We start from the raw sequence: 115343 nt of genomic DNA on the forward strand, positions 1-115343 counted from the left end.
GTAAGCTAAAAGATTTTGGTCAAGGTGTAGGATTCGGAACCACTGCAAAAAAATCACAAGCAGAAGATTATGCGAAAGGAGTTATCGAAAACGCTTTGAAAAAAGCATTCGCACCAGAATTTCTAAATCGTGTAGATGATGTTATTGTATTTAACGCGCTAGAAAGAGAACATATTCACAAAATTATTGACATCGAATTAGATAAATTGTATGCCAGAATTAAAAACCTTGGCTATGAATTATCATTGAGCGAAAAAGCTAAAGATTATATTACAGAAAAAGGCTTTGACAAGCAATACGGAGCTAGACCTCTAAAAAGGGCTATTCAGAAATATATTGAAGATGCTTTGGCAGAAGAAATTATTAATGCTCAACTTCAAGAAGGAGATAGTATTTTTATGGACATGGACGCTGATTCTGACGAATTAGTTATTACTATAAAAAAGGCAGAAGAATCTACAGAATCATAAATTAATCTAATAATACAGAATAAATAACCAAGGGCTCCTATTTTTGACAAAGTAGGAGCCCTTACTAATTAAAAATTATTTCTATTAATATGATAATCAGGAATAAATATTTTTGAATAAGTTATTCCAAAATCATTCCTTTTTCAAACCGTAAAAATTATTCTTAATTATTTTAAAATCTATTTTTCTTCTGAAAATGCCTTTCACTAATGCAAATAGGTGTTACTACAATATAAGAAACAGGAGAATAAAAAAAGAGCTTAAACATTAAACAAGAAATGCATAACATCTCCATCATTAACAATATAAGATTTTCCTTCTACCCCTAACTTACCAGCTTCTCGCACCTTTGATTCACTACCAAATTCTACAAAGTCATTATACTTGATAACTTCTGCACGAATAAACCCTTTTTCAAAATCAGTATGAATAACTCCGGCTGCCTGTGGTGCTGTTGAACCAATATTAATTGTCCATGCTCGAACTTCTTTTTCTCCAGCGGTAAAATACGTTTGTTGATTTAATAACTTATAAGCTGCACGAATCAACACCGAGGCTCCTGGTTCTTCTAGCCCCATATCTTGCAAAAACATCTGACGCTCCTCATAATCATCTAATTCATTAATATCTGCTTCAGTTCCTACCGCTAATACAATCACTTCTGCGTTTTCGGGAGCTACTGCTTCTTTTACTTTTACTACATAATCGTTACCATTTACTGCAGCATCTTCATCTACATTACAAACATAAAGAACAGGTTTATCTGTTATAAGTTGTAACGGAGTCACTAATGCTTCTCGATCATCATCAGAAATAGTAATAGCTCTTACCGAAACCCCTGCATCCAAGCCTTCTTTTAATTTCAGAAGAATCGCTTCTTCTTTTTGAGCTTCCTTATTACCTGTCTTTGCAGCTCGTTTTACTTTATCAAGTTTTTTTTCAACGGTTTCTAAATCCTTAAGCTGTAATTCTATATCGATGGTTTCCTTATCTCGTATTGGATCTACAGAACCATCTACGTGAACAATGTTATCATTATCAAAACAACGTAAAACATGAATAATCGCATCTGTTTCTCTTATGTTGCCAAGAAATTGATTTCCCAAACCTTCTCCTTTACTTGCCCCCTTTACTAATCCAGCAATATCAACAATTTCGACAGTTGCAGGTATAACACGCTCGGGATTCACCAACTCTTCTAATTTTTCTAATCTCGAATCTGGCACGTTCACCACACCTATATTAGGTTCTATTGTACAAAATGGAAAATTAGCACTTTGTGCTTTTGCATTAGACAAACAATTAAACAATGTTGATTTTCCAACATTTGGTAATCCTACGATTCCTGCTTTCATGGTACAAATAATTATAATAGCTAGGCTATGAATAAGGTGCCTAAATTTTAAAAATGCAAAGATAATGGTATTCCATGGTAGTAAACAAGTGTAGTAGTATAAGATTAGTTGTAAACATAAATTAAACCTACATTATATATTAGAAAACCTATTACAACTTAAAAGTACTTTGCTTACCATTTATTTGTTTTTTTAAAAAAAAAGTCAAAATTTACAGTATACCAAAACTAAGAAAATACCTGCCCGTATGACACTTCAGCTCTTCATAAAGATACCAGCCCATATAACAGATAAAGATACTTCCCTCCTATTTTCTATTAAAAAGTCAAAGATTTTATAAAGATTATGCAAATAGTGAATTTTAATATTCATTACAATTTTTGTAGTTTTATACAACAAATCAATTACACAAATGAAAACTTTAAAAACACTATTCATTCTATTACTTATTTTTTCACCAACTATAAGTATTGCTCAATCTGAAGAAACCTCTCCTAAAACCGAAGAGATTGTTCCTAAAGAAAACTCATCGAAAGAAACGGTAGTCAAAACGATTCGAATTAAAGGAGCTAATGGTGAAGAAAAGATTATAAAAAAAGAGGAAGTAATCACCAAAAAAAGCAAAATAGAACTTAATCCTGATGATCTCGATAAAACAAACCAATCTGCAGCGTACAAAGATGAAGAAGTAATTATAGAAAAATCTCATTCATCTTCTGATATGGATAGCTACACAAAAGTAGCTGATGAAAAAGGGTTTCAGATAACATTAATTAGCAAATCCGAAACTACCTTGTCTAAAGCCAGACTTATTGGTGATGGATACTATTTGGTAAATTTTGGAGCAAAAGATAACTGCATAGGTCATTTTGATAAAGATCAGAATTTTATTCTGGAAACTTACAACCCTAAAACGGACCAAATAATCACAACAGTTTATAAAAAGAATTAAATTAATGATATTAAAAGAATTGTATTTTCTTTTTTATTTAACTTTTATAGTGTAGAAATTAGGGTTTCCTGACTTAATCATAAATTTATCTAAAAGTTAAGAAATATACTATTCATAATAGATACATTTAAGATAACAAACTTCTTAAATTAAACTCTTTTATGAAAAAACTTACACTTATCATTATTAGCCTATTTACAAGTTTCTGTTTTAGTCAGAATACAATTACCGGAACAGTAAAAGATATTTCTGGAAACCCGCTTCCTTTTGTTAATATTTTAGAAAAAGGATCAGAAAACGGAACAGCCTCAGATGATCAAGGGAATTATGAAATTACTGTACAAAATGACGCCATTCTTATATTTAGCTTTGTTGGTTTTGAATCTCAGGAAATTACCATAGGAAATCAGCAAAAAATTGACATTGTTCTTTTAGAAGGAGAAGCCCTTAGTACAATTGTTGTTGTGGGATCAAGAAGTCCAAAAAGAACAGCAACCGATACTCCTGTAGCAATTGATGTCATTGATATGCAAGATATAATAACCAAGTCGGGTAAAATCGAAGTCAATGAGTTATTACAGTATACTGCTCCCTCATTTAATGCAAATAAACAATCCGGATCTGATGGTGCTGATCATATTGACCCAGCTTCTTTGCGTGGTTTGGGCCCAGATCAGACACTAGTATTAATTAATGGAAAGAGGAGACATTCTTCTTCTCTTATTAACATTTTTGGGACAAGAGGAAGAGGAAACTCGGGTACAGATCTCAATGCAATCCCTGCCTCTTCTATAAAAAGAATTGAAGTATTAAGAGATGGTGCTGCCGCACAATACGGTTCTGATGCTATTGCCGGCGTCATTAACATTGTCTTAAAAGATAATGTAAACACCCTAACCGGTAGCATAAGTTATGGCGCATATAACACAAATGCGAAGGGTGATTTTCCAGCAGGTACTCCGAATACAGATGGAAATCGTTTAGATACTGAAAATGATGGAAACAGCATCGCTGATGATCAAAACTTTGATGGAGGATCTGTTAAAATTACAGCAAATTATGGGGTAGAAATTGGAGAAACTGGATTTGCCAACTTTACTACAGAATATCTTAGTAAAAATAAAACGTTACGACCAGGATATGATTTTAGAAGAGGGTTTGGTGAAGCTGCAATTGATGGTTTCAACTTTTTTGCAAACACTGCCATTCCTCTATCCGAAAAAGCTGAATTCTATGCCTTTGGCGGAAGAAGCTATAGAGATACAGATGCATTTGCTTTTACTCGTAATGGCGGTGAACGTGTTGTTACAGAAATTTACCCTAACGGATTTACACCTAGAATTACATCAAACATAATTGATAATTCTGTTTCTGCCGGAATAAGAACAGAAACAAATGGTGGTTGGAAAATCGACATTAATAATACTTGGGGTAAGAACAACTTTCATTACTTTATACAAGGGACATTAAACGCATCCTTAGAAGCATCATCACCTACAGATTTTGATGCCGGAGGACATAACTTAAGTCAAAATACTACGAGTCTTGACTTTTCTAAGTATTATTCTGATATTCTGGAAGGATTCAATATTGCTTTTGGTACAGAATATAGAACAGAGAATTTTGAGATATTTGCAGGTGAAGAAGGTTCTTATGCGACCTATGATATCAATGGTTTAGCAATAACAGATCCAGCAACTCAAATACAACCAACGGACCCTGATTCTGGTGAATTAAGACCAGGAGGATCTCAGGGATTTCCTGGGTATAGTCCGGCAAATGAGGTAGATCGTTCCCGATCGAATATTTCTGTATATGCAGATGCTGAGCTCGATATCACAGATAGCTTTTTATTAGGTGTAGCCACAAGATTTGAGGACTATAGTGATTTCGGAAGTACGCTGAACGGCAAACTAGCTTTTAGAGTTAAAGCCACAGATCAAATCAACATTCGAGGATCTGTAAGTTCTGGATTTAGAGCGCCATCACTTGCTCAGATATATTACAACCTTAGATTTACCGATTTTCAAGGAGGTGTTGCAACAGAAACATTATTATCTGCCAATAATAGCCCTGTAACATCTTCTTTCGGCATTAATCAATTAGAAGAAGAAACGGCTATAAATGCAGCATTTGGTGCTACAGGTACATTTGGTAATTTTACAGCGACAATAGATGGTTATTTTATTGATGTAAAAGATAGAATTGTATTGACCGGAACATTTGCTGCTCCACAAATACCTAATGTGGCAGAAGCACAATTTTTCGTAAACGGAGTAGACACAAAGACACTCGGACTTGATTTGATCCTATCCTGGAAAGGAAATTATGATTTCGGTAATATCTCTACAACCTTAGCAGGAAATATAAATAATATGACCATTGAAGACGTTAAAAATGGAAATCTTGACGAAAGTACATTCTTCGGAGAAAGAGAGAAAGCATTTCTTCTTGCCTCAGCACCAGAAAGTAAGTTTTCTTTTAATGCTAACTACAGTAAGAATAAATTTAACGCAGGAATTGGATTAACTCATTTTAGTGAAATCGTACTTATAGATTTTGTAGATACTGAAGATGTATATGGTGCAAAAATCACTGCGGATATAAACTTCGGGTATAAACTCACTAATGAACTAAAACTGACTCTGGGTGGCAACAATATTTTTAATGAATATCCTGATCAACAAAATGATGGAGAGACCGAAGCAGGTGGATATTGGGATGCCGTACAAATGGGATTTGGTGGTGCATACTATTTTGCCAGATTAGATTTCAATTTCTAACCCTAATCTAACTATATATTATTAATACAACAGGCAATTCAAAAAATCACACTTTTTTTAGAACAATAGCTTTCTGAGTCTATTTTTACTTTTCTAAATTCGATAGATTTTCTGATCCATCTGATTACTTAGTAAAGTGTTCTAAAATTATTTTGAATTGCCTGTTATGTTACAACTTAATCACCCAACAAAAAATCTTTCATTTTAATTGCTCTATCCTTAACTATAATTCTAATTTTGTAGCAAACCGAATTATAATACCCATGAAAGACCTAACGCGCTATTTTTATAAACTTTTTGTATCCAAAGGCACCTCAGAAAACATATCAGAATATCTCAATGTACTTATAGGAATTACTGTACTAGCCATTATTCTGTTTATTCTAGACTTTTTTATGAGAAAAGTTTTTATTTCTATATTTAAAAACTTTGCGTCAAAATCAAAAAACACCTTTGACGATTACCTGGTAAAAAATAAAACCTTCAATTATCTAGCACATATTATTCCTCTTTCATTCACAATTTGGATTGTTCCTATGCTGTTTTCTGGCTTTCCGACTGCCGAAAAGTATTTAGAGATACTGTTTGACATTATGATTATCGTATTACTCATTTTGTTAGTAAGAAGTGTTCTCAGAACATTTAGAGATTATCTCAAATCCTTAAACTCTTTCAAAGATAAACCCATAGATAGTTATGTACAGGTATTTATGATTTTTGTTTGGATAATAGGAATCATTTTTATCTTTTCATCAATGACCGGAAAATCAATATGGACGTTTCTTACCGCTCTTGGAGCAATGTCTGCGGTTATACTACTAATCTTTAAAGACACAATTCTTGGTTTTGTTTCTAGTATTCAAGTAGCTGTTAATGATACTGTAAGAATAGGTGATTGGATTACTATGGATAAATATCAGGCAGATGGAGATGTTATAGAGATTAATTTATCCTCAGTAAAAGTCCAAAATTTTGATAAAACTATCACTACTATACCAACCTACTACTTGACATCTGAGTCTTTTAGAAACTGGCGCGGAATGATGGATTCTGGTGGGAGAAGAATAAAAAGAGCATTACTCATTAAGACTGCAAGCATATCTTTTTTATCCCTTGAGGATGTGCAAAATCTTGAAAAAGTTGCCCTTCTCAAGGAGTATTTACAAAATATTCAATTACAAATAGATACCTACAATAAAAGTAATAAGATTGACAAGAGTATTTCTATAAATGGAAGAAACCTCACCAATATGGGAGTTTTCAGAACCTATGTAGAACATTACTTAGAAAACCACCCATATATCAACAAAGAAATGACCATTATGAGTAGACAACTAGCACCAACAGCTCAGGGCATTCCACTCGAAATTTATGCATTTAGTAATGATAAGGTTTGGAAAAATTATGAAAAGATAATGGCTGACATTTTTGATCACTTATTATCTGCAATACCATACTTCAATCTAGAAGTTTTTGAATTAAATTACGAAGTCTCAAAATAATCCGTTTTATATATTAAATAATTGTAGTTTATGATCACATCATTCAGACTTATTAGTTACTTAGAAGGAATTTCTTACTTACTCATACTATTTGTTACTATGCCACTAAAATATATATTCGAATCTCCAGAACCTAATAAGGTAATTGGTATGGCTCATGGATTTTTATTTCTTGCATATATTGTATTTGCTTTTTTAGTAAAACCTGAAAAAAAATGGGGGATAAAAACATTACTTATTGTTCTGGCTTGTTCTATTATTCCTTTTGGTACTTTTTGGATGGATAAAAAATACTTGGCAAAAAATTAACTAAGAATAAAAACTATTGACATAAGCAGCTGTTATTCTGGATACTCGATTCTTAAGTGGTAGATATTTGTCAATTTGCGCTTGAATACTTTTTTCACCTGTTGTATTTCTTTGAAAGTAATATTTGCATTTAGAAATTGACCTTCTTCAATTTGCTTATTTACAATTTTTTCTACAAAAGAGTCAATCAAGCTACTTGTAGGGTTCGTGAGACTTTTTGATGCTGCTTCTACACTATCACTCATCATGAGAATGGCTGTTTCTTTAGAAAAAGGTTTCGGCCCTAAATATTGAAAATCTTCGATATTAACGTGTTCATTGTCTTCTTTTTCCTTTGCATAAAAGTAATATACCGTACTAGTACCGTGATGTGTTCGTATAAAATCAATAACCCGATCTGGTAAGTTATTCTTTTTTGCAATCTCAATTCCATGTATTACATGATCAATAATTATTTTTGCACTTTCCTTAGGAGATAATATGTCATGTGCATTTCCTGATGCCGATTGATTTTCTGTAAAGTAGATAGGGTTAGCCATCTTACCAATATCATGATACAATGCTCCTACCCTAACAAGCATTGCGTTTGCTCCAATTTCACTTGCTGCTGCCTCGGCTATATTTGCAACATTAAGAGAATGATGAAAAGTCCCTGGGGCTTTATTTGATAACTCCTTTAACAATGCAGAATTTGTATCACTAAGTTCTAATAAGGAAACATCAGAAACCAATCCAAAAATCTTTTCGTATACATAAATCAAAGGATGTACGATCAACGTTGCAAAACCACTGATAACAAATAACACAACTGTTATCCAATCAATATTACCGATGGTACCTTCATGAATAATATGAAAAGAAATATATGCCATTACATAGACTATCGTAATCTGACCAACAGAGATAAACAAATTGGCACGTCTAAAAGATTCTGAAATAGTAAGTATCGTAACTATTCCTGCCAAAATTTGAAGAAACATATATTCATAACTATTGGGAACCACAAACCCCAAAATCATTACCGTAATTACATGAGTAAACAATCCCAATCTTGCATCAAAAAAAGCTTTAAGAATTAATGGAAGAATACATAATGGCACCACATAAATATATGCTGATTGATATTGAACCACAACTATGGTGATCAACACCATCAAAAGAACATTAAAAAATATGAAAGTAACTTGTGTATTGTTGTCATAAATGTCCCTTCTGTATTTTCTAATAAAAAGAAGAAGCATCATGAGTGCAAGAGAAACCAGAAGTCCATATCCTACAACAATCCAATAAAAATTCTTATCACTCCAAACTTGAGACTCATACTCCGCCTTTAACGAATTGAGTATTTGCAATTTATCTCCTTCAACAACTTCTCCTTTGGCTATTACTCGACTTCCTTTAGAAACACCTCCTCTTGTTGTGAGTACTTTATCAAGTTCTGTTTGTAAAGTACTTTGCGTTAATTTTTCGTTTAACCTTACATTTGACTTAACTAAATCATAAAACAAAGCCACAAAATCACTTTTGTACTCGGCGTATTCACTTTTTTCAATTCGAGAATTAATAGTTTGTGTTAATGTATTTGCCGATAAAATCTGACCATAAGTTATTGCCTCTGCCGTATTCCCTTTATTTAAGAAAATCTGTCTTTTATCGTTATATGAATATGTTTCCTGCAAAACACCATATCTGTATATGTCATTTAACAATATCCTTCCAAAAAGTTTAGACTTATCACGTTTACGTCTTTTTCCTTCATTAAGCACCTTTAAATAACTTGCAAAAGCATCATCATAAGCTTCTTTTGCTGCATTAGAAATGACCGTATCATACTCAAAATAAGGAATAATATTTTCTTCGATTTGTTTTTTCTCTGAAGCTATTTCTAAGGTTGTTTTTGCAATTGCAAAATCAAATGGCGCATATAAGTTTTCATATTGCCAAGGTTTTCCTTTAATAAACTCATACTTGAAAACTCCTCCTTTTGGAAACAAATAGACAATAAGTACAGTGGTACATATAAAAAGAAAAACTCTATACATTAGAGATTGTTTTTTATAAATACTATTCAAAAAAATTTTCATTTACCTAAAACGATTTTAATCAATATTCTACAAACTAATCAACAAATTTTAATATAAAATGCTGTACAAATATGTACTACGCACTTATTTTCAAACAAAAAATAGCATCATAGAATTTCATATATGATTTGATAGCTTATATTCCCTAAAGTTACCCAAATGTACTAAAAAATATATCAGTCCTATTTTGTTTCTCTTGTTAGTAACTTCATCATGTATATCCTATAAAAATCATTAAATTCGCAAAATAGGAAGGTATCACATCATTAAAAATAAGAATAATGAGCAAAGAAGTCGTAATTGTATCTGCAGCCCGCACCCCAATCGGAAGTTTTATGGGAAGTTTATCTACTGTACCAGCCACTCAATTGGGAGCCATTGCAATTCAAGGAGCATTAACAAAAATAAATCTAGACCCATCATTGGTACAAGAAGTATTTATGGGAAATGTTGTTCAAGCCGGTAATGGTCAAGCACCTGCAAGACAAGCTGCACTAGCTGCTGGTATTCCTGATACCGTTCCTTGTACTACAATAAACAAAGTTTGTGCTAGTGGTATGAAATCTATAATGCATGCCGCACAAACAATTGCTCTAGGAGATGCCGATATTGTTGTTGCAGGAGGAATGGAAAACATGAGCTTAATCCCACATTATGTAAGACTTCGTTCAGGTCATAAATTTGGATCTCAAACACTAGAAGATGGTATGCAACGTGATGGACTTGTTGATGTTTATGATCAAAACGCAATGGGTGTATGTGCAGATCTTTGTGCAACAGAACATAACTTTAGTAGAGAGGATCAAGATAGCTTTGCTATTCAATCCTATAATCGCTCTGCGGCTGCCTGGAAAGAAGGGAAATTTGATAATGAAGTAGTTCCTGTAACTGTTCCTCAACGACGAGGAGAGCCTGTTATGGTTTCTGAAGACGAAGAATTCAAAAATGTTAAGATTGAAAAAATCCCTGCCCTTCGCCCTGCTTTTTCTAAAGATGGCACAGTAACTGCTGCCAATGCATCTACTATCAATGATGGCGCAGGCGCAGTTATAGTAATGAGTATGGAGAAAGCAAAGGAACTGGGATTAAAGCCACTTGTAAAAATAAAAAGTTACGCCGATGCAGCTCATGAGCCAAAGTGGTTTACTACAGCTCCAGCAAAGGCTTTGCCTAAAGCATTAGACAAAGCTGGTATCAAAAAAGAAGATGTTGACTTCTTTGAATTTAATGAAGCATTTTCTGTAGTTGGATTGGCAAATATGAAAATTTTGGGTTTAACAGACCATAATACCAATGTAAATGGAGGCGCGGTATCATTAGGACATCCTTTAGGATGTTCGGGTGTACGAATTGTGATTACATTAATGAATGTACTCGAACAAAATAATGCAAAAATTGGAGCCGCCGCAATATGCAATGGTGGTGGTGGTGCTTCTGCAATGATTATAGAGCGTGCTTAATAGTATCTCATAAATATATTTATACTTTCTTTTAAACTTATGCAATACGGTATTTGCAATCTCAGCATTGTCCCTTTACGTTTTGAACCAAAAGATACCAGTGAATTGGTTTCTCAGGTACTATATGGAGAACATTTTAAGGTGATCGAAAAAAGAAAAAAATGGAGTCGCATAAGGTTAGCTTTTGACTCTTATGAAGGGTGGATTGATAATAAGCAATATCGGGATATCTCTAAAGAAGAATATGTAATTTTTGATAACAAAACACCCAATCTAACGGCTGATTTAGTTGATTTTGTAAGCTGCGAAAAAGATCAGCTAATTCCGATACCTTTAGGTTCTTCACTTATAGCCTTGGACTTCTTTAAGCATACATTCGAGGGACAAAACATTACCAAAGAATTACCTAAAAAAAATCTGATCGAAACAGCCTTACTCTTTCTAAATGCTCCATATTTATGGGGAGGTCGAACAAATTTTGGCATTGATTGTAGCGGATTCACCCAAATGGTCTATAAACTAAATGGGTATCGACTTCTAAGAGACGCTTCACTACAAGCTACACAAGGGGAACCATTAAGTTTTATTGAAGAAGGTGAACCAGGAGATCTTGCTTTCTTTGATAATGATGAAGGAATAATTACCCACGTAGGTATTATAATGAAAGAAAACTATATAATCCATGCTCATGGTAAAGTGCGCATCGATAGGCTAGATCATACCGGTATATTTAATACAGATACAAAGAGATATAGCCATCAACTTAGAGTAATAAAAAAAATTATTTAAAACAAAACTTAGCACCTTGCTATTTATAAGAAGAAAAATACATTTTTTCACTTTTAGGAGCACATTATTTATTTCATTAGACTACAAAAAGGTTTTTTTGGTAAAATCTCTATATACAACTACTACAATTATTATTTCCCCAAAAAAAAACAGTAAATTTTATCTTTTTAGTAAAAAAAATAATAAAATTAAACAGTGTTACCTTCTCTTTCTCAAGGTGTTCAATAAAAAATTTGTAAGTGAAAAAAACTTACAAAACACAAAAAATGTGCTCTTCATTTACAAAAATGAACCGTTTAACGTTTTTATTCATTTTTTTAATAACATTTAACATTTAATATATAATTTAGCACAAGGAAAAAAACAACAAAACAGGTATATATGGTATAACAATACTTCTTCACAAATTACTAAAGAATAAAGGCTTAAACATTAAAAATTAAAACATCTTACTAATTCTCTAAATAAATAATGAGATATAGTAGTGTTTACTTTAATGTTATTTTTTTATTCTTTTTTACAAAAAAAAACAACCTTCTGCGAGCAGACAGGATGTAAAAGGAAAATTTTAAGGAATAGAACTTAATTTATGCACATGCATAAAATCATACCCCCCAATATTTAACTACCAAATTAATTTGATTTTAAACTCAAAAAACACGATTATGTCAGAAATTATTTTAAAGTTTTTGTCTTTAAACAAAAATAAAAGTGGAGCTAGAATTTCTTCTTCGCTTTTAGGCCTATCAATGGCTATTATTGTTTTAATTAGCTCCAGTTTTAGTGGAGACATTTCTTCAAATAACGTTGAAACTCTTTCAGAAAACGAAAATTGCGAAAACCCATTAACTGAAGCATTAGGTTATAATGCATTTGTACGATATGGTGTAAGTGTTGCAAGTGGTGATACAGAAGGACCATTAGCAATGGGTGGAGACCTTACTCTTAATGGAACCTTTACAATTGCAGCTCAAACAGGTGGATCTTTTTATCACAATGGAGAAAGCCAAGCCGCATCTTTAGTCGTTAACGGAAAGGTAATTTATAAAAACGGACAAGGCACGCACCTTAACCAAGGATATGCAAAAATAGGTGATCTTACTGGATCTACTGTTTTTGACATCGATAATAACGGTGCTCGAAGTAATACTCGAATTACACCAGGAGATTTTAACCAATCACCAAGAATTCAATTACAAAGAAATCAAGCAGCCACTAGTGTTGCTCATGGTGACATAATAGACTTTGATTCAGCGTTTGCTAAATTAACATCTATCTCTCTTGCTTACAGTACGCGTACTGCAAATGTGGTCATAGAAAATGGGAGCAAAATTACATTGGCAAACAATACAACTAATGTATTGAACCTTACTGGAAACGAATTAAACAGCCTACAAAATTTTACATTTAACAATCAACCAACCTCTACTTCTCCTCTTATTATAAATGTAGATCATTCGGGTGATTTTGTATGGGATGTAAAAAACCAAGCTGGAATCGGAGATCAACATGGTGCTTTTATAATTTTCAACTTTTATAACAGTTCTACAATTACTATTAATGGTGGCGGAACAATTATTGGAAGTGTATTGGCTCCTCAAACTGATATTGTAAAAAATAGTTCAGGTAACATTAATGGTCAAGTTATAGCGAATACGTATGATCATGTAAACGGAGAATTACACCAACACACCTATAATCATTGTGAGGTACCAACTTGTGAATTGGTAGCAGATGCAGGTGGTAATGCAGAATTCTGCGAAAACAATCAAACCACTTTAACAGCAAGTGCTTCAGGAAGTTCATGTTCTGCAGAAGAAATTAGCTATAGCTGGTCAGGACCTGGTATTGTCGGAAGTGCTAACACGAAAACAATTGTTGTTAATCAACCAGGTACATACACGGTTGTTGTAACCGATTGTAGTGATTGTACAGCAGAAGATACAGTTACAGTAAAAGAAAACAAAAACCCAGAAGTTGAAATAGAATCAGAAGATATTTCTTGTACCAACAATGATGGTGGGTATATAGATTTTTATTTTGAAAATACTGCTGGAAGATCAAGAATAGAACTATCTATTAACGGAGGTCAGAGTTATGTAAATGTAAAAGATAATACTGGTTCATATAGCTTCGAAAATCTAGATGCAGGAACATATGATATAGCTATCAGATGGGGTAATGATGAATGTCCTGTTACTCTTGATCCAGTAATTATAGAAGAAATTCAAACTATAACCGTAGATGCTGGTTCTGATAAGGAGATTTGTGAAGGTGAAGAAGTTACACTTTCTGCTAGCACATCGGCTGTAATAGAAGGAACATGCCCTAATGGTTTTCAATACTTATGGTCAACAGGAGAAACTACCGCAAGTATTGTAGTATCACCAACTGAGGATACAGAATATACTGTCGAAATAACTGGTTGTGGTACATGTATTGCTGAAGATACAGTAACTGTAACCGTGCTTAATGCACCAGAAGTAGAGGTATACTCTGAAGATGTTACCTGTGCATATCCAAACGATGGATTTATTGAATTTGCATATGATGACAATAGTGACAGATCAACTATTGATTTATCAATTGATGGAGGCGTAACTTTTGTCTCTGTGAATGATAACACAGGGTTCTACGCATTCGAAAACCTTACGGCAGGAACATATGAAATTGCTGTTCGTTGGGGTAACGGAGATTGCCCTATAGCTCTTGATGCTGTGATAATCGAAGAAAATCAAACTATAACTGTTAATGCAGGAACTGATCAAGAAGTTTGTATAGGTGGAGAAGTTACACTTTCTGCTAGTACATCGGCCGTTATAGAAGGAACATGTCCTAATGGTTTTCAGTACCTATGGTCTACAGGAGAAACTACTGCAAGCATTGTAGTATCACCAACTGAAGATACAGAATATACTGTCGAAATAACTGGTTGTGGTAATTGTACAGCTCAAGATACAGTAACAGTAACTGTAATTGATGCTCCAGAGGTAGAAGTTTATACAGAAGATGTTACCTGTGCATATCCAAACGATGGGTTTATTGAATTTGCGTATGATGACAATAGCGACAGATCAACTATCGATTTATCAATTGATGGAGGCGTAACTTTTGTTACTGTAAATGATAATACAGGATTTTATGCTTTTGAAAATCTAACTGCAGGTACATACGAAACAGCTGTTCGTTGGAGTAACGGAGATTGTACTATTTACCTTGATGATGTAGTGATCGAAGAAACTCAAACTATTACTGTTAATGCAGGCGCTGATAAAGAGATTTGTGAGGGTAACGAAGTTACACTTTCTGCTAGCACATCAGCTATTATAGAAGGTACATGTCCTAATGGCTTTCAATACATATGGTCTACAGGAGAAACCACTGCAAGTATTGTGGTATCACCAACAGAAGACACAGAATATACTGTATCCATAACTGGTTGCGGAAATTGTATTGCTGAAGATACGGTAACTGTAACCGTTCTTGATACTCCAGAAGCTCAGGTTACTGCAACAGACACAACATGCGAGCAAGATAACGGAACCATTACATTTACTTTTGAAAATGATGAAAATAGAACAACAATCGATCTATCTATAGACGGTGGTATTAACTATACAACTGTTGATGACACTATAGGTTCTTACACTTTTGATGGTCTGGATGCCGGTACATATGACATCGCTATTCGATGGGAAAATGAAGAATGTGTCGTTGCTTTAGAAGATATCACTATAATAGAAGGTGAAGACATAAGTGTTGATGCAGGAGCTGATGAAGTAATCTGTCTAGGAGAAGAAGTTACGCTTTCTGCAACTGTAGAAGGAGAAGGTGCTTGCGAGGAGTGTGTAGAATATGCATTATTAGATACCGATTACTGTAGAGGTGATCACAATTTTGTAGTATATGTAAATGACCTTGGAGTACGCATGTGGTTCAGTAATGTAGATCTTGTTTGGAAAGAAAATGAAGATGGAACTGCAACTCTTAAAGGAACTGTATTCGAATATCACACAACCAATACATACTTTACTGTAGACGCAACCTATTCTGGAAGAACTACTACTCCACCAGTAGATAGCCCTAAAGAAAGTTTCTGTCAGTCAGAAAATCCTTCTGGTTGGGTATACTACACAGCACTTACTGGATCTGTAACTCAAATTAACGGAAGCTTAAATTATGTTATCTCTAGAAGAGGACCTGCTTTCCAGATAGGAAATGGAGCCAATGTTTATGAAAGTGGAGATGCCGTTAATGGAGGTTCTGGATGGTTTAATCTTGAAGGTGCTCCTACTTCTTTTGGAGATTTCAATATCAACTTAGGAGAATGTATCACTACTGAAACAAATGGTTTTGAATACCTTTGGTCAACAGGAGAAACTACAGAAAGTATTACGGTTGCACCAACCGAAGATACCACCTACTCTGTTACTGTTACTAACTGTGCAGATTGTGTAACTGAAGATACAGTAACTGTTACTGTAACCGAAATCGAAGTTGATGCTGGAGATGATATTACTATAATAGAAGGTGAATCAGGTATTTTGACAGCCTCTCCTTATATTGAAAACATGAGTTACTTATGGTCAACAGGAGAAACTACTGCATCTATACAGGTTACTCCTACAGAAACTACAACGTACACTGTAATAGGAACTAACATTAATGGATGTTCTTCTGAAGACTCTGTAACTGTAACTGTGGAAGAAAAAGATCCATGCTTAAGTGAGCAATATAATTTAGTAGCATACCCAATTCCTGTGGATGCGAAAGGTATACTTAATATTGATTTAGCTGTAGATAAAGATCAAGAAATCACGTATGTAACATACAAAATGGACGGAAACAGAATCGGAGGTATCATTACCACGAATATTCCTAAAGGATGTAATACAATCGACTTAAACCTATTAACACACTGTAGTTTTGCTGCCAATACTCAATATATATTGGTAGTTACTGGTGAAGGATGGGAAGAGTCTATTAACTTTATTACATTACCATAATTAAACAATCTACTAAATAATTCAACCATATTTATGTAGTAAGCACCTGTAGATTTTTTTCTACAGGTGTTTTTTTTATAGTATTTACCCCAGTAATTGCATAAAATTACTGAAACATCAAATTACCTATTTTGTTTTTTTCATGTAGTCAAAAAACAACAGCATATACAATCCTAAAAATGATTTAGACATCTTTACATAAATTATAAAGAGAATGATAAAAACCACCATTCTTTTTATAAATTTATAATATCATAATATCCTTAAAAGATGTCAGAAGGTACTCCAAGACTTACAAGATTAACCAACATACTTACACAACTACAATCAAAACGAATTGTTACCGCAAAGGAGATTGCAGCAAAGCATCACGTAAGTATACGAACTGTATACAGAGATATCAGCACATTATCACAATCCGGAATTCCAATAATAACAGAAGAAGGTAAAGGGTATACGATTATGGAAGGATATAAACTTCCGCCAATTATGTTTTCACAAGAAGAAGCAAATGCCCTAATAACGGCAGAAAAATTAATCAAAAAAAACAAAGACCAATCTCTTACAGAGCAGTACACCAATGCTATCACTAAAATTAAGGCTGTTTTAAAACATTCGCAAAAAGAAAAAACAGAATTACTGTCAGAAAGAATTCAGGTTCGTAATAATTTAGAAAACCATAAAACCAGTAATTATCTTATTCAGTTACAATCAACTATTTCTAATTATCAATTAACAAAAATAAACTACTTATCTCTTGATAATAAACATAGTACAAGAGAAATAGAACCATTTGCACTATATACAACCCAAGATAATTGGATTTTAATTGCTTTCTGTCTGTTAAAAAATGAATTTAGGGCATTTCGTATTGACCGTATTCAAAAGCTACAAGTACTAGATACTTCATTTAAACCTCATCAAATGACATTACAACAATATCTCGAAAAATGTCGCAAAAAATTAAAACACCCCTGACATACCTTTGACATAAGCACCTTATACTTTTGTTTTAAACTAAAAAACATACAAGATGCAAAACGTACAAATTAAACCTTTCAAGATCATCGGAATTTCAATACGAACAACAAATGAGAATGGAGAAGCAAGCCTAAAAATTCCTGAACTATGGAATAGATTTATGCAAGAAAATTTAATTCATCTAATCCCTAACAAAATTGACAACACAATCTATTCCTTATATACAGAATATGAAGCTGATCATACAAAACCATACACAACCATTATTGGATGTAAAGTAAATAGCCTAGAAATAGTACCCAAAGGAATGGTTGGTAAATCTTTTGAAGGAGGAAACTATTATAAAACAACAGCAAAAGGTGATTTAACTAATGGACTAATTATCAACCATTGGTCAAAAATATGGGCAATGGATATAGAAAGAAAGTTTACGGCCGATTTTGAAGTATATGGTAAAAACGCACAAAACCCAAAAAATGCCGAAGTTGATATTTTGGTGGCAATAAAATAATAATGAATCATATGTCTATTGAAGTTGATACATATTATAACAATATGCAGGAGCCAAATAGAAGCTGTCTACTGGCATTACGCCAAATTATACTAGATCAGGACAAAGAGGTTTCTGAAACTCGTAAATGGGGCATGCCATGTTTTTGCTATAAAAAAAAGATGTTTTGTTATTTATGGACAGACAAAAAAACACATGAACCCTATATACTAATGGTCGAAGGAAAACATATTAAACACCCAAAACTCGAAAAAGGAAACCGATCAAGGATGAAAATTTTTAGAGTTGACCCCAATATAGATATACCTTTGGATTCGATACAATTATTATTATCAAAAGCATTGGATTTATATAAAAACGGAACAATTCCCACAAAATAAAAAATCTAGCAACTTCAAAACACAACTTCAAAAAACAGGGATAGATTATCAATTACGCTATTAACTAATCACGTTCGAATTTCTAATCTATCCTTGCTTAAATTTTCCTAACAAAATACTTACCGAATACCATCTCACATAAAAATAAATATACTAAAAACATTATTTGAAACCATTGGTACAAATAAGTTTTGCTACCACAACATCCATAATGAAGGAAATAAAAAAATAATATAATTAAAAAAACTTCTAATTTTATAGCATAAAATAAATATTGCAAAATATTGAAATTCATTTAATTAAATACTTTTAATTAAACTTATACTTTGCATTATTTAGAAATTTTATGATTTCAATAACATGTGTCCGTTATTTAATTTTTTATTTTTGAAACGATTATTTCAATATTATGCCAAAAACAGAAACATTTGACAGAAACCTTGTGCTAGAACAAGCCACAGAAGTATTTCATTCAAAAGGATACAATGGCACTTCTATGCAAGATCTGGTAGATGCAACATCTCTTAATAGGTCTAGTATTTATAATTCTTTTGGCAGTAAATTAGGTATATTTCTAGAAGTATTGTCTTTCTATCAATTACATAATACGAAAAAAATTAGTTCTGGATTAGCGCAAACTTATAGCGCGACTGATGCCATAAAAGTAATTTTTGATATTATGCTTAATAACATACTAAATGACACCAATAAAAAAGGTTGTTTACTAGTAAACTGTAAATCAGAAATGACAAATCAAGATCCAACTGTCAAGGCATTTATAGAACAAAATGAAGAACGCATGCTAGCAATGCTTGAAGATATTGTTTCTAAGGGTCAGATGGAAAAGGTATTTAACAATAATCAATCTGCAAGTCAATATGCTCTCTATCTTTACGCATCTATTCAGGGGTTGCGAATGACAGGAATCCTAAACAAAAACGAGCATGAATTAAAAGGAATCATTAAAACAATACTAAATACGCTTAACTAATTTTTTTTACATTAATCTGAAACGATTGTTTCAAAATAAATAACAATAAAATATTACAAAATGAAAAAACTAGAAAACAAAGTTGCAGTAATAACAGGAGCCAATAGTGGCATTGGATTAGCAACTGCCAAACTATACCTAAAAGAAGGTGCTAAAGTTGTTCTTTCTGGCAGAAGACAAGAAGCACTTGATGAAGTAGCATCTCAATTAGAGGGAGATTTTATTACCATAAAAGCAGACGTATCTATAGCAGATGATAATACGCGCCTTATCAAAGAAGCTACTCAAAAATACGGAAAGATTGATATTCTCTTTCTAAATGCAGGAATTGCCCCTCCTACTCCTACTCACGAAATAAGCGAAGAACATTATGACACCCTTTTTAACACAAATGTAAAGGGACCAATTCTAGCAACAAAAGAAGCCTTACCTCATATTAATGATGGTGGTACAGTCCTATTCACCAATTCTATTGTTCATCAAAAGGGTTTTGATGGCTTAGGCGTGTATTCTGCTACAAAAGGAGCACTAAGAGCATACCAAAGAGTACTTACATCTGAAGTAAAGTCAAGAGGTATTAGAGTTAATTCTATAGCCCCAGGCCCTATTGATACGCCCATCTATGGTAAAATGGGGTTACCTAGTGAAGTAGTAGAAGAAATGGGTAAGGGATTCGCACAACAGGTTCCATTAGGAAGATTTGGTACCTCTGAAGAAGTTGCAAAATCCGCTTTGTTCCTTGCCTCAGAAGATGCTTCTTATATTAATGGTATAGAGCTAGAAGTAGACGGAGGTTTAAGTCAAATTTAGTCCCTTATTATTTTCATATTTATACTTTTGATTAAAAACTACTACAAGTACCATTGCTTTGTAGCAGTTTTAATGTAGGCATATTGATATTCTTGCCAAAAAAACAGGCTATTTCTTAAGAAATAGCCTGTTTTTAATGTACCACCAATAATTTCTAAATATTACTGTTTCACAAACTTACCAGCTGGTATATCCACATTATCTGTTGCGATAAAATACATCCCACTCTTTAATTCGGTAATATCTATTTTATTAATTCCGGACTCAATCTTAACTTTTCTTAGCAGATCGCCAATTATAGAAAATAGATAAATTTCGTTTACATTTTCATACCCTTCTAACACTACCTTAATAAAACTATTCGCAGGACTAGGAAAGGACCTAATTAAGCTAGCACTTTTTTGTATGTTATGTACCACTGCCTCTCCTGAACATAAAACTTCAAAATTTAATATGGACACCCATTGACCGCTATACCCAGAAGCTCCAGTTACTTTAAGCTTTATATACCTAACAGATTGAGAGGAGAAACTTCTATGAATTACATTGCCTCCTGCGGTATTTCCAGTCGCATCAGTTAAAACAGAAAAACCAGATATCGACGAACTAGCAGATCCTTCGACTATAAATTGATAAGCCCTATCCTCATATGGATAAACATTAATTTCATTAACACTATATATATCACCCAAATCTATAATTACATATTGAGAGTAGTTTTCTGCTGACCAACGACTATCAAAATCAATATCAACCAAATTATTCGCAGAATTTTCAGAGTTTTGTTCTGAACTAAAGTCTAAAATAGTAGCCCCAAGAGCAACATTAGTACCTTCTTTGCATTCTTCCTCTTCCTCTTCTTCTTCCTCTTCTTCTTCCTGACTACCTTCTTGAGAAATAGTAAGTGTCCTTATTATTTCACCTCCGGTTACAGTTATCATTCCCGTTCGTATGGCCACATCCTTATTTTCGGTCACTGTAATGTCTATTTCTTCATTATCACTGCCTGTTTCTGGGGTAATAGTTATCCAATCATTCTCTGTACTTGCTATCCATTCTACATTAGAAGTAACAACAATAGTTTGTGTTTCTCCAGCCGCATCAAAATCAACTAGAGATGATAAGGTCAGCGTATCTTCCTCATCAGAGGTTCCTGAGCAAATAATTTCAAAATCAAGAATCGAAGTCCAGGCTCCAGTATACCCTGAAGCTCCTGTTATTGTTAATTTTACATACCTAACCATTTGTGAAGAAAAAGATCTATTAATTACTACACCTCCTACTTCATTAGAGGTAGCATTCGTTAATGTAAAAAATCCAGATGCAGAAGAAGTCAGTGAACCTTCTACAAGAAATTGATATGCCCGATCTTCATAAGGATATAAATTAACCTCATCTACACTATATTCGTCTCCCAAATCTATGACTGCATGTTGAGGAAAAGTTTCTGCTGACCATCTATTTTCAGGATTACCGTCAATAAGGTTATAGACCGTATTTGTAGTATTTTCTTCAGAACTAAAACTTACGATGGCAGCATTGAGTGATAAATTTGCACCTTCTTCGCAATCTCCAGGTTGCGTATCGACAGCACCAAATTGGGTAAAACTTATTTCTCTGTCAAAATCCCCTCCACTTACGGTTATACTACCTATGCGCTCTACCGCACTTGTATTTTCAGAAACGTTCATCGTAATTGTTGCATTATTGTTTCCTGCAGACATCGAGATTTCTACCCAATCCTGATTATTTGTTACGGTCCAAGCTATATTTGACAAAATCGCTATGTCTATTGTAGCCTGATTTGCACTTACATTCCCTATTTCTCCTACTGTTAGAAAATCTGGTATAACAGGTACACCTTCTTGTATCACTTCTATGGTTCTTTCTAAATCTCCTGAAGAAACTAACACAGAACTTGTGCGCTCTTCTTCTTCATTATTTTCTAAAACAGTTATAGTAATTGTACCATTATTACTTCCACTATCTGGTGTTACTGTTACCCAATCACTAGTATAGGTAACATCCCAATCAACATTAGAAGAAATGTTTACTACTTTTTCTCCCTCTTCGGCATTAAATGTATCAATAACACCCACTGTCAGATAATCAGCAGGAATTATTACTCCATCTTCGGTTGCATAAGGCCCCACATCTTCTGCAGTTAACGGTGCATATCTCACAGTAGCATCTAATACATAATGATCTGCACCTGCATTACTTGTTTCTGGTCGATCCTGCCCTTCTATATCCTCTTCTATACCTAATGAAGAAACGGCAGAAAGTATAGTCGGAGAAGTATCAGTAGCTCTCCATACTGTTCCATCAAAAGTTAAATTAGGATTTGACAGTACAACTTGATCAGAAGAAAACGTAGATCCGTCACTAGTTAAAGTAGCCTCATCTGTTGGAAACATGATATTATTAAGAAAATGTATTTCTCCTTCTTGATCATTACCATTAATATAGCTAACCATACTATTTTCTGATCCTGTTACCAAGTTATTGGCAATGGTAATATCTTTTAGTTTTGTATTGTAAGCATTATTTCCTGGTTTATCATACCCTATTTCTATACCATGTGTGTTGTTAACTAAAGTATTATATGCTATAGTAACCCGTTCTGCTCTAAAATGCTTTGTTAAATCCGAGCTGCTACCATCAATTGCGTCTCCTTGAGTCAGTGCTATTGGTGCATCCCAAATGGTTCCTGTAAGCCCTTCCATATAATTATTGACAATAATATGGTCTGTTCCATATATTCTAATCCCACCAGTGTACAATGTTGATCCTGCATCAGAGACTCCTATTGCCTTACCATCACCAAAAAAATAGTTCCCCTCTACTCTATTTCTATTACCATGTCGTAATGACAATGTCCCATAACTACGCTTAAATGTATTATGACGTATTACATTATCTGATGACTTTACAGACACAATTTCTGGGTCTCCATCACAATCTTCAAATAGATTATACTCTACAGTTGTATATCCACTAGACATTGACATTTCACTCCAACCAATACGAATCGACTCTTGCTCATTGACAGCTCTGGGGGAATTATTTTTAAAATGGTTGTGATCAATCAAATCATACTGAGATTGCATAACCTCACCAGTACCATCGATAGTAATGTAGTGTCCAGGAGTTGCTTTATTTTGAAAAATATTATGGTCTATTCTATTATGATGGCTTAAATATTCAAAATCCTCATCATCCCATACGCCTCCTATATATACCCATTTTATAGATTCTGTGGTTTCGAGTTCAAAAACATTTCTTGTGATACGGATATTGTTTGAGCCCTCAAGTTTTATTAAAGTACTTTCACCTGTAGCATCAAATACAAACCCCTCTAAAATAATATGAGCAGCTTTTTTGAAAGTAAAATGAGATTCGCCTGTAAGAACTACACCTCCTACACTTTCTGCTTTAACAGTAATAGGATTATCTGCTGTTGCAATGGCAGTAAAACTTGCTTCAAAATCAGAATATGTTCCATTTTGAACTATAAAAACAGCTCCTGCAGAAGACTCATTTACAAGATCTTGCAAATCTTCTCCATCAGAAACGAATGTTTGTGAATATACCGATGTGGTAAAGGTCATTAGTAAGAATATCATTAAAACGATATTCTTATCTGTAATACGTAAAAACGAAAACCTTTTTCGTTTTTGTATTGAGTATAAATTTTCCATTAAGAAATAGGATTTAGTGTGAAGTGTTATTATTATTATTTCAACAGAGAACCAATGATATACATAAATTGGTCAACCAATTGTAATAATCAAATATAAGTGAGATTTGTCAATTATCTTAATTTTAGGTTAAAAAAACATACTTGTAATTAACAATAATCTTAAAAAATTATCATATTCTAATATTCAAACATAAAAGAATATAATCGTAACCCTTATTTCTACTATCTATTAATCCTTCTTAAGCCCTATTAGTTAGAACTAATAATTACATATGATCATACAAAAAAGCCAATTTACTTAATAGTAAACTGGCTTTCAACATAGGTTTATAATAAAAAATTATTATTTATATATTTCTTTAAATCAAATAATTACAATAAATAACAACAATCCTTTTCTACTTTTTCAGTATTCTTTTTGTAACCAGTATATTTCCTAGCTGGTCATGCACAGAAAGAAGATAAACTCCAGGGTTCCGAATTTCGGGTGCAATTATAATATTTCCAGAAATGTTCTTAGACTGTTGTCTATAGATGATTCTGCCAGAAAGACTATGTATATTAATTATATACTTTTCATTTGTCTTTAATTCAGAAGTTCTAATTGTAAGCACATTGGTAAAAGGGGTTGGTTCTATCATAAAAATTTCATCAGATGCTGTGTCTGTATATTGTTTAGAAAAGCTAGCTTCAGTATCTGTTGTATATTCCACAATTAATCTTGCCGCTTTACTAGAACCACCTTCATAAGACTCTGCAACCCTTTTTGCAGAAGTACTTGTTAAACTTGTCCCTTTTCCTCTAATAATAAAGCTTGCACTATTACCTGATGACCATTCATTCTTATTTACTAATTCTTGAACCATTTCTTTTAGATCAGGGGTTTGTTGCGTTGTACCACTACTATTACGAGACCAAGATGCGGGATCCCATGTGATTTTATTCGAAAACACTTCTCTTGATGAAACATTGTTAGAAGATGAGAATGCAGGTGAATTACCACTATTATGCAATGATATTTCTAGCTGAGCTCCGTCACTATGGCTTTCGTCTGCAGTAAACTGTATATATGCATTTGTAATAATTGAGTTCTGAGGTAAGGGTATTGACTGAAAACGTAATCCAACAATCTGATAACTACTATTATTATATGAATCATATACCAATTCTAGGTCACTACTGTTTTCATAAACGCCTCCATATTTATCCTCTTCGACATCATCATTACCATTAGCAATAGAAACTTCTATACTTCCTTCAGGATCTGGGTCAGAATCAGTACGCTTTGTAATTGTAACTACACTACCATTAGATGGAACCCAGATATCTAGGTTTGATGGTATTTGAAAAACATCTGTATTGGGTACCTCACCGACCTGAGCTGCATTATCAACTTTTATTGTTCGTGCTTCTATTTTATCTTCATCTACAAAAATCCATTTAAATTGATTGAACGACTCAGAATCTCTAGTCCAGCTTTTATCATCACTATTACTTCGCAAAGGAGCCCCCCAGCATCCTTCGCCAACATAAACAGTTCCACTTTCGTCATCTCTTACAAATCCTTCGTCATTACCTGATGATGTTGATGGTCTTAACGGCCAAGTAGTTTTTACGGTATGTGCATCACACTCAACAACGAGATTTACTCCATTATTATAAAAAAGTTGTGCCCAATTACTGTATTGCGTATTTCCTTCTGATTTATACCATACATGAGGGCGCATAGGTTTATGATATTGAGCCATTTTCCAGGTTACACTAGTTGCATTAGTACTTAAATCATTTTGTAACCAAGTTGTTTGATCTCCAGAAATAGAAATTTCAGTATTTAGCGTATATGTCCTAATAAGGTTATCTCCAAAAGTAATGGCATAATAAACACTAGAAGAAGGAGTGTCAAACAAATTATATATTGTATTATTACTATCTTCATGATTTCCTCGGGTAGCTATTACAGGAAACATTCTATTATCAGAAGCAATAGTTAATTGCCAGTCATTAAACCATATTTGCCATTGACTATCTGTATCATCGTCTGTCATATCACCACCAAACATCACTGCATGCGGTTTTAATTTTGCTACTAAACTATTGGCATTTTGTCTAGGAGTTCTATTATTTCTAGAATCCCCTCCTGCAATAAAAGACAATCTACTTTTATCCGCAGGAGCAGTTTTGAACCAATATCTTTGACTAACACCTTCACTATCTCCAATCACAAAATAATAGGCTGTATTTGGCTGTAATCCTGTTAGACGTGCAAATGTATTGGTCATTCCTTTATAAGAAACGGTTCTATCTGGAGTTTTTGAGTTTGTATAACTGAGATAATCTGTACCATTATCCGTAGTTCCAAAATAAACAATGGGGTTATTACCTGAGATTTGATTCCATCCTATAACAATAGATGTTGCAGGGTTACCACGTAATGTAAGTCTATATTTATCATTAGAAGCTTGCATTTGCAATCCGACGATGATCACAAAAAGTGTAAATAATTTTTTCATGTTATATACTAAATTGGTTGAGTTAATGAATATTCCTAAATTAATTTAAAACAACTAACTAAACAGCTTAAGAAAATTTCTTAATTAAAAAATAAATCACATAACAACTTCTTATCATAAGGATAACCAAGAGTTCACTACTTAGTAACATGGTTAGCTTTTACTTTGTAGGTATGACAGCAAAAACTCAACAGATTCTAAAAATTTGTGTATTCTTAATTTTTATAGGGAGAGCTTGGCAACATCTTTTTTGGGATGCACCATATAGATCTTTTTTTTGGAATGAATCATTCTTAAAACCAATCATAGAAGGTTTTTTTAATACACCATGGCAACACTACGCTACTAGTAAAAGAACTGATTACTATATACAAAATGCTATAAAGATTAAAGGTATTATATATGGCATGGCAGCCTTAAGTGCTTTATTACTAACATCAAAAACAATAAAATGGTTGCGGTTTCCTATATTAATAGGGGGAGTAAGTTTGGTTCTTCTGAGCTTATTACTTACAAAAGAAAAGTTTTATCATACTGCCCAGTTTTTTGAGCATAGTATTCAATTTGGGCTACCTTTTGTTCTATTACTTAGTTATAATAAAAAACTATCGAAAGAAAGGCTTATCATAATTCTTAAAATAATGATCGCATTGACTTTTTTTTCACATGGGCTCTATGCCTTTGGTTTTTACCCAGTACCCGGTAAGTTTATAGATATGGTCATACATATATTTAATTGTACAGAATCTAAAGCTATTCTATTTTTATACAGTGCAGGAATTATTGATTTTGTTATTGCGGCTCTCATTTTTATTCCCAAAATAGAAAAATATGCCTTGTGGTACGCAGTGATATGGGGTATATTAACCGCACTTGCCAGAACAATAGCAAATTTTTATTGGGAGTTTCCTCTGCAGTCTATCCATCAGAATTTTTATCAAACCATTTTTAGGTTACCGCATGGATTAATTCCTCTTTTGGTTATTTATATTCAAAAATTGCAAACCATTAATAGTAAAAATAAAAGTAGGCCTAATGAGCTAAAAACAATGACCACCTCCTAATAAAGAACCAAAAGAACAAAAACACTACTACGTCATTATTCTATTAATCCTGAATCAGTGAAACCCCATTAAGATCGGTTGTTAATACATCACTCATATAGTCAAAAAACGGACGTAATAAGCTGTAATGGTATATGAGTTTCTCTAAGAAATCAGGAGCTAATACCTGGGTATCGGTAAATTTATGTTCTACAAAAAAGGATTTATTTCTAATCAAATCAATAGCCTCATGGTCTTTACTAAAACCTTTAGGAGCTGTTTTGACTTGATATGCCGTGTTAAACCCGCTAAACGCCTTTTTAAAGTCAGGTTGATCCAAAATATCTCGTATTTCTGTCGCATCCATCTCAAACTCCTTTCGAATTCTCAATAAATCTGCAGGTTCAGGTCCAAAAAAACCTCCTGCCATAAGTGAATTACCCGGTTCTAATCTAAGATAATATCCACCTCTGCGGTGTGCCCCAGCTCTACTAAAACTAACACTTCTATGTACATTATATGGTGTTTTATCTTTACTGAAACGGATATCCCTATTGATACGAAAAACCTTGGTTTTTTCTATTTCATCTTCTTGATTTAATCGTTCAGTAACAGAAGTATAAAATGCCTTCAATTCTTTTTCATTGGATTGATACCTTTTTTTATGCTCTTGCATCCAATCCCTATGATTATTTTGTTTTAGATCTTCTAAAAATTCAAAAATTGATTTTGATAATGTGCTCATTTATACCAATGATTTTTTTCTTAAAACAATATAGAATGTATCAAGTCTTTAGTGCTTTCTTTATTCTATACCTATAAAAGTAATAAAATCTAGAATAGTTTATATCTTTAGTATGATATTTTTACTCTTTTGCTCGTTTCTTTAAAAACTTGTTACAACTTTAATAAAATGCTGCTATTTATTTAGAATCTGGATTTAATCTAGTAATATTATATTTATATTTACTTCGTTTTTAAATGAACAGCGATGAATAAAGAAAGAGCTAAGATTGTTGCACAAATCGAGGAGCAGAAGAAAAATCCAAACCTTAAGTTAAAACTAAAGGAAAGAACAGAATACTTCACTAATCTACTTTTTTACACCTTATTTGATACGGATACAGAAGTAGCTAAAAACATAGATATTCTCGAAAAAACTTTTGAAGAATTGGTGGATTTAGCGTGTTGGGAAACTTCAAAACCATGCAGTAAATTATGGCAATCTTATCTTGAGCAGTTACCGAATATTTTAGAAAAACTAACGTTAGATGCTAAAGCATTTATCAAGAGTGATCCTGCAGCCAATTCTATAGAAGAAGTATACATGGCATATCCTGGATTTTATGCCATTGCTATATATAGATTAAGTCATGAATTATTAAAATTTGGATTGCCATTGGTCCCTAGATTAATGACAGAATACTCTCATCGACTTACGGGAACCGATATTAATCCTGCTGCAGAAATAGGAAAATCGTTTTTTATAGATCATGCTACGGGAATTGTGATTGGAGAAACCGTAATTATAAAAGATAATGTAAAAATTTATCAAGGAGTAACTCTTGGTGGACTTTATGTAGATAGAAAACTACGTAATGTAAAACGCCACCCAACAGTAGAAAATAATGTAACCATATATGCCAATGCCACGATTCTTGGCGGCGCAACAACAATAGGTGCTAATAGTACTATTGGAGGAAATACCTGGATCACATCCTCAGTACCAGAAAATTCTATTATTTCTAATACCGCTGAGATTAAAATAAAAAAAGTAGTTTAATGCCGAATACTATATTAGACCTTATCGGAAATACGCCTTTAGTAAAAGCGTCTTCCCTAGTAAAAAACCCAAATATTACATTATTTCTAAAACTCGAAGGCCATAATCCAGGAGGTAGCGTAAAAGATCGTGCAGCCTATAACATGATAAAATCCGCTTTGGATCGAGGAGACATAGATCAAAATAGCAAACTAATAGAAGCTACAAGTGGTAATACGGGTATTGCCTTAGCAATGATAGCTGGTATTTTTAAACTACATATAGAATTAGTAATGCCCGAAAATGCTACTAAAGAACGTGTACAAACCATGCGTGCTTATGGTGCAAAAGTTACCTTGACATCAGCTGATGTAGGAATCGAAGGAGCAAGAGACTATGCTGAATCTAAAGTAACGAATGACGGGTTTATAATGTTGAATCAGTTTGCAAATGATGATAACTGGAAAGCACATTATAAAACAACAGGACCAGAAATATGGAAAGATACCAATGGTGCAATTACCCACTTTGTATCATCTATGGGGACAACAGGCACCATTATGGGGACATCAACCTACCTTAAAGAGCAATCACCAGAAGTTCAGATTGTGGGAGTACAACCAACAGATGAATCAAGTATCCCTGGGATCAGAAAATGGCCAGCGGAATATTTACCCAAAATTTTTAACCCTGATAAAGTCGATCAGGTTATAGAAGTAAGTCAAGAAGAAGCTACAGAAATGGCAAAACGCCTTGCAAAAGAAGAAGGAATATTTTCTGGAATGAGTAGTGGTGGATCAGTCGCGGCCGCATTAAAACTTGCAGAAAGTATTAAAAAAGGTGTTTTGGTTGCTATTGTTTGTGATAGAGGGGATCGTTATTTAAGTTCAGATTTATTCGAATAATTCATAATTTTCACAGAAAATTATATATATTTAGTAATAACAATGATACGCTTAAATTCAAACCAACTTTACACATAAGAAAACTGCAGTTGTTATGGGGATTTTAAAAAATACATGTAAGCTATTAACGATATTTATTATTTCTCTCTCAAACTATAATGGGTTTACACAAGATATAAACAAATTCCTTACTGATACCATTAGCGTAAGTGCAGATAATGTACCAATCCATAAGCAACAACACTATTTCCCTAAAGAAATGTTTCCTCAAAGAATGATGGAGTTTTTTGATATGGATGATGGTGGATCCAGCATTAATACCACAGAGGTTGAGCAGAAATATGACAATCAGATTATCGAATGGTATTCTGTCTATTTATTTGCAATGAAAGAACCGTTGTTATTCAATAAAAAGACCGATAAACATTCATATCGTTTTACGTGGCTACGCATGTATGACAAACCAATGGCGATTCGAATAGAAAAAAATGGTGGAGAATATCATGTATACTGGAAAATGCTAGATGGTGCAGGAGGATATAAACCTGAAGCCCTTATTGTTGAAGATTCAAAATCAATAACCGAGCAGGATTGGTTAGATTTTACAGCATTTGTAGAAAAAGCAGATTTCTTAAACATGGAGTTAGGTAGGGATGCTATGGCAAATGATAAGTCAGAATGGGTTTTAGAAGGAAATGACACAACCAATTACAGAGTAGTGCGAATGGGTGCTCCTACAGAAGGAGATTTTTATAATGCGTGCAACTTTTTGATTTCTTTGACTGCTGTTCCTATAGAAGAAGAAAAAAAGTATTAAAAAAACAACTAAATCTAATCTAGATATAGTTTTCTTCACTACTTCACAAAAATTCTGTTTATTTTAAAAAGCTATTTTCGTTTCTTTGTAAATATGCCTGTAAAACAACAAATTTTTGATACCCTCAAAGAATATTTTGGGTATGATAGCTTTAGACCGCTACAAGAAGAAATCATTGATGCCATTTTTGACCAAAAAGACAATCTGGTAATTATGCCTACAGGAGGCGGAAAATCCATCTGCTACCAACTTCCGGCATTATTATTACCCGGAATTACCTTGGTAATTTCTCCTTTGATTGCATTAATGAAAGATCAGGTAGACGGATTAAAAGCAAACGGTATCAAAGCTGCTTTTGTAAATAGTAGTCAAAATGAAAATGAACAACAAGAAATTTACAAAGATCTATTAGAAAAAAACATTAAGTTATTATACCTAGCGCCAGAGAGCTTAAGTTTTCTAGATGCTATATTTTCTCAAATAGAAATTAGTTTAATTGCCATTGATGAGGCCCATTGTATTTCGGCTTGGGGCCACGACTTCAGACCTGCCTATACGCAATTGGGATACTTAAAAAACAAGTTTCCGAATACACCAGTTATTGCCCTAACGGCTACCGCAGATAAAGCTACGCGTCAAGACATCTGTAATCAACTTAATATTCCTCATGCGTTACAACATCTGGCCTCATTTGACAGAAAAAACCTGGGTTTAGAAGTAAGACCAGGAAACAAAAGAATAGAACAAATACTTGATTTTCTAGAAGATAAAAAAAATGAATGTGGGATTATCTATTGTTTAAGTAGAAAAACTACTGAAATGCTTGCAGAAAAATTACAAAATAATGGGTTTAAGGCAGAAGCATATCATGCAGGAATCGATCATGCAAAAAGATCAAAAACCCAAGAGCATTTTATAAATGACACCATAGAAATCGTATGTGCAACAATTGCCTTTGGTATGGGCATTGACAAATCAAACGTAAGATGGGTAATTCACTATAATTTACCAAAAAACATTGAAGGATATTATCAAGAAATAGGGCGAGCTGGTAGAGATGGCTTACCATCAGAAACCCTTCTATTTCATAGTTATGCAGATGTAGTACAATTACAAAAATTTGCTAATATGTCTGGTAATCAAGAAGTGCAACTAGCCAAGTTGGATCGCATGAAGCAGTATGCAGATTCTTTGAGTTGCAGACGAAAGATTTTGTTAAGCTATTTTGGTGAATTAATAGAAGAAGATTGCGGTAATTGTGATGTATGTAAGAACCCTCCTGTTTTTATCGATGGTACTGTTATCGCACAAAAAGCACTATCCTGCGTTTTTAGAGTAAAAGAAAAAGAACCAATAGGAACGATCATTGATATCATGCGTGGTTCTCAAAATGCTACTATAGTTGATAATGGATACCAAAATTTAAAAACATATGGTATCTCAAAAGATATTGCATGGAGAGATTGGCAACAATATATCATACAATTAATAAATCAAGGGTATCTAGAAATTGCATTTCATAAAAACAATGTATTAAGACTTACAGCATTATCAAAAAAAGTGTTGTTTGATGGTGAAAAAGTAAGCCTTGCTAACCTTAAAGAATTTGAAAAAAGAAAAGAGGTAGTTATAACCCAAAAAGAAGATAAAGGCGCTGCTCCCAATTTATTCGAAAAACTAAGACTACTTCGTCTCGAATTATCAAGAGAAGCAGGAATTCCTGCTTATCAAATCTTTAATGATGCAACTCTTAAAGAAATGGAAAAATTTAGGCCGATGACAGACACTGAGTTTATGCAGATTAGTGGTGTAGGACGACAGAAAATGCAAAATTATGGTAGTGATTTTATAAAAGCAATCATTGACTTTTCTTCTGAAAAAACTAAAAAGAAAAAAAAAGGAGGCCCCAAAAAAGGAAACACACACAAAGAAACATTAGAACTCTATAAAGAAGGACTATCAATTGAAGAAATAGCTATTAAACGTCAATTAGCCCAATCTACTGTTTTTTCTCATATTCTCAAATTGCATGAGAGTGGTGAAGATGTTGACCTTAATCAATTTATAAGTACTGCAGATATAGAATCTGTTAGAAAAGCAAAAATTGAACTCGATGATCCTGGTACTCTCAAGCCTTATTTTGATCATTTTGAACAAGCCATGGATTACAATACTTTAAAAATTGCACTTACTATTCTAAAAAATAATGAAACCACTAAGAAAGTGTAAATCTAACAGATTATTGATTATACCTAAAATACAAATGTAAAAACACTATATTCAGGTAATATAAAATTTGACTACATCTAATTTACTAGACTGGTAATATTAGCTACGGTTATATTTTATTTTGAAGCATCAACGAAAAAGAGCAAGTTTTATCGGGGCATTTTAAGATAGAAATGGTATTAGACCAATGAAGGAGAAATGATCATCTCATATGTATTATGTCCATTACTTTTATCAAATCCCTTGACTAATTCAATTTCTGGGACACTGGCTGGATAAAAAGTAATTGGTTCTATACAAATCATATTTTTTACTTCTGTCCAGAGCATAAAATGCGAAAAACCCTTCGTTTCTAATATCAATGAAACCTCACCATTATTTTCTACTCGTACATGATTCCTATTCTTAACCTGTAATGCAGAAGACCCCCTTAACAAAACGTCATCTAAGGAATATTTCTCACTTTCTGTAGAACCAATAGATATGTTCGTGTCATATATCTTAAAAGCTGGATGAAAACCTAACATTAGGGGCATATCAATCTCTGAGTGTATATCAAATGTAATGCGTAACGCCCCCTCTACCCATTGATAAGTTTTTGTAAATTCAAAATCGTAGGGCCAATCCAAAAATTCTTGAGTTGATTTTTGGGGAAATTTAGGATTTCTTACTGAAGTATTTGCTTTATATACTTTAGAAAAACTAAGAATATTTGATGTTTCTTTTACAAGAACATACTCCATAGCTCTTAGTATGCCATGTTGGTCTAGTTTTGCTATTCCTTTGGGAGTAGCAATAGTAAAATTATTTTCCTTCGTTGGACCAATTATAGGAAACATTTCTATTTCTGTACTCCCCCACCCTGGATCTCCTTTTTGGTGCATGATCTCTGTACCCTCAAAAATAAAACTTATTAACTCTCCATTGTCTATCACTATTTGTGATTTATTAAAAGTGTTTTCTAGTGTGTATTTCGATTTCATTTGTTAATTTTTTCAATAAGGGTGAGCTTTTATTTTTATAAGTAATAAAATATTACAGTTTTTTTCTAAAATATTTTTTATCACTTTCAGAAATCAAAGGATCCGAAAGAGCTTTTTTTGCAAGATTCTCATGTAGGTTACGATCATAGTGAAACATCAAGGTATTTAATTCGGCTACAGAAACTCCCTCCTCAGGAACCTTATCAATTATAAACTCATCAGTAACACCTACAAACCCTGGTTCTAAAACTCTTACATATACTCCCGAAAGCAATGAATTTATGAATTGTTTTATTATTGATTGGGTACCAAAACGAACTCCTAATTTATAACATGGTTGTCGGGGTCTAGAAATCTGAACAATCGCTGTTCCTATTTTATATATTGCACCTATTTTAACTTTGCTTTCACTAAACCCTTCTACCGTAAGGTTTTCTCCGAACATCCCGTATTTCCAATCCAAATTGGGATATTTCTTCTGCCAAAAAGAGTAATTATCCATAGAATATAAGTAACACGCTTTATCCACTCCGCCATGATATCGTCTATCAATTACGTTATCATCTTTTACATCTTCTACATCCAAATACAAGGGATTTTCGACTGGAGATTTATAAATTCCGGTTTTAACATCTTTTCCTCTCCAAGAAATAGTTCGAGGAACTGCAATATTGGTTGATATAATTTTCATAAAGGTATTATTTAAATTCTACAGAATTTAGGATTAATCCAGAACCCGGAACAATATGTTCTAATGTAATTTTTTCTGCATTAGGATCTAGTGTTTTTTTTATAAAATCAATATCTACTTTTCCTTTTCCCAAATCAAACAATACTCCCATCATTAAACGGATTTGATTTCTTTTAAATCCTTCTCCTTTTACTTGCAATAAATAACTTTTTTCGGGAAAAAAATTAGCCGTAAAAACATCATTTTCTTTGATTTCACAATGCATAATTTCACCATGTAGAATTGTATTTTCTGTAGGACGATGACAATAAGATCTAAAATTATGTTTTCCTTCAAAAAGTTTTGCAGCTTTCTGCATTGAAGAAATATCAAGCTCCTCGCCTACATTATACATAAAAGGAGCACAAAAGGGATGAAACTTCCCTTCACAAGAAAAAAGGTATAAATATTCCTTGCATTTGGGCGACTGTATTATATTGAAAGAAGCGTCAGTCTCTTCAATTCCCAAAGCTCTTATATCCTGCGGTAGATTTTGATTAAACAATGGATAAAACATATCTATATCTAGAGGAGTCTCCTCAACAAAAAGCTCTACATAGGCTTGATTGGCAGAAACTTTTGCATCTGTTCTTCCTGCTGCTAGAACTTTAAATTTTTTATGTTCTAGTACATATGCAATAGTACGTTCTACCATGCGCTGCAATGTATTTACAGTCGGTTGCTTTTGCCATCCATGATATCTGAACCCCAGATATTGCAGCTGTATGATATAATAAAAACGTTTACGAAACATTAAATATACGGTTAGGTGGTGAATATAGACAAAATCTGTATTTCGACGATTATTCTAGAATTTTTAATAACCAAAATATGTTAACAAATATCATATATTTATTATATTTGAGTAGAATCAATTACTAATTTAAAAATCAACTTTAGTTATGGTAAAATCAAAATACCAAAGTGTTCTGGATTTAGGACAAGCGCTTAACATTCAGAATGGTGACGTATCTGAAGAAAATGGTACTTTAAAAATAAAAGGTACTGCAAAAACACAGTATGAAAAGAACCAACTTTGGGATAAAATAAAAGAGATTGGCGGTGAGTCTCCATCAGATATCATGGCCGATATTGATGTTGCCGACACTTCGGTATATCATAGACATATTGTAAAAAGTGGTGAGTCATTAAGTAAGATTGCAAAGCATTATTATGATGACCCAATGAAATATAAAGCAATTTTTGAAGCGAATACAAATATTCTCAAAAATCCAGATGTTATACATCCTGATCAGGAACTTATTATTCCTAATTTATAGAATAAAATTCGTTTTATTAAAAAATTAAGGACTGCAATTTTTGTGGTCCTTTTTTTATGATTTTCTTAAGAAAATTACAGTTTTATAGCCAAAACAATAGGGTTATTCCTTCATTTCTACTAAAAAACAGGGAATTAAATAGTTAATGAAATCATATTTTTTGTACTTTTGTTGTTTACGTAAAATCACAAAACCCTAAAATCACCACAATCATGAAAGGAAAACTACTTCTTTTGTTGCTATTCTTTTGCTTTAATAGTTTCGCGCAATCAGACTCCGACATAAAAATTATTTATGAGTATAAAGATCAGATTATACTGAATAATGGAAAAACGTATAAAGTTTTATCTGATAAACCATTTTATGCTGTGTATGACAATTCAATACAGGTTTATCAAGAAATAGATGAGCATATATTGCGATTGAATCGTGTATTAATTCTCGATAGTGATAACACCAAGGTTAAGTTAATCGAATGGGTTAAGAAAGAAATGAGAATGTATAAATTAAGTGAAGTACAAGATACCGACCTAAAAGACACGAACATATCTTCTGGATACTAGTTACGTTATAATTCTTACTGTTTTTTAAACAACATTTTCACTTATAGCAGTTTTTGCAATCTGTAATATATGATCAAATTGCTCTTGTAGGGTAAGGTTAGAGTTATCTATTTTTATAGCATCCTCAGCTTTTCTAAGGGGTGAGTCTTTTCGTGTGCTATCGATATGATCACGATTGACTACATTTTTTAATACAGCTTCGTAGGTTACGTCTTCTCCCCTTTCTTTTAGCTCTATAAATCTGCGTTCTGCTCTATCTTTGGCGGTAGCTGTCATGAATAATTTAAGTTCTGCATCAGGAAAAACCACCGTACCAATATCTCTTCCATCCATTACAATTCCTTTATTCACACCCATTTTTTGCTGTTGCTCGACTAATTTTTTACGAACTTTTGATATAGCTGCAATTTTGCTAACATGTTTCGAAACAGCCAAGGTTCTTATAATATGCTCTACATTTTCTCCGTTTAGCAAAACTTCTGCCAGTCCTTTTTCAGGGTTCATCTCAAATGTAATATTGATAGCAGGAAGATCTTGTTCTAAAGCTTCTTTATCAAATGTAAATTCATTAATAAAATTTTTTCTCATGGCATATAAAGAAACCGCTCTGTACATAGCCCCTGTGTCTACATAAATATACCCCAATGCTTTTGCCAATTGTTTTGCTACTGTACTCTTTCCTGTAGAAGAATGTCCGTCAATAGCAATTATAATATTTTTATCTTTCAATATAGTTGAGTTTAGTGTGATCCGCCAAAAGTACTTTTGTCAAAAATAACCTAAAATAAAATATCCAAAAAACATCTATTGGTTTAAAAAAAAATCTCCTTACCTAAGAATTTAAATTTCTCCTTGTAATATTAGACAATACCATTAAATAGTCTGAAAACAACTATTCAATGATTTTCAATATAAACTACTTTTTTAATAATTAATAATGTTAAAAACTCTTAATTAAGCAATAATTATAAAGAATCATTGGTTATTACTTTAATAATACGCACACTTCAACGATTAAACACCACTATTAAAACTACGGTTTTAGCCAACAAAATAGACTAACCAAAATACCTATAAAGCCATGGGTTTCTTTGATTTTTTTAACCAAAAAATTGCATTAGATCTAGGTACATCTAATACACTAATTGTATATAAAGGAAAAATCACCATTGATAACCCTTCAATAATAACTATTCATAAACTTACTGGAAAAATTATTGCCGTGGGTAAAGATGCATTAACAACAAAAGATAAAATCAATAAGAATATAAGAACTATTTACCCTTTTAGAAATGGAGTTATCTCTAATTTTGATGCCTCTGAGAAAATGCTAAAAACGTTCATCAAAAAAACATCTTCACTCTCTACCAAATTATTTTCTACCTCATATAGTATGATTATTTCTATTCCTTGTAGAAGTACCAATGTCGAAATTAGAGCAGTACGGCAATCTGCAAAAAGATTAAATGCCAAAAATATATTTCTAGTACATAAACCTATCGCAGCAGCTATTGGTAGTGGTCTTAACATCCTCGCTCCCAAAGGAAATATGATTATTGATATTGGTGGTGGGACAACAGAAATAGCTATAATATCCCTAGGGAAAATTCTAAGTGGACAATCTGTAAAGATTGCAGGAAATGTTTTTGATCAGGATATCGTAAACTATATCAGAGAATATCATGATCTACATATCGGAAAATCTTTGGCCGAAAAAATAAAAATAGAAATAGGATCGGCATTTCCCATTTTAGACAATCCTCCAGAAACAATACAAATAGAAGGAAGAGACGTATCGACAGGTGTAAAAAGACAAATACACTTATCCCATACTGAAATCGAAAAAAGCCTAGATACATCAATAACACGAATAGAGAATGCCATTAGAGAAACCTTATCCGAAATTCCACCAGAAATTTCTGCTGACATCTATAATTCGGGCATATACTTAACAGGTGGTGGGTCAAAACTTAGAGGATTAGACAAAAGATTATCAAGAAATACTGAGTTACCCATACATCTTGGTGAAAAGCCATTAAAAGCTGTTATTAACGGTAGTAATAAAATTCTAACAAATCTAAACCGCTATAATTGTGTTCTTATATAACACAGTTTATATAGGCATAGCTCTTCTCTACCCGATTAAATTCTAACAAATAAATACGCCGTGTTTTTCTATAAAACACGGCGTATTTATTTGTTTGCACTATGTATACTTAAAGTTTTTTGGCATTTTTAACCTTAGTACGAGTAACAGCAAGTTTGAGAACATCTTCCATATCCTTAACATAATGAAACTTAAGTCCTTTAAGATATTCTGATTTTATTTCCTCAATATCTCTTTTATTATCTGCACAAAGTAAAATTTCTTTTATATGCGCTCGTTTGGCTGCCAATATTTTTTCTTTTATTCCACCGACAGGTAATACTTTTCCTCGTAATGTTATTTCGCCAGTCATGGCTAAACTTTTCTTTACTTTACGTTGTGTAAACAATGACACCAAAGATGTTAACATCGTAATTCCTGCACTTGGACCATCCTTTGGCGTTGCTCCTTCAGGAACATGAATATGCACATTATAATTACTAAAAATCTCTGGATTAATACCTAAATCATCTGCATTTGCTTTGATATATTCCATAGCAATTGTTGCTGATTCCTTCATTACCTTCCCTAGGTTACCGGTTATAGTAAGTACTCCTTTTCCTTTAGAAAGAATTGATTCTATAAATAAGATATCACCACCCACACTTGTCCATGCAAGCCCTGTAACAACACCTGCAACTTCATTATTTTCATATTTGTCGCGCTCTAACCTAGGCACTCCCAAAACTTCTATAACATCTTCATTACTTATTTTGACATTATACTCCTCTTCCATAGCAATGTTCTTGGCTGCATATCGGACCATTTTCGCAATTTGCTTTTCTAATCCTCGAACACCAGATTCACGCGTATATCCTTCTACAATTTTCTCTAATTGTACTTTACCTATTTTGATGTGAGATTTATTTAGTCCGTGTTCTTTTAACTGCTTAGGTAATAAGTGTTGTTTTGCAATTTCAACTTTTTCTTCAATTGTATACCCTGTAACATTAATAATCTCCATTCTGTCACGAAGTGCAGGTTGTATTGTCCCTAAACTATTTGAAGTTGCAACAAACATAACTTTAGAAAGGTCAAATCCCATTTCTAAGAAATTATCATGAAATTTTGAGTTCTGTTCAGGATCCAAAACTTCTAATAAGGCAGAGGATGGATCGCCTTGACTACTTACAGATAGTTTGTCTATTTCATCTAATACAAATACCGGATTACTTGTTCCTGCCTTTTTAAGACTTTGTATTATTCTACCTGGCATAGCGCCAATATAGGTTTTTCTATGTCCGCGTATTTCTGCTTCATCACGCAATCCTCCTAATGAAATTCTCACATATTCTCTTCCTAATGCTTCTGCTATAGATTTACCTAAGGATGTTTTACCTACCCCAGGAGGTCCGTATAAACATAAAATAGGAGACTTCATATCATTACGAAGCTTTAGAACAGCCAAGTATTCGATAATACGTTTTTTTACTTCATCTAAACCATAATGATCTCTATCCAGAATTTCTTTAGCTTGTTTTAAGTCAAATTTATCTGTACTATATTCATTCCATGGTAAGTCGAGAAATAAGTCAAGGTAATTGCGTTGTATTGAATATTCTGCTACTTGCGGATTCATGCGTTGCATTTTAGCAAGTTCTTTGTCAAAATGTTTCTTTACGTCTTCTCCCCATTTTTTATCTTTACTCTTTTGTCGCATTTCTTCGATTTCATCCTCATGCGATACACCACCAAGTTCTTCCTGAATGGTTTTCATCTGTTGATGCAAGAAATACTCACGTTGCTGCTGACTCATATCATGCTGCACCTTATTCTGAATATCATTCTTTAATTCTAACTTCTGAAATTCGACATTCATGAATTTTAAGGTAGCCAAGGCTCGCTCTTGTAAATCATTAATCTCTAAAAGTTTCTGTTTTTCTTCTACAGGAAGGTTTAGATTAGAAGAAACAAAATTGATCAAAAAAGAATTACTTTCTATATTCTTAATGGCAAAAGATGCTTCTGTAGGAATATTAGGACTCTCTTTAATAATTTCTAAAGCCAGATCTTTGATCGAATCAATAATTGCATTAAATTCTTTGTCTAATTTTTCTGGTCTTGCTTCAGGGACTTCTCTTACTTTGGCTTTAATATAGGGTTGTTCTTCAACAATCTCATCTATATTAAATCGTTTTTTTCCTTGAAGAATAACCGTAGTATTTCCGTCAGGCATTTTAAGCACCCTTAAAATACGAGCCACAACACCAACTTTATTAATATCCTTAAGAGAAGGGTCTTCTACACCTTCTTCTTTTTGAGAAACTACACCAATGGTCTTGTTATCGTTATTTGCATCATTAAGAAGCGTTATAGATTTATCCCTTCCTGCAGTAATAGGAATAACTACTCCAGGAAATAAAACTGTGTTTCTAAGAGGAAGAATCGATAACACTTCAGGTAAATCTTCTTTATTTATTTCTTCTTCATCCTCAGGAGTCATTAAAGGTATTAACTCTGCATCTTCTTCTATGCCCTGAAATGACAAACTGTCAAGTGTTGTAAATTTGGTTTTAGCCATATGTATATATCAAGGTCATTTTGTCACAACGACAAAAGACTCTTTTTTTATTTAACGTTTTGAAAATCATTGAAAACCTAACAAAATCCGATAAACAAAGGGGATTACAGTTAAATTCATTTATTTATAATTCAATTGTTATGCCATAAGCTTTAAAAAAAATTAAAAACTGTAACAAAACATATCAAAGCATATCTTTATACAAAAGTAAATTATTTTTTTTGTTACTAACCAAACTAAATACAGATCAATTAATAGCAAAATGTCGTGAGCGAGATCAAAATGCGCAGCTCGAAACATATACACGCTATTATAAAGCTATGTACAATGCTTCTTTAAGAATTGTAAAAGATTCGGCAGAAGCCGAAGATATTATGCAAGAGGCATTTCTCACAGCATTTACAAAGCTCCCAATGCTAGAGGATAATAAAATGTTCGGAGCATGGCTTAAGAAAATAGTTATTAATGCAAGTTTGACAGCTTCGCGTAAAAGAAATAGTTATAATGAAGTAGATATCGACACTATTGAGTACTCACTTACTGATACAAATGGGATTTCTGAAGAAAGTTTATCTTCAGTTAAAGTCCAAACAATAGTATCGACACTATCAAAACTAAAAGACAGTTATAGCTCTATACTATCACTACACTTCATAGAAGGATATGATTACGAAGAAATTTGCCAGATTATGGATATATCATATGCAAATTGTCGAACGTTAATTTCGAGAGCAAAAGAAAGTTTAAGAAAAAAATTAGAACAAACATGAAAACGGATAAAATAGAAGAACTGTTTGAAGGCATGAAAGATCAATTAGACATTCATGAACCCTCAGATAATCATAAGATCAGGTTTCTCAAAAAATTGCAAGAAGAAGAGTCAGAAAAAGTAGTTTCTATACAGCCCAAAACAACATATTGGCTCAAGGCTATTTCTATTGCAGCATCAATTAGTATTATTTTTGGTGTTTCTTTTTTAGCCATTACATTTGACCCTAATAAGGAAGTAGAGTTGGCAACTGTTTCTATACAGATGGAAGAAACTCAAAGTTTTTTTACTTCGGCAATCGAAGTTCAATTAGAAGAAATTAATAAAGTCTCTTCACCCGAAACTACAAAAATAGTCACCGACGCAATGACACAGTTAGAAAAATTAGAATCTGACTATGAAACTCTTAAAAAAGATTTATTTAAAAGCGGTAATGACAAACGTGTTATTAGTGCTATGATTAGAAATTTTCAAAAACGTGCAAATCTTCTTGAGAATGTGCTTCAAAAAATAAATGATATTAACAACTTTAAAACCTCCCGAAATGAAAACACTATCATATAATATAATTATCCTGTTTTTCTTTCCGTTAATACTTATGAGCAATACTCATGAAAAACTGAGAGGAAAATACACCAAAGAAAAAACGCTCAAAAAAGAATTTACTGTAGATAAAAATGCAGTATTAAAAATAAGTAACGACTATGGTAATCTCGATATAACATCTTGGAATGAAAATAAAATTGTCATTGATGTAAGTATTAAGGTAAGTGGTGATAGCGAAAACAGTGTTATCAAAAAACTAGAATCTATAAATGTTGACTTTTCGGCTTCACCTCAATCAGTCTATGCAAAAACTACCTTTAGCAAAGGTGATATGTCATGGTGGGAAAAATGGACTCGCAGCTGGAACGGAAAATTAAATATGGAAATAAATTATACAGTAAAAGTGCCTATTACTAATCACGTAGAACTTGACAATGATTACGGAAGCATTACATTGGATAAAACTCAAGGGAATACAAAGATAAATTGTGATTACGGTCAAATCATATTAGGAGAATTACTTAGCGATGAAAACTATATTAATATTGACTATACCAATAATAGCTCTATTGCATATTTAAAATCAGGGAAAATCAATGCAGACTACTCAGATTTCGAAATTGAAAACAGTGATCAAATTGATCTTAATGCCGACTATACAGAATCAAAATTCAAGAATATAAAATACCTGAATTACAATTGTGACTATGGTGGCCTCAAAATAGAAAATGGAGGCAAAATAATCGGTGATTCAGATTATGTCGACACAAAAATAGGCAACATTTCAAAAGAACTTTCTGTAAATTCTGATTATGGTTCTATTACTATAAATCAGTTACAACCTGCTTTTGAGAGTATTAATATTAAAACAGATTATACCAGTGTTATTATTGGATATGAAACTGAATGTTCTTTTAATTTTTCAATAAAAGCATCCTATGGTGGTATTAAACTAGATGAAAGTATACTTGTCAATAAAAAATATGTAAAAGACAATAAGAAAGACTATCAAGGATATTACGGACAATCAGAAAGCCCAAGTAATATTAATATTAGTGCCAGCTATGGAGGAATTAAACTAAGAAAAAACTAATACTTTATAAATAATCAAAATAAGAATTCGATGAAAAAATTGGGAATTATATTAGTTATCATATGTTGTAATACAATATCGCTACATGCACAATGGTGGGGCAATGGAAAAAAAATTAATGGAGATGGTAATGTGGTTACTAAAAATAGAACCATACCAGAATATGACCAGATAAAAGTGAAAGGAAGTCTTGATGTTGTTTTAGTATCCGGGACAGAAGGAAAAATAACTATTGAAGGGGAAAGTAATCTAATTGATTATATAAAAACAGAAGTCCAAAATGACGTCTTAAAAATTTATGTTCAAAAAGGGTATTATATAAAACCTTCTTACAACAAAAAACTTCTTATTACAGCTCCTTTTAAAGATATTACACAAGTTACATTATCAGGTTCTGGAGATATTAATGGGTCTGATGTCATTAAAGCATCTAATTTCAAAACTTCTGTATCGGGATCTGGAGACATCAAACTAACCGTTGAAGCTGATAAAGTTTGGGGACAAGTTTCTGGTTCTGGAGATTTAATACTTATCGGAAGTGCAGAAAATTTAAGTACCAACGTCGCAGGATCTGGCGACATAAGTGCATACGATCTAAAAGCGCAAAATGTTACTGCAAATATATCGGGTTCGGGAGATATCGAAGTCTCTACCTCTTCATCTCTAAAAGCTCGTATAGCCGGTTCGGGTAATATATTTTATAAAGGGGAACCCGAAATAGAAGATAAAAAAGTGTCTGGTTCAGGAGACATTAGAAAACTATAATCACTGGTTAAAACCCTAAAAAAACAAGAAATATTTCATTATTTCTATTTTTACTACATTTTACAATAAAAAACTGTTTAATTAGTTACTATTAAACAGTTTTTTTTATGCATAATAATCAGTATTTTTGATACAATGCTTTTTTTTAACAGGAAAAACGTAAGGAGAGCAAAAACAGGAAAAATTCACCCCCAAACAGAAGTACATTGTCATTTTTATCAAAAAAAGATATTCCTCTAGAAGAATTTATTCCAGATGGATATATAGACATTCACTCGCATCTTTTACCAGGTATAGATGATGGCGTAAAAACTATGTATCAGTCTGCATATATTCTAGAGAGGTTTGAAAGAATGGGTGTAAAAAAAGTAATTACTACACCTCATGTTATACAAGATGTATGGCCAAATACATCGCATACAATACAAGAAAATTTACAGGAAATTAAAGACATCATTGTTGCCCTAAATATCCGAAAATTAGAATTACAGGCAAGCGCAGAATATATGCTAGATGATTTATTTTATTCTCGAATCAAATCAAAAGATATTCTGCCATTACATAAAAATTATATTCTGGTAGAGATGTCTACTTTTGGACCACCTATGAATATAAGCGAATTTTTATTCGAAATTAAGTTGGCGGGATACATCCCTATTCTTGCACATCCCGAAAGGTATTCTTTTTATCATGACGATCTCAAGAAATTTGATGAATTAAAGAAATCTGGATTCCTATTTCAAATCAATTTACTGTCTTTATCTGGATATTATGGGGAACGAGTACAAAATATGGCAAAAAGACTTATGAGTCTAGATTACATAGACTTTACTGGCACGGATATACACAATTATCACCAACTAGGAGTATTAGAACAAGGGTTTCAACCCAAAATAGCAGAAAAAGTAAGCGAATTAATGCAAAATAACGCTATTTTTTCTTAGACTTTTTATCTCCATATCCATACCCATAGTTATACCCTACTTTGGTTCCTGCAGCATTAAGTAATACTGCCATGTTTGGTAAACGTTTCTCTTTATAAAAATTCTCTGGAATCTGTAGAATTCTTTTATCAGAATAATTCTCTCTTACGATATAAATACATAAATCAGCAAATTTGGCTATCAATAACGTATCAGTTACCATACTTACTGGTGCCGTATCTACTACAACATAATCAAATTCTTTTTTAAGATAATCAAACATTTCAATCACTCGATCCTGCATCAAAAGTTCTGCAGGGTTCGGAGGAACTGCTCCAGAGGGAATAATATAAAAAGAATTCTCCTCTTTATCTTTATATGAGATATCCTGAGGCTTTAACTCCTTATTCATAATAAAATTCGTAAGACCTTTTGTTTCTTTACCGCTGGGCAAATCAAAAAACCTATGAAACTTCGGATCACGTAAATCTGTACCCAAGTAAGCAACTCTTTTTCCTGAAATAGCCAACGTTTTTGCCAAGTTCGTTGAAACTAATGTCTTCCCTTCTCCTGAAATAGTGGATGTTACAAAAACAATTTTTCCTTCATCTCCACTTTTTCCTGCCATAAGAAAATCCAAGTTGGTCCTCAATATCCTAAACGCCTCTGCGATTCCTGATCGATCATTTTGAGAAACCATAATTTTCTTCTTGGTCTTAACCTTAGGGATAGAACCAATAATTGGCATTGATAGTACTTTTTCTAGATCTTCACGTGAATTGATCTTTACATTTAATAAGTCTGAAACATATATAATTAAGAATGGTATTATAAATCCAAAAAATAAGGCTCCAACATAAGTCATTTTTTTATTAGGAGACACAGGATAAGAGCCTAAAGTAGAAGCTTTATCTATCACTCTTGCATTAGATAGTGTTATATGACTAGTGATCTCTGCTTCTTCTCTCTTTTGCAATAAATACAGATAGAGTTGTTCTTTAATAGTTTGCTCTCGCTCAATTACTCTTAGATCTTTTTGTCTGGTAGGCGCGCTATAAAGCTTACCGCTAAAATATTGATCCTGAGTCTTCAAACTCTTCATTCGAATATTTATTGAACTCCTTAGACTATTTAAACTACCAATAAGAACTTGACGCAAACCATCAATCTGCTGATCTATATTAACAACAACAGGGTTTTGTGCACTTGATGATCTTAATAAGCGTTGTCTTTGTAATATAAGACCGTTATATCTAGATACAGTACTAGTAATTGTTGGGTCGTCAAAACCTAAATTAGCAGGAACAAGATCATATTTCCCTTCTTGGCTCAAAACAAACCTTCGCATTGATCCAATTAAATTAAGTTGTGTATTTAATTGTGCTATTTCCTGGGCATTTCTAGAATCTATATCTGCTACTCGTTGTGTTTGTGCACTTATATCATTAGTCAAGCCATACCTAGAAAGGTATCCAGCTGCCTCATCATCAACTTGAGTTAAATCTCCAGAAATAAGATTTAAACGATCATTAATAAACTCTGCCGTTCTGGTAGATGCCTGTTTCTTAGATTCTATTGTTGCCTTATTATACTCTTCGACAAGATTATTTATAATATCCTTTGCTTTTTCGCTTACAGGATCATTAAGTGATAATCGAACAATTGATGAATTCTTAACTGGTGTAATAGACACCCTATTTCTATAGGATTCTGCAACCATCTTTACCGGTGATATTTGAATCTTTATTACCTTTCCTATATATTTTTCTAATTTATCTGTGTTGGGCGTTATAACAATATCCCCTACACTACTATCAATTGTTTTCCCAAAAGAATGATCACTTAATTTTTCGCCTTTATCATTTATAAAAGAAAAAGAAGTCCCTGAGTTAATTGAAACGTGAAATATTTGTGATTTCTTCTGGATAATAGAATCGTGGGATAAAAAATTAATTTCTACTAAAGATTTTGGATAATTTTCTACTTCTAAAATTCTTCCTTCGCTAAAATACCTAACATTAAGTTTTAAATTATTAACCACATTTGTCAATAATGTCCTGGATTTAATAAGTTGAATTTCATTCTGAATCATGTTCTTTGATTCATCAAACAATCCTAAATCCTTAAAGGCAGATAATTCTGAATCACTAATACTCTCATCTTGCGAAACAATTATAGTTGATGAGACATTATATTGAGGAATCGTATAGCGCATATAAACATATGCTAATGACAAACAAACAATAGTACTTAGAGCAAACCAATACCAATATTTAAGATACTTTATTATCTGATCTCTTAGATCAAAGCCAAAACTAGAAGAAGACTCTATAGCAGTATTTGTTGTAGGTGAATTATTCGTGTTAGAAATCATAGGTTTTTTTAATTATCGTAGGATCAGGGCTGCAACAGATATTAAGACTCCAACTATACTAACAACAATCCCTACGGTATTATTTCGTGTTTTGGACTCTCTTATTCGTGCATCATTGGGTTCTATATAAAGTACGTCATTTTGGGCCAAATAATAGACAGGAGACTCAAAAATAGACTTAGAAGTTAGATCAACGCGATGATACGTATTAACACCATCATTCTCTCGTATTACTACCACATTTTCTCTTTTACCTCTAATAGTGGTATCTCCTGCTAAGCCAAGTGCTTCTATAACAGTTATTCGCTCATTTGGTATTGTGTATGATCCCGGTCTAGATATTTCTCCCAAAACTGTTATTTTAAAGTTTTTTAGCCGTACACTAACAATCGGATCATTTATATACACTTTCAGCTTTTCTTTAATCAGTTCTTTAACCTGCGTACGTGTAAGACCAGCTATTTTCATTCTTCCTAATACGGGGTAATCAATATTCCCTTCTTCGTCAATAAGATATGTCGGCTCAGAAGAGGTTCCTGCATCTGCTCCACCACCGGTTACCGAAGATGTTGAAAGGGATGCTCCCCGCATTAAATTAAAAGGTCTTGCAGCATCCATATCTGCTGCTGAAATAAAAATACTAACAACATCATCAACCTTAAAAACGGGAGTAAAGGTATTGGTTGAAGAAATTTCTTCTAAATTTTGAGATTCTTGAAAATAGACAACATCAGTAGGAACTTTACATGAAAATGATGTCACTACTATTAAAATTAAACACAAAATTCTATTTCTCATACTTTTTCCTTTATTATAAATAATGCTTAGTATCATTTTCAAAAAACAACAACCCAAAATCAGAAAACATTTCGGTATTATTCATTGATTAAGATATTAAAATAAGCAAAAAGATACCAATTATTTTTATTGGTATCAATTTATTATTTCAACAATACTTATATATACTGTTTTTTTATTCCCTATGTTATGCTACTGAACTCATATTGAGCTACCAAAGACTTAGATAAAAGTTAGTTGTATTCCCTTAAAATTAAACTAAAACTTTTCTTTGCTTGTTCATACTATCTTTGTTTATTTTATCAATACTTTCAAAAGTAGAGTTTTTAGAAATAAATTCTGGAACAATTTCTTTTAATTTTCCTACTATTTGATGATCCTGATTCAATAAATTCATTGCACAAAGACTGTCTATCTTTTCTTTGATATAATCATAATTACTATCGTCATGCTTACTGATCATAATTTTCTTATGATATGTCGGCAATGTATTTTCTGTATCTGCCAGTAATTCTTCATATAATTTTTCTCCTGGTCGTAACCCTGAAATTTTGATATCTATATCATCTGGGTATGTTAGACCAGAAAGTCTAATCATCTTTTTAGCCAAGTCAAAAATCTTAACAGATTCTCCCATATCAAAAATAAAAATCTCACCTCCATTACCCATTGTACCTGCCTCTATAACCAATTGAGATGCTTCTGGAATTGTCATAAAGAAACGAGTTACGTCTTTGTGAGTTACCGTCAATGGACCTCCTTTTTGAATTTGTTTCTTAAATAAAGGAATTACAGATCCATTAGAACCCAACACATTACCAAACCTAGTTGTAATGAATTTTGTTTTACTAGTCTTATGCAAGCATTTGATATACATCTCGGCTGCTCTTTTAGTGGCTCCCATTACATTTGTAGGGTTTACAGCTTTATCTGTTGATACAAATACAAATTTATCAACTCCAAAAGCAGAAGACAAATCTGCCAATTTCCTTGTACCTAATACATTAATCTTAATAGCCTCACTAGGATTGTTCTCCATCAAAGGTACATGCTTGTATGCCGCTGCATGGAACACCATATTGGGTCTATACTTCTTAAATATAGTCTCTATTCTTTCATGATCTCTAATATCTGCAACAATTGGTGTAAAGTTCACAACTCCTTTACTCAACAATTCCTGTTGCAAATCATATAATGGTGATTCTGCCTGATCAACCAATATCAACTGCTTATAACTATAGTAAGATGCTTGTCTCACAATCTCACTACCGATGGATCCTGCGGCTCCTGTAATCATAATCACTTTGTCAAGAAGTTCTTCCTTGATATTTTGATTATCCATACTAATAGGAGCTCGATCTAATAAATCCTCTATCTGTATTTCTTTAATTTGAGAAATCTTTAATTTACCATCGATCCAGTCATTTACTGCAGGTATAATTTTTACGGTAACAGATAACTTTAACAGTCTATCAGAGATTTCTGATAAACGTTTTTTACTTATGTGAGGAATCGAAACTACGATTTCTTTAATATTGTTTTTGGTAATAAAGCTTTGATTAACTGTCTTAGAAGAGTATACTTTGATACCATTAATAGTTTTACCAATTTTTTGAGTATTATCATCAACAAATCCAAAAACTGATAAGGATCTATTAGAATCATTTGTTATTGCAGCAAGAGTTATCAAACCAGAATCACCTGCTCCATAAATCAAAACTCTAGATGTCTCTCCTAGTTTTGATTTAACATAATAATAGCAATACTTGAATATTAAACGACTGGTAGTAAGCGTAATAATATTAAGTAAATAGTGAATACAAATAATCGATATAGGAATGTTTAATATATCCGGCATCAATGATAGCCTACTAGAAGCCATCAAAAACCCTGTAAAACATATTAAAACTGTAACAGATAGAAAAAGATTATATGCATCTCTCATACCAGTATGCCTAACAACTCCCTTATAAGACCCTATTAATAAAAAACTTAATATTGCAAGAGCTGTCATAACAGGAATCTGATAGAACAGGGATGCACTTTCTTCGTTAAGAGTAATCCCAAATCGTATCACATAAGCCAAAAAGAAATTAAATATTGTAATTACAACATCAATGAACAGTACAAGCCATTTAGAGGCGTGTTTATGCGAGTTATTAATTAAGTATTCCTTGATCATCTCACTACATTTTTAATTATTGACGCAATTCTTACTAAATCTTCTTTTTCAAGATTAGATCCACTTGGTAAACATAGACCTCGATCAAATAAATCATCAGAAACTCCATTAAGAAATGTATCACACTTTGCAAAAACGGGTTGCTGATGCATCGGTTTCCATAACGGTCTGGATTCTATATTCTCGTTTGCCAATGACGCACGTATCTCTTCGCGCATTTCATAGGAACTGGTTTCTATACAAGACAACCATCGATTAGAATACACCCCTTTAGGTTCATCTAAGAATGATATCCCAGAAAATTCTTCTAAATTTTCTTTATAAAACTCATAATTACTCCTTCTCTTTTGTACATGATCATCAAGAACTTCCATTTGTCCTCTTCCGATTCCTGCAGCAATGTTACTCATTCGATAGTTATACCCTATTTCTGAATGCTCATAATGAGGAGCATTATCTCTAGCCTGTGTAGAAAGAAAAATTGCTTTGTCTTTGTAAGCTTGTTTCTTCGATAGTAAAGCCCCGCCTCCTGAAGTAGTAATAATTTTATTACCATTAAATGAAAGTATGGCGATATCACCAAAAGTTCCGCATTTAATCCCTTGATAAGAACTACCTAAGGATTCTGCACTATCTTCTAAAATTGGAATTTCATATTCTGTAGCAATAGCATGTATTTCTTCAACCTTGTATGGCATACCATATAAATGTACCGCCACGATTGCTTTAGGCTTTTTACCTTTAGCAATTCTATCTTTTATTGCAATTTCTAATTGCTCAGGACACATGTTCCAGGTATCTTTTTCGCTATCTACAAATACTGGAGAAGCACCTAAATATACTATTGGATTGGCTGAAGCGGCAAATGTCATACTCTGGCACAACACTTCATCACCGTAGCTAACTCCTAACATCTGCAAACCAAGATGCAAGGCCGCGGTTCCAGAACTTAATGCTGCAGCATGAACACCTTCTTGAAGATACGATTCGATATCGCTTTCGAGTCCATTCACATTAGGACCCAAAGGTGCTACCCAATTGGTATCAAATGCTTCTTGCACATATTTTTGCTCTGATCCACCCATATGCGGTGAAGAAAGCCATATTTTTTTTGAATCAATTATATTCATAATTTTCCCATTAATTATTGAACAATAATTTAACTTGAATATACATCATACATTATGTATAAAATAAATCAGTATTTTCTAAATGACAATCTAAAAACGCTGGAAGAAAGGGGGGTAGAACTTCCTGTATTGAATTTACTTTAAATTTGTTTTCTAAACAAAAATAGCTCAGTTAAATTAATTAACAATTTAAAATCTAATTTTTTAGACACAATACTCAAAAAACACGTTAAATGACCCATATTGACTTACACACCTACATAAAATACGGCAATACCGTAAGAAAATTATTATTTAAACATCAAAATATACTTGTATAAAAAAATCGGAATCCTTTTTTGTTTAACAAAAACTCCTCATAATTAAATATTTAACATTTTTTAATAAACAATTATTAACACTATATAGCGTGTTTTTTACTTTTAATTTTTCCATAGTACAACAATACTTTAGTTTCACTTAAATATATGTTTTTGAAACTAAATATTTTAACACTTTCCAGATATAATACCAAAAAAGACGTTAAAATCAACTATTTTGTTTTTAATTTTATCATTTCCCCCAGAACGCAAAATTAGTTAAACTAGTTACAATAGTACTGCTATTTTTCATAAATTTTATTAGTGTAACACCTATTTATTATGGGGTTATTTTCCCCTTGATAATTGCACCTTACTCTTGCTAAAACATACATTACAAGGCATCTAAAAAATACTTAATTAAATACTTGATATATACAATTAAATGTTTAACATTTACTCCTCTAAAAACAAGGGTAATTTTCACCTTTTTTTGGATAATTCTTCCCCGAATTTTATGATTACTGTAAAGTAAAAAAGAGCGCGACCTACATTATAAATTATATTTTAATGTTATTTAACTCTATAAGCTTTTTTATATTTCTGCCAATAGTATTTATTCTATATTGGTTTGTTTTTTCTAAAAAAACAAGCTTCCAAAATGCCTTTATTCTTATTGCTAGTTATGTATTTTACGCCTTATGGGATTGGCGATTTTTATTTCTTATACTTGCCAGTACCCTTGTTGACTACTTTATGGGACAATTAATTTTCAAAAGTCCTTCTGGCAAAAGAAGAAAAACTTGGCTTTGGATTAGTATTCTATTTAATATTGGACTTTTGGGGTTCTTTAAATACTATAACTTTTTTGTAGAATCTTGGATTGATCTTCTTAACACCGTTGGGTATCCTATCACGAATACTTGGACATTACAAATCATTTTACCTGTAGGTATTTCGTTTTACACTTTTCAGACAATGTCTTATTCATTAGACATATATTATAATCGATTAACTCCGACAAAAAACTTTATATCCTTTGCTACTTTTGTTGGCTTTTTCCCTCAATTAGTAGCAGGTCCTATAGAACGTGCCTCTAATCTTCTAACTCAATTATCAAAAAAAAGAAATTTTGATTACAGACAGTGTACCGATGGATTAAAACTTATTCTTTGGGGACTATTCAAAAAAGTAGCTATTGCAGATGCCATTGCGCCAATTGTAGATGATATTTTTGCTAACTATACTGATCACCCTGCTTCTACCCTAATCCTTGGTGTTTGTTTATTTAGTTTTCAGGTTTATGGTGATTTTAGTGGATATTCTGATATTGCTATCGGTACATCTAAGATGTTAGGAATCGAATTAATGTCAAATTTTAAGTTTCCGACTTTTTCTAGAAATGTGGCAGAATATTGGCAACGATGGCATATTTCGCTGTCAACTTGGTTTAGACATTACCTATATATTCCCTTGGGAGGAAGCAGAGGTAGTAAACTCTCCTCTGTAAGAAACATATGTATTATATTCATAGTAAGTGGTTTTTGGCATGGCGCTAATTGGACCTTTATTGCTTGGGGAGCCATTCATGCACTTTTTTATATCCCTGTTTTTTTAATGGGAAAAAATCGAATTTACATGAATAATGTGGTTGCAGAAAACAGAATGCTTCCGTCATTAAAAGAAGTGCTACAAATCATATCAACCTTTATATTGGTTACATTTTCACGAATATTTTTTAGATCAGAGTCTATCACTGATGCCTGGGGTTATTTAAAACGAATATTTTCCGATTTTTCTTTTGAACAGTATCACCACCCCCTTGGTTATCGCATGATAGATTACTTTATCCTATTAGGAATATTCATTTTATACGAGTTTAGAATCAGAAGAGATGAACGATCGCCCTTTAAGTTTAAATCTCGTATTGTTCGATTTGCTGCTTATACTTTGGTTATTTTAAGTATGCTCCTATTTTTTGACGATACTACTGATAGATCCTTTATATATTTTCAATTTTAAAAATTATGAAAAAACTTATTTTTAAAAGTTCACTATACCTATTCTTACTACTTATTACATTAGAGGTATTGGTTAGGGTTTTTTATTTAGGAAAAGATAATCCAACACGACTTCTTGATGAACACAAGGTAGAAAAATGGAAACCTAATCAGCATGGGTACTCTGTAACGGGAAATAGAAAACAAAACTTTTCTGAGTTTAATATTAATAGTTCTGGTTTTAATTCTTATCGAGAATTCAACCCCAAACACGGTAAAATAGAGGTTGCTCTTGTCGGAGACTCTTTTATTGAAGGATTTCATCAGCATTACTATAATTCAATTGGTAAAAAAATTGAAAAATTTATACCCGAAATAGAAATTTATGAATATGGGTACGCGGGATATGATTTTGCTGATCAACTACATTTAATTCATTCATACCAAAAGGATTTTGACCTTATTGATCATGTTATTTTAGGAATTAAATTCTCTAATGATCTAGAACGCGACACATATGAGGTAGTAACCAGTAGACTAGCTCTTGAGTCTCCTTTAAACAAAACACTAAAAAAAAGTAAATTACTTGTCTATTGCAGTAGTATTGGCGTTTTAGATCCTCCACAAATATTCATCCGTAAGGCTATTAATCTTTTTCGTCCTAAACAAAAAAAAGAGCTGGTAAACAACCACATTACTCCTAAAGACAAAGAAGAATTAGAAAGAAAATACCTCGCTAATTTCGAACATTTGGTAACAAAATATGGATATGATAAAAAAAGATTTACACTTCTTCTTGATACTAGGATCACTCCTACTCTTTTCTTGTCATACCTAAAAGAAAATGAATATTCATACATTGACTTTTCGTCTTCATTTACCTCTTCTGACCAGCCTACTACATTAATATATGACAGACACTGGAACAACCATGGTAGAGAATTAATAGCCAACGTTATCTCTGAACATATTCAGAAAAAACGTCTTATATCACAACAATTCATTTGTGATTTCTAGTATTAATTATAAGCATAAAAAGTCACTTTTTGGGCTTTTGATGTTCCTTGAATTATATAAGATCGTGGATCTTTATTACATTCTAACACCTTAATATTACTGATATGTTCTGTAGCAGAAAACAAAAAGTCTAAAACCGGTTTTCGAAGAAATGAATAAGCTTCTGTAGTATAATCAATTAGAGTATGTTCTTCGCCTTGTTGTTGTATTTTGTCTAAAGAAAATATCTCAAAAGACTCCTCTTTACTCTCTTGTTTTTTAAATTTTAATTTCAATGCATTATATGACTGATACGCTATTTTAAAAACAAATTCTTTGAATGCTACTTTTATATACTCCTTAGTCCCATGTAGTCTACAACTTAAACTTTTTTTGGGGTAAATAATCCTGTGTTCAAAAGTATAAATATGATTACACCATTCCTTTTTGTATTGCATATCCCCCATTCCCATCTCATAAGAATCATATTGATTAGTAATACACCAATCTAAGTTTTTATAGATTTCGATAGTACCTAATCCAAACTTTGAGTAATCTATATCATATGATGAGACAGCACTAAACATTCGTTTCTCAAAATGATTATTGAGAGCAACCACAATAGGAACATCATCTGCATATATAACAAACAATGATGCCTTCTTATCATTTATTAAAGAAAAAAAAGTCTCATGATAATGATCCCACCTCAATAAAGCTTTACTAACATCATTACGTTGCTCGAATCTTCTGACCAACATCTCCTGAAGAGATTTCATCAAAAAATCATATTGTTCTTTTTCAATTTCTCCGTAAAAAGTTTTGTAAGAAATATTAAAACATGTCTCTAATCTTCTTAATGTTCTTCTAAGATTTTTGGCTTTCCTCTTAAAACGGTTTTTGATATAAGAATCTACGGTATCGAATCCTTTGAAAAATATAGCATATCCTTTAAAAAATTGCCTAACACTTTTACACCCAAAAACTGTTTCATCAATTTTTGGATCTAAATAATCCGGCACAAACATTATAGAATAAATAATACTAGAAGTATTTACTTCTTCTTTGATATAGTCTGAATTAATAACAACTTCTTTTGGCTCCTGACAATTTATTTGTGAAAAAATATTTGGAATAATATTCTTTTCATAAATCGAAAAAAAGTAATCAAGTTGTTTTTTTTTCATTTACTAGATCTATAGAATGGAAAAAAGTGAGTATCGAAATCTTCTTTTGATAAATTTAAATATTTTTCTTTATTACAAGCAAGACATAATTCTTCATGTACCTCTTGATTAATTATTTTCCTACCTGTATAAAAAATTGCAGGTTCATCTTTAGGAAAAAGAGCTTTCTTACTTCGATACAACCCATCTCCATCTTTGACACCACCACCTAAAACGTAATTTTTCTTTTGGGCATTAATTGCCCACTCAATTATTTTTACTCTCAAAAAGTCATTGGGTCGGTAACTAAAATACTCTGCATTCGTACCACCAAGAAATGCATAAATTGTTTGTTTATAGCTTATAATTAGTTCTACCGAAATAGGAATATCTTCATAATATGCAACTGCAATAGAGAAATTTTCTAAATTCGACAGAATCAGATTTTCAAAATATGTATCAGAAAAAAAGTGGGTACTATCCGCATTATTGCGATTCATCGTATCCACATATATATAATTGAAAATTTTTATTAAATCAGTTGTAATTTCTTTATTATGAAATATTTTAAAGTCTAAATTATATTGAATAGCTTTTCTGTAATTATTCCTTACTTTAGGGTTAAAAGCTGTCCATTGCTCTTCAAAATTGGAAAATAAATTACCTCGTATATTAGATAATGTTTTAACAATCGATCCTGAATAATGTTGATGGTTACCATTAAGGCTAAAACGCACAAATTCGGTAACTATATTATTCTCTGCGTACCATTGATCCACTTGTTCCCAAAATTCTACTAAATCTTCGGATATAACAGATTCTTGCATTATGGGACCACAATATCCCCATGGGCTAATCACATCATAATATGGACTTGATGTATTATTATAGGATATTTCTCTAATAATGAAAGGCATCACAATTATAGCAGTATTATCTTTTTCGAATGAGAAATAGTTTAGCTTACCAAAATCCTTATCAAAAGGACGCATATGCTCTACAGAATAATACACGCTATTATTCGAGTTTGCAATAAGCCATTCCTTGTATTCTGCGACATTTATGCTATCTTCAAGACTTTTTATTGATATTTTGTAATTTTGTTTCAAGTGTAAAAAGTATTATTAGTTGGTGATGTAAATTACATTCGGGGTATATATACTAAACGTCACTTTTTAAATCATTTTTCAAAAAAATAGGTGTGCATTTGCTCTGACAAAAGTTTTGACAGCCATATAATTCTTCCGCAATGTTCTACGTGCCATACTGCTTTACCTTCTAACAAGTTACCTGCCAATAAAGGCCCAACGATATGCAAGTTATCAGATGCCTCTAAGGCCTCATTTACATCAATACCTATTCTAGAATTATTTGGTTTACAAAAACCTTTTTGCACCACATTTGCTAATAATTCAGGTACATCTTCTTGAGAAAAATTAGTGCTTCCGACACAATTAATCACTAAGTGAACAGGAACATCAGATACCATATTTGTACCAGATGCGGTATCTAGATATTCTAAGAAATATTCATTTGTATCTGCCTTATTAATCGTTACAAATCTTCCGGCAATATGATCAAATCGCTCTTCTTTTTTTAATTGATCTATGTTTTTAGAATAATGAAAACCTGCACATCGCTGACGACGTCCAATATCATTTCCATATCGGCATGCAAAAGTTCTTAATTCTTCCTCATCAAGTTTTCCTAACAATGCCCCAAATGCACTAGAAATAATTCCTACGGTAGATGCAGGACCCAAATTAATCTCATCTGCATAATCTAGATCTTTATAAGTTGCATCAGCTATTTCTTTTGCTGTCAAACTACTAGCATTTGACAATGCTTTCAAATTATTTGGAACAAAGGTTTTCATCCTTTCTTCATCAGGAACCGCATCAGGTAGCAACCCTTGTGTAGATAACACAGTGAATTTATTAATTTTCGAAGCTATACCTTCTACATCATTAAGTTTATATAATAACTCTAGTCCGCTCGCATTTGCTCCCACTATTAAGACATTAGTGTTTTCGTTTTTTCGGTTTGAAACAAATTGATCAATCTTTTTAAGAACCTTCTTTAATTCTGGTTGATACGGATTATTGACAAAAAGTAATTTTTCTTCTTCGACCAATGGTGCATTTTTCCATAAGTAACGCACTGGTAAAGAACCTACAGAAAGGACTACTTTCTTAGAATAGATAATATTTTTGTTTTTAAGGATAATTTTATACCCTCCATTGTTTTTATCTAGATCTATGGCCTCGGCCTCAATATAATTGATTGCAATTTGCCCCTTTTGTTTTGCATGGCTAATACACTCTGTTATTTTTTCTTCTAAGTATTTTCCAAAAAAGCGTCTCGGAACGAATAAAGGTTCCCAATCATTATTCTGTATCCTTTCGCTATGGGTATCTATCCAGTTTGCTGCCAGTTCTCCTCCTTCTTTTCTAAATTCATCTAACAACCAATATTTATTTTTATTTAGCCACTCTATGAATACTCCCAATTCTGGTTCGGGTAAAAAATTCTTTAATGATGTTATTAAGTGTACAGAAAAACCTGATCTTTCGCCATAAGGTATTCCTAAATGAAATTCACTATACTTATCAATTACATTAATTGTAATTTTTCTTTTGACCTCTTGATCTTTGATTTTATTCAAAAATTGTAAAATCGTAAAAGAGGAAGAGATTCCTGATCCTATAAAAGTAAGATCAGAAGGATTATTTGGATCAGAGACAATACCTTGTGGTTTTTTAGTTCTAAGTACCCGACCCGGATTACCGGCAAGCACTACATAATCTGGGACATCTCTAATAATTACTGTTCCTGCACCAATAAGTGTCTCTTCGCCAATCTCTTTTATACCAGTCATGGCAGTAACTCCCATACCTATATAAGCATTTCTTTTAACATGAATCAGTGCACCTATATTCACTCCTGAGGACATAAATACACCGTCTTCTAAGGTTGCATGATGTGCAATTGTACTTCCACTATTGATCATTACATAATTACCAATAGTCGTATGAGGCATGACAGAATTTCCTGCAAGCATATATACCGCTTCTCCTAAAATTACATCGGGAGCTATAGATACTGTGTGATGCAAAAATCCGGGGATACCATACCCTTCTTTTTTTAGTGTAGATAAATATTCTATTCGTACCGAATTGATCCCAATCGGACAATAGACATCTTGAATTTTTTCTTTGAACTCATCAAGAAATAAATCAGTATATTTTCCTAATACAGGAATACCAATTACCTCTTTACCCAATAAATCAGGATTATCATCCATAAAACCAATAAGGTTAATACCGGCTTCTTTTAAATAGGATGCATATACCTGTCCTTGGGTTCCTGCTCCAATAATTACTGCTGTTTTCATTCGGTTAGTTATTTCCATTAAAAGTAGGCATATTTACATTTTCACCACTATTAATGTCTTCTTTATAAACCACTTTCTTAATGGTTAAAAGAATTATTTTAATATCAGTTTTAAAAGATACGTTTTGAGTGTACCACACATCTAGTTTAAATTTTTGACTCCATGATATAGTATTCCTTCCATTTATTTGAGCCCAACCTGTTATTCCTGGTCGCACATCATGGCGTTTACTTTGTTCCTCACTATATAAAGGAAGATATTTTACCAGCAAAGGTCTAGGACCTATAAGACTCATATCTCCTTTAAGAACATTAAATAACTGTGGTATTTCGTCTAAGGAATATTTTCTTATAAACTTCCCTGTTGCGGTAATCCTTTGTTCAAAAGGAAGCAATTCGCCATCGCTGTCCTTTTTATCGTTCATACTTTTGAATTTTATAATCTTAAAAACTCGTTCTTTTTTACCAGGACGTGGTTGAAAAAAGAAAGGTTTACCCCCATTAGTAAACATCAAAATTAATGTCGTCACTAATAAGACTGGTGATAGCATAACAATTCCTATTAAGGCTATTACAAAATCAAAAAAACGTTTAAAAAACAATGTATACATATGACTTACTCGTTTCAAACATCTATATTTCAGATGTTATAGTGTTTATTAAATCTCCAACATTATTCATATTCATCAAATCCATAAGCTTAAATTTTATTTCAAACTTTTTTTCTACTTCTGTTATTATCATCATATGAGTAATTGATTCCCACCCATCAACATCATCTGCTGTTGTCTGATCCGTCAGTTCAAAGTTATTATGTTCTAACACTGAGACGAACGCTTCGTTTACTTTAGATAAAATTTCTTCTTTATTCATTATTGATTACTTAATTTTTTGTCAAAAAATGCTTTTAACTTTTTCCTGTCTATTTTTCCATTTATACTATGGGGGAACTCCTTTACAAATTTCACTTGTGTAGGAATCATATAATTTGGCATTTTCGTTTTCATATACTCAAATAGTGTTTCGGTATCAAATTCTTCTGATTCTATAGCCAAAGCCAATTCGGTATTTCCTAAATTATTTTTAATGTCCAAAGCTACCATATTTACTTTAATTTGGGATTTTGATTTGGCATGAAATTCAATTTCTGCCAATTCTACTCGATATCCTCTTATTTTTACCTGAAAATCTGCCCTACCCACATACAAATAATCTCCCTCTTCATCTTTGATACAAAGGTCGCCCGTTTTATAATAGCGTACTATCTTATTTCCTTCTTGTCGATTAAAAAAACAGTGCGTATTACGCTCTTCGTTTTTCCAATATCCTGGTGTAATCTGGGGACCTGCCAAACACAATTCACCCATAACATTAATTGCTACCTCTTCATTATCCTCGTTTACTATCAAATAGCTCGTGTCTTTTTGTGGAGTTCCTATCGCTATGATACCATTATATGCTTTTTGATGGGTATCCTTATGATATGGATAAAAACCACTATAAACAGTAAATTCTGTAGGTCCGTAGTAATTAAATATTTTACTATTTGGTAAGCATGCACTCCATTCTTTGGCAATATCCTTATATAACGCCCCACCTCCAAAACTACAATACCTTACATCGGTTGCATTGATCTCAGAGAAATAGGGTCTTAGGTAATTAATTATAGAAGGTACCATTGTAAGCACAGTGAGCTTTTGTTCTTCTATGAGTTTAAAGATGTAAAAATATTTAATAGCTCCGTTTGGTATTGTATATAGACAAGATCCTGCTAAAAAAGGAAATAAATAAGCAACTACCGAAAAATCAAAAGTGAGCTCAAACATTTGTAAACACCTATCCTTTTCGTTGAGACTAAAAGTCGGTTCATCATCTATCGCACTTACCAAACTATCTAAATTATCAAATGTAATAGGAACGCCTTTGGGGAGCCCTGTAGTTCCCGAAGTAAACAAAATATATGCTAATTGGTCTCCAGAAAACTTTTTTGGAGTAAGGTCAATATCTACTTCTTCTGATTCTTTTGGATCAATGATGCTAAATTTATGATATAATGAACTTTCAGAAGAATCGATAACGTATTTTGTACCTGTTAATTCAAAAATCTTTTCATTACGCTCAATGGGCGTTGCAGGATTAACGGGTACATATGCTTTTCCTTCGAGCCAAAGCGCAATTATCGTTGCATATGTTTCTATATCATCATTAGTAACCAAACCTATCAACTTTTCTGATTCGGCAACAGTTTCAACAATTGACGCTCGTATTTTTGAAATCGTCAAAGCAAAATCCTTATATGTATAAAAGGAGTTGTTAATGCATAATGCATTATTATGAATGTGATTTTCTATCGATTTTTGTAGTCTTTTTACAAACTTCATTTCCTTCTATAAATTACTTCCTTTTGTACTATAATTTGAGTATTATATTCCTTGAAAACCCTATGTACATTCTAATATGACACAGACAATCATTAATAAAAATGACCATCCCTATTTTCTAAAGTGAGATTATCAAAATCCTCCTTAATTTCTATATGAGCTAATCCTTTTTTATTCGTTTTATGCACATAAATAGTGGTATATCTTTCTGTAATACTATTAGATAACTTAGTATCATCTGTAAAAATAAAATTCCTCTTAGCCTTAATACAATGCTGCATTACTACATCTACACAAACATCATAATACTGATCTTCTTTAACTAAGAAATATTTTACATTAAACTCATTATGATTAATAATATAGGATAAAAATCCAATAATTTTATGCTCTTTTATAATTTTCAAAGAATGTATATAAATATTGCGACTTGTTCCAGTTTGTAATGAAGTAAAAGGGTAATTAGCCCCAACAGGAATCTGCACATATTGCTGCGCATTAATTTGCCAATTTACATATTCTCTAGTTTTATAGATTAAATCATTTTTACACAAAGGTTCTATAAACTCCCACGTATCATCATCTAATTGATTTATATAATCGTATGTTAATGATTTGGTTCTTCTTTTAAGTCTTGACTTGTTTAGTAACCGTATGCCCGCTCCAAAAACTGAATCAAATGAATCTATTAAAAACTTAAATGATTTGAGAAATCCAAATTTACCTATTAACATAGATGAATCAAGACTAAAAAATATTGTATATCGTAATCTTGATGCGATTACATTAAAAGGTTGTTTTTTATAAAAAGCCGCTACATTTTCTGTATAAGACTTAATAATGACTTGTTTTCCTGCAAGGTTAACTGCTTCATTATATATATATGTTGATAAAACGGTATCCTTATATTGCTTGTCAACCCACCAAGCAATCATCCAATATATTTTCTTAGTGTTTTTGGTATTCAAAAAATCAGGAAACATAAAAATAAAAGAAATCATTTTATTATCCTCATACCCTATCACCCCGCAATAATCTTCTTCGCGTATTCGTGTATTACCTAATAACCAACGTGCTTTACTTTTGGCCATTGGTTCAAGGTTTTCTTTCCAGAATGTATTTTTTTCTACTCCCTCTCTTAACATTTTTTTTGTTAAGGGAACTACCTCCAAATTTTTACTCATCGATATTACCTAAAAACTAATTTTTACCATTAAAATACTCTGATGTTACCTCTTCAGAAAGATTAACATCTTTCTTTTGCAGGACTTTTTTTACAGTGAGTCCCATTATTTTAAGATCTAACAAAAAACTTAGATTATTAACATACCACACATCATATTCGAATTTCTTGGTCCATGATATAGAGTTTCTACCATTAACTTGTGCCCAACCTGTAATCCCGGGCTTTACATCATGTCTTGTTTTCTGTACCTCATTATATATTGGCAAATATCCAATTATCAAAGGTCGCGGACCAATTAAAGACATTTCTCCCTTGATTACATTAATCAATTGCGGGATCTCATCCATAGAAGTTTTTCTTACAATTTGACCGACAGTCGTGATTCTATCCTCTGCAGGTAATAATTCGCCATTCGCATCTGTATCATCATTCATTGTTTTGAATTTCAGTATACTAAATATTTTTTCTTTCTTTCCTGGTCTTTTCTGAACGAAGAATGGTTTACCATTATTAGCTATGGTTAGAAAAAGAATTAACCCCAAAAATATTGGTGAAATTAGAATCAACAAAACAAATGAAATACTAAAATCTAAAACTCTTTTGAAAAAAAAACTATACACTCTTACTAAAATTTAAATTATGAATTATTATGTCAATTGTTTATTACATACAAATGTAAAAACCATTCACTAAAATGCGCACTAAAACAATCTTCATAATAATATCGTAACAATACGTTATCACTATAAAAAACCAGATTCACAATTAAAAATGAACCTATGTTTAACAACACGATATGGGGGGAGAAAGTTTATATTTTTTAAAAAAATTATCTTCTGGAGCAAAGACAAAAAGATCCTTAAAAAATAGAATCTAATATAAACTCTGCGCAAATATACAACCTATATTTCATTTAATAAATCTAATAAATTGACTTTTTACAAAAGAATATTTAGGGGATATATTCACACACCACCGCCCTTTGTTTACCAGAGGTAAGCAAAGGAATATCTTCTACATATTCTAATTTTATATTTGCCTCATTACCAAGATATTCTCTAAATTCGGTAACAAACTCATCTTTACGTGCAAAATCATTTCCGTCTACCTTTATTTTAATTACATATTCATTTTGATCTTTTTGAATAATTTGTCTTTGTTTTATTTCTTTATACTTATTAATGACCAATATTATACTTGCAGAAAGTAGCTCTCCTGATGTATTTCGTATCATGTCTACTTTTCTCCCTTCTACCTTAGATAATACTTTTTTTTGTTTTCCTTGTATCGTCTCTATAGTCATGCATCCCATATCTCCTGTATCATATCTTATTAATGGCATACTATAATTAAATAAATCAGTAATAACTATTCTTCCTAATTGTCCTGGGGCTACTGGATTATTATTAGTAACCTCCAAAATTTCTATAAAATAACTTGCACTATTAATCTCAAAATACTCCTTTCCTAAAGGTTGTTGAGCTATCATCCCATTTTCAGAGTTAGAATATCTAGACACCACATTTACTCCAAAATATTTTTTCATTCTCTCTTTGGTAACTGGATTTAATGGTTCAGACATTGCAATTGCAGACTTAACATTACACGGAATAACATCAGATTTATTACTTTCTAAGTAATCACAAATTTTGTCAAAAGAAGAAGCATACCCTAACATTCCCTTATTAGATGGATCTTTTCTCATTCGAATCAATAATCTTTGAATAACTTCTATTGTTAGATCGAATACATCTATTGATACTATATTCTGTAAGATCCCTTGTAGCTTGTTCCTTTTATTGAACATGCTCCAAAAACGCAAATAAATAAGTTTATACCCCAACCTGAAACCTGCCAATTCAGAAAAATATAGTACATCAGCGGTATTGCGAGCCCTTTTAGTTTTATTTTGATATACCGTAAAAGAAGCTCCGGTTGATCCACTAGTAGAAACTGCTACTCTCTTCTTGTTGATATACTTTGAAGATTGAAAACTATCAAAAGACGAACGTATAATATCTTTACTGACTACAGGAAAATTTTCGATCTTAGAATCTGTACAGTCCTTATAAAAAGGGGTCGATGTGATCGCATGATTTAAAATTGCATCGAGATATTCTTTTTGTCGTTCTATAACTTTTGGATCATCAATATTTCGGATAATATTGACAATATCTTTATATTGTTTTCTAACAATACTTCCTTTAGAAAAGTCTAATAACCAAAATAAGCAAGTTCCTGCTTTTTCTTTTAGATTCATTTTCACAAACATGATAATTAAATGATTAACAACACTTAACAACAGTAATACACATAACTATTTCATTAATTATTGAAAACAATTACATGTGTACTAAAAAGATTGATGTCTTTAGTCTATGAATCTTATAAAAAATAACAAAAAAAACTTAAAATTTTATAAATGGCCTAAGATTAGCCCAAGGCTTTATTTGAAGGAATTCTTATATTACAATTGTCGATACTCTTCTAGAATAGCATTCCAAACTAATTTTCGCTCATATCGACTGGTTATTGAATCTCTTGCATTAGAAGCTAAGGTATCTCTAAGCTCCTTATTATCGATTAGCTCATTGATACTAGAATACAGGATTTCTGAATTCTTAACAGGAATGATTTTACCATTAAGACCATCTGTAATAATTTCGTTACACCCATTAATATCAGTAACAATACTCGCTAACCCCATTGCTGCAGCTTGCATAACTACATTAGGAAATCCTTCTCTATAACTAGGGAAAGCTAAAATATCAGAAATAGAAAAATAAGGTCTTACATCATTTTGCCATCCAGCAAAAACTATACTTTTATTAGTATCAATTTCCTTTTCGGTTTCGGGTAATAGTGGATCAAGATGATTTTCTCTAATTCCTACCAAAAGAAGTTTAACCTTAGAGTTCTCTTGGCTTATTTTTTTAAAAGCAGCAATCAACTCATTAATCCCTTTATCTTTGACCAACCTACCTACATATACTACTACCTTATCTTCTGGGTCGATTTTTAATTCGTTACGCAAACTTAAATTATCTTCTTCACTGTATAAAGAAGGATCAAAGTGAGAAGTATCAATACCATTTGAGCTTCCGTTCGCAATTACTCTCAACTTATTCCTCTTGGTATAACCATTATCAATAATAATTTGTTCTAATCCGAATGAATTAGGGTATATCATTGTTGCACAACTATAGGTGATTTTCTCTACAACATCCAGCAGTTTTCTTTTATTACCAGTTGCTTCTAACAATGGTAATCCGGCAATTGTATGTAATCGATGAGGAATTCCTGCCAATTTTGCCGCTAACATAGATAAAGTACCTGCTTTGGGTGTATGACTATGTACAATATCTGGTTTGTGTTTCTTGAAGATTTTATACAACTGATATACAGCTTTGAGATCCTGAAGTGGTGTAATCTTTCTTGTCATTTCTACAGGAATCACTTCTACTCCTTCTCGTTTTGAAACCTTATCCAAATGACCATCACCATCACTTGAAACACCAATTACAGAATAATACTGCGTCATAAACTTAAGTTGCCCTTGAAGTAAACCACCCAGAGATTTTGGAACTGTAGTAACCCTAATAATCTTGTACATTATCTTATATTTGGATTTTATTATTGAATAAATTCAGATGCAAATATATATATATTAGAGGGAGTGTTTTTTAGATCTTTTGAAATTATTTTACAAAATAAAAAAAGTACGGTTTTACTAAATATATTTAAAGATATGTTAAAAAAAAGGTGGATATTACAGTTTTACCGTAATTAAAAAACGCTTTATTTGACAATTCAATATTTTTAACTTTTTTTTAACTTTTAAAAGCAAACTCAACACAATTATTTTATACACCGTGCGTTACCTTAGCATAAATAACCCAAGTAAAATTCCCCCCGAATGAAAAATCTACCAAATTTTGTGCTGTTTATTCTGTACCTATTATTCTTATTCTCTTGTAGTCAAGAAAATTTAGATGATCTGGTTCCTTTAGGTGTTGACGAAGTCACCGAAGAAAATATAGATGAAGAAGGAAGACCAGAAGACGAAGAAGGAGAAGAAATAATACCTGAAGAACCTGAAAACGTGGAAACTACACCATGTGATTATGATTTAGCAAATGCAACTGCCAATTCAGTTATTGTACTAGATTGTGTTGTTGATCTTAACGGTCAAACTGTTACTTTACCCAATAATGTTGATATCCAGTTTGAAGGAGGAGATATTGTTAATGGAACCTTAAAATTTCCTACCAGTTCTGTAACTCCTATCGACGGACGTATCCTAAATTCTTCATTGACTATAGAAGGAAGTGTAGAACTTAAAGATCCTACCTTTTACTTTTACGCAGTAAGATGGGGTATTATTGAAGGAAAGACTTCTGATGAGATTTCTCAATCTAATAAAGACATTCTACAAGAACTTATCTATTACATAAAGGATATAGGAGGAAATACTTTCTTTATTAATGCCATGGACGCATATTTTAAGGTTGATGTACCATTAAGTGTCGCTACCCCCGAACGTGCTGCTATTACTATTCCTTCTGATTATACATTTCATATGACTGATAATACACACATAAGAATGCAACCTAATGCCTACATTAGACCTTCACTTATGTCTGTAACCGAAAACAACAGCAATGTAGTGATTAAAGGAGGTAACCTTTATGGTGATCGAGATACACATGATTATAGTGATGGCGCAACCCATGCATGGGGACATTTATTAAAATTAAAAGGATGTCATAACGTTACTGTAGAAGGTGTCAATTTTGAGGATGCTATGGGAGATGGACTCAATATCGCAGGATTATATCACTATTTTGAGTCTACTCATATTCCGTCTGAATTTCTTACAATAAGAGGAAATACATTTAAAAACTGTAGAAGAATTAGCCTCTCTATAACTTCAGGAAATGATATAACTATTGATAATAACACCTTTATAGATGGTGGTATTGATACAGCTTTATCAGATGGTGAAGCGCCTGCATCAAATATCAATATTGAACCTGTACGTATTTGGGAAGGTGGCTCTGTAGGTGTTGGAAACTTAAAAGAGTATGAAAAGGTAATGCGTGTTTATATAATAAATAACACACAAATCGGTGAAGGAGAATTTCTTGCTTCCCATGCCGATGGACCTATTGTATTTGATAATAACACTATGGAAAGCCCAATAGCATATACCGTGGCGAACGGAGTTGAAATTACCAATAATACTTTTAACTACAACCCTGATTTAGTTGCAGGAAGCGCAATATCAGCTGTTGGTCCTCCTGTTATGAATCACCCATTGGTATTTGACAATGTGATTTCTGGTAACAAAATATATGGATATAGTACAGGAATTAGCCTAAATGGTAACTTTGTAACGGTATCTGATAATTATATCGAAGCAAATACTGGGATTGTATTAAGTTCAGGTTCAGGAGAAGGTTTAGCCGACGCTACCGTTTCTGGTAATACAATTAAAGCAGAACAATATGGTATCAGAGGTACCAAATTATTAGAAAATGTTACGGTAAGTAATAATGAAATTGAAGGTAAAAGTTTCCCTCTATATATGAATGGAGTAAATGATGACTCGGGTCAAGAATCTGCTAAGGTATATGTGACTGGTAACTTCCTTAATAAAAATAGATCTGGACAGAATACTTATGACTCTAAGATTTCTAATATTACGCTGGTAAATGGTCTTGAACTCACCGAGAATCAATCTAATGGAGGATATGAAATTATTGGTTCTGAAAATCTAGTAGTAAGTGGTAATGTTATAAGTTCTACCACTACTCATGGTTTTGATTTTATGACCAGCGCCACAACGAATTCTGAGTTTTCAGGTAATGAAATTACAGTTGCAAGTAACAAAAATTGTATTAATGAACGAGTTTCATTAAGCAGTTCAGTTACATTCAGCAATAATGATTGTATGTAGTAAAAAACCTAATATAGGCATATACGCCTGTATATAAATAATAGCAAACCCCTAACTAGAATGAAAAAATTCTAAATGTTAGGGGTTTGTTTATTATATTGTAAATAGATTAAAATGGCTTCATAAACTTTAATATTAAAAAAATGAATAATCCTATACAATGGTTAGAAATTGCTACAATAGACATTGAGAGAGCAAAAGACTTTTACTCAAAAGTGTTTCATTTAGAATTTCAATTGCTAGAAACTCCCGATAGTAAGATGTATATGTTCGGAGAACCTGCAAGACCCGGTTCAGCTGGATCTTTAATTCAATCTGCAGATAGTAAGCCAAGTACAGATGGTACGATAATTTATTTTTCTTGTGAGGATGTTGCTACAGAAGCAGGACGTGTAGAAGAAGCCGGAGGTAAATTAATAATTCCTAAAACAGATATTGGTGAATTTGGTTTTTTTGCCCAACTCATTGATACCGAAGGTAACCGCATTGGCCTACATTCTAATATGTAAAGAATACGGTTTACCAACGTATTTAAATAGATATGTAATAACTCAAAATACAGAAATCAAGGTTTATTGTACTTATCCCTGTTCGAATAGAAAAAGTACAAACTGATACCCCTACCCTCTTTTCTAAAAAAGAGTACTCTACAAAACCCTCAAAGGAGTTATGTATTTTGAATTAAAATCTGTAGCTTAGATTAACTTAAAAACAGCAACACTTGTTGTGATATAATCTCGAATGCGGCCCGATTTATCAACTTTCATATCAAAATTTGTATCCTTTTCAGAAAAAGAATTAGAAATCATTAATAACAAATATTGTGAAGTAACAATTGATAAAAATGATTTTTTTCTTCGAGAAGGAGAAGTCTGTAAAAAAGCTGCTTTCATCATAAATGGTTCTTGTATTCTTTCTCAAACATTAAATACAGGTGATGTATTAGTTCTGGATTTTTTTACAGAAGGAGATATGATAAGTGATTATTATAGTTTTCTAAAAAACACACCTACAGATACCAATATTAAGGCATTAGAAAAAACGACACTTTTAATAATTTCGAAAAAAGACATTGACTATCTTCTTCAAACCATTCCTAATTATCAAAAGTTTGGCAGAATTATAGCAGAACAGTCTTTTATACGCATTGCAGAAAAAGTAAAGCGAAGTGGATTATCTGCTTTTGAAAGGTATCAGTTACTCATAAGAGAAAAGCCTATTATTGCCAAAAAATTCCCTCAATATATGATTGCTTCCTACTTGGGAATAAGTCCTGAATGGTTATCAAAAATAAGAGCCAAAAAGTAATTTCTTGAATTTATTCAATGAAAAAGAGATTCCTATCCCTGTAATTTTGTGTTGACATAAAGCAAAAAAATACAGAAAATGAAGAATCTTAGTTTACAATCAACTGTTGCTTTTTTATTATTATCAATTTTAACAGGGTGTAGTTTAGGAAGTATTGCAGACCCAGAAGTTTATCCTGTTGAACTTACAAAATCAGAAAAAAAACATCCACTTGTAAAATATTATCACAATGTAGCCAAAGCAAGCGATCAACAATACAAAAGCTTGGTATATCATAGTCCTGAAAACGGACTACCTTTTAGTGATATCAATAAAGTATTAGAGAAAGGGTATTTGCCAATGGAAAATGGGTATACTCGTTTCAAAGACGGCTCAGGCTATGTTGCAGTCAATACACAGTTTCCCAATTCAAGCGGAAAAATGCTTGATTGGTGGTTTGAGTGGGTTGGTTATGATATCATGCGATATAAAATTTGGTATCCTGGCTTACATTCTTCTGCACTGTATGAAAAATATGAAGAACCTGACACCTTCTCAATTTCAAAATATGTTAATGAGCATCCAGAAGGAAAAACAAAGCATACCATTGAAACCATGAGAAAGGGTGGTAAACTTCAAGACTTGCAAATTACTTTTGTTAACCCCAAACAGTTTGGTATAGATGTTTCTCAACTTGGAGAAAACCAATGGGTGATCTGTGGCAATGTAGAATCCGGAGAACGTCTTGTAGTTCAAATGGCTCATTTTGTTCGCGAAACAGAAAATGGAGTTGAAATGAGGAGTAGATTTTGGGTAGGAAATAAGCTGCCATGGATAGCAAGAAAACTGGCTATCTCAGAAGAACAACTTTATGATCTAGCCCATCATTGCCTGTCTGAATACACACAACTAGCTAGCTTTTTACCCGAAGTCTACGAAACCTACAATTAATTTATTGAAAAAATACAACAACTATCATAAATAGAAATTATGAAATTTACAAAAATCATATTATTCCTTCTTTTTACTATAACAGGATTATTTTCTTCTTGTAATGTAAACGTTTTTAAATATTCTGATTTACGTCCTACGGGCTATACTTTCCCAAATGACACACTAAAAGCCAAACTGTTAATAAAGGAAATGACCATCGCTCATAAAAACCATCTTTGGGATGACATTAAGACGTATCAGGTACAATTTGAGGAAGAATCTTTTGGTTTTTTTGGAAGAAGATCCTCCCCTTTTAAAGAGCTAAAAATGGACTTCTCGTTAAACTATATTCCTAAAACATTTAATGGATTGATGGAAATAAAAAGTGGTAAAGAAAAAGGTGATTTATGGGGGATTAAAGACGGAAAAACATATAAACGAAATAAGGAAAATATTGTATTTCAAGATAATAAATCTTATAAATTTTCAATGAATACATTTCAGTATTTTATTGAGTTTCCTAATAGGATTATAGAAGCTAACATCATAGACTACCTTGGGACAAAAAACATTGATGGTAAAGTCACAGAAGGGGTCATTGTTTCTTGGAACAAACTAGAGCCTCAAGAAAATATCGATCAATATATAATCTGGTTAGACGCCAAAACAAAGCGTATAGTTCTTGTAGAATATACCGTTAGAGAAAAAATTAAATTTGCCAGAGGATCGGCTTATTTTTCGAATTATAAGGAATTTAATGGTTTTCTACTACCCACCAAAATTTCTTCTAAATCTAATATTAAAAAGAATGGGTATCTACACATCAAGAAGATTAATAATTTCACCCCTAATGTATTAACAATAGATTACTTAAAACCATCAAAATAATTTACAACAAAAACGATCGTTGAATACTCTCTGCACAAAATAGGCAGAAAATTCAATGATTGGTTATAAAGAATATTCTTAATCTTATATCATACAATAGAAACTACCCATCAATATTTTTGATTTGAATGAAGTATGTTACTCATAAAAAATAGTACTGTAAACGTATATATTACCTGTATAGCATATCTAATATTTCAAAGATATAATGTGAAATAAAGAATTAATCCAATGGTAGTAAAGAGTCTTTATCCATATAATTTGTTTTAAAATCTAAAATCCCCATCTTATGTAAATACCCTTTTGTAAGAAGATTCGATTCTACGGGTAAGAGTGACGGCAAAAGTAAACCATTATAGTTCTTGTAGTTCTGAAAGTAAGCTGCTCCAGAAACAAAACCGTACATTTCTCTAACAGTATACGCGACCTTTACGATTCTTTTTGAGTTAATATCTATCCAGATTATATATTGATCGATATCTTTTTGCGGTTTTAAACTACCCCAAGAAGCTAACACTCCCTCTACCTCTATCCCATTAATAATATTTCTTCCTAAATATTCTAGAGCTGTTGCTTCTTGAATACGACTCGGAAATTCAACAAAATATTGATATGTCGGAATCCAAAATTTCATATCCTTATCATCCTGTACTACAATCTCATTACTATCATTTTTTTTATATGTCTGTCCCGATTGAATTCCCCAAATAATTCCCTTATCCTTTCCTGTTAAAATTTCAAGCTGACCATTAAAAATTTTAGGAATGTAATTCAACGAAAATTTTACTTTCTGTTCCTGAAACGGATGACTTTGTTTTCCCAAAAAACCATAGAATTCATCTTCGTAAATTACATTGTAAGTTTGAATACTATCCCAAAACTGAATACCATGTGCTTCACCCATTTCAGTCAATACTATTTTTGCCTTATTGTAGCTATCAGGAAAACTTGTATTTTCTGGTTTCAAGTTTGACAAACTAAAAAATTTTACACCTACCCAAATCAATAAAACTCCTAACAAGATTAATGAGATTCTAAAAACATTTTTCATCTAATTAATATTAGTGATTAAGTTACTTTTATAAACCAAATATAATTTATAAATTTAAATATTTCACCAAGTTACCATGAAGAAACCAAGTTCCCATATAGAAATTAACACTAAAAATCAACTACTTACTACTCAAAAAAGATTAAAAAATATTTTAGGGCATCTCGATCCTCTAAACCCTCCTGATGTATGTCCTATAAAAGATATACTGGCAAATGTTACAGATAAATGGAGTATTCTTATAATCATTATGCTTGGAGAGAGTGAAAAATTAAGATTTAACGAACTAAAAAAAAGAATTAAAGGAATTTCTTCTAAAGTATTAGCCGAAAGACTCAAAAGAATGGAAAGAGATGGTTATATACAAAGAGAAATGTTTTCAGAAGTTCCTATTAGAGTCGAATATCAGCTAACCGCTTTTGGAATTAAATATTTGAATCAGGTATTAAATTTGACACAATGGATTAATGATGAAGTTCCCGAAATATTAAAACGTAGAATACAATTTGACAAAATAAAGTCAATTACCAACAGAACATAAAAAGAAGGATATCATACCAAAATTAGTATCAAGCCACATTAGTTCATTAAATATTATGAATTAATAGACCTTTATTTGGTTTTAGGAGATCCAAACGATGCCTATGAAACACCGAGAACATTCGAAACAAATACACAAACAACACTCGAATATGTAATCAGAAATAAGTTTATTTCGGTATAATAAGGGAAGATAAACTTTAAAGAACTAATAAACGCATTAAACGTATGAATTCGGATAAACCAGTATAAATAACAGTAGAAAGCAATGATTAAGCAATTACTAAGCAATGAACAAATACAATTGATAAAATGAATAAACGTTTAATAGAATTAGACATTCTACGTGGTCTCAGTATTTTTGGAATGATCTTAGTCATTATGCCTGGTGATTGGAGTCACCGTTTTGATTGGATGAATCATGCTAAATGGGAAGGTCTTCCTATATCAGATTTAATATTTCCTGCATTCTTATTCTGTGTTGGGTTCTCAATGGCATTATCATTTTCGAAGAAAATAGAGAAAGGAGCTTCTTATGTAGAGTTATTCAAAAAAAGTGCATTAAGATCCCTATTATTAATTATTATTGGGCTATTCATAAACGGGTTTCCTGAATTTGATTGGCAGATAATTCGTATTCCGGGTATATTACAAAGAATAGGCATATGTTATTTAATAATCTCAATCATTTGGCTATTCATTTTATATCGCAAACCAAAATACGATATACTTTGGTTATCAATTATCTCTTTGGTTCTATTAGTAGGATATTATATACTTCTTAATCACATTCCAATTCCAGAAATAGGTATCACAAAAACCAGTGCAATAAATAGTTGGCCTGCATACATTGATCAGTATATTTTTGGACGTAATCATCTTTGGATCTATGGAAAAACAAATAACATAGTCACATATGACCCCGAAGGTTTTCTTTCTTCTTTTACAGCTAGCGTAAACGTTATAATAGGCTTAATCATAGGTATATTATATAACAAAGGTTCTAAGTATTATAAAGCACATTATTTGGTTATACTAGGTTTGACAATGATGATGATAGGCTTTTTATTAGATCAACTCGACATCATGCCAATTATTAAAAAAATATGGACAAGTAGCTTTGTTTTATGTAGTACCGGAAGTTCTATACTAATTTTGGCTATGATTAAACTATTTATAGAAAATCTTAAAATTAGTGTACGATTATTTTATCCATTTATAGTTTTCGGCGCCAATGCATTAATTGCATTTATTATTAGTAATTTATCCATGCCATTAATGGATATACCATTAATACACGGGGCTTCTATTCGCAATATAGGTTTTGAATTCATGCAACATATCACCACAAATTTGCAGTGGGCATCATTTCTTTATTCACTGATTACATTGACAGTTATATTTTTTGGATTGCAACTTATGTATAAAAACAAGTGGTTCATTAAATTATAGAAACGCACTAGTAATAAGATAAATCATATGCCGCTGTGTCTATTATTTAAACATAACCAAAAAGGCTACTTTACTCATTCAAAAGCAAGGTTGCCTCATTCTTTATTTTAAATAGGCTATTCGACAATTAGGTTTGTAGCAGAAACTTAAAAACAATGCTATGAACAATCAAATAAGTATCAAGATAAAAACTCCATGTTCTGAAAATTTTGATAATTTTTCTTCAACTCAAAAAGGTGGATTTTGCGATTCTTGTAAAAAAGAAGTTATTGACTTCACCAAAATGAATTCTCAAGAGATCATTAATCACATTCAATTAAGTAAAACTCAAAACACCTGCGGAAGGTTTAACATTGATCAATTAACAACCTATACAAATATTCCGCCCGAAAAAAGAAAGCTCCGTCTAATAAGTAAATTAGGGATTGCATTTATTGCTTTGTTCTCCTTTTGCAAAGTCCATGCTCAAAATATAAAAATTCCAACAAAAGAATTAGGTAAAAATCCAACAAAAATTCAGGATAGTATTCAAGAAAAAAATATTGTCGTAAAAGGTACTGTAAACGAAAACGGAACTCCTTTGCCAGGAGCTAATGTTATTTTAGAAGGCACAAATATTGGAGTAACCACTGATTTTGATGGTAATTTCAAATTTCCTGAAAAACTTAAAAAGGGGGATGTTCTTGTTTTTAGTTATGTGGGTATGAATGCAAAAAAAGTAGTAATTCAAGATAAAAATTCTGCTCAGGACATTACACTGCAAGTCAATCTAAAAATGGATTCATGCGTACTCATGGGAAAAGTAGCCGTAAAAAAAGTGTATACATCAAAAAAAGGAGGTAATTAATCATCATTAGTATGAAAACAAGTATATACATCCTTTTACTAATACTTATACATAATAGTTTATTTGCTCAAGTCTCTGATTTTAAATCAATAGATTTTACCAAAGCAGATAATATTGCCAAATTAAACAAAAATGCTCCTATAGATAACCTTCCGTTATTGGCTTATAATCTTACCCATAAACTATCTACAAAAGTAGAAAAATTTAGAGCGATATATAGTTGGGTTTGTCATAATATCAAAGGGGATAATACGCAACATACCAAAGTAAATAATAAACGTAAAAAGCTAAAAGAAGATAGTATATCATTCATGAAATGGAATAATTCGTATAAAAAAATAGCTTTTAAGAAATTACGCACTCATAAAAGAACCATGTGTACTGGATATGCATATTTAATAAAAGAGTTATGTTATTTGGCCGAAATAGAATCTGTAATTATTGATGGATATGGTAGATCTATTGACTCAAATATTAATGAACTTGAAATACAAAATCATTCATGGAATGCTGTAAAACTAAATAAGAAATGGTATTTATGTGATGCTACTTGGTCCAGTGGTTATATGAATGTATATAATAGATTTGTAAACGAATATAATGATGGTTACTTCTTGACTGATCCTATTTTATTCGGAAAAAACCACTTCCCATCAGAACAAAAATGGTCATTTGACAAAGACTTAACAGCTTTAGCATTTGTAAGAGCTCCTATGGTATACGGAGAAACATTTGAACATAAAATAACACCTCTTATTCCAAAAAAATTAGATCTATCAATACATAAGGATGATGAAATTAAGTTTGGTTTTAAAACATCAAATACGATTCTAAACAAAAACATATCTCTCATCTATTACATTGGTAATGAAGAGAAAAAATTAAAAATTTATAATATCCGAAATGAAAATAACATCATATCTTTTAATTGTACATTTAAAAATAAAGGAACCTACGATACTCATCTAAAAATTAACGGTGATATTGTTGCCACCTACACTATTAAAGTTCGTATAAGCTAATACACATGAATTTGTCCAAAATATCCCTACATATCTTACAACAGATTATAGGTTTTTTAAAATCAAAAGCACCAAAAGGAAGTCCTTTTGGTGCTTTTTTTAATAATAGTTATATATTTTAAAAATTGAGTCTAATAATTCAATTCTTTACAAAAACCTTACTTTCTTGCCCTGTATTAATTATATAAGCCCCCACAGGGAAATCACTAGTGTCGATAGTAATTTCTTGTTTATCTGTTGTATCCTCAGTAAATAATACGCGTCCAAACATATCGTATACTTGTATGATATCAACATCTAAAAAACCTTCTATTTTGAGAACTTTAGACGCAGGATTAGGATACATCAATAAGTTTCCTGTGTTTACAATTTCATTTCGTGAGGATAATGTATTCGGTACAATAACATAATCAAAGGTCTCCCATCTGCCTGCTGCGGCGCCAAATGGATATAGAGAAGCATTACTTATTGACCAATTTGCCTGAATCCAACCATCGTTAAACAAACTTTGTATAGCAACTTGACCATCTCCCATTGATTCCCAACTAAAGTTCTCCCATGTACCTGGAGCATTTCCTTTTGCTCTAATTTCGACATCTGTATTTCCTCCATTTACCTGAAGATACTTACCTGTTGTAACTGATTTAAAGGCCACACAACCATCATCTGAATGTGATTCGACCAAAAACAAGGCTCTCTCACTTTCTTCTCCGTCAGCAATTAAATTCGTCGTAGATGACTCAATGGTAATCCACTTTTGATCTCCACCTGATTTTTTTAAAGCTATAATCTCTCCTATTGGCGCATCTATTTTGCAATCAGCCAAATCTTCTATGATAACATAATCAAAAGTCTCCGATGATCCAGCGGCAGTTCCTAATGGATATAGAGAAGCATCACTTGTTGACCAATTTGCCTGAATCCAACCATCATTAAATAGACTTTGCATAGCCACTTGTCCCTCGCCCATTGATTCCCAACTAAAGTTTTCCCAAGTACCCGGGGCATTTCCTTTTGCTCTAATTTCAACCCCAGTATTACCTCCATTTACCTGAAGATACTTACCTGTTTCAACTGATTTTAAGGCAATACAGCCATCATCTGAATGTGATTCTACTAAAAACAAAGCTCTTTCTCCTTCTTCTCCGTTTGCTATCAAATTTGTTGTAGACGATTCAATGGTAATCCACTTTTGATCTCCTCCCGATTTTTTTAAAGCAATAATCTCACCTATTGGTGCATCTTCGGTACAAGAAGAAGCATCATTAATAATTACATAATCAAAAGTCTCCCATGACCCAACGGCTAGTCCCAACGGAAATAGAGATGTATTATCTTGTGTCCAATCTGCCTGTATCCAGCCACTATTAAACAGACTTTTTAGAGCTACTTGATTTTCTCCTATTTCATTCCAACCAAAGTTTTCCCATGTACCTGGTGCATTACCCTTTGCCTTAATTTCGACCGAAGTATTTCCCCCATTTACTTGAAGATACTTTCCTGTTGACACTGATTTTAAAGCCACACAACCATTATCTGAATGCGATTCGACCAAAAACAATTCTCTTTCTAATTCTTCACCATTCGCTACCAGATTTGTAGTAGATGGATCTATAGTTACCCACTTCTCATCTCCTCCTGATTTTTTAAGAGCTATTATTTCTCCAATTGGCGCATTTGTATCACAAATGATAGAAACCGTATCGTCCCAACCAAGAGTTTCTAGGTCTTCGTCAGGAAAACTTGTTATGGATTTAATTTTAATATCTCTATAATACATCTCTGCTCCTTCAGACTGAATCTGTATTTGACCCTCGGTAACAGTAATTCCATCCCATGTTGCATCTACTAGTGCATTAACCATATTACCATTCACATAATGAATAGCTCTATCACCTATAACTATTACTTCTAGCGTATTCCACTCTCCGTTAGGATATTCAAAATCCTCACTCTTTCTAATTATATTGTTTGATTGAAGAGGAGCCATAGGGGTAAATACTAAATTATTACCTACTTGCTCTGCAGGAATCAACCCTTTTACACCTGCTAATCCAATATAATCGCCACAATCACCTTCTTGAACTTGAAACTCTAAGGAAGATTTCCAAACATCCCAAAAAGAACCATGTTCTCCTTGGCAGTGATAAAGAATACCACTATCTCTTAATCGATCTAACCTTGGTTCCCACTTTTGTTCACCCCACTTAAACTGCATACTTAAATGATAATTACCATAGGTATTAATCGTCGTGAGACCACCATATACTTCTCCTGTAATATATAACTGTTTTTCTCCATCAACATCTATGATAGAAAATACATTTGTTGGGTCATTATTTAATCCTAATGCGGTTCCTGAACCATTTGTAACATTATCACTTGATCCAGGTAGACCGGTAGTAGTGTGAGGAACACCCATCCATTTTTCCCAACAATCAAAATCATTAGCCAAAAGATCAGTCCAATCAGGAGTAAGTGTACTACAATCATTGTCTACAGATAATCTATTAGATACCCAAAGTACTGCCTTTTGGATCATTTGTCTAAAAGTCTGATTACTTGCATACGTTTCACCATTATGCCCCAATGCAGTATAAAAAGATCGTCCACCGTCATATTCTTTTAACCAAGTAATAGGACGAGTAGCATCATAGCTAGCGCTACCGGTAGACTGAACTTCTAGTAAAACAGTGTTATTATTGCTTAGTTGCCCTCCGTTTTGCTCCCAATAATACCACTCCTCATTGTGCTGCCAAGTATCACCTATATCTCCGATATGACTCGTTGTCACATGATTAGTCAAAATATTCATGGTACCTTGTAAATTATTCGAAGTATGGTTTGGGCTTGTTTGAACAATGGCTCCTACTAACTCATTATACCATGGCCAAGATGCATCGGCACTATCATTTCTATAGGTATCTGTTGCAGAATGAAAACCAATAAACCCTTTTCCGGATTGAATAAAAGTTTCCATGGCAGATTTTTGATTATCATCTAACAAGCCTCCACCAGTCGTATTAGAAAATATGATTACCTCATATTGACTTAAGTTGTCTGTAGTAAAAACCGAAGGGTCTTGGGTTTCATCGACAGTCCAATTGTCATATGCCGTACTAGTTCCTAATTCTTCTAACATTTGAATACTTTCTGTAATTGCATCAGAGTGTCGATATCCATTTGTTTTGTGAAAAACAAGAACTTTAAAATCGTTTGCCAAAATCAATTGTAACGAAAAGAAAAAAATGCCAATAAGCAAAATCTTCTTATTATTAATTCCTTTAAGTAGTTTTTTCATTATTTAGGTATATTTTAAGAGTTATATTAGTATCAACCCTGTATATATACCTTATAGTATATACAAACACTACTTTAACAAAAGAATAAAATACTTTAAGAAAATAAAAGGATCCTTTAACATAACAGTAAATAAAATATATAAATCATTAATACGATGTTTTTCTTATTTTTCTTTTAAGGTTTCGACTTATTCAGTATCAATGTACAAAACCGGTTAGAATCTAATTACCTTTGTTATATGTCAAAATCATTACTCTTTATACCGGATATTTCTGGTTTTACCAACTTTGTACAAACCACTGAGGCCGAACACAGTCAACATGTCATAGCCGAACTACTAGAAGTACTAATTGATGCCAATACGCAGCAATTAGAGCTTGCAGAAATAGAAGGTGATGCGCTATTTTTTTTTAAGGAAGCCCATGTGCTTTCGCAAGAAAAATTATTAGCACAAATTGAAACTATGTACACTGCTTTTTACAGTCATCTTAAGTTACTTGAAAAAAACAGAATCTGCCCATGCCTTGCCTGTTCGAGTGCTGTTAACCTAGAACTTAAAATTGTTGCACATACGGGTACTCTTCAATTTTTAGAAGTACACAATAATCGTAAACCTTTTGGGGAATCCGTTATTCAGGCACACAGACTACTCAAAAACTCTATAGAAAGTGATAATTATGTACTAATCAGTAAGGATCTGGCTACAGAAATAAAAATGCCATTTGACTACAGGAGTAGCCTATTTCACTTTCGCGAAAGTGAAAACACATATGATCAAAGACCGATACAGTATTTATATTCAGAAATTAATGTAGACACCTTAAAACTGAAACCTTTTCAGGAAGGACAGGTTGTAACACTTAATCGAGAACCAAACCTTGTTTTTGAACGTACATATCCCGTAAATATGAATCGCCTACTTGAAGTAATTACCAACTATAAGTACAGACACTTATGGGCACCCGGAGTAGATGAAATTCTGTACAACGATAATGAAGTTACACGATTAGGGTCAAAACACATGTGCGTTGTAGGGAATAAGCATCTTGATTTTAAAGTCATTACTAGAAAAAGTAAAAACGGTGAAATAATATATGGAGAAGAAACTACAAGTCCTCCCCCATTAGACATTCTATATCAGTTTTATAATATTGAGTCGGTTACCGAAAAAGAATCAATCCTAAAAGTAGAACTGTTTTGGGAAGCAAAATCTGTCTTCAAAAAGGTTCTAATTTTTTTACTGGTAAAAAAAGTATTTAAAAAAAACATAAATAAATCCCTGGACATGCTATTTAATATTTTATGAGGAAAAGGTTCATCACGATCACCTTTTACAACTTCAAATCAAAAAACCTGATGTATTTGTAAATACACTAGATTTTTTTAAATTATACCGAATTAAACATTTTTATTCTGTATGCAAACAAAAGAAAGAACAGGTTGGTTAGAACAGCAAGTAGAATATCATTTTCAATTATTCAAAAAAGGGTTTATTGCTCATTATGCTTCTTTGGATTCAGAAAGTATTCGAATACTATCGCTTCATCACGAAATTAATGAAGAAATTGATTATGAAAACGACAATTGGGAAGAAGAAGCAGCAGAAACTGTTAATCTATATCGATTAGGCATCTGCATGCAAAGTGATTACGAATATTTTATAGAAAGAGACATCAAACCAAAAATCGAATGGAAAGAGTTATCGACTGATGATCCATACGCTATTTTTTGGGGAGAACCTGATGAGACCGAAAAATTTGATAAATTATGGGATAAATCGTATCAATCAGAGCAAAATTTCAGTAAGTTTCTACGATGCTTAATTCTTGCCAAGGTTGCTTTGATGCTCAAACAAGATGATGAAATAAAGGATTATTTTTTAGATACTACCGAGTTCATAATAAATATAGAATTCAATTATTACACACCCGTTTTTAATATAGAAGTGCCATCATTAGATATCCGAAAATCTATTGCAGAAGAAATATCAGCCACTAAGGAAAACCAAGAACTTTTGATATCCCTTTGGGATAATACTATCTCAGAAAAAGCACTTAGTTTTCTGAAGGAATTAAAAATAAAGTAAGTAAAATATAATAAAAATTAAAGTACTTTTTAAACTCAAAAAAATGAATAAACCCTATTAATCCTGAGTTATTAGATAAGAACCTAATTAAAAAAACTAAGCTATTAATTATATTTTTTTTATATTATGTCTTAACCCCCCAATCTAAAATTATTCATTACTATGATGAAAAACTACTTATTTATTTTTATCTCTCTTTTTTCTTCTACAATATTATTATCCCAGACAGGTCCTGGTGGCGTGGGAATTACTGATGGCACGTCATCCCTAAAAATATGGTATAATACTACTAATGGAGTATCTACTACAGGAACCCTTATAGATGGTATAACCAACTCAGCCGGTATAGCTGCTCTTGACCTTAGTGAAACCGGTGGGCAACGCCCGACCCTTGTGCCTGGCGCTGTAAATGGATTTGACGCTATAAGTTTTTCTGGTTCAAATAGACTAGAAACTGGCCTAACACTTACTACTTCAAACTTTATTGTAGACCAAGCCTCTTCATTTGTTGTTAATGCTGCAGATAATACGAGTCAAAAATCATGTGTGTATACAACATCTCCGCTTCAAGGAGCTAGTCGATTTACATGTCATATTCCTTGGGACAATACTGTTTATTATGATATTGGTGTATGTTGTGGTGTAAATGCCAGAATACAAGTAGGTGGATTAACAGGATTAACATCTTACTCATATTGGTCATACGATGCAGATCCTACAACAGGAAAACAACTTTATAGAAACGGAACCTTATTACAGAATAGGGCAAATACCACCACCGTAACGAATCATGCGTCATACCGTTTTAATCTTGGAGGAAATACAAGTGGTACCGCTGGATATGTAGGAGATCTTACCGAGGTAATCGTTTTTAATGCAAAAATAAATACCGCGCAACGTATAATTATCGAAAATTATCTCGCCGCAAAATATGGATTAACCGGTTCTTCTAATGATTTGTATAATGAAGATAATGCTGTAAATGGTGATTATGATTTTAATGTTGCCGGAATAGGCAGAATAGATGCTTCTAATATTCATAATGACTCTCAAGGAACCGGAATTGTACGAATCTTAAATCCTTCGGGATTGGGAAATAATGAATTTTTACTTTGGGGGCATGACAATGGTGACCTAGCTTTTACAAATATTACTGATGTTCCTAATACCGTTAGAACTCGTTTAAGTCGGGTATGGAGAGTTAGCGAAGTAAATACCAGTGGAGGTGCTATAAATGTCGGATCTATAGATATGAGATTCGACCTAACCGGACTCGGGACAATATCGCTACCCGATCTAAAGCTTATAGTTGACACCGATAACGATGGCCTATTTGCTGATGAAACACCAATTACGGGAGCCGTAGATCTAGGCAGTAACATATATGCTTTTGTTGGGGTAACCGCAATTCAGAATAATAGACGATTTACTATTTCTAATGCTCCTCATACCGTAATTACTAATAGACAAAGAACGTATAGAGTTAAAGTAAACTAAGCTTTTTTGATACTATAATTAAGAGAATAGTTTGATTTTTGCTCAATTACACGTTTATTGTATTTTTGCACCCTGTATTTTGTAACTTTTTTCTGGTTTTTACGACCTAAAGAATAACTCTATTGATAGAATATGTCAAATTAAAAAACACAAACTCAATGAAATTTCTCTTCCCATTTATTTTTCTGATATTATACGTACAAGTTAGTCTCGGACAAATAAGAAATAAATATTTAATATCTTTTGATAATGCTGCGCATCATGAAGCGACAGTAAACATTACTTTTCCTAACCTTCCTGGCAATACAGTTTCATTACATATGAGCAGAACATCTCCTGGAAGATATGCGCTACACGAATTTTCTAAGAACATATATAACCTAAAGATTACAAATAGTAAAGGAAAAGAAGTTGATGTAGTAAAACCTAACCTGCATCAATGGGATATTGCCAACCATGATGGTACCGTTAATGTATCATATACCCTATTTGCAAATAGAGGAGACGGGACATATCCTATTATCGACGAAACGCATGCTATCATTAATAACCCGGCTACATTTATGTTTTCCTCTGATACTGAAGATCGCCCGATAGAAATTACATATCAATTAAGAGAAGATCTTCAGTGGAAAATTGCTACGCAAATGAGATCGGCTGGAGGCACTATTTTTCTGGCTGACAACTTACAAGATTTTATGGATAGCCCAGCATTGCTAGGAAATTTTACAATTACACAACATGAAGTAACATCAGGAAACGAAAAATACAACATTAAATTTGCATTGCAACATAATGGTACCGAAGAAGAAACTGATGCATTCTTTGATCAAATAAAAAAAATAGTAGATGTGCAAAAAGAAGTATTCGGTGGGTATCCTAGTTTTGATCAAAATGAATACACTTTCTTGGCTAGTTTTATGCCGCAAGTAGCTAGAGATGGTATGGAGCATCGCAATTCTACTGTGATTACTAATCCCAAAAGTATTGCTGATGGTGGTATGAGAGACAATATTAGCACCTTTGCACATGAATTTTTTCATGCATGGAATGTGGAGCGTATTCGTCCAGAATCACTAGAGCCTTTTGATTTTAGTAAAGCCAATGTTTCTGGAGAATTATGGTTTGCCGAAGGGTTTACAAGTTACTATACAGGAGTTACTTTATGTCGTGCAGGTATTATCACTCTGGATGAATATATTTCTGACATAACCCAAACTTATAATAAAGTATGGACTTCAGCTGGTCTTAAGAACTTTAATGTTATAGAAATGAGTAAAAAGGCTCCATTTGTAGATGCAGCAAAAACCATTGATCCTGTTAACAAAAAGAACACTTTTGTATCTTACTATTCTTACGGAAATATGCTTGGATTGGCCTTAGATTTGTCTCTAAGAAACTATAAAGATGACCTTAATCTCGATGATTTCATGAAACTATTTTGGACTAAATATGGTAAAACAGAAATCCCATATACGCTTAAGAAAATACAGGTAACGCTTCAAGAGTATGCCGGAGACTCTTTTGCAAACGATTTCTTCGAAAACCATATCTACAATAGTCAAGTTCCTGATTTCAAAAAATTATTAAGCCTTATGGGACTTACACTTATATCTGATAGGACTCCCTATATTGGCGCCGAGGTTGAGTTTACAAAAAAAGGATTGGCCAGAATATCAGAATATACAAGTCAAGGAACTCCTGCATATGAAGCTGGTTTAGAAAAAGAAGATTTAATCATTTCTATTGACAACAAATCTTTTTCTGACATTGAACAGTATAATGAAGTTGTTAAAAAAACAATACCAGGTAGAAAAGTTGAAGTAAAATTCAAAAGGCATGGTGTCGATCGTAGTACCTTTGTAAAAATAGATGAAACCCCTTTCAGAGAAATCATACGAGCTTCTAAAGAAAGTGAAAAAGCAGTATCGAAACGTTTTAAATGGTTAGGAGTAAAATAATACCAAAGAAACAGATAGAAGAAACCCTTCAAGATTCTGAAAAAACAAATAAGGCTGAACGAAATGTTCAGCCTTATTTGTTTTTTTTTATTAGGGCTTAATTGCCTTGCCTACGAGATCAGATCAACGTCTCAAAGCGTCCAGATATCTATTCGCCTTTTCTAGTTCTTCGTTTACACGATCTAATTCATCCTCGTACTCTGTTAGTTGCGCATCTACTTCATCGAACTCCCTTAGTTTTGTTTTATATGCTTGCAAATCGACAAAAGATTTAACAATACTATTATACATATCATAACGATAAGTAGAATCCTCCTTAGGAATAGATTTTTGCAAATCAACAATTTTAGAATTGATAAGAGCGTTTATGTATTGAAGATTTTGTCCCGGAATATCTAATGAATCTAATAAAGAGCGTATTCCTGACATTTCTCCAGAGAATTTTTTCTGAAACTCCATCTCCTTTTCTATTCCCACAGATTGTTCTCTTAAAACTGCATTTTCTTTAAGTGGCACTGTATTGTAATCAAAAAATATCGTCACAACTATCAATACAACGGTAAAAATAAACAACAGTGAAAATTTTAATATACTGTTTCTTCTTTCTTTACTATTCTTAGGTTTCATTTTGGTTATTTACGAATTATTAATAATTGATATTTAGTCTAGTAGAAAACTTCGTCTGTTTTTTACATCTGGTTTGGCAATCACTTCTTCCTTTACAAAGATATTAGAATCCGATTTCTTGCCAATATAATCTAATTCATTTAATTTCTTAAACAAAGAAAGCATGAGTTTAGTAAAACCTGAGACATTATCTAAGGATTTATTGATATCGGTATGTTGGTATTCTAGCTCTATCATCTCTATCAAGATATTTTCGAAAGCACCTTGGTTAAGATCGCACCAGTCAGACAAATAATTAAGTAACTCTTCTTTTCCTGTACCAACATAAATATCCATGTTATTCTTAATAACACGTGCAAGAGACATTAATTTAGTAATCATTACCACAGGAGGTGCATATCGATCATTATGCCTGTAATCAGGTAACATTCCGCCTAGATATTGTAGCACGTTTTGAGATATTGTAAGAACCATTCTAGCCAAATCATTCGATTGTTTCTTCTGGTATACCTTCTGAATTATATTCATAGAATACTTCTCTATTGCATTAAAGAAGGTTCCTATCTCAGAATATATATAAACTAAATCCTGATGACTCTGAATAGAGGTACACGGAGGAATAAAATCCTCTGCCAAAGAAGGTACTCCTGAATCAAAAACAATTTTACCTATAGTAATAAAATGCGCCCCGAATTCTTCTTGATTTACTTCTGATTTACTTACCACGGTAAGTGAATATTCTGAAAGAACATAAGGATGTCTGGGTGGCTCTTCCTCTGGCACAGCATCTCCTATTGGTGTTCTACCAAACGGATTTACACTTAAAACTATATAACACTCTTCATCTTCTTGACCATTAATACTATAATCAGCTTTAATAATATTACCTCGTTTTTCTAAAACGGAAGAAATCTCTGGTGTAATATCAATTAAGCAGCCTCCTCTAGTTATTGCTCTACATTTGGTGAGTTCTATATTGATTGTTTCCTGACCATCCATAGATAACCTTATAGTAACCGCCTCCTCTGTGTTAGTACTAGGCAACAAACCGTAGTTTATCGAATTGACATTTTGAGTGCTTATATTTTGAGCAAATTGGGTAAGTGCATTTTCGGTATCAATAAAATGATTTTTACTGATTTTCATTCCATCAACCCAATTAACCCGGTGGTGATTTTTAGTATTCAACTTCATAAGTATTAAAATAAACCGGTTCTTGTATATTGTACAGTGATATATTCTATACAATTATTTTTCTTATTCCTAAAAATTTCTATTTCTTTAATTACCAGACTCTTTCCTTTTATTTTATTACAAAAATCTAAGAAAGTCATCTTTTTATTCTTTGCGGTCATAGGCATCTGTAAGTTATCACACAAATAAGCACTAAAATCCTTTGCAGAAGCTTTTTTCTTAGACACATCCATCAATTTAGCTTTAAAGGCACTATCCTTAATATCTGGAGCCCTAAACTCTTCTTTGGGTCGGTCATTAATAATAACTTCAGATGGAGCGTACTTAATAACAGAGGTCGCTTCTACTGATTGTACTCTATTTCTTTTTGGTGTTTTTTTCTTTACTTTTTTAGAAGGGAGTACTTCTATTTTTTTCTTAATTCCATATCTAGGATCTCCATTCACTACCAAAGTAATAGTTTTGAGTCCTGTAGATTCGTATACATAGGTTGGATTCTTCTTTTTAGAATTGATTTCTGCTGTTTCTCCAAATCTCCATTCCCATTTTACCGCTTCTTTCGTTTTATCCTTTAATCGTAACGTATCTCCTACTTTTATTGAAGCCGGAAGATCAAAGTTCGCTATTCGGGTAGAGTCTAAAACAAAGGCCTTTTCTTTGATTACTATGGTTTTCTCTCCTTCGCATCGATCATTTACTAATAATCGTACTGTATATTCCCCAGGTTTTTCAAAAGTATGAAAAGGAGCAGCTCCCAAATCTACTTTAGAACTATCACCAAAATCCCATTTTCTTTTTATAGCACCCAAAGTATTATCCTTGAATCTAATAATGTCTCCCGCCCTATAGTTTTTAGAATTTGCTTCAAAATCAACAATCTCACAAGGTTTATGATTTACAAATTTAAATGCAAAAACTGTTGCTGTAACTAACATAGTAATGACAAAAAATAATACGATGCTTTTGTCAATATGTGTGCTTTTTAGTCCGTCAGATGTTTCCATTACTGTTTTTATTTTTCAAAATATATTAATTCAATATTGTTATATAATACGGAAAAATATTGAGTGATTGTTCTTCCAATATAGATAAAATATTACTTTTTATAGAACTCCATTCTAGTTCTGATGTTTTCACCCCTTTACTTGCAGTCATAACTACCTCTAAAGAAGGCACTAATCCTTTATTTGCTTCAATATCTGTTCTAAACGTTTTTCTAACGTTTACATTTTCTATCTTATTATTACAAAGCTCAAAGCAAAGTGCTTTTATATCCTCTTTGGTAACAATTCTATTTCTAGACAACAATGCACGTCGGTAAGCATACAATCGTTCCTCCATAGACAAGTTATTTTTACCTTGAAAAGTAGGAGTAAGAAATATACTTTCTTTTGGTTTTATATCACCTCCTTTATATACTTGCAAAGCACTTCCTGATTTTATCTGATTTGCCTCTTCTCCATTGGTTGTCCAATAATCGATCAAAAGTGTATCTCTATTCTTATAGGGCTTTACAGAAACATAATTAGTCTCTGCATCTAATTTATTCATATCAGAAACTTTTTTCTCTAAAGCTGCTATATTTTGATTAAGTTCATTTATGTTAGATTGCAAAAAATCATTTCCAAACACAGAAAAAGCTGCGCTTTCATCTTTTAGCAATTCTATTAAATGAACTAAATATTCTTTTGCTTTTCGTGAATCTAGCTTCCCTATATTATCTTTCCTAACAACAAAAGTTCCTTTTTTATCTTGTTCAGCATCATTCTCTCTTAGCTTATATGATTTCCCGTCAGTATTGCTAACGGTTCTTATATCCAAAAATAGATTCATTGTACTTAATGGCACGATATCAATGTAATCCTTAAGTTGATACGATACACTTTCTAGCTTACGGTTAAGTACCGGAAAAGCATTGAAAGAAGCGTATACTCCTTTTAGCAGTGCTGTATCAATCACTCTCGGAAAAACAATTTTTATCCAGGAAAGTGCTCCCAATTCATCGTAATCATCAAGACTTATAAATTTAGTGAATTCTGACGGAATTTCAGCTTTATCACCAAGTGAAATATCCGTTTTTATGGTTATAAAATGTTTCTCATACGTTTTCTTAACCTGATTCTCTATATTCCTTGTTTTGCTCGGTTTTAGAGAAAATAAAGATTCTAGGTTTTTGCGATCCGCAACTTCACTATCATAATATCCCGAAGACACATCTAATAATTGATCTCCTAGATAGAAGGTTGCATTTTTAAGATGGTGATAAAAAAGATCTTTATCCTGAACATCTAATAATTCGAAAAACATAGAGGCATCTTTCAAAGAAATATTCTCTTGTTCTGTCTTAATCCCCAAATATAATGTTGATGCTGGTAAAGATGCATTACCAATAGTTGCAAAATCTATATCATTTTTAGCTTTCCCTTCAATTTCATATCCATCTTTACCACATAAAACATGACTAATCTTCCCTCCTATCAATTTATAATCCTGTGCCGGAGAAAAGAAAATATCCTTTAATTCGCGTTGAGCTCCGTTTGTTTTTATTCTTTTTTTGTGATAGAATAAATGTTCTGGCGTAATAATCGTTTTACGCCCACTAGGTTCTGCATAAGCAATACCATGCGCTGGTCGTGCACCATATAATGTCTCTGGTGTCATCAATTGTATTAACCTTTCGGTTACACGGGACTGAGAGTTATTAATCTCTCCAGATATTTTGGCAATTTCTGAAGCACAAGAACTAATTAACAAGGCTACCACTGGATCAAAAGAACTCTCTATCTCATTCGGAGAAACTCCCCAAAGAGACGCCGCCTTCTTGATCATTCGGTTCTTTATCTGTATTTTATTTTCTAAACTCATATTATTAATAAGAAAGTGGTGCTATATAAAAACGTTCTAAGTATGAAAAAGGCTCATTCGTTTGCCGAATAATCCCTTTTATCTTAATATCTACACGTTTTTTTACTCTATTGTTATTTTGTCCTTCTCTAAATTCATCTTGCCTTATTATTACTTCGGTGGTTACTCTTTTCAATCTTTTTTCCTGAGAAGTTATATTATCTACTAAAGATTCAGAAACTATATCCCTCAATCTATTAGTACTTGTAAGGTTATCAAAATCAACATTCCATATAGAACAACCAAAGGTTTCATCAAAAGTACACTCACCTAAATATGAAGTCGTAATTAGATGAATAAAGTGTATGATAGACTGCTGTATACTACATTGGTCAATATCAATATTCTTAACTATCTTATTTGTTTGCAATGGCAAACTATAGTATGATGTAATCATAAAAAAACGGGTTTCTAAAAGTAGAAGTGCAATTTAATAAAGATTTTAATTACAATTGGTCAATATGTAAAGAAACTACAATCTAAAATAGATAGATTAACAAAGGATAATACTAGAAATGGCAAAAAAAATCAAGAGAAGTTTTTATATTTGTAAAAAAAGTTAATGATGGGATTTTTATTCAGGATATGTATTCTTGTGTTCGTACTATTTGGAATGTCTAATTGTAAGACGACAGTGGCACCTGTAGTTGAAGAAGAAAAGGAAGAACAAGATGAAATCCTGCCTATCCAGAAAAAATACGGAGCTATTCTTGGTATAATTCCAGAAAAGGTTGAAAACATCGCCCTTTATAATTTTATTGACAGTTGGATGGAAACACCATATAAAATGGGAGGAGAAAATAGAAAAGGAATAGACTGTTCTTTTTTTGCACAGTTTCTTTATCATGATGTCTACAATAATTTAATTGAGCGTACCGCCGAAAAACAATATATGGCACCTAGTACAGATAAGTTTATAGGTCAGGAATATCTTAAAGAAGGAGATCTTTTGTTTTTTAATACTAGAGGTTCACAACATCATCCTATAAGTCACGTTGGCATATATCTAGGCCATAATCAATTTGTTCATTCTACTTCAAGAAAAAGTAGTTCAGGTAGAAATGGCGTTCAAATAAGTAATTTTACAGATCGTCATTGGCAAAAAATGTTTGTTGCCGCAGGAAGAAAAGCAAAAAACACAAATAACATAACACAAGATAATTAACATCGCATTTCTAGAGGTATTCGATAATGAAAAACGAAGAAGTACAGAAAATTTATAACGAACTTATTTCAACCTACAAAAATCTTAAAGCCGAAGTTTTTGTTACTGAAATTCTCGAAAACTCAAATCTTGATTTTGAAGATATTGACATATACAACAAAAGTACTTTTTCTAGATCTTTTAGAAGAGATGTTATCAATTTTAGTGTAGATTCATATTCTAACAAAGAAGATAAACTACAATTTAATCTTGCACGTAACGGAATGTATGATTCTTTGCCCGAAGGAGTTTTTCATGAACCCATAAAATCGAAGAGTCAACTATCCTACAAAGAAATTAGACAAAAAAACCGAAAGGAAGAAAAATCTGCTCGTTCATTTTTTAGTCCTATTGAAAACGAGTTTTTTGTACAAAAAGTAAAAATAGAGAAAAATGAACGTGTTCTTATCGACAAATTCACGAATCTTAAAAATAATTTCTTATTAGATTTTTGGGGACTCAATAAAAACATGCCCGAAGAATATAATGTAAAGCTATTGCAGCTACTCCCATTTGCTCAAACCATTGCAGGAAACGAAAAACTAATTGCAATTAGTCTCGAAAAAATATTAGGGGAGAAAGTAACCATAAAAAGAACCGTAAGAAAACAAGTAAAACATACAGAAGAGATATCAGACAATAGATTAGGTGTTGACTTAGTTCTCGCACTAAACGAAACACAATTCTCTTATCCAGTTTTTGATATTACAGTAGGCCCTATAAAAGCTAAAAACACAGATAAATTTTTAGAAAATGGTGTTGCTAAGCAATTTATTAGTATCTTTTGCGACTATTTTATCCCAGTAGAAATAGATACTAAACTTAATGTAACATATTCAAAAGAAGAAAGTGCCTTTGTATTAAACGAAACTAACCACCCTAGAGTAGGTCTAACAACGACAATATGAATATGAATATGATTTTATTAGCAACCCTTAATGCTGATTTTTTAAAATTAGGGATTATTTTATTAGCCGTAAGCGCCATTTTAATGAGCTTTGTGTCCGGGCTAAAAAAATTATTCACAAAAAACAAGAAGAAATTCTTTTTATACATTCTAGTTACGTTATTGTTATTTGGACTAGTAGGATTATTAAGTAATGAAAAAGTACTAGATAATCTACCCTTAAATAATTTCATTAGTTTTCAGGTACTATTTTTAGTTTTGGGCATCCTACATGTGCTTGGATTACGCAAGTTCTTTCCTGACTTGTCTGAAAAAACTACGGATTTTTGGACAGAATTTTTATATACCATTGTTACTACCTTTTTAGGCTTAGTTGCTTTTATGTTTGTTGTTGGTATTTATAAACCAGAATACACTTATGTTTTCACAGCGGCATCTATCACATTTATTATACCATTTATGGTAGTAAAATTATATGAATTTGCTATTTCAGTACCTGTCAAAATATATAAAAAATGGATGTACCCTATTAACAAAAAAATTAAGGACCCTAAAAGTGATGAACTAGCTAACCCTTTGGTTATTTCCTTTGAGTTTAACAAGGGAAAAAATCTTGATCAAATTAGCAATTTCAGATTAAAAGCTCCCGAAAAAATGGAATTCGGAAAACTGTTTTATTTCTTTATCAATGATTATAATGAGCGTCATCCAGAAGAAGAAATACAATTCCTTGACAGACAAAACAATCCATTTGGGTGGATATTTTATACCAAACCAAGTTGGTTTCGCGGGCAAAAACATATTGATTTTACCAGAACAGTAGAAGCTAACAATATTAAAGAAGATGATGTGATAATTTGCAGAAGAGCTTAATTATTCGTTAAATTTTTATTAAAAAGAGAATTTTAGCATTTATGTTAAAATTCTCTTTTTTTTGGATTAATACCTTAATTAAAACTTTTTGTTAAATTCAATGTAATCTTTTTCTCTCACTAAGATTTTTAAGACTAAAAAATATTAACATACATTATAATAATTTTAAATAAAAACGGTTATATTTATACCGTGCAAGTCACGTTTATTATACTTATTTATTATTATTATTATTAATTTCAAAATTATTTATTATGTCTTTTAAAGCAAAATTAAAAGTAGATGGAAATGAGTACAATGTACTTTTTTCTAGTTATTCATTAAGTCAGGAAACTGATGCTACAGGTCGTCCTTCTTCTGTAACTAGAGGAGGAATGGTTACAATCAAAGTTGAATCTACATCAGATTCTAAATTATCAGATTGGATGTTCAACAACTTCGAAATGAAAAGTGGATCAATTGCGTATTTGAAAAGAGATACCGACGCTACATCGAAAGAACTTAAATTTACAGATGCATACGCTGTAAAATATAATGAAACATTTGATTCTACTGGGAAAGAGCCAATGGTAGAAACTATTACAATATCTGCCAGAGAAATTTCTGTTAAAGATGGAGTTCATACCAATGAATGGGTATAAACTCTGTTAACATAAAAATATGAAAAAGGGAGTGTGAAAACACTCCCTTTACTTACTAACCAAAACCTATTGAATCTAACAATAAATTAGTGCTTTTTTTATTATAATAAAAAACAACCTAATAATTATTGAGTTGATATACACGGGTCACTTATAGTTATAAATCGTAAACATTTTCCCCACACTATCAAACAATTAAAAGCATTTTTTATTTAGGTGTTTTTAGTTTATAACTTTAATTCTAAGAACTATGTCGTTTGAAGCGAAATTACATATAGAAGATCAGGAAATTACTGTACTACACTGTCGATTTAATTTTAGAAAATCTATAGATGCAAAAGGTCAACCTGTAGAAAGTATGAGAGGTGGGCAAATTTCTCTAAAAATTGAAGCTACCAATAAAATAGATTTTATTAGTTGGATGAAATCCAGTAATCAATTAAAAAGTGGTAAAATCGTATTTCATAAGCGAGATAATATGGGAAGTATGACTACCGTAGAATTTTCGGATGCTCATTGTATTGATTACGAAAAAGAGTTTAATGCTATTGATGCTAATCCTTTTGTCACCCGATTTGTAATGTCTGTTAAAGATATAAGCGAAAACGGATCTGCCTTTGAGAATGATTGGTCGTAAAGTTAGCAATCTAATTTATTGACATACTCTAGCTTACTTACTAAGAAAGGGATTTAAGATGTAGGTAAATGTACTGAACGCTACAATACACTATGCATATAGAATTATCACAAAATTTTTAATGCGTGAAAAAGCAATCTATACTTATTGTTTTGCTTTTCTATGGATTTATTCTCTTTGGACAAAAGAAAATGAATCGATTAGCAGACTCAAATATATTTTTTACGCACACTAATATTGATAATACTAATAGAATTAACTATTCGCATATTGGAGTACGCGAATTACTAAAGGATACAATAATCAACAATAAATCCTTTAAGAAATATCAGAAAAGTACATTTCGAGAATTTAAAAAAAATAAAATACACAATGTGTATTTTGAAAGCTTTAGAGATAGTTGTTATGAAAAAATGAATAACAATTTAGAGCCAATTCACAAGATAAACATCAGAGCCAACAACGAACAGACAGGAATACTTTTCGGTAAAAAAGGAACTATTGAAATGGTATTTGATACTATCGATGACGGAACCAAAAAAATAATACGATACAAAAGTTCTCCAAGAATATTTTTTCTTAAAAGTGAACCAAACAAGTACATACGAGTGAGACCAGATCTTAAAGTCATAGAAATAGAAACCAGCGGGAGTAATCAAACTACTCATATGCTAGGATCACTATTTACCAAACTTTCTGATGGAATTAAAAACACTAAACCTATATCTAACTACACTGATCTTAGTATTGGAGACGAAATACAGCTGGTCTATAAAAACATCAAATCGAATCAAAAAACAGGAGAAATCACATATGTAAATTCAAAACTAATTTCTTCAACATATATAAAAGATACCACTACAAATAAAGGTAAAAAGATATATCTAGAAACAATACAATATTCATATCTAACCGAGCGAACAAATAAAAAAATCATATCCGTTGTTGTTACCCCTTCAGGATTAGTATATAATGATCATTTTTATGCGTTTAAAAAATACAATCCGGATTTTAGAATTTCGGACACCCCCGAATCCCACATTCTTTGTCAAGGATACACGAATGATACATTGGGAGATACTTTATTTCCGCGAATTATCACATACAATTCATCCTCGCATTTTGGTCAATATCAGCTGTTGCCCTATTTCCCTATTCCTATTTTTTATACGCTCAATCAAGATATAGAAATTACCTATATAAAAAAACATGGAAAAGAGTTTGGAAACAAAAGAAAAACAGAAAATTCTGGCGGTACAAATATATCTTTTGATAGTATTGATAGCACTCCAATTTTTGAAGTAATATCTTTTGATCGTTTGTCCAACAATAGGTGTGAAATTACCTATAGTCTAAATGAGACTGCAACAATAAAATGGATCTTACGCTCAAAAAAAAATATAGATCCTATAGAACTCGTAATAGAAGAAAAAAATACAGGAATTAATACGCAATCATTACAAATAGATGAGGTTACCTATAATGACGAATTTGATATTGCAGTGGTGCTTTATTGGAAAGAAGGACGAATTTATCAAAAAATTAATTTTTAAGTCAAACTAATGAAACTAATACAATAGTACATTTGAAGTATATAAGAAACATAGCTATTTGGTATATAATCTTTGGTGCATTAGCAATAATAAGCTTTGTGGCATTTAAGATAGGAGTTCTGTTTTTTTTATTAGGATTAGTTTTATTAGCCATCCTATTGATACTGCATATTTCGAACTCAACTATAAGTCAAGTAAAAATCCCCATACTGAGCACACAAATTTCTAAAGTATTTTTTGGATTACTTCCAATATTGTTCACCTTTTTTTCGTTCTGGTTTATACAACGAGATTATAATCAAACACTTATTATACCCGAAGCATATGAAGGTGTCATTATTGTAGAGTATGGACAAAAAGATGGGCAATCAAAAAAATGGAATTGGGGATTTTTGGGTATCGGAGCTTCAAGAGAAATTACAATTGGTACTAAAGGGTATGCAAAAACACAATTTAGTATGAATACCACTGAACATTTTCCGTTACTCGGGAGTTCGAATAGAGCCACCAACACAGGAATGACTATCCTCTCTGAAAATGGAAAAGAGTTCCCTATAGATAACTTGCAAACAACTTCTTTTGATGACCTAAAAAAGATATCAGAAAATATAAATACAAACACTCCAATTTTGTATCTTTCTGAGTATAGTATGCCTCCTTTAGTAGTTGGAATACTAACAAAACCATCAGAATACTCTAAATACTTTCTTTCTGACAAAGAAATAACCGATATTCATGGTAGTGCATATACAGATATGAATATGCTAAAGCCTATGTATAAAAAAAACATTTGGAAAACCTATAACCTGAAATAGCAGTAATATGAAACCAATAGATATCAAATTTCAATGTTATATACCTAAAGGAATAGGGAAACCGCTTTTAACTTATTTTGAAAACAACCCTCTGTTTAGACCTGAGCGCATGACCAATTATGCTTGGTTTAAAAATAAACTTGAAGAGTATAGCGGAAAAGGATATTTATGGTTCCCAGAACCAGATATTGGAGAACCATTGGGACGATATGCATCTACTGATGACAGTTATTTTCATGATAGCGATCACACAGAGCATACTATTCGTATTGGAGTGCATGCAACCATACACCCAGCAAGTATTGGTTCTTTAGAAAAAACGAGCCCTAATGCCCTTTTTAATCACCCATTACATCATTATAAAGATCAATCTTGGGAAAAGAAGGCTCAACAACATTCTAATATGACCAAATTAGTAATTGCAAAAATTCGTCCAATTGTAGGGCCTAGAAGTCCATTATCAGGTATCCCTCTAAAACCTGTAAACAAATACGAAGGTATTTTTGAGTTCAGTCAAAAACGAGGTGTTGAACCCTCTTTAAAACCGAAAATAAAAGACTATCAAGCAATTACTACAATAAGTGCTCCAGGTACACGTATCCCAAATGATGCATCTATTATCAATGTAAAAGGGGCTGGTGGCTATCCTTTTCTTGAACCCTTTGCACCAGACATAGATTTTGATGTTACCATTCAAGTGAAACTAAATAAATATAGTAAATACATACAGGTATCCGTAAGCGGAGAACACAATTATTTCCCTGCTTATGAATGTATAATCAATAATCAGGTGGTTTATAGTTTTCTACCAGAAGATTCTGGACCTGGTATGATTAATTTGAACTCAAGTAAGACCTTTAGTACCAAAACCGTTTGGATAAAACTTACAGATGCTCAAATCAAAAATATGCAAAGAAACCCTAATCAACTATTTAATCGCTTACAACCGTTAGTTGATCAGAAGAAATAAAAAAATTATATTGTAGGAGATATTTACAACAAATAAATACTAAAATCATGGCAGTACAGGCAACAACGTCACTTTTTATAGGAAGCAAAAAGATCACGAATTTTAAGTCTTACACATTGGACCAGTTCATAAATGATCATCACATTCTGGAAGTCATATGCCGAATGGATGTGCTGGATCAGTTAGAAGAATCCCTCGCAAATTCTTCTAAAAACTTTCTGGGACAATCTATTTCTTTAGAAGTTATTTCTGATAATTTGTTTGAAAACTATAAGCCTTTACAATTTACAGGAGTAGTGGTAAAAATTGCCAGTAGAAAAGGTATGAATGATAGAAATGAAGTAGTTATTACTGCATATAGCCCTACTATAATAGCCGATGATGGTCCGCACTACGCTTCCTATTGCGACACATCTCTTGATGACATAGTAAGCACAAGTTTTCAAGAATATGATCAGTCTAAATTAAAAACAACAATTCAGGCACAGAATACGGGGCCAATATTGTACTCAGTTCAGCATAACGAAAGTAACTGGCAATATATATCACGTCTTGCTAGACAATATGGTGAGTGGCTATATTATAACGGGCAGAATATGATTTTTGGTACCCCAGAGGACACAGATGAACTTGTGATGACACAAGGAAAAGATTTATATTCTTTTGCGATAGAATTGATCCCGTTACCCAACAGGTTTAACTTTTTTACAGGTGATTATACTGCCGATACGACGCATGAAAAGAGAACGGATGATGTATCAACTGGCGCTAATGGTTATAATAGTTTTGCCAGTAATGTAAGTCAGGGATTATATGCCAAAGAAACCCGCGTATGGGTAAATCAAGTAGACAGCCAACAGCAAAGATCTCAGTTAGACCAACAAGTCGAATTACGAAAAAAAGCTATCGAGCAACAACAATTTTCTGTAGAAGGAGAAAGTAATAATCCCGGAGTACGTGTAGGGCAAAAAATTAATATTACAACAGAAGGTTTAAGTGAAGGAAATTATAGAGTAACCAAAGTAAGACATTTTAACACTTCGAATGGTAATTATCAAAATACATTCGAGGCAGTCAGTACACAACTTGATGTTTTTCCGGATACGAACCTTATGGCACACCCAAAAAGTGATTCTCAAATAGCTATTGTAACAGATAATGCAGATCCAGAAGGGTTAAGTAGAATCAAAGTACAATTTGCTTGGCAACAAGAAGACGGAGAAATGACCTCTTGGCTACGTATGCTTACCCCCCACTCTGGTGGCGAAAAAGGATTTCATTTTATCCCAGAGATTGGCGAGGAAGTACTCGTTGGTTTTGAAGGAGGAAATGCCGAAAGGCCTTATGTAATGGGTGCTTTGTACAATGGTAGTAAAAAAGCAGGAGAATGGCAGAGCGGAAATAATGACGTAAAAGCTATTAGAACACGAAGTGGTCATACGATTGAATTGAATGATGCTAATGGTGCTGAATTTATAACCATTACCGATAAAAATAGTAACACTATACATATTGATACTGCTAATAATAATATAGAAGTTACTGCTTTAGAAAACATGACATTCAATGCAAAAAACATTAGAATAAGTGCCGAAGAAAATATAGAAGTATCAGCAGGTAACGATTTTACCAAAAGTGTCGGTGAAAATTATAACGTTATTACTAAAAATAAGAATGTAATTGTAGAAGAAACTCTTTCTTTAAATTCAGCAAAGCAAGAAAATGTATCTGATGATATTACATTAAGCAGTAATAAAGAAGATTTAACGCTAGCTTCAGGAAAGACTGTCGATGTACAAAGTACTGAAAAGGTAAAACTTTTTTAATCTTTACCAATAAATACTGAATTTAGTTTTTGAATATATATGGAAGAAAAGGAGATAATTGATAAGACAACATCTTTGGTTGATTACCAATTAACCCAAAATTTAAGTGGTTTATATGCTAACTATGGTTGCCAAATTATTTTTGAAGATGCTTTAGGTAAAAATGAAGTTAGATATAAACTTACTATTAAATATATAGAACAAGTAACTGAATTCACGCATCGTTTTCGAGTTGAAAGGGCGAATGAAATATACATTAATGATCAACCACCTGATACATTTATTGATGAATTAGCGTATGAAACCAGTAAAAATATTTACCCGATAGAACTTCTAGTAAATCACGATGGTTCTTTACTAGATATTTTAAATCATGAACATGTGGTTTCTAGATGGCCTGAAGAAAAGAAAAGAATAAAAAAGTATTATAAAGGTACCATGGTCGACAGGTATCTTACATTGCATGAAAAGACAATACTCAATCATGAGAAATTTTTAAAAAGTTTAAAAAAAGATTGGTTTATCAATCTATACTTTTCAAAAATATACATCAATTATTCTGATGAATATTTTGTTTTCAATAAAAAACTCTACCCAACAGCGGGTAAGGCAGCAGATATTGAATATGAAGTCAAAGAATCCATAACTGGGTATGATGATTCAAACACTGAAGAGTATTTAATAAAAATTGAAGGAAATATTAATGATAAAAGGTGTGCCTTGGATATCGAACAACACTTGGATTATCCTTTTTATAAGGCTATGGATAGCAATGAAAAAGATCTAAAAGGCACCTGTAACATAACCTATATGGTTACGAAGACAACTGGAACTTTAGAAGGTTTTGAAGCTTTTTTTGATACTAAATTTGAGGAACCCAAAAAAGTTACAGTCAAAATGTATTTATTAGAACATCTTGAAGAAGAAATTAGCACTCATACAGAAGAAAAATCTTCTGAAGGTTTTTGGGGCAAATTCTTTAAAAAAATAACTAAGTAAGAGATATGAGTCAAAAACACGCCGTTGTACAAGGAGCAAAATGCAAATGTCAATTTGGAGATGTTCCTGATACCTTACAAGTACTATCGAATACAAAAATCTATGCCAATGATAGCCAAGGTTCTCAAAAACTAATTGCTACCACAATGGAAATTGGCGGAGCGACATTTCAGGCAAATACTTTTGGACAGTGCAAAATGCAACCCACAGGAAGTAGTTTTAAACCATGTCAAATTGTAATTACTAAATGGGATGGAGCTTATGAAGAAACCATGTTGAGTAATGGTAGTCAAGTACTATTAGAAGACAGCAAAGCTACCTGTCCTATCGGAGGAAGTCCTTGTATTAGTATCATTGATCATGGACAATCAACAGAAGGTTCTGCTGGCAGTGAACAAAATTCTAATGCCGGAGTTCAATCACAAGTAAACCCAATGGTGGACCTTGGAGATATGGAAGAAATTAAAATGGAAGTTAATGTAACAGCAATATAGAAATCATGCCTAAAGGAATAGAAAAAATTAGAGTTATTGGCTATACAGATTATGCAAGTATGTTTATAAATAGCCCTTCCCCTGCTCCCAATGCGAGTCCTTTTTATTATGATTTTACCAATTCAAATTCTCAAGATAATTCGAATAATGATCATGAATATCCGCGTACATTTAATTTTAATGGTCCAGAAGGAATACAGTTAGAAGCAGAATACCATCCAGAAACACCCGAAAGTAGTCGTGGCAGAGCAAAATGGATTGTAGAACATGAAGGAGCAGGACCATTTGATGCTTCCTATTCTCCAAAAGATATTGGTGATAAAGTTAAAATTGATATCGAAGCCAAATATTGTGGTAAAATACCTATGATCGTAGAGGCTTATATGAATACGCCTGAAAACCAATATCCTACTCAATTAAAATTTACCGCATATGCAACTCGAAAAATAGTAAAAGCCAAATGGGGCTCTTCTTCTATTAAATATGGGCAAGATGTAAGCTTAACAATTGATACCGAAGGACTCAATGGGCACGACCTTGAGGTACATGTCTTTAATATAGGTATGGGAGACAATGAGAATGCAGCAAAATATTATAGAAAGGTTCATAATGGTGTACTACAAATAAATATAAAAAACACATATAGTTGGAAGAAAGCTCATGGATATTTGCAAGAAGGTGAAGAAGAATACTATATAAGAATCAAGCAAAAAGGCAAAAAGGAATATTTAAAAGTACCTGGTAGTATTGAGAGTTTTGGAAAAATCAAGGTTAAAAATGAAATTGTAAAAAGAACCGTTATACAGCCTTCATCTCCTAAACCTCTCAAAGTAGGTCAAACTGAAGTAAACTTAGAACGCTATGAACCATGTGGCTTTAAAGCGTTAACTTTTGTAGATGATGGAAAAAAAATTCCATTATTTGAAGAAGGAAAGTTAAAACTAGATAAAGAAAAAAGAAGTGAATTTCAATTTGAAGGAAAAATTCACTTTGATTTTGATAAGTCTAAGATCAAGAAGGATGCTGAAAAAGTCCTTAATAGGATTGCCGAATTTCTGAATGCAAATCCATATGTACCCGCAGAATTAGGTGCACATTGTGATATTAGAGGTTCCCATGAGTATAATATAAGACTATCAAACCATAGGGCCGCTGCGGCAGTCGCATATCTTACTAAAAAAGGAGTTGCTAAACAAAGAATTACATCCAAAGGATATGGTAAAACAAGACTAATTCATCCTGGAGAACATATCCCAGAAGAATTACACGCAGAAAATAGACGATTAACTGTTAGGTTTAAAGTTAAAGGACAAGACGCTCAAACTATAGGCTTTAATTCAATAGCAGGTAATGAAAATCTTAATCCAAAAAAGAAATTAACATTAAAAATTGAAGAGTTTGCTGGTACGGCAAAATGTTTTAAAAAAGGAACAAACTTAGAACATAATACCGATGTGATTGTAATCGATCCTAAAGGAAAAAAACAAACACATGATGGTATGTCTGATGTAGTACAAGAAATTTATGGCCCAATGACATCAATTGGTATTGCTCCAATAGATTTTATTTGGCCCCATAGTGTACTACCGAATCAATACAAATATCACATCCATACTTGCAGGTATTATACTATTAAAGACAAACCAACCATTGAAGTCAAAGTATATCCTGACATCAAATGGGATTTTCATATTTTTCTGAACCTAAGTAATAAATTAAGTGTTAAGTGGCAAAAATTAACTCCAGCTCAACATAAAGAAATGCAAAAGGAAGCTGGAAAAATAGGTGCAGAAAAAAGATTAAAACGTACAGATATTGATTTTGGTGTAAAACTAGAAGCAAAATGGAATAAACAGAGTGAAACAAGCTATAAAGATGATTTTAATGTTGCTCCAAAATTCACAAAATCCATTAAACAGTTTTATGAAGTATTCAGTGCACTAAAAGAAGTTTCTAAATATATAACAGGGGAAACTAAAGGTAAAATTACAAAGACAAGAGTTGGCAAAGCAATGCCATTTAGTGTAGTTATAGAACCTCCAAATTTTTGTCTTGGTGCAGAATGGCAATGCTCAAGAGGTGTTAAAAATGACAAACCCTCTACTGAGATTGGTACCGAAATTAAATTTTACCTAAAAGCAGAGCCTCTTATAAAATTAGAATTAGTAATTGATTTATTAGCCCTTGCCATTAATGCTGCAGTTGGAGTTGCCACAGGAGGAACAGGTAACGTAGCTGCTAGCAAATTACTTGCAGAGGTAAGAGATTGGCTTTCTGATGATGACCATCCTATTACAGTCAAAATGTATATAGAACTTGTTCTATCCGGAGAAATTAAAGCAGAGACCAATTTCACTTACCACACTGCAGCTCCCAATCAGGGAAGTATGGCCGTAAACACAACTGTGGGAATAACTTTTAGAGCAGGAATAGAGGTTAAAGCAGCTTATGCAGCTTATGGAGTTGAATTTTATGCATTGGGAGAAGCAAGTGCAAAAGGAGAAGGTTCAATAACGTTTGGACATGAATTAAAATATATCGGAACCTCTAATGGGGGGTCCCTAAACTATTTACCAAAACTATTATTTGATGGAATTAAAGTAACAGTAGTGGTAAAAGCAGAAGTAGGAATGTCAATTAGAAAAAGTTGGTTTAACTTTGATAAAAGTAAGAAATTAGCAAACTTTAACAAAGAATACCAAGTAGTGAAAGCCTTCGATATATTAGAAAAAATAGCAAGAGATACCGTATCAATACCATTGATTAAGAAAGTATAAACCTTAACAAATGATTACAAAAAAGAAAATATTAGTAATTAAAAGTGCATTATTACTCATGACAATTACAAGCAGTTGTACTTCGCAAGTACAATCAGATTTTGATTTAGCAAAAGATGCATTAAGACAGCATTCAAAAACCATTACTAGCCAAAATATAAAAAAACTAAACTCTGCTATTCCATTTGAGGCCAGCCATGATATAATTGAAACACCATCAGAAAAAGTGCTCCAATTTAGTGGAGTAGACTTTTCAGGTTATGTAAAAAAAGATAAAAAGCTAGGAAAGAATCGAGTTATATTTACTTTTCCCAAAAAAGATAGTATAATCGGTATGTATCAACTACATGTTTATCAGACTAAAAAGAGTTCGGCATTAGCTCAAACTTTAGAAAAACTATTTGGAAAAGCAGAATTTACATCATTCAATACTAAGGAAGATAAAGTTTCGGGCAATTATGAAGGTAAAATATGGATTGATAAAAAAAATGAAATAAGTTACTTGCTACAAATGGGAAAGTCAACAATATATCAAGAAGAAATAGTTGAAGCATCTTTATATGTTGTAGACAACAAACAAGAACAATATTTCGATTGGATTTCTACTTCACCTCCTTTTAGCTTTTATGGAGATTATATTGATTATAAAAACCATTTCGAAAAACCGGAAGATTATTCGTATGAATTATTCGTAAAAGAAAAATTAGAAAAAGGAACAGATAGATACCAGTTATTAACAGAATGGTAATCCATTATAAACTGAAGGCACGTTACATCAAAACCTTTTAACTAACACAATATAGCTATTAGAACTACTTAATTTATTTAAAGAAGTTTTTAAATAGTTTACAATAACAAAATCAAAATTTCATTTGGACATTATGACAACACAACCTTATTACATGATTGAATTTACAGCAGCATCCTGTTTATTTGAAATTCGGGTTAATGACAATCCAATGATTACCCTAAATTTGAAAGGACAAATGTCTACAAAAATACCTGTTAATCACGGTATATCTAAAACAGGTCCTTTAGAAATATCTATTAAAGTTTTACCTGTTTTGGGAGAAACTTTTTTAACCACAACCTCTTTTTTAGAATATGACATCTCACTATTCGATGTTTCAACCGGTTTTGAAGAGGTAGAACAAATAGGAAATTATAAAACTACTCAAGTACAAGACAACACATCTGTTAGTTTGATAACTGATACCAAGCTATATACAGCAACTGTTCCCTATAAAATGAATGCACATTGGGAAAATGGACTAGACATTGCAGATATAAAAGATTTGAATTCAAGACTTAGAAATACATTTAATAATATCATTGATACTATTAAAAAAAGAGATTATAGTACATACCAAGAAATAATTACTCAGAAGGAATATAATATTTCTACATCCATGTATCTTACCCAAAGAGAATCTCAAGCACGAATAAAAAGATTAATAAGGGATTTTGAGAATGGATACAATGTTTTAGAATTTCCTGAAAATGTAGTTCCAATAACCTCTGCCTACGGAAAAAAAGTAACTCTAAAACGTTTGGATGGTGATCCTGCTTTGAGCTATGGCAATATCGAAGAGCAAGAACAGATTATGCTTGATCTAGAATTCTATTGGTCCAAAGAGTCAAATAAGTTTGAAGTTATTTAGATCTCCTAAACCAATCTCCTTTTTTTCAAAAGTTGATATATTACAAAATAACTTGATGATTCATCTATAAATAAGTACAAACAAATCCTATACTTGATACCTTTGATACAAAACCAAAATTTCATTAAAGTATCAAAGCCATGAACAACTAGGGTGAATTTTATTTTCAACTACTAAAGCAGTCAGATGGATGGACTAATTACCATACTTACTAAAGAAATCAATTGGATAGAAACCCTGTTTCTTACGGTATTTTCTCTAGGCATAGCACTGTTTTATACGCTAGCCGTTAGAAGTCTGTATAAAATAAAGTATAAACCTATTTGGCTATTTTTTGTTTTATTCCCCTGCATTATAATTATCACAAAATTAATTACTCCTAACATAGTACTTGCTGTGTTCTTTACACTTTTTGCTAGTCTTTTTATACTATTTATTTTTGGTTTTGTATACCGTTTTATAAATGATGTCATTATTACTTCAAGAAAAACAGTAAATACAGAGAAAAAGGGATCCGTTCTTTTTTCTACCATTACAACAATAGGTGTATCTATTTTAGGTTTAATTGGCATGTTCTTTCTGGGGCCCTATGCACTAATCTTTGTTTTCCTTTTCGTTATTTTCAAAAACATCTTATTTCCAGGATCAAAGGATAATTTTTTAAAACTACAATCTATATTACCTACATCAAAAATTAGGTCAATGGCAATGGGGTTAGTAGAAATTACTGGAAAAGTAAAAATGATTGACCCTATAGAATCAAGACTTGAAAAAAAAGAATGTATAGGTTATACCTACCGGGTAGAATCAATATCTCGAGATAAAGATGGAAAAAAATCTTATTCTACCATAAAATACGAAACCATATGCAATCCTTTTTTAGTCGATGATACTACTGCAGAAGCTTTTATAAATAATAAAGATTTAGAATTATTAAATCTAGAAACAGATATTCAATACAGTAATTCAAATAAAAGATATACGCAATGCATCCTAAAAAATAACGATGAAGTTCTCATTATCGGAAAAGCGACTATAGGAAAACAAAGACATACCTTAGAAAAAGAACCTATAAAAAATGTGTTTGGACTAATGCCTGTAAAATCTGTCTCTCGATGGAATATCCTTTTACCTCTTAGAGAAAATGCATATCAATATGGCATAGTTCTTTTGCTGGCAATTGCTTGTATCCTTATCGCAGATATAACAATAGAAAACGATACTGTATTGTTACGATTCAATACTTTTTCCTTCAATTTTACAGAACTATTTAACTTTTAATATAATTGTATGAGCAAACTTATAGGAATCTTAATAATTGTTTTGATACTAGTGGGTATTATTAGCTACTTAATACGTATATATAACAAACTTATTATGCTCAAATTTAATGTAGACAAATCATTTGCTAACATTGACGTAATACTAAAACAACGTGCTGATGAAATTCCTAACTTAATAGAAATTATTAAACAATATAAAGGATATGAGCAAGAGACATTAGAAAAACTCACTCTTATTAGGACACAATATATGAGAAGTACGTCTCCTGATGAAAAAGTAAAACTACAAAATGACATGTCAAAAATGTTATCTAATATTCTAGTAGTTTCAGAAAACTATCCTGACCTAAAAGCGAATACTTCTTTTGTAGCCCTTCAACAACGGGTATCACAACTCGAAGATCATATTGCCGATAGACGTGAATTTTTTAATGAAAGTGTTAATATGTATAACATAGGTATCACAGAATTTCCGAATGTTCTTATTGCTAAACCTATCAATTATAAACAAAAAAATCTATTAGAAATTTCTGATCAAGAAAAAGCATATCATGGAATTAAGTTTTGAATACTTTGGTTTTTTAAAAATTCTAGATGAAACTCCTGAAATAATGATTTTCGCCACGGCCTTTGGCACTCCCATACTGATGCTTATTATAAGTCCAATTGCAAAATTGTACCGAAGCAGTCCTGTAAAAGAGACCATAAACATGATACTATTCGGTAGTTTGACTATTGGTTGGATTGGTGGTTTTGTATTAATGATCATACTATCATTTGGTGATATTTCTGGTATAAAATTGTTCCTTATTTGGATCTTATGGATCATTACTGTTTTCTTTTTTGTGGGGGCAAATAACAAAACATTGCTAAAATTATATAACTCAGAAATAAAAGAACGTATTAATAAAGATAAAGACTCGGGGTAAAACACCTTTGATCCTAATTCAACTTAAATTAAGTAACTTGGTATTAAGAATTAAAAAGATTTTTGATCTAAACCAACAAAGACTTGGCGTGAGTCATCGCAGAATCAGAAATATTTTTACCTCCTATCATTTCGGCAATTTCTTTGATTCGCTCTTCTTGCGTTAGTAACTTGAGTTGTGTAATTGTTGTAGCATTGACATCCTCTTTATACACCTTATACTGGTATTGACCTTTTGCTGCTATCTGAGGTAAATGAGTAATGCTAAACACTTGCAAGTTTTTACTCATAGTCATCATTAAATCTGCCATTTTTTGAGCAACCTCTCCCGATACACCGGTATCTATTTCATCAAAAATAATGGTTGGAAGTTGAGAATATCTAGAAAGAATTGATTTGATAGCAATCATGATTCTTGACAATTCACCTCCAGAGGCAACTTTTTTAAGTGCTCCGTAGGCACCTCCTTTATTAGCAGAAAATAAAAATACCAATGCATCTTTACCATTTGTCAAATAATTCTCCTGTAGATTTACAGAAGCTTCAAAAGAAGCATTTGGCATCCCCAGCGCCTTTAGAATATCCTCTAATTCTTTAATTAATTTTGGTAATGCTTTACTTCTCTTTTTATGAATTTTTTCGGCAACTGAGTCTAGTTGTAATTCTATTTTAGAGATCTCATTTTTTATCTGCTCTATATCTTCAGTGAGTGATTCTGTCTTAGAAACTTTTTCTTTTAATTCTGCCATTAAAACCAATAACTCATCTATATCAGAAGCAGTATGCTTAACTTGTAAATTATGAATCAACTGTAACCGTTGACTTGTTTCTTCTAATGACTGAGGATCTACGTCGAGTCTTTCTAATTCATTTTGAAGAGATACCTGTATATCCTTTAATTCTATATGTACACTTTGAATTCGTTCAGAAAGTTCTTTTAAAGAACTCGAATAAGATGAAATTCTAGAAAGGTTGCTATTCACAGTACTTAATTGATCAAGCACTCCTATTTCTTCAGAATTAACTATGGACACTGCTCCCGAAAGTTGCTCCTGGATTTCTTCGATATTATTGAGGCGTTGATAGCGTTCTTCTAATGCTTCTAATTCGCCAGAGGTAAGCTTAGCTTCCTCTAACTCTTTAAGCAAAAAAGCATTATAATCATACTCCTTAGTAAATGTTTCCTGATTAGCGATAAGCGCATCTACTTCTTTTCTTTTTTCTTTTAGTAAACGAAGTCCTCTTTTATAAGATTCTATTTCTCGATCAGCTCCAGCTAAAGCATCTAATACATCAAACTGAAAATCATTGGTAGTTATTTCTAATGTTTGATGTTGACTATGAATATCGATAAGATTCTCTCCCAATGCACTTAGAGATTGTAAGGTAACGGGGCTATCGTTTATAAATGCTCTCGATTTACCAGAAGGTAATATCTCTCTGCGAATAATTGTTTCATCTTCATAATCTAAGTCTAGTTCTTCAAATACAGCATTAAGATTATATTTCTGAACATCAAAAACACCTTCAATAATACATTTTTTTGAACTGTCTTTGACACTTGTAAGATCGGCTCTTTTCCCTAAAAGCAAACCCAAAGCACCTAGTAATAAAGATTTACCGGCTCCTGTTTCTCCAGTAATAGTTGTTAAACCAGAATCAAAAGACACTTGCAATTGTTCTATTAACGCGAAATTTGTTATAGACAGACCTTGTAACAAAGAATAGAGAAATTTTATTATTTAAATTATTGAAGTAAAGATACTACAGTTTTAAAAGGATTTCAAAATAAAGTGTTTATTAAAACTTTATATCCTTCCAATTTTCTGAATATGTAGGTGCAATTCTATTTAGGACTTGAATTGTCTTAGCTATATTTACAGACGGTCCTCCTGAAAAAACACTAGCGATCTCTGTAGCTTTGGAATCAAAAAATACACGCATTAAATAAGAGTTTGGCCTATTATTATGCATCTCCTCAAGTACTTCTACAGATTCTATAATAGTTTCCTTCGCTTCTTTTACATTATTATGCATGGTATCCAACCCTTCTCTATGATAGGTATACAAAGCCTCTCTATATCCATCATATGCTCCAGAAAGAAGGTCATCATTGAGTCTATATCTATTAGGATCTTTTTCTCTCGCCCAACCCGTTCTATTACTTCCTTGTGCGTTACTTACAATATTTTTGGCCTGTTCATAATAACCAGTACCACTATTTTTCTCAAAAGTATCGGCATCAACACCAAGAATTGTGTATAAATAAAAGGATATTACCGAAATTAAATTTGAGTCAAAACTATTCGGGTTAAAATCTAATGCTTGAAATTCTAAATAATTAAAATTAAATTGTTTGTCATTGATATTAAAAATTGTCGTTGAATAACTAGAACCATAAACAGGGCGTGATGCTTGCACCTGCAATGTTGCAGTAAAAGCATCATTATTATAGTCACTAATATTTATAAAAAAACTACAATCTATCCTTTCTTCTGTACGATAATCAATAGTAGTCCATTGTGTATTATTAATGAACTCAGTTAGAGATTGCTCTAAAGTTCTAAAAACTTGCAAGTTTGGAATACCTGTTTGCTCGGCATTAACAGCAATCGTTGCATTGAACTCTTGAGCAGTACTACCGAATGTAAATGCTAATACAATGATAAGGACCAGTCTATTCATTTTTTAGTATATTAATTTCATTAAAAATATCTTGGGCGACCTCAGATTTTGTTTTTAACTCAAACGTTTTAATGTCTAATTTATGATTAATTAAACTTACTTTATTTGTTTGTCCTTTAAAACCTGCTCCTTTATCATTTAAAGAATTGAGAACAATAAGATCTAAATTTTTATTTTTCAGTTTATTTTTAGCATTTGCCTCTTCATTTTCTGTTTCTAAAGCAAACCCTACTAAAAACTGATGTTTCTTTTCTGCTCCCATCCACTTTAGAATATCTGTGGTTCGCTCTAAATCAATAGAAAAATTTGTGTCTTTCTTTTTTATTTTTTGATTTGATATTGTTTTGGGTCTATAATCTGCAACTGCAGCTGCAGCAATAGCAATATCACAAGTTGGATATAAAGGTTTAACAGCTTCAAACATATCCTGTGCACTTATAACATTTATAACAGTAATATTACTGTGATTTACTTGTATCGCAGAAGGTCCTAATATCAAAAATACTTGAGCTCCAAGATCTGCTGCTACCTTAGCCAAGGCTACACCCATTCTGCCACTAGAATGATTACCAATAAACCGCACAGGATCAATTGCTTCGTATGTTGGCCCTGCTGTAATAAGAACTTTCTTATTTTTGAGAAATAACCCGTTTAATATATCATTTTCTATAAACTGAAGTATATTCTTTGGCTCTGCCATACGACCTTTTCCTACCAAACCACTGGCTAACTCACCAGACTCTGCTGGTATTATCGTATTACCAAACTTTATAAGGGTCTCAAACGTTTTATGTGTTGAAGGGTGATTGTACATGTCTAGATCCATTGCAGGTGCAAAGTAAACGGGACATTTTGCTGACAAATAAGTAGCTAATAGCAGATTATCACTATTACCTGTTGCCATTTTTGATAAGGTATTGGCAGTGGCCGGTGCAATAAGCATTACATCCGCCCAAAGCCCTAAATCTACATGATTGTTCCAAACGGCATTTTCATCTTCTTCATCAAAAAAAGAAGAATATACCGGCCTTTTGGATAGTGTAGATAATGTAAGAGGTGTAACAAAATCTTTGGCAGCAGGGGTCATTATTACTTGAACCTCTGATCCAGATTTGATAAACAAACGAACTAATTCTGCCACTTTATAAGCGGCAATACCAGCGGTGACACCCAATAGAATTTTTTTACCGCTCAGAATTGACATAGAGTTATAAAGATTCTTTGTCCGCTTTTGTATTTCTATGATATATTTTACCTTCTAACCATTCCTGAACTGCCAAAGAATGCGGTTTAGGTAATCTTTCATAAAACTTAGAAACTTCTATTTGTTCTTTATTTTCGAAAACTTCTTCTAAACTATCATTATATGTAGCAAACTCATCTAATTTCTCAAGAAGTTCTTTCTTAATATCTGTATTAATTTGATTTGCTCTTTTTGATATTATAGAGATCGCTTCATAGATATTATCTGTTTCCTGATCAATACGATTCTTATCAATAGTAGTTGTATTGACTGGTGCATTACTTTTTTTCAAATCCATCTTCTACTTTACTTTAGTTTCTGTTTTATATTTTTCTAGTCTTGATGCTATATCTTCTCCTATATCATTTGCCTTCTCAAAATATTCTCCTTCGGTCTTATAATACTTTTTATAGTTATTATAATATTGCTGAGCTTCGATAAGTCGTTCGTTTACTAAACTTTCGTAACTACCTATAGCTAATAAATATTGTGATTCTAACTTGTAATATAACACTTTTTCTCGAAAGATTGATCCTGGATAATCAATCAAATAATTATCAAAAGTAGCAATAGCAACTTTATAATCTTCTCTATGGTGATTCTGCTTTGCTATTTCGTAAGCCTTTCTCTCCTTCTTTTCTCTTAATTCTGTTACCATATCATTGGCTTCCTTAAGATTTTCACTCTCTGGATATGAATTTATATAGGCTTGTAGCTTTTCTATAGCATTCGTAGTTTCTTCCTGGTCCAAACTATAACGTGGAGAGAGATTATAATAACTTTTGGCAGACTTAAATGACGCATCTTCCTTTTTATCACTACTTGGATACGAATTTACGAATCTCTCAAATTGATATCCTGACAAGTAAAAATCTCCTAATTGATAATATGTATCTGCATAATAATACATTACCCTTTCTGCCTGTGGTTTACCTCGATACTTTGGTACAATTTGTTCAAAAACACGTAATGCTTTTTTATATTTCTCCTCTTTATACAAGCGCTCTGCCAATTTATATTTAGGCGGCAACTCTTCATTTCTAAGGATCTTCTGATACTCACTACAAGACCCCAAAAACAATACAAAAACTAATAAATACAAAAATCTCATCATAGCTTAAAAAAACATCTGGCAAAAGTAGATATTTCTGCCGTATTACAAAAACTTTAATTCACTCAATTCACCTATAATAATTGAATCTACTTCTATATTATCAAAAATCCAGTAGAAATAGTTACTCAATTACTCTTTGAACTGCTTAAATAACTTTATAATGTAGTGTTTGTTGCAGATACCAGAACAAATATCAAAATAAAAACAAAGAATAATAAATTATGTTTTCGCCTGTTTTCTGGGTGTTGTACTATCTAGTTTTTCATGATCTAAAATGGTATATCCCTCATCATCATAATGAAATGCAGGAACGAAACCTCTGTCCTTCTGCAATCCTTTCAGCTCATAAGAATACACTTGATGAACCTCTTGAGCAAATGATTCATCATAATAACTGGCCAAAATTAGAATTTCTCCGTTTAATTGGGTTAGTGAATTCCTATCAAAAGTGGCCAATGGACTTAATTCATCTATGGCATGCACAATAGTCCATGTCGTCGGTAAGTATGTAATAGAATTACGTTCTAAATTAAGTTTATAAAAACTATTCGTATAAGAAGTACCATCCTCATTCTCCTGAGATATTGATAGTGTGGCTTCAATCCTTGGCCTAATCATAACATTTGCAGTTCTGCTCATCAATCTAAACATAATACAATCCTGACCGTTGTGTTCTCTTAGTACAATAGCATCACTAAACTTAATATTAGATTTTGGTTTAGAAAACCGACCATATAATAACCCTGTGATAAAAGAAAAACTAAGCAGCCCCACTAAAGCTTCAAAAGAAGAAATAATTCCGAAAAGCAATCCTTCTGGTGCCATTGCACCATATCCCACTGTTGTTATTGTTTGAGCAGAAAAAAAGAATGCATTCAAAAAATCTCTAAAAACATTACCCGTTGGCTCTATAATATCTGCTATTCCTAAAAACGTATATATCAACGCAAATAAAGAATTAACTACAACATACCCCAGAAGAACCCATAAAAAGAATTTCATCCAAGAAATACTTATCAAATAATTATAACTGGCTGATAAACTACTAGGTTTATTGATGTGTTTTATATTAAAAGAACCATCTTGATTAATAAATCTTTTTGCATATTTATTTGAAGATCGACCAATTCCTGGATCTTTTATTTTTTTTGCCATTGTTTCGGTAATTAATAACCTTTGATAAAGTCTTTAATTTTCTTAGAAAGAGTCGAAGAAACAGAAACCAAAGGCAAGCGAACAGCATCTTCGCATACGCCCTTTATTTTTAAAATGTGCTTAATTCCTGCCGGATTTCCTTCTTCAAAAGCATAATCAAGAACTGGCAACAACTTATATAAATGGTCATATGCTTTATTAATATCTCCAGAAAGTCCCAATCTGATCATCTCTGAAAAATCTTTAGGAAACCCTTGACCTACCACACTTATTACACCATCTCCTCCTGCAGTTACTGTTGGCAATGCTAACGCATCGTCTCCTGAGATCACTAAGAAATCTGAAGGCTTATCCTTTATAATTTTAAGCACTTGTGTAAAATCACCAACTGCTTCTTTAATCCCAATAATATTATCTAATTGTGCCAGACGTAATGTCGTTTCTGCAGTCA

The 115343-nt window shown here is 32.3% G+C and carries 95 protein-coding genes and 1 pseudogene (2 of these 96 cut by a window edge); 58 read left to right on the top strand and 38 right to left on the bottom strand.

Annotated features, from left to right (window positions below; genetic code table 11):
* On the top strand, positions 1 to 470 hold the end of the coding sequence (locus tag DZ60_RS0101345; protein ID WP_025739817.1) for an ATP-dependent Clp protease ATP-binding subunit. 2089 nt of this gene lie to the left of the window's left edge; the window shows 470 of its 2559 coding nt (coding positions 2090–2559); its start codon lies off the left edge, out of view; the stop codon is at positions 468 to 470.
* A 260-nt stretch (positions 471 to 730) separates the two neighbouring features.
* Here the strand turns inward: DZ60_RS0101345 and ychF are convergent, their stop codons facing one another.
* Positions 731 to 1825 (bottom strand): redox-regulated ATPase YchF, encoded by a 1095-nt coding sequence (ychF, locus tag DZ60_RS0101350; protein WP_025739819.1) that lies wholly within the window; start codon positions 1823 to 1825, stop codon positions 731 to 733.
* Between the two features lie 412 nt (positions 1826 to 2237).
* On the opposite strand from ychF, the gene DZ60_RS0101355 reads away from it, so the two are divergent.
* The 4 genes from DZ60_RS0101355 (at position 2238) to DZ60_RS0101370 (ending at position 7371) form a co-directional block, all read left to right on the top strand.
* The gene (locus tag DZ60_RS0101355; protein ID WP_025739821.1) at positions 2238 to 2777 is read left to right on the top strand and encodes a hypothetical protein; all 540 of its coding nucleotides are present in this window, start codon (positions 2238 to 2240) and stop codon (positions 2775 to 2777) included.
* 161 nt (positions 2778 to 2938) lie between these two features.
* Entirely contained in the window at positions 2939 to 5560 is a 2622-nt protein-coding gene (locus DZ60_RS0101360; RefSeq protein WP_025739823.1) for a TonB-dependent receptor, read from the top strand.
* A 263-nt stretch (positions 5561 to 5823) separates the two neighbouring features.
* Positions 5824 to 7062: a mechanosensitive ion channel family protein gene (locus tag DZ60_RS0101365; protein WP_034228314.1), complete on the top strand. Its 1239-nt coding sequence runs from the start codon at positions 5824 to 5826 to the stop codon at positions 7060 to 7062.
* A gap of 30 nt (positions 7063 to 7092) precedes the next feature.
* A complete protein-coding gene (locus DZ60_RS0101370; protein WP_025739827.1) occupies positions 7093 to 7371 on the top strand; it encodes a DUF3817 domain-containing protein in 279 nt (92 codons plus the stop codon).
* Between the two features lie 32 nt (positions 7372 to 7403).
* On the opposite strand, the gene DZ60_RS0101375 is transcribed toward DZ60_RS0101370, so the two are convergent.
* Positions 7404 to 9455: an HD family phosphohydrolase gene (locus DZ60_RS0101375; RefSeq protein ID WP_025739828.1), complete on the bottom strand. Its 2052-nt coding sequence runs from the start codon at positions 9453 to 9455 to the stop codon at positions 7404 to 7406.
* 281 nt (positions 9456 to 9736) lie between these two features.
* Between DZ60_RS0101375 and DZ60_RS0101380 the strand changes: the two genes are divergently transcribed.
* From DZ60_RS0101380 to DZ60_RS0101415, 8 genes and pseudogenes are all read left to right on the top strand, one after another.
* Positions 9737 to 10915, top strand: a complete 1179-nt coding sequence (locus DZ60_RS0101380) for an acetyl-CoA C-acyltransferase (protein ID WP_025739829.1) — start codon at positions 9737 to 9739, stop codon at positions 10913 to 10915.
* 39 nt (positions 10916 to 10954) lie between these two features.
* Positions 10955 to 11704 carry a C40 family peptidase gene (locus tag DZ60_RS0101385; protein ID WP_025739831.1) on the top strand — a complete coding sequence of 250 codons (750 nt, stop codon included), beginning with the start codon at positions 10955 to 10957 and terminating at the stop codon, positions 11702 to 11704.
* A 665-nt stretch (positions 11705 to 12369) separates the two neighbouring features.
* Positions 12370 to 16710, top strand: coding sequence for a choice-of-anchor A family protein (locus DZ60_RS0101390; RefSeq protein WP_025739833.1), 4341 nt, complete (start codon positions 12370 to 12372; stop codon positions 16708 to 16710).
* Positions 16711 to 16980: 270 nt separating this feature from the next.
* Positions 16981 to 17704, top strand: a pseudogene (locus DZ60_RS22220) (helix-turn-helix transcriptional regulator).
* Positions 17705 to 17743: 39 nt separating this feature from the next.
* Positions 17744 to 18202 (top strand): GyrI-like domain-containing protein, encoded by a 459-nt coding sequence (locus tag DZ60_RS0101400; RefSeq protein WP_025739834.1) that lies wholly within the window; start codon positions 17744 to 17746, stop codon positions 18200 to 18202.
* Positions 18203 to 18213: 11 nt separating this feature from the next.
* Positions 18214 to 18582 carry a DUF1801 domain-containing protein gene (locus DZ60_RS0101405; RefSeq protein WP_025739836.1) on the top strand — a complete coding sequence of 123 codons (369 nt, stop codon included), beginning with the start codon at positions 18214 to 18216 and terminating at the stop codon, positions 18580 to 18582.
* Positions 18583 to 18991: 409 nt separating this feature from the next.
* The gene (locus tag DZ60_RS0101410) at positions 18992 to 19573 is read left to right on the top strand and encodes a TetR/AcrR family transcriptional regulator (protein ID WP_025739838.1); all 582 of its coding nucleotides are present in this window, start codon (positions 18992 to 18994) and stop codon (positions 19571 to 19573) included.
* 60 nt (positions 19574 to 19633) lie between these two features.
* The gene (locus DZ60_RS0101415) at positions 19634 to 20383 is read left to right on the top strand and encodes an SDR family NAD(P)-dependent oxidoreductase (protein WP_025739839.1); all 750 of its coding nucleotides are present in this window, start codon (positions 19634 to 19636) and stop codon (positions 20381 to 20383) included.
* A 161-nt stretch (positions 20384 to 20544) separates the two neighbouring features.
* On the opposite strand, the gene DZ60_RS23915 is transcribed toward DZ60_RS0101415, so the two are convergent.
* Entirely contained in the window at positions 20545 to 24084 is a 3540-nt protein-coding gene (locus DZ60_RS23915) for a chondroitinase-B domain-containing protein (protein WP_025739841.1), read from the bottom strand.
* Positions 24085 to 24484: 400 nt separating this feature from the next.
* Positions 24485 to 26596, bottom strand: coding sequence for a fibronectin type III domain-containing protein (locus tag DZ60_RS23920; RefSeq protein WP_025739842.1), 2112 nt, complete (start codon positions 26594 to 26596; stop codon positions 24485 to 24487).
* A gap of 173 nt (positions 26597 to 26769) precedes the next feature.
* Here DZ60_RS23920 and DZ60_RS0101430 point away from each other — a divergent pair, with 173 nt between their 5' ends.
* Positions 26770 to 27660: a hypothetical protein gene (locus tag DZ60_RS0101430; protein ID WP_034228316.1), complete on the top strand. Its 891-nt coding sequence runs from the start codon at positions 26770 to 26772 to the stop codon at positions 27658 to 27660.
* Between the two features lie 43 nt (positions 27661 to 27703).
* Here the strand turns inward: DZ60_RS0101430 and DZ60_RS0101435 are convergent, their stop codons facing one another.
* On the bottom strand, positions 27704 to 28384 hold the full coding sequence (locus tag DZ60_RS0101435; protein WP_025739844.1) for a DUF2461 domain-containing protein: 681 nt from the start codon (positions 28382 to 28384) through the stop codon (positions 27704 to 27706).
* A gap of 246 nt (positions 28385 to 28630) precedes the next feature.
* On the opposite strand from DZ60_RS0101435, the gene epsC reads away from it, so the two are divergent.
* From epsC to recQ, 4 genes are all read left to right on the top strand, one after another.
* Positions 28631 to 29422 (top strand): serine O-acetyltransferase EpsC, encoded by a 792-nt coding sequence (gene epsC / locus DZ60_RS0101440; protein ID WP_025739846.1) that lies wholly within the window; start codon positions 28631 to 28633, stop codon positions 29420 to 29422.
* Positions 29422 to 30306 carry a cysteine synthase CysM gene (gene cysM, locus DZ60_RS0101445; protein WP_025739847.1) on the top strand — a complete coding sequence of 295 codons (885 nt, stop codon included), beginning with the start codon at positions 29422 to 29424 and terminating at the stop codon, positions 30304 to 30306. Before epsC ends, cysM begins: the two co-directional genes overlap by 1 nt.
* Positions 30307 to 30400: 94 nt before the next feature.
* Positions 30401 to 31123, top strand: a complete 723-nt coding sequence (locus DZ60_RS0101450) for a hypothetical protein (RefSeq protein WP_025739849.1) — start codon at positions 30401 to 30403, stop codon at positions 31121 to 31123.
* Between the two features lie 93 nt (positions 31124 to 31216).
* Positions 31217 to 33352, top strand: coding sequence for a DNA helicase RecQ (gene recQ / locus DZ60_RS0101455; RefSeq protein ID WP_025739851.1), 2136 nt, complete (start codon positions 31217 to 31219; stop codon positions 33350 to 33352).
* A gap of 179 nt (positions 33353 to 33531) precedes the next feature.
* Here the strand turns inward: recQ and DZ60_RS0101460 are convergent, their stop codons facing one another.
* Genes DZ60_RS0101460 through DZ60_RS0101470 form a run of 3 tightly spaced genes read right to left on the bottom strand, consistent with a single transcriptional unit; the run spans position 33532 to position 35819 of the window.
* Positions 33532 to 34335, bottom strand: a complete 804-nt coding sequence (locus DZ60_RS0101460) for an aldose epimerase family protein (protein ID WP_025739852.1) — start codon at positions 34333 to 34335, stop codon at positions 33532 to 33534.
* 52 nt (positions 34336 to 34387) lie between these two features.
* Positions 34388 to 35026, bottom strand: a complete 639-nt coding sequence (locus DZ60_RS0101465) for an MOSC domain-containing protein (RefSeq protein ID WP_025739854.1) — start codon at positions 35024 to 35026, stop codon at positions 34388 to 34390.
* Positions 35027 to 35033: 7 nt separating this feature from the next.
* On the bottom strand, positions 35034 to 35819 hold the full coding sequence (locus DZ60_RS0101470) for a tRNA pseudouridine synthase A (RefSeq protein ID WP_025739856.1): 786 nt from the start codon (positions 35817 to 35819) through the stop codon (positions 35034 to 35036).
* A 148-nt stretch (positions 35820 to 35967) separates the two neighbouring features.
* Here DZ60_RS0101470 and DZ60_RS0101475 point away from each other — a divergent pair, with 148 nt between their 5' ends.
* Both DZ60_RS0101475 and DZ60_RS0101480 read left to right on the top strand, forming a co-directional pair.
* The gene (locus DZ60_RS0101475; protein WP_025739857.1) at positions 35968 to 36345 is read left to right on the top strand and encodes a LysM peptidoglycan-binding domain-containing protein; all 378 of its coding nucleotides are present in this window, start codon (positions 35968 to 35970) and stop codon (positions 36343 to 36345) included.
* 212 nt (positions 36346 to 36557) lie between these two features.
* A complete protein-coding gene (locus DZ60_RS0101480; protein ID WP_025739859.1) occupies positions 36558 to 36908 on the top strand; it encodes a hypothetical protein in 351 nt (116 codons plus the stop codon).
* Positions 36909 to 36932: 24 nt separating this feature from the next.
* Here the strand turns inward: DZ60_RS0101480 and cmk are convergent, their stop codons facing one another.
* Complete coding sequence (gene cmk / locus DZ60_RS0101485; protein ID WP_025739860.1) at positions 36933 to 37637, bottom strand: (d)CMP kinase; 705 nt, start codon at positions 37635 to 37637, stop codon at positions 36933 to 36935.
* Between the two features lie 352 nt (positions 37638 to 37989).
* Here cmk and mreB point away from each other — a divergent pair, with 352 nt between their 5' ends.
* On the top strand, positions 37990 to 39015 hold the full coding sequence (mreB, locus tag DZ60_RS0101490) for a rod shape-determining protein (protein WP_025739862.1): 1026 nt from the start codon (positions 37990 to 37992) through the stop codon (positions 39013 to 39015).
* 109 nt (positions 39016 to 39124) lie between these two features.
* On the opposite strand, the gene lon is transcribed toward mreB, so the two are convergent.
* Positions 39125 to 41575 carry an endopeptidase La gene (gene lon / locus DZ60_RS0101495; RefSeq protein WP_025739863.1) on the bottom strand — a complete coding sequence of 817 codons (2451 nt, stop codon included), beginning with the start codon at positions 41573 to 41575 and terminating at the stop codon, positions 39125 to 39127.
* A gap of 221 nt (positions 41576 to 41796) precedes the next feature.
* Here lon and DZ60_RS0101500 point away from each other — a divergent pair, with 221 nt between their 5' ends.
* The 5 genes from DZ60_RS0101500 to DZ60_RS0101520 all read left to right on the top strand — a co-directional run bounded on the left by DZ60_RS0101500 (position 41797) and on the right by DZ60_RS0101520 (position 45692).
* Positions 41797 to 42345 carry an RNA polymerase sigma factor gene (locus DZ60_RS0101500; RefSeq protein WP_025739865.1) on the top strand — a complete coding sequence of 183 codons (549 nt, stop codon included), beginning with the start codon at positions 41797 to 41799 and terminating at the stop codon, positions 42343 to 42345.
* Positions 42342 to 42908, top strand: coding sequence for a hypothetical protein (locus DZ60_RS0101505; protein ID WP_025739867.1), 567 nt, complete (start codon positions 42342 to 42344; stop codon positions 42906 to 42908). The genes DZ60_RS0101500 and DZ60_RS0101505 overlap by 4 nt, the downstream gene beginning before the upstream one ends.
* Positions 42889 to 43983 carry a DUF4097 family beta strand repeat-containing protein gene (locus DZ60_RS0101510; protein ID WP_025739869.1) on the top strand — a complete coding sequence of 365 codons (1095 nt, stop codon included), beginning with the start codon at positions 42889 to 42891 and terminating at the stop codon, positions 43981 to 43983. The genes DZ60_RS0101505 and DZ60_RS0101510 overlap by 20 nt, the downstream gene beginning before the upstream one ends.
* A gap of 30 nt (positions 43984 to 44013) precedes the next feature.
* Entirely contained in the window at positions 44014 to 44748 is a 735-nt protein-coding gene (locus DZ60_RS0101515) for a head GIN domain-containing protein (RefSeq protein WP_025739871.1), read from the top strand.
* Between the two features lie 206 nt (positions 44749 to 44954).
* The gene (locus DZ60_RS0101520; RefSeq protein ID WP_025739873.1) at positions 44955 to 45692 is read left to right on the top strand and encodes a tyrosine-protein phosphatase; all 738 of its coding nucleotides are present in this window, start codon (positions 44955 to 44957) and stop codon (positions 45690 to 45692) included.
* Here the strand turns inward: DZ60_RS0101520 and DZ60_RS0101525 are convergent.
* From DZ60_RS0101525 to DZ60_RS0101540, 4 genes are all read right to left on the bottom strand, one after another.
* Positions 45679 to 48045 carry a GumC family protein gene (locus DZ60_RS0101525; protein WP_025739875.1) on the bottom strand — a complete coding sequence of 789 codons (2367 nt, stop codon included), beginning with the start codon at positions 48043 to 48045 and terminating at the stop codon, positions 45679 to 45681. The two genes, DZ60_RS0101520 and DZ60_RS0101525, sit on opposite strands and share 14 nt — an antisense overlap.
* Positions 48046 to 48057: 12 nt before the next feature.
* Positions 48058 to 48843: a polysaccharide biosynthesis/export family protein gene (locus DZ60_RS0101530; RefSeq protein WP_025739877.1), complete on the bottom strand. Its 786-nt coding sequence runs from the start codon at positions 48841 to 48843 to the stop codon at positions 48058 to 48060.
* A 253-nt stretch (positions 48844 to 49096) separates the two neighbouring features.
* The gene (locus DZ60_RS0101535) at positions 49097 to 51025 is read right to left on the bottom strand and encodes a polysaccharide biosynthesis protein (RefSeq protein WP_025739878.1); all 1929 of its coding nucleotides are present in this window, start codon (positions 51023 to 51025) and stop codon (positions 49097 to 49099) included.
* Entirely contained in the window at positions 51022 to 52155 is a 1134-nt protein-coding gene (locus tag DZ60_RS0101540) for a DegT/DnrJ/EryC1/StrS family aminotransferase (RefSeq protein ID WP_034228321.1), read from the bottom strand. The genes DZ60_RS0101535 and DZ60_RS0101540 overlap by 4 nt, the downstream gene beginning before the upstream one ends.
* A gap of 869 nt (positions 52156 to 53024) precedes the next feature.
* Here DZ60_RS0101540 and DZ60_RS0101545 point away from each other — a divergent pair.
* The gene (locus tag DZ60_RS0101545) at positions 53025 to 54476 is read left to right on the top strand and encodes an MBOAT family O-acyltransferase (protein ID WP_025739880.1); all 1452 of its coding nucleotides are present in this window, start codon (positions 53025 to 53027) and stop codon (positions 54474 to 54476) included.
* 5 nt (positions 54477 to 54481) lie between these two features.
* Positions 54482 to 55471, top strand: coding sequence for a hypothetical protein (locus DZ60_RS0101550; protein ID WP_025739882.1), 990 nt, complete (start codon positions 54482 to 54484; stop codon positions 55469 to 55471).
* Between the two features lie 2 nt (positions 55472 to 55473).
* Here the strand turns inward: DZ60_RS0101550 and DZ60_RS0101555 are convergent, their stop codons facing one another.
* The 10 genes from DZ60_RS0101555 to DZ60_RS0101600 form a co-directional block, all read right to left on the bottom strand.
* A complete protein-coding gene (locus DZ60_RS0101555; protein WP_025739883.1) occupies positions 55474 to 56637 on the bottom strand; it encodes a GNAT family N-acetyltransferase in 1164 nt (387 codons plus the stop codon).
* Entirely contained in the window at positions 56634 to 57725 is a 1092-nt protein-coding gene (locus DZ60_RS0101560) for a GNAT family N-acetyltransferase (RefSeq protein WP_025739885.1), read from the bottom strand. The genes DZ60_RS0101555 and DZ60_RS0101560 overlap by 4 nt, the downstream gene beginning before the upstream one ends.
* A 71-nt stretch (positions 57726 to 57796) precedes the next feature.
* Positions 57797 to 60010 carry an FAD/NAD(P)-binding protein gene (locus DZ60_RS24600; RefSeq protein ID WP_025739887.1) on the bottom strand — a complete coding sequence of 738 codons (2214 nt, stop codon included), beginning with the start codon at positions 60008 to 60010 and terminating at the stop codon, positions 57797 to 57799.
* 4 nt (positions 60011 to 60014) lie between these two features.
* Positions 60015 to 60620, bottom strand: a complete 606-nt coding sequence (locus tag DZ60_RS0101570; protein WP_025739888.1) for a sugar transferase — start codon at positions 60618 to 60620, stop codon at positions 60015 to 60017.
* 22 nt (positions 60621 to 60642) lie between these two features.
* Positions 60643 to 60882, bottom strand: a complete 240-nt coding sequence (locus tag DZ60_RS0101575) for an acyl carrier protein (protein ID WP_025739889.1) — start codon at positions 60880 to 60882, stop codon at positions 60643 to 60645.
* Positions 60882 to 62390: an AMP-binding protein gene (locus DZ60_RS0101580; RefSeq protein ID WP_025739891.1), complete on the bottom strand. Its 1509-nt coding sequence runs from the start codon at positions 62388 to 62390 to the stop codon at positions 60882 to 60884. The genes DZ60_RS0101575 and DZ60_RS0101580 overlap by 1 nt, the downstream gene beginning before the upstream one ends.
* Positions 62391 to 62482: 92 nt before the next feature.
* Positions 62483 to 63574 (bottom strand): hypothetical protein, encoded by a 1092-nt coding sequence (locus DZ60_RS0101585; RefSeq protein WP_025739893.1) that lies wholly within the window; start codon positions 63572 to 63574, stop codon positions 62483 to 62485.
* A gap of 16 nt (positions 63575 to 63590) precedes the next feature.
* Positions 63591 to 64196: a sugar transferase gene (locus DZ60_RS0101590; RefSeq protein ID WP_025739895.1), complete on the bottom strand. Its 606-nt coding sequence runs from the start codon at positions 64194 to 64196 to the stop codon at positions 63591 to 63593.
* Between the two features lie 332 nt (positions 64197 to 64528).
* Positions 64529 to 65836 (bottom strand): phenylacetate--CoA ligase family protein, encoded by a 1308-nt coding sequence (locus DZ60_RS0101595; protein ID WP_034228324.1) that lies wholly within the window; start codon positions 65834 to 65836, stop codon positions 64529 to 64531.
* Between the two features lie 207 nt (positions 65837 to 66043).
* Positions 66044 to 67189: a glycosyltransferase family 4 protein gene (locus DZ60_RS0101600; protein ID WP_025739898.1), complete on the bottom strand. Its 1146-nt coding sequence runs from the start codon at positions 67187 to 67189 to the stop codon at positions 66044 to 66046.
* Between the two features lie 303 nt (positions 67190 to 67492).
* Between DZ60_RS0101600 and DZ60_RS0101605 the strand changes: the two genes are divergently transcribed.
* The 5 genes from DZ60_RS0101605 to DZ60_RS0101625 all read left to right on the top strand — a co-directional run bounded on the left by DZ60_RS0101605 (position 67493) and on the right by DZ60_RS0101625 (position 72643).
* Positions 67493 to 69535 (top strand): right-handed parallel beta-helix repeat-containing protein, encoded by a 2043-nt coding sequence (locus DZ60_RS0101605; protein ID WP_025739900.1) that lies wholly within the window; start codon positions 67493 to 67495, stop codon positions 69533 to 69535.
* A 143-nt stretch (positions 69536 to 69678) separates the two neighbouring features.
* Positions 69679 to 70044 (top strand): VOC family protein, encoded by a 366-nt coding sequence (locus DZ60_RS0101610; protein WP_025739902.1) that lies wholly within the window; start codon positions 69679 to 69681, stop codon positions 70042 to 70044.
* Positions 70045 to 70276: 232 nt separating this feature from the next.
* Complete coding sequence (locus DZ60_RS0101615) at positions 70277 to 70843, top strand: Crp/Fnr family transcriptional regulator (RefSeq protein WP_025739904.1); 567 nt, start codon at positions 70277 to 70279, stop codon at positions 70841 to 70843.
* A 78-nt stretch (positions 70844 to 70921) separates the two neighbouring features.
* A complete protein-coding gene (locus DZ60_RS0101620) occupies positions 70922 to 71773 on the top strand; it encodes a DAPG hydrolase family protein (protein WP_025739906.1) in 852 nt (283 codons plus the stop codon).
* Between the two features lie 39 nt (positions 71774 to 71812).
* A complete protein-coding gene (locus tag DZ60_RS0101625; protein WP_025739908.1) occupies positions 71813 to 72643 on the top strand; it encodes a hypothetical protein in 831 nt (276 codons plus the stop codon).
* 223 nt (positions 72644 to 72866) lie between these two features.
* On the opposite strand, the gene DZ60_RS0101630 is transcribed toward DZ60_RS0101625, so the two are convergent.
* Positions 72867 to 73694, bottom strand: coding sequence for a hypothetical protein (locus DZ60_RS0101630; protein ID WP_025739910.1), 828 nt, complete (start codon positions 73692 to 73694; stop codon positions 72867 to 72869).
* Between the two features lie 76 nt (positions 73695 to 73770).
* On the opposite strand from DZ60_RS0101630, the gene DZ60_RS0101635 reads away from it, so the two are divergent.
* From DZ60_RS0101635 to DZ60_RS0101650, 4 genes are all read left to right on the top strand, one after another.
* Positions 73771 to 74235 (top strand): winged helix-turn-helix transcriptional regulator, encoded by a 465-nt coding sequence (locus tag DZ60_RS0101635; protein ID WP_034228327.1) that lies wholly within the window; start codon positions 73771 to 73773, stop codon positions 74233 to 74235.
* Positions 74236 to 74546: 311 nt separating this feature from the next.
* Positions 74547 to 75686, top strand: a complete 1140-nt coding sequence (locus DZ60_RS0101640) for an acyltransferase family protein (protein WP_025739914.1) — start codon at positions 74547 to 74549, stop codon at positions 75684 to 75686.
* A 160-nt stretch (positions 75687 to 75846) separates the two neighbouring features.
* Complete coding sequence (locus DZ60_RS0101645; protein ID WP_025739916.1) at positions 75847 to 76533, top strand: carboxypeptidase-like regulatory domain-containing protein; 687 nt, start codon at positions 75847 to 75849, stop codon at positions 76531 to 76533.
* A gap of 11 nt (positions 76534 to 76544) precedes the next feature.
* A complete protein-coding gene (locus tag DZ60_RS0101650) occupies positions 76545 to 77555 on the top strand; it encodes a transglutaminase domain-containing protein (protein ID WP_025739918.1) in 1011 nt (336 codons plus the stop codon).
* Between the two features lie 139 nt (positions 77556 to 77694).
* Here the strand turns inward: DZ60_RS0101650 and DZ60_RS23925 are convergent, their stop codons facing one another.
* Positions 77695 to 80856 carry a ThuA domain-containing protein gene (locus DZ60_RS23925; protein WP_025739920.1) on the bottom strand — a complete coding sequence of 1054 codons (3162 nt, stop codon included), beginning with the start codon at positions 80854 to 80856 and terminating at the stop codon, positions 77695 to 77697.
* Positions 80857 to 81096: 240 nt separating this feature from the next.
* On the opposite strand from DZ60_RS23925, the gene DZ60_RS0101660 reads away from it, so the two are divergent.
* The 4 genes from DZ60_RS0101660 to DZ60_RS0101675 all read left to right on the top strand — a co-directional run bounded on the left by DZ60_RS0101660 (position 81097) and on the right by DZ60_RS0101675 (position 86402).
* Positions 81097 to 82164 (top strand): DUF2652 domain-containing protein, encoded by a 1068-nt coding sequence (locus DZ60_RS0101660; RefSeq protein WP_025739922.1) that lies wholly within the window; start codon positions 81097 to 81099, stop codon positions 82162 to 82164.
* A 111-nt stretch (positions 82165 to 82275) separates the two neighbouring features.
* The gene (locus DZ60_RS0101665) at positions 82276 to 82944 is read left to right on the top strand and encodes a hypothetical protein (protein WP_025739923.1); all 669 of its coding nucleotides are present in this window, start codon (positions 82276 to 82278) and stop codon (positions 82942 to 82944) included.
* A gap of 162 nt (positions 82945 to 83106) precedes the next feature.
* Positions 83107 to 84441, top strand: coding sequence for a hypothetical protein (locus tag DZ60_RS0101670; RefSeq protein WP_152537337.1), 1335 nt, complete (start codon positions 83107 to 83109; stop codon positions 84439 to 84441).
* 158 nt (positions 84442 to 84599) lie between these two features.
* Positions 84600 to 86402: a M61 family metallopeptidase gene (locus DZ60_RS0101675; RefSeq protein WP_025739928.1), complete on the top strand. Its 1803-nt coding sequence runs from the start codon at positions 84600 to 84602 to the stop codon at positions 86400 to 86402.
* A 123-nt stretch (positions 86403 to 86525) separates the two neighbouring features.
* Here the strand turns inward: DZ60_RS0101675 and tssO are convergent, their stop codons facing one another.
* From tssO to DZ60_RS0101705, 5 genes are read right to left on the bottom strand one after another with little or no spacing between them, the layout of a single operon-like run.
* On the bottom strand, positions 86526 to 87029 hold the full coding sequence (gene tssO, locus DZ60_RS0101685; protein WP_025739930.1) for a type VI secretion system TssO: 504 nt from the start codon (positions 87027 to 87029) through the stop codon (positions 86526 to 86528).
* Positions 87030 to 87062: 33 nt separating this feature from the next.
* Positions 87063 to 88175: a hypothetical protein gene (locus tag DZ60_RS0101690; RefSeq protein WP_241448698.1), complete on the bottom strand. Its 1113-nt coding sequence runs from the start codon at positions 88173 to 88175 to the stop codon at positions 87063 to 87065.
* Between the two features lie 53 nt (positions 88176 to 88228).
* A complete protein-coding gene (locus DZ60_RS0101695) occupies positions 88229 to 89227 on the bottom strand; it encodes a PKD domain-containing protein (RefSeq protein WP_025739934.1) in 999 nt (332 codons plus the stop codon).
* A gap of 25 nt (positions 89228 to 89252) precedes the next feature.
* Positions 89253 to 91088, bottom strand: coding sequence for a type VI secretion system baseplate subunit TssF (locus DZ60_RS0101700; protein ID WP_025739935.1), 1836 nt, complete (start codon positions 91086 to 91088; stop codon positions 89253 to 89255).
* Positions 91089 to 91092: 4 nt separating this feature from the next.
* Positions 91093 to 91524 carry a GPW/gp25 family protein gene (locus DZ60_RS0101705; RefSeq protein WP_025739937.1) on the bottom strand — a complete coding sequence of 144 codons (432 nt, stop codon included), beginning with the start codon at positions 91522 to 91524 and terminating at the stop codon, positions 91093 to 91095.
* A 168-nt stretch (positions 91525 to 91692) separates the two neighbouring features.
* Here DZ60_RS0101705 and DZ60_RS22250 point away from each other — a divergent pair, with 168 nt between their 5' ends.
* From DZ60_RS22250 to DZ60_RS0101790, 17 genes are all read left to right on the top strand, one after another.
* Positions 91693 to 92292, top strand: coding sequence for a C40 family peptidase (locus DZ60_RS22250; RefSeq protein ID WP_025739939.1), 600 nt, complete (start codon positions 91693 to 91695; stop codon positions 92290 to 92292).
* Between the two features lie 26 nt (positions 92293 to 92318).
* The gene (locus tag DZ60_RS0101715) at positions 92319 to 93239 is read left to right on the top strand and encodes a hypothetical protein (protein WP_025739941.1); all 921 of its coding nucleotides are present in this window, start codon (positions 92319 to 92321) and stop codon (positions 93237 to 93239) included.
* Positions 93236 to 94111, top strand: a complete 876-nt coding sequence (locus tag DZ60_RS0101720; protein ID WP_025739943.1) for a TssN family type VI secretion system protein — start codon at positions 93236 to 93238, stop codon at positions 94109 to 94111. Before DZ60_RS0101715 ends, DZ60_RS0101720 begins: the two co-directional genes overlap by 4 nt.
* Before the next feature lie 254 nt (positions 94112 to 94365).
* Complete coding sequence (tssD, locus tag DZ60_RS0101725; protein WP_025739945.1) at positions 94366 to 94752, top strand: type VI secretion system tube protein TssD; 387 nt, start codon at positions 94366 to 94368, stop codon at positions 94750 to 94752.
* Positions 94753 to 95002: 250 nt separating this feature from the next.
* A complete protein-coding gene (gene tssD, locus DZ60_RS0101730) occupies positions 95003 to 95389 on the top strand; it encodes a type VI secretion system tube protein TssD (RefSeq protein WP_025739947.1) in 387 nt (128 codons plus the stop codon).
* Between the two features lie 125 nt (positions 95390 to 95514).
* On the top strand, positions 95515 to 96942 hold the full coding sequence (locus DZ60_RS0101735; RefSeq protein ID WP_025739949.1) for a hypothetical protein: 1428 nt from the start codon (positions 95515 to 95517) through the stop codon (positions 96940 to 96942).
* A 98-nt stretch (positions 96943 to 97040) separates the two neighbouring features.
* Complete coding sequence (locus DZ60_RS0101740; RefSeq protein ID WP_152537338.1) at positions 97041 to 97757, top strand: hypothetical protein; 717 nt, start codon at positions 97041 to 97043, stop codon at positions 97755 to 97757.
* Positions 97758 to 97764: 7 nt separating this feature from the next.
* Positions 97765 to 98727 carry a hypothetical protein gene (locus DZ60_RS0101745; protein ID WP_025739953.1) on the top strand — a complete coding sequence of 321 codons (963 nt, stop codon included), beginning with the start codon at positions 97765 to 97767 and terminating at the stop codon, positions 98725 to 98727.
* A 47-nt stretch (positions 98728 to 98774) separates the two neighbouring features.
* The gene (locus DZ60_RS0101750; protein ID WP_034228330.1) at positions 98775 to 100553 is read left to right on the top strand and encodes a type VI secretion system Vgr family protein; all 1779 of its coding nucleotides are present in this window, start codon (positions 98775 to 98777) and stop codon (positions 100551 to 100553) included.
* Between the two features lie 39 nt (positions 100554 to 100592).
* Positions 100593 to 101552, top strand: a complete 960-nt coding sequence (locus DZ60_RS0101755; RefSeq protein WP_025739957.1) for a hypothetical protein — start codon at positions 100593 to 100595, stop codon at positions 101550 to 101552.
* Between the two features lie 5 nt (positions 101553 to 101557).
* Complete coding sequence (locus DZ60_RS0101760; protein ID WP_025739959.1) at positions 101558 to 102046, top strand: DUF4280 domain-containing protein; 489 nt, start codon at positions 101558 to 101560, stop codon at positions 102044 to 102046.
* A 5-nt stretch (positions 102047 to 102051) separates the two neighbouring features.
* Positions 102052 to 104823, top strand: a complete 2772-nt coding sequence (locus tag DZ60_RS0101765) for an OmpA family protein (RefSeq protein WP_025739960.1) — start codon at positions 102052 to 102054, stop codon at positions 104821 to 104823.
* A gap of 10 nt (positions 104824 to 104833) precedes the next feature.
* Positions 104834 to 105571: a hypothetical protein gene (locus DZ60_RS0101770; protein ID WP_025739961.1), complete on the top strand. Its 738-nt coding sequence runs from the start codon at positions 104834 to 104836 to the stop codon at positions 105569 to 105571.
* A 154-nt stretch (positions 105572 to 105725) separates the two neighbouring features.
* Complete coding sequence (locus tag DZ60_RS0101775; protein WP_025739963.1) at positions 105726 to 106484, top strand: hypothetical protein; 759 nt, start codon at positions 105726 to 105728, stop codon at positions 106482 to 106484.
* Between the two features lie 186 nt (positions 106485 to 106670).
* On the top strand, positions 106671 to 107765 hold the full coding sequence (locus DZ60_RS23930; RefSeq protein ID WP_025739965.1) for a hypothetical protein: 1095 nt from the start codon (positions 106671 to 106673) through the stop codon (positions 107763 to 107765).
* A gap of 96 nt (positions 107766 to 107861) precedes the next feature.
* Entirely contained in the window at positions 107862 to 108335 is a 474-nt protein-coding gene (locus DZ60_RS0101785) for a LemA family protein (protein ID WP_241448699.1), read from the top strand.
* The gene (locus tag DZ60_RS0101790; RefSeq protein ID WP_025739967.1) at positions 108319 to 108696 is read left to right on the top strand and encodes a hypothetical protein; all 378 of its coding nucleotides are present in this window, start codon (positions 108319 to 108321) and stop codon (positions 108694 to 108696) included. The genes DZ60_RS0101785 and DZ60_RS0101790 overlap by 17 nt, the downstream gene beginning before the upstream one ends.
* A gap of 67 nt (positions 108697 to 108763) precedes the next feature.
* Here the strand turns inward: DZ60_RS0101790 and recN are convergent, their stop codons facing one another.
* The 7 genes from recN to dapA all read right to left on the bottom strand — a co-directional run.
* Entirely contained in the window at positions 108764 to 110416 is a 1653-nt protein-coding gene (recN, locus tag DZ60_RS0101795) for a DNA repair protein RecN (RefSeq protein ID WP_025739969.1), read from the bottom strand.
* Between the two features lie 79 nt (positions 110417 to 110495).
* Positions 110496 to 111380, bottom strand: coding sequence for a type IX secretion system protein PorD (gene porD / locus DZ60_RS0101800; protein ID WP_025739971.1), 885 nt, complete (start codon positions 111378 to 111380; stop codon positions 110496 to 110498).
* The gene (gene coaBC, locus DZ60_RS0101805) at positions 111373 to 112584 is read right to left on the bottom strand and encodes a bifunctional phosphopantothenoylcysteine decarboxylase/phosphopantothenate--cysteine ligase CoaBC (protein ID WP_025739974.1); all 1212 of its coding nucleotides are present in this window, start codon (positions 112582 to 112584) and stop codon (positions 111373 to 111375) included. The genes porD and coaBC overlap by 8 nt, the downstream gene beginning before the upstream one ends.
* Before the next feature lie 4 nt (positions 112585 to 112588).
* Complete coding sequence (locus DZ60_RS0101810; protein ID WP_025739978.1) at positions 112589 to 112921, bottom strand: DNA-directed RNA polymerase subunit omega; 333 nt, start codon at positions 112919 to 112921, stop codon at positions 112589 to 112591.
* A 3-nt stretch (positions 112922 to 112924) separates the two neighbouring features.
* Positions 112925 to 113737 carry an outer membrane protein assembly factor BamD gene (locus DZ60_RS0101815; RefSeq protein ID WP_025739981.1) on the bottom strand — a complete coding sequence of 271 codons (813 nt, stop codon included), beginning with the start codon at positions 113735 to 113737 and terminating at the stop codon, positions 112925 to 112927.
* Positions 113738 to 113956: 219 nt separating this feature from the next.
* Positions 113957 to 114892 carry an ion channel gene (locus DZ60_RS0101820; RefSeq protein ID WP_025739983.1) on the bottom strand — a complete coding sequence of 312 codons (936 nt, stop codon included), beginning with the start codon at positions 114890 to 114892 and terminating at the stop codon, positions 113957 to 113959.
* A gap of 11 nt (positions 114893 to 114903) precedes the next feature.
* Positions 114904 to 115343 carry the 3' portion of a 4-hydroxy-tetrahydrodipicolinate synthase gene (gene dapA, locus DZ60_RS0101825; protein ID WP_025739987.1) on the bottom strand. Its footprint extends 436 nt past the window's final position, so the window shows 440 of its 876 coding nt (coding positions 437–876); the start codon falls outside the window, past its right edge — the gene reads right to left on this strand; it ends in the stop codon at positions 114904 to 114906.

This window comes from Aquimarina pacifica (genome assembly GCF_000520955.1).
Classification (GTDB): domain Bacteria; phylum Bacteroidota; class Bacteroidia; order Flavobacteriales; family Flavobacteriaceae; genus Aquimarina; species Aquimarina pacifica.

What these genes read in the sequence shown, in the direction of transcription:
- DZ60_RS0101510 (WP_025739869.1), top strand. Translation starts at nt 42,889, where the DNA reads ATGAAAACACTATCATATAATATAATTATCCTGTTTTTCTTTCCGTTA.
- DZ60_RS0101690 (WP_241448698.1), bottom strand. Translation starts at nt 88,175, where the DNA reads ATGAAAATCAGTAAAAATCATTTTATTGATACCGAAAATGCACTTACC.
- DZ60_RS0101670 (WP_152537337.1), top strand. Translation starts at nt 83,107, where the DNA reads ATGATGAAAAACTACTTATTTATTTTTATCTCTCTTTTTTCTTCTACA.
- DZ60_RS0101580 (WP_025739891.1), bottom strand. Translation starts at nt 62,390, where the DNA reads ATGAAGTTTGTAAAAAGACTACAAAAATCGATAGAAAATCACATTCAT.
- ychF (WP_025739819.1), bottom strand. Translation starts at nt 1,825, where the DNA reads ATGAAAGCAGGAATCGTAGGATTACCAAATGTTGGAAAATCAACATTG.
- DZ60_RS0101720 (WP_025739943.1), top strand. Translation starts at nt 93,236, where the DNA reads ATGAATATGAATATGATTTTATTAGCAACCCTTAATGCTGATTTTTTA.
- DZ60_RS0101625 (WP_025739908.1), top strand. Translation starts at nt 71,813, where the DNA reads ATGAAATTTACAAAAATCATATTATTCCTTCTTTTTACTATAACAGGA.
- DZ60_RS22250 (WP_025739939.1), top strand. Translation starts at nt 91,693, where the DNA reads ATGGGATTTTTATTCAGGATATGTATTCTTGTGTTCGTACTATTTGGA.
- DZ60_RS0101820 (WP_025739983.1), bottom strand. Translation starts at nt 114,892, where the DNA reads ATGGCAAAAAAAATAAAAGATCCAGGAATTGGTCGATCTTCAAATAAA.
- DZ60_RS23930 (WP_025739965.1), top strand. Translation starts at nt 106,671, where the DNA reads ATGGATGGACTAATTACCATACTTACTAAAGAAATCAATTGGATAGAA.
- DZ60_RS0101480 (WP_025739859.1), top strand. Translation starts at nt 36,558, where the DNA reads ATGAAAGGAAAACTACTTCTTTTGTTGCTATTCTTTTGCTTTAATAGT.
- DZ60_RS0101400 (WP_025739834.1), top strand. Translation starts at nt 17,744, where the DNA reads ATGCAAAACGTACAAATTAAACCTTTCAAGATCATCGGAATTTCAATA.
- DZ60_RS0101815 (WP_025739981.1), bottom strand. Translation starts at nt 113,737, where the DNA reads ATGATGAGATTTTTGTATTTATTAGTTTTTGTATTGTTTTTGGGGTCT.
- DZ60_RS0101465 (WP_025739854.1), bottom strand. Translation starts at nt 35,026, where the DNA reads ATGAAAATTATATCAACCAATATTGCAGTTCCTCGAACTATTTCTTGG.
- DZ60_RS0101405 (WP_025739836.1), top strand. Translation starts at nt 18,214, where the DNA reads ATGTCTATTGAAGTTGATACATATTATAACAATATGCAGGAGCCAAAT.
- DZ60_RS0101555 (WP_025739883.1), bottom strand. Translation starts at nt 56,637, where the DNA reads ATGAAAAAAAAACAACTTGATTACTTTTTTTCGATTTATGAAAAGAAT.
- DZ60_RS0101585 (WP_025739893.1), bottom strand. Translation starts at nt 63,574, where the DNA reads ATGAGTAAAAATTTGGAGGTAGTTCCCTTAACAAAAAAAATGTTAAGA.
- mreB (WP_025739862.1), top strand. Translation starts at nt 37,990, where the DNA reads ATGGGTTTCTTTGATTTTTTTAACCAAAAAATTGCATTAGATCTAGGT.
- tssD (WP_025739945.1), top strand. Translation starts at nt 94,366, where the DNA reads ATGTCTTTTAAAGCAAAATTAAAAGTAGATGGAAATGAGTACAATGTA.
- DZ60_RS0101365 (WP_034228314.1), top strand. Translation starts at nt 5,824, where the DNA reads ATGAAAGACCTAACGCGCTATTTTTATAAACTTTTTGTATCCAAAGGC.
- DZ60_RS0101470 (WP_025739856.1), bottom strand. Translation starts at nt 35,819, where the DNA reads ATGTTTCGTAAACGTTTTTATTATATCATACAGCTGCAATATCTGGGG.
- DZ60_RS0101360 (WP_025739823.1), top strand. Translation starts at nt 2,939, where the DNA reads ATGAAAAAACTTACACTTATCATTATTAGCCTATTTACAAGTTTCTGT.
- DZ60_RS0101540 (WP_034228321.1), bottom strand. Translation starts at nt 52,155, where the DNA reads ATGAATATAATTGATTCAAAAAAAATATGGCTTTCTTCACCGCATATG.
- DZ60_RS0101415 (WP_025739839.1), top strand. Translation starts at nt 19,634, where the DNA reads ATGAAAAAACTAGAAAACAAAGTTGCAGTAATAACAGGAGCCAATAGT.
- DZ60_RS0101705 (WP_025739937.1), bottom strand. Translation starts at nt 91,524, where the DNA reads ATGATTACATCATACTATAGTTTGCCATTGCAAACAAATAAGATAGTT.
- DZ60_RS0101645 (WP_025739916.1), top strand. Translation starts at nt 75,847, where the DNA reads ATGAACAATCAAATAAGTATCAAGATAAAAACTCCATGTTCTGAAAAT.
- DZ60_RS0101570 (WP_025739888.1), bottom strand. Translation starts at nt 60,620, where the DNA reads ATGTATACATTGTTTTTTAAACGTTTTTTTGATTTTGTAATAGCCTTA.
- DZ60_RS0101410 (WP_025739838.1), top strand. Translation starts at nt 18,992, where the DNA reads ATGCCAAAAACAGAAACATTTGACAGAAACCTTGTGCTAGAACAAGCC.
- tssD (WP_025739947.1), top strand. Translation starts at nt 95,003, where the DNA reads ATGTCGTTTGAAGCGAAATTACATATAGAAGATCAGGAAATTACTGTA.
- DZ60_RS0101650 (WP_025739918.1), top strand. Translation starts at nt 76,545, where the DNA reads ATGAAAACAAGTATATACATCCTTTTACTAATACTTATACATAATAGT.
- DZ60_RS0101775 (WP_025739963.1), top strand. Translation starts at nt 105,726, where the DNA reads ATGATTGAATTTACAGCAGCATCCTGTTTATTTGAAATTCGGGTTAAT.
- DZ60_RS0101475 (WP_025739857.1), top strand. Translation starts at nt 35,968, where the DNA reads ATGGTAAAATCAAAATACCAAAGTGTTCTGGATTTAGGACAAGCGCTT.
- DZ60_RS0101595 (WP_034228324.1), bottom strand. Translation starts at nt 65,836, where the DNA reads ATGAATCTAAAAGAAAAAGCAGGAACTTGCTTATTTTGGTTATTAGAC.
- DZ60_RS0101620 (WP_025739906.1), top strand. Translation starts at nt 70,922, where the DNA reads ATGAAGAATCTTAGTTTACAATCAACTGTTGCTTTTTTATTATTATCA.
- DZ60_RS0101525 (WP_025739875.1), bottom strand. Translation starts at nt 48,045, where the DNA reads ATGATTTCTAACACGAATAATTCACCTACAACAAATACTGCTATAGAG.
- DZ60_RS0101630 (WP_025739910.1), bottom strand. Translation starts at nt 73,694, where the DNA reads ATGAAAAATGTTTTTAGAATCTCATTAATCTTGTTAGGAGTTTTATTG.
- DZ60_RS0101765 (WP_025739960.1), top strand. Translation starts at nt 102,052, where the DNA reads ATGCCTAAAGGAATAGAAAAAATTAGAGTTATTGGCTATACAGATTAT.
- DZ60_RS0101790 (WP_025739967.1), top strand. Translation starts at nt 108,319, where the DNA reads ATGGAATTAAGTTTTGAATACTTTGGTTTTTTAAAAATTCTAGATGAA.
- DZ60_RS0101435 (WP_025739844.1), bottom strand. Translation starts at nt 28,384, where the DNA reads ATGAGCACATTATCAAAATCAATTTTTGAATTTTTAGAAGATCTAAAA.
- DZ60_RS0101810 (WP_025739978.1), bottom strand. Translation starts at nt 112,921, where the DNA reads ATGGATTTGAAAAAAAGTAATGCACCAGTCAATACAACTACTATTGAT.
- DZ60_RS0101605 (WP_025739900.1), top strand. Translation starts at nt 67,493, where the DNA reads ATGAAAAATCTACCAAATTTTGTGCTGTTTATTCTGTACCTATTATTC.
- DZ60_RS0101375 (WP_025739828.1), bottom strand. Translation starts at nt 9,455, where the DNA reads ATGAAAATTTTTTTGAATAGTATTTATAAAAAACAATCTCTAATGTAT.
- DZ60_RS24600 (WP_025739887.1), bottom strand. Translation starts at nt 60,010, where the DNA reads ATGAAAACAGCAGTAATTATTGGAGCAGGAACCCAAGGACAGGTATAT.
- coaBC (WP_025739974.1), bottom strand. Translation starts at nt 112,584, where the DNA reads ATGTCAATTCTGAGCGGTAAAAAAATTCTATTGGGTGTCACCGCTGGT.
- DZ60_RS0101700 (WP_025739935.1), bottom strand. Translation starts at nt 91,088, where the DNA reads ATGAGTTTAGAAAATAAAATACAGATAAAGAACCGAATGATCAAGAAG.
- DZ60_RS0101640 (WP_025739914.1), top strand. Translation starts at nt 74,547, where the DNA reads ATGAATAAACGTTTAATAGAATTAGACATTCTACGTGGTCTCAGTATT.
- DZ60_RS0101675 (WP_025739928.1), top strand. Translation starts at nt 84,600, where the DNA reads ATGAAATTTCTCTTCCCATTTATTTTTCTGATATTATACGTACAAGTT.
- DZ60_RS0101785 (WP_241448699.1), top strand. Translation starts at nt 107,862, where the DNA reads ATGCTCAAATTTAATGTAGACAAATCATTTGCTAACATTGACGTAATA.
- cysM (WP_025739847.1), top strand. Translation starts at nt 29,422, where the DNA reads ATGCCGAATACTATATTAGACCTTATCGGAAATACGCCTTTAGTAAAA.
- DZ60_RS0101770 (WP_025739961.1), top strand. Translation starts at nt 104,834, where the DNA reads ATGATTACAAAAAAGAAAATATTAGTAATTAAAAGTGCATTATTACTC.
- lon (WP_025739863.1), bottom strand. Translation starts at nt 41,575, where the DNA reads ATGGCTAAAACCAAATTTACAACACTTGACAGTTTGTCATTTCAGGGC.
- DZ60_RS0101715 (WP_025739941.1), top strand. Translation starts at nt 92,319, where the DNA reads ATGAAAAACGAAGAAGTACAGAAAATTTATAACGAACTTATTTCAACC.
- epsC (WP_025739846.1), top strand. Translation starts at nt 28,631, where the DNA reads ATGAATAAAGAAAGAGCTAAGATTGTTGCACAAATCGAGGAGCAGAAG.
- DZ60_RS0101380 (WP_025739829.1), top strand. Translation starts at nt 9,737, where the DNA reads ATGAGCAAAGAAGTCGTAATTGTATCTGCAGCCCGCACCCCAATCGGA.
- DZ60_RS0101600 (WP_025739898.1), bottom strand. Translation starts at nt 67,189, where the DNA reads ATGTACAAGATTATTAGGGTTACTACAGTTCCAAAATCTCTGGGTGGT.
- porD (WP_025739971.1), bottom strand. Translation starts at nt 111,380, where the DNA reads ATGAATAGACTGGTCCTTATCATTGTATTAGCATTTACATTCGGTAGT.
- DZ60_RS0101505 (WP_025739867.1), top strand. Translation starts at nt 42,342, where the DNA reads ATGAAAACGGATAAAATAGAAGAACTGTTTGAAGGCATGAAAGATCAA.
- DZ60_RS0101575 (WP_025739889.1), bottom strand. Translation starts at nt 60,882, where the DNA reads ATGAATAAAGAAGAAATTTTATCTAAAGTAAACGAAGCGTTCGTCTCA.
- DZ60_RS0101615 (WP_025739904.1), top strand. Translation starts at nt 70,277, where the DNA reads ATGCGGCCCGATTTATCAACTTTCATATCAAAATTTGTATCCTTTTCA.
- DZ60_RS0101390 (WP_025739833.1), top strand. Translation starts at nt 12,370, where the DNA reads ATGTCAGAAATTATTTTAAAGTTTTTGTCTTTAAACAAAAATAAAAGT.
- DZ60_RS0101665 (WP_025739923.1), top strand. Translation starts at nt 82,276, where the DNA reads ATGCAAACAAAAGAAAGAACAGGTTGGTTAGAACAGCAAGTAGAATAT.
- DZ60_RS0101530 (WP_025739877.1), bottom strand. Translation starts at nt 48,843, where the DNA reads ATGAGAAATAGAATTTTGTGTTTAATTTTAATAGTAGTGACATCATTT.
- DZ60_RS0101760 (WP_025739959.1), top strand. Translation starts at nt 101,558, where the DNA reads ATGAGTCAAAAACACGCCGTTGTACAAGGAGCAAAATGCAAATGTCAA.
- DZ60_RS0101755 (WP_025739957.1), top strand. Translation starts at nt 100,593, where the DNA reads ATGGAAGAAAAGGAGATAATTGATAAGACAACATCTTTGGTTGATTAC.
- DZ60_RS0101660 (WP_025739922.1), top strand. Translation starts at nt 81,097, where the DNA reads ATGTCAAAATCATTACTCTTTATACCGGATATTTCTGGTTTTACCAAC.
- DZ60_RS0101385 (WP_025739831.1), top strand. Translation starts at nt 10,955, where the DNA reads ATGCAATACGGTATTTGCAATCTCAGCATTGTCCCTTTACGTTTTGAA.
- DZ60_RS23915 (WP_025739841.1), bottom strand. Translation starts at nt 24,084, where the DNA reads ATGGAAAATTTATACTCAATACAAAAACGAAAAAGGTTTTCGTTTTTA.
- DZ60_RS0101550 (WP_025739882.1), top strand. Translation starts at nt 54,482, where the DNA reads ATGAAAAAACTTATTTTTAAAAGTTCACTATACCTATTCTTACTACTT.
- DZ60_RS0101745 (WP_025739953.1), top strand. Translation starts at nt 97,765, where the DNA reads ATGAAACCAATAGATATCAAATTTCAATGTTATATACCTAAAGGAATA.
- DZ60_RS0101460 (WP_025739852.1), bottom strand. Translation starts at nt 34,335, where the DNA reads ATGAAATCGAAATACACACTAGAAAACACTTTTAATAAATCACAAATA.
- DZ60_RS0101610 (WP_025739902.1), top strand. Translation starts at nt 69,679, where the DNA reads ATGAATAATCCTATACAATGGTTAGAAATTGCTACAATAGACATTGAG.
- recQ (WP_025739851.1), top strand. Translation starts at nt 31,217, where the DNA reads ATGCCTGTAAAACAACAAATTTTTGATACCCTCAAAGAATATTTTGGG.
- DZ60_RS0101430 (WP_034228316.1), top strand. Translation starts at nt 26,770, where the DNA reads ATGACAGCAAAAACTCAACAGATTCTAAAAATTTGTGTATTCTTAATT.
- DZ60_RS0101355 (WP_025739821.1), top strand. Translation starts at nt 2,238, where the DNA reads ATGAAAACTTTAAAAACACTATTCATTCTATTACTTATTTTTTCACCA.
- DZ60_RS0101515 (WP_025739871.1), top strand. Translation starts at nt 44,014, where the DNA reads ATGAAAAAATTGGGAATTATATTAGTTATCATATGTTGTAATACAATA.
- DZ60_RS23920 (WP_025739842.1), bottom strand. Translation starts at nt 26,596, where the DNA reads ATGAAAAAATTATTTACACTTTTTGTGATCATCGTCGGATTGCAAATG.
- DZ60_RS0101535 (WP_025739878.1), bottom strand. Translation starts at nt 51,025, where the DNA reads ATGATCAAGGAATACTTAATTAATAACTCGCATAAACACGCCTCTAAA.
- DZ60_RS23925 (WP_025739920.1), bottom strand. Translation starts at nt 80,856, where the DNA reads ATGAAAAAACTACTTAAAGGAATTAATAATAAGAAGATTTTGCTTATT.
- DZ60_RS0101450 (WP_025739849.1), top strand. Translation starts at nt 30,401, where the DNA reads ATGGGGATTTTAAAAAATACATGTAAGCTATTAACGATATTTATTATT.
- DZ60_RS0101635 (WP_034228327.1), top strand. Translation starts at nt 73,771, where the DNA reads ATGAAGAAACCAAGTTCCCATATAGAAATTAACACTAAAAATCAACTA.
- DZ60_RS0101370 (WP_025739827.1), top strand. Translation starts at nt 7,093, where the DNA reads ATGATCACATCATTCAGACTTATTAGTTACTTAGAAGGAATTTCTTAC.
- tssO (WP_025739930.1), bottom strand. Translation starts at nt 87,029, where the DNA reads ATGAAACCTAAGAATAGTAAAGAAAGAAGAAACAGTATATTAAAATTT.
- DZ60_RS0101545 (WP_025739880.1), top strand. Translation starts at nt 53,025, where the DNA reads ATGTTATTTAACTCTATAAGCTTTTTTATATTTCTGCCAATAGTATTT.
- DZ60_RS0101750 (WP_034228330.1), top strand. Translation starts at nt 98,775, where the DNA reads ATGGCAGTACAGGCAACAACGTCACTTTTTATAGGAAGCAAAAAGATC.
- DZ60_RS0101695 (WP_025739934.1), bottom strand. Translation starts at nt 89,227, where the DNA reads ATGGAAACATCTGACGGACTAAAAAGCACACATATTGACAAAAGCATC.